Source organism: Aestuariibacter sp. GS-14, assembly GCF_006494365.1.
Taxonomy (GTDB): Bacteria; Pseudomonadota; Gammaproteobacteria; order Enterobacterales; family Alteromonadaceae; genus Alteromonas; species Alteromonas mangrovi.
Window position 1 is genome coordinate 519,045 of the sequence record NZ_VHIP01000002.1, and the last position, 106,812, is coordinate 625,856.

The following is a 106,812-nucleotide window of genomic DNA, read 5'->3' on the forward strand; positions in this document are numbered from 1 at the left end:
TGCGAATGTACGCACCATCAGCAATGTGCCACTCAAATTAAGGGGGACACAGTTTCCAGAGCGGCTTGAAGTGCGTGGTGAAGTGTTCATGCCTAAAGCCGGCTTTGAAAAATTAAACAACAGTCAACGCGAAGCGGGTTTAAAGGTGTTTGCCAATCCGCGTAATGCGGCAGCGGGGAGTTTACGTCAGCTCGATTCACGCATAACAGCTAAACGGCCACTGATGTTTTATACTTATTCACTTGGCGTGGTCGCGCCTGATTCTTTTGCGTTACCCGTTTCGCATTCTGCTCGTTTACGGCAATTGGCAGACTGGGGATTACCATTGTGTCCTGAAGTGGATACCACAACGGGTGCGAATGGCTGTTTGGCGTACTATGAACGAATATTAGCGCAGCGCGAGGCATTGCCCTATGACATTGATGGAGTGGTATTTAAAGTGGATACCATTGCGCTTCAGGAGCAATTGGGCTTTGTAGCCCGGGCGCCGCGCTGGGCAATTGCGCACAAGTTTCCTGCACAGGAAGAAATGACCCGTTTGCTGGATGTTGAATTCCAGGTAGGACGAACAGGAGCCATTACGCCTGTTGCACGGCTGGAGCCCGTATTTGTAGGCGGGGTAACCGTATCAAATGCCACATTGCACAATCAGGACGAAATAGATCGCCTGGGTGTGATGACCGGCGATACCGTTGTAATTCGCCGTGCTGGTGACGTGATCCCGCAGGTTGTCTCTGTTGTTACTGCTAAACGACCAGCCGATGCTAAGGCGATCGTATTTCCGCAGACCTGTCCGGTGTGTGATTCTCATGTTGAAAAACTGGATGATGAAGCGGTTGCTCGATGTACCGGTGGTTTGATCTGTGGCGCACAGCGCAAACAGGCGTTGAAACATTTTGCCTCACGCAAAGCCATGGACATCGACGGATTAGGTGACAAATTAATTGATCAACTTGTTGATGCGGATTTATTGCATACGCCGGTAGATATATTTCACCTGTCTTTGCCATCGTTAATACAACTGGAGCGCATGGGTGAGAAGTCAGCGGTGAATTTGATTAATGCTATTGAAGCATCAAAGCAAACCACACTGGCTAAATTTCTTTATTCCCTTGGGATCCGGGAAGTCGGCGAAGCCACAGCCCTTAACCTGGCCATACACTTTACGTCATTGGACGCGATAAAGCAGGCGGATGTCGAAACATTGCAAACCGTGCAGGATGTGGGCATTGTGGTTGCCCAGCACATTGCCAATTTCTTTGCCGAAGCGCATAACCTTGAAGTGATAACCGGCCTGATTGAGGCGGGTGTTCATTGGCCTGCCATCGAAGCGCCGAAGATAGAAGAACAGGTGCTTTTGGGTAAAACGGCAGTGGTAACAGGTACGTTGAGCGTGTTGTCCCGTGATGAGGTAAAAGCGCTGCTTCAACAAGCGGGTGCCAAAGTAGCAGGCAGTGTTTCAGCAAAAACTGATTTCCTGGTAGCAGGAGAAAAGGCCGGCTCCAAATTAACCAAAGCGCAGGAATTGGGCGTCGAGGTGTGGGACGAAGCGCGTTTGATGTCTTTCCTGAATGATCAGGGATTAGTCTAGATCATGTAAAAGTGCAGCGTTAATGCTGCACTTCCCGGGTACATGCGGTTAGCGCTTAGCTCTGGCTATACTCAAAGCCGTAGCCATTACAAGCATGTAAATTGCGGTTGGCGCATTCACGGGCGATGCAGGTATGCCGGACATGTCTGCGTAACTGTGACCAATGATGATGTCGCCGTTTATCAGGCCGTCTATACCCGCATCCAGCAGGCTGACACCTTCAAATATAAAACGCAGTGCGTTGACCTCCATGGAGCAATAGCCGGGCATTGCGCATTGGTTAACTTGTTGATTCAGGATCAAATTTAGCCCGGCAATACCGGCAAAATCGATAAGCTGGAAGTTAGGCGTTGAACCAGCCAGTACATCGACAGATATCCCCTCGGCAATCAAGTCAACCTGCTCCCCCAGGAAAAAGATGCTCAAATCTTCTATCATCGAACTGCCTGTGGCAGTAAACGTGTTCCAGTCTCCAGATACTTCAGCATAGCTATTCAGTGTGGTACTGCTTATTGCTAATAATGCGCTCAAATTGAGAGGAAACGTGGTATCGGTCACGCTTGCGGCAAGACTACTTACCTCGCTGTACGCTGACGTTGTTCTGTTGCCGGCATTGCCGTCGGTGTCTGATATTATTTGGCTTGAAAATACACCGGCTGATGCAAATACGCTTACGTCTTGTATTTCGCTGAGGGTAGTAGTGATATTTGTTGCCAGTGACAGAGCAGTATTGGACATGTCATAGGCGCTTGGCGCTGTCTGTTGAAGTAAGACTGGCAATGTTGCATTAGCTTGTGCCACAGCAACACTCTCAATGTCGATTTCGAGATTAACACCTAGTCCGTAAGCATTGCTTTGGCTTGAAATTACGGTAGCCATTGCAGTTGTTGATAATAGCGACAAACCCACTAACAACCCGCAATGGGTGGTTTTACCTAAACCGGTTTTAATACGATTTTTCATTATACCTCTCCACAACATCTCAATGTGTATTTCCTGTAACAATCCAATGTGAGGTAGGTCAGCAGGCCCGATATCGTTCCTCAAACTGGTGTTGGCATCATTGTTAATGATGTGTAAATGGTAGGTCGTATTTTGTACGATTATTATAGGTAATTACCCCTAAACTAGTTTAGGGGACAGCGCGCCTTTTAATAAAGGGGTGAAGAGACAATGAATTTCTTAGGAATTGGTATTAATCATTCAGGCTGCATTTTGACTGCGTTTTAGCTTACGGGCTTGCCAGGCTTTACGAACCGAAAAGCGCCACAGCCAGTTAAGACTGTAATACCCGGCAATACCAAATACAACGGAGCAAATGCCGCAGCCCAGCAAGAAAGCTGGTCCTATGGTAGACAGTGAATTCACCACCCATTCCCATGTTGGTTCAAAATGAAATGCCTGAGAATCGGTCCCTAGTACAGTAGAGCCAATCAGGTAGGCGCCATAGAATATAGGCGGCATGGTAAAGGGATTGGTAATCCACACGGTTGCGATTGATAGGGGGAGATTAACCCGGCAGGGGATCGCCGTGGCGGCAGACAACCACATTTGGAACGGTACTGGCCAAAACGCAAAAAACAGTCCGATTCCAAACGCACCGGCAGCCGATTTTCGATTCAGATGCCACAAGTTCGGCTCATGCAGAATAGTGCCGAATACTTTTAATGCTCGATTGTTTTTGATCGACTGATGATCAGGCAATAAACGCTTTATGAACTTTTTAGGCATACCTATCAAACTATTTTGACAACTGAGTCATTTGGGTGAACGGACACATAACAGGCAGTATTACAACAGGTTTTTGTTGCGCAATGGTGTCGTCACAATGGTGGACATCCATTCCATCAACCACTACACAGTATGTGCTGATAACCGTTGCTGGAATACTACTCTTTGTTGCACAACAAGGCAAAAAGCGACCTTTGTTTTTATTGACTAACGTCAATCAAATACTGGTGTGGCTCGCTATTGGCTCATGCGCAGGTATCCTTTGGGCAGCGAGTGTAGGCCAAAGATACCTTCACTGGCAACAGCTGGGTGGTGAAATTCAACAAGATGTCACAATTGAAGGACGAATTGCTGACATTTCACACAGTCGGCGCAGCGATAGACTAGTGCTGGATCACTTACGGATTGATGGCGAGCCCTGGCCATCATCATTAACCTGTCTGATTTATTACTATGAACCCACGAAACAATTCCGGGTAGCCCAGAAAGTGCGGCTGCAGGCCAGAGTGCGACCAGCCAGAGCGGTAGCCAACCCCGCTGGTTTTGATACGCAAAAATGGTATGTCAGCCAGAGTATTGTTCGTACAGGATATGTGCAGGGCGAACAGATTCAACTGATGGAACCCTCTTTATCACCGCGTTCGCGGCTACAACAAAAACTGCTTAGCCTGGAGGTACCCGGCAAGAAATGGCTGAATGCGCTGATGTTTGGCGATCGCAGCGGGTTCAACGAGGACGATTGGAGATTACTGAAGCAATCCGGCACGGCGCATTTATTTGCGATTTCCGGTTTGCACCTTGCGGTGGCGGGTGGGGTAATCGTAGTGGTTGTGCAGATCGTCACCTTGTTATTGTTCAGCATGACAAGCGTCAGGCGAGGTTCACTGCTACCTATTCAGTGGGTATGTATGCTGGCAGGCAGCACGGCATACGCGTATTGCGCAAACTGGCAAGTCTCGGTGATTCGGGCCTACGTGGTGTTGTGTTTGTTTATTTGCCTATGCTGGTGGTCTAAACGAATTGGACGGTGGTTAATGCTGATGCTAACAGCAACCTTGTGCATGGTTGTTGAGCCCACGGCTATATACGGCATTGCCTTGTATCTGAGTTTAGGCGCGGTCGCTGTGATCATGGCTGTACACTGGCGATGGCAAAGCCGATTTACGTCCGACAAACCTAAATGGCAACAGTTTTTAACAATGCAACTGATGTTAAATGCGGGACTTGTTCCTCTTACTCTGGTTGTTTTTCATTCGGTTAGCTGGGTGTCTGCCATCGTGAACCTGATTTATGTTCCGTTGATTAGTGTGTTGATCGTACCTGCTTGCGTGGTTGGCTTATTGTTACTTGCCTGTCTACCCGAAAATTCAGTATTTATTTATGAATATCTTAATGTATTGGGTGAGTTAATCAGTAGATCGATTGATGGTTTACAACACTTGATCACGTGGATAATGTTGCACGCGGATTCGGTATTGATTGATACCAGTCAGAAGGGGCTTATTTTTCTGTGCACACTGGCTTTGTTGGTATTTGTGTTGCCATTTCGCGCTAAAAAGAAGCTGATAACCTGTTACGTCATTGGTGGGGTACTTTTTTCATTAAGCTTTATTCTGCCCCAAAATAACTGGGAAATTCATTACTTTGACGTTGGTCAGGGCAATGCGTCATTAGTTACGCGTAACGGCAAGGCAGTAATATTTGACACTGGCGCCGCCTACGGCGACACAGGCGGCTATGCTCAGCAGGTGTTATTGCCATTTCTACTCTATCAAGGCCTGTCACCGGAGCTTGTGATCATCAGTCATTTTGACAATGACCATGCAGGTGGTCTCGATGCAATTATGCAGGCCTATCCAAATATTCGTGTAGTGTCACCAAAGGCTGGATGTGTCGGAGGTTCCCAGTGGCAATGGGAGGGATTAACGTTTGAGCTTTTATGGCCAAATGTGATGAACGATGAGGTGTATTCTGAGAATAATCTCTCGTGTGTAGTGAAAGTGTCGGGCAATCAATTTTCAGCACTCTTTCCCGGCGACATTGAAGCCCTGGCCGAAGAGCAGCTCACTGCTACAGGCGCTGTTGATGATACCGTGTCGCTGCGCGCGGACGTTTTGTTAGCTCCCCATCATGGCAGTGCGACATCTTCAACGCCGGGATTTATTGAAGCGGTGTCGCCTGATCTGGTGGTATTTTCACAGGGCTGGTTAAATCGATGGGGCTTTCCAAATAAACACGTCGTCAATCGTTATCAGCAGCGAAAAATACACACAATTAACACCAGTCGTTCAGGTTATCTGAAATTGACGTTTAACAAGACAATAACGACAGAGGAATACCGGTTGTCAGGTCCCTGGTACCACAAATCATTTTGAAATTAGTGAATTGACCATATAACAGGTACAATACGCGCGATTTATTCTGATATTAGTGTGCTATGCAACCAAACAGCTCTACAGATTTGCCAACAAAACGTTTTTTTTCCTATCTGCGTGATTACAAGCTCGCATTTGTTGCTGCGTTTTTTGGCATGGTTGGCTATTCTGCCATCGACACGTTTGTGATTTCTCAGGTTCAACCGGTGATTGATCAGGCTTTGAACAAACAAGACTTTGATTATCTTAGAATGGCCGCGTATCTGGTTGTGCCGGTGTTTATGTTGCGGGGCATTTTCAATTTTCTGGGCAGTTACGCATTAAGCTGGATAGGATCACAGGTTGTGATGAAAATGCGCCAGCAACTGTTCGCTAAATACATTAGTTTGCCAGTGAGTTATCACGATCAGCAGTCAAAGGGCAATCTGATATCCAAAGTGATTTACGACACCGACCAAATTGCCGGGGCGTCAAGTAAGGCACTAGCCGTACTGGTGCGAGAAGGGGCGTTGGTGGTGGGGATCTTGTTGTGGATGTTCTATCTCTCATGGCAGTTATCCCTGGTATTCCTGTTCGTTGGGCCAGTCGTTGCCGTGGTGGTGTCATTTGTGACCAAGCGGTTTCGCAAAGTGAGTCGCAGCATTCAACAGTCTATGGGCAGCCTTACCAGTTCAGTTGAACAGGTAGTAAAGGGCCACAAAGTGGTGCTGATGTTCGGCGGCCAGAATAAAGAACAGCAGCGTTTTGCTCAAAAGAGCAATAGTAACAGACAGCAAAATATGAAGCTGGCGGTCACTCAAACACTCAGTGTGTCGACTATTCAGGTTATTGCATCCCTGGCACTCGCAGTGGTTTTGTATATTGCCAGTACGCCTGGGTTATTGGCCGATCTTACTGCTGGTACGTTTGTGACTATCGTCTTCTACATGGTGATGCTGCTAAAACCCCTTAAGCAGCTCACTACCGTTAACAGCGAGTTTCAAAAAGGTATGGCGGCGTGTCAGAGTATCTTTGCGGTACTTGATGAGCAGCCGGAAACCGATAACGGTAAGCTGGAAGCAGGACGTGTGTCGGGTGATATTCGATTTAACGATGTTATCTTTACTTATCCGGGTAAATCCCAGCCAGCCATCAACCAAATCAGTATGCATGTACCTGCTGGAAGCAGTGTCGCGCTGGTGGGACGGTCGGGAAGCGGTAAGTCGACGTTGTCATCGTTAATCACACGTTTTTATTTGCCACAACAGGGCAGTATTCAGATTGATGAGACAGATATTAACGCTTTTACTCTTGCTTCCCTTCGCAAGAATATTGCGCTGGTGTCGCAGCAGGTAACGTTATTCAACGACACCATTGCCAATAATATTGCTTATGGCGTAAGTGAATCGGTTACTCGCCAGCAGATTGAGCACGCTGCCCGATTGGCGCATGTAATGGAATTTGCTGATCAAATGGAGCAGGGCCTGGATACTATGGTGGGGGAAGATGGTGCCAGTTTGTCTGGCGGTCAACGCCAGCGTGTGGCGATTGCTCGGGCGCTGTTGCTCGATGCACCCATTCTCATCCTGGACGAGGCTACGTCAGCGCTTGATACCGAATCCGAAAGAATGATCCAGGACGCGCTGGAGCGTCTGCAGCAAAACCGTACCAGTATTATTATTGCCCATCGTCTGTCTACTATCGAAAATGCAGATCAAATTCTGGTCGTTGATCAGGGAAAAGTGGTGGAATGCGGCCAACACCAGCAGTTGTTGGCGGCCGGCGGTGCCTACGCGCAATTACACGCCATGCAATTCGGGGAATAGCCAGTGAATTGGATTACCCGAATGTGGTATCAGGGAGCCTGGTACCAATGGTTGTTTTTGCCACTGAGTGCAGTATTTGCCGTGATAAGCGGTCTGCGACGCTGTTTTTTCCAACGCGGGTGGTTCAAACAAACGCGTGTTGGTGTGCCTGTTATTGTGGTCGGGAACATCAGCGTGGGAGGAAATGGAAAAACTCCGTTAGTCGTTGCCCTTTGCGATGCACTTAAACAAGCCGGGTTTCGCGTTGGTGTAGTCAGCCGCGGCTACGGGGCTAAAGCAACCCATTTTCCATTTGATGTTAACCCTGATCTTAGCAGCGATATGACCGGTGACGAGCCGTTACTTATCGCCAGGCGCTGCGGTGTGCCTGTTGTGATTGACCCGGTACGTCCACGTGGCGCAAATCACCTGATTTCGCAACACCAGTGTGATGTGATTATCAGTGATGATGGGTTGCAACATTATGCCCTTGCAAGAGATATTGAACTGGTTGTCGTGGATGGCCGCTTGTTCGGTAACGGAAAACTGATGCCTATGGGGCCGCTAAGAGAGGGAATGTGGCGTTTATCTGCGGTGGATGCCATTATTTTTAATAAGGGTAGCGCAGAGGTAAACATACCTGCCGAGCTTTCGCGATTTAATCCTATTCCCATGCGTTTTACGCCGGGCGATTTAATCAATGTGAAGCATTCTGAAATGCAAATACAAGTGAGTGAACTTGCCCTGCGTAATCAGCACATTAGTGCAATGGCAGGCATTGGCGATCCGCAACGCTTTTTTACCCAACTGGCGCAGATGGGACTGACTGTATCAAACACGATTGCGCTGCCTGATCACCACGCCATTACGATTGCAGATATCCCTGCAGGTACCGTAATTATGACCGAAAAAGATGCGGTAAAAGTGAGTAACATCGCCCATGATGATTGTTGGTACCAGCCGGTTTCGGCATCTATGCCAGACGATTTTTATACTAATATTATTGAACAACTGCGCCGCTTTATGCAGCGCCATTAAGGATGTAACATGGCATTCGATAGAAAACTACTGGATGTAATAGCCTGTCCCGTGTGTAAAGGGAAGTTGCTGTTTGCACAACATCAAAACGCAGACGCGTTGATTTGTCGCTTTGATCGGCTGGTTTACCCACTGCATGATGGGATCCCGGTTCTGCTGGAAGAGCAGGCGAGCAGTATTTCTCTGGAACAACTCGAGGCACTGAAAAAGGGGTAAAGCATGGCTTTTACTGTAGTGATACCGGCCCGCTACCAGTCTACGCGTTTTCCTGGCAAACCACTGGTAGATATTCTGGGTAAGCCGATGATTCAGCACGTTGTTGAACGAGCGCAAGAAGCGGGTGCGAGTGCGGTGATTGTTGCCACAGACGACCAGCGCATTGCCTCGGTTGCCAGTAAATTTGCCGATGTAGTGATGACAGATGCTGCACATACATCGGGTACCGAGCGCATCGCAGAAGTAGTGCGCAGCAGGCAAATACCCGATGACACTATAGTGGTGAATGTTCAGGGTGACGAGCCTTTTGTACCTGCCGGGAATATTCAGCAGGTAGCCGCTAATTTGGCATCCAGTAAAACCTGGCAAATGGCTACGCTTTGTACAGAAATTCATACTGCCGCGGAAGTACTCAACCCCAATGTAGTAAAAGTGGTTGCATCTGCCAGTGGTAGAGCCATGTATTTTTCCCGCTCGGTGATACCTTTTGCGCGGGACACCATGATGGCGCAGCCTGTCAGTGTGGATCCCACGCTGTATCGTCGTCATATTGGACTTTACGCTTATCGCGCCCAGTATATTAAACAATATGTAAGCTATGCACCTTCTGCCCTGGAACATATTGAATCGCTGGAGCAACTGAGGGCGTTGTGGAACGACGATGCGATTCATGTAGAACTGGCAAAGTTTCCACCACCAGTGGGTATTGATACGCCGGAAGATTTAGTCGCTTTGTTAGCGACATTAAGCGCGCGGTAAACGGGAGATAATCTTGAACGTAGTCATAACAGGCGCCAATCGCGGCATTGGGCTAGCCTTAGCAAAACAATTAATAGCTGCCGGTCACGCAGTATACGGTCTATGCCGCAATAGTTCAGATGCCTTAACGCAAAGCGGTGCAACCGTAATTGACGGTGTTGATGTAGGGAATCCCGATACCCTTCCAGCCAGTTTGCAGGGCCTGAAGAATGTGAGCATTGATCTGCTGATAAACAATGCCGGCGTGCTGGCCCGTGAGAGTGTTAGCGACTGGCAACCCAATACTATTGATTATCAGTTTCGGGTTAATGCAATGGGCCCATTATTGGTGACTCAGTGCTTGCTTGAAAACTTGCGCTCAGGCGCAAAAGTCGCGTTGATCACCAGCCGTATGGGATCCATGGCTGACAACAGTTCCGGCGGGTATTATGGTTATCGTATGAGCAAAGCCGCGCTGAATGCCGCCGGTGTCTCGCTGGCAAAAGATTTGGCGCCTCGTGGTGTTGCTGTGGGATTGTTTCATCCTGGCTTCGTGCAAACCGATATGGTGGGTGGTCAGGGGGATGTGGATGCGGATACCGCAGCGGCCAGATTAATCGACAGAATAAACGAATTGACCCTGGACAATGCTGGCAGTTTTATTCATGCCAATGGTGGTGAACTTCCCTGGTAATAAAAGAGCCGCTTAATATGACGCTAAGCGGCTGTTGTTTCATGTCGCATAATGCCCTAGCGGGTCAACCTAGCGGGTCAACCTAGCGGGTCAACCTAGCGGGCTTTACTCTGCGTCCTCTTCAAACGCGTCGTCCTGATCGTCTGACATAACGGCCCACATGTCGTGTTCATTGGTATGGATCACTTCTGCCCATACACGTTGGCCTGGCTGAACATCATAAACGCCATTTAAATGCACAACGCCATCTACTTCAGGCGCATCGGCATAGCAACGTCCTACCGCACCTTCAGCGTCAACGGAATCAATCACAATTTGGTACTCTTGCCCTACGCGAGCTTTTAACCGTGCCGCGCTAATTTCGCTTTGCACCGCCATAAAGCGCTCCAGACGAGCTTGTTTCACGTCTTCATCAACCGGGTTGGGTAAATCGTTGGCAACTGCGCCCTCAACCGGTGAATAAGCGAAACATCCAACGCGATCCAGCTCAGCCTCGCGGATAAACTCCAGTAACTCTTCAAATTCTTCTTCTGTTTCACCAGGGAAGCCTACGATGAAAGTAGAGCGAATGATCAACTGCGGGCATTGCTCGCGCCATTTTTTAATACGCTCAAGTGTGCGTTCTGCGCTGCCTGGGCGTTTCATGAGTTTAAGAATACGCTTGTTGGCATGCTGAAATGGAATATCCAAATACGGCAGAATTTTCCCTTCATTCATCAGTGGGATTAAATCGTCAACATGCGGGTAGGGGTATACATAGTGCAAACGCACCCACATGTCCATTTCGCCTAGCTTTTGGCAGAGTTGCAGCAAATGGGTTTTAACCGGCATGCCGTCCCAAAAACCCGTGCGATGTTTTACGTCAACACCATATGCACTGGTATCCTGAGAAATAACCAGTAACTCGCTCACCCCTGCATTTTTTAATCGCTTGGCTTCATCCAGAATTTCGCCTACCGGACGACTTACCAAATCGCCACGCATTGACGGGATAATGCAGAAGGTACAACGATGGTTACAGCCTTCAGATATCTTTAAATAAGCGTAGTGGCGGGGCGTGAGTTTTACACCGTGATCCGGAATCAAATGCTCAAACGGGTTATGGCTCGGTTTGGGCAGGTGTTCGTGCACCTGATTTACCACTTCCTCATAAGCATGCGGACCGGTGATTGCCAGTACATTGGGATGTACTTCGCGAATGTCATTTTCCTTGATGCCCAGACACCCGGTAACAATTACTTTGCCGTTTTCCTTTAATGCTTCACCAATGGTATCCAGAGATTCCTGCACCGCAGCGTCAATAAAACCACAGGTATTTACAATAACCAGATCCGCATCATTATAGGTTGGTACAACGTCATACCCTTCGGTGCGCAATTGGGTAAGAATACGTTCTGAATCTACCAGATTTTTGGGGCAACCCAATGAAACAAACCCTATGCGCGATTGATTTTCGCCAGTCTGAGCGGATGCCGCCGCTTCGGCCAGCACGGCTTTCGGTGCATCCAGTGTAGTGGTTTGTTTGGGGTCAAATTTTTCAACGGTCATAAAGATTGGCTTTCTGAATATCTTTGGTAAGCTACAAAGCGCGAAGTATAGCAAATTTCTTTATTAAAAACCTATGAAGGATCACGAATTGTCTGCTGTTGAATGTGTTATTCCCGCTACACTTCAGGATGTTCCGCTACCTGATGTCAGTCGTGTTATGCAGTACTTGCGGCCCCAGTTTTCTGTTGACGAATTAAGTAGTGCTATTGTTCGTCAATGGCAGTCTGGTTACCGCCTGGCAGTGGCCTATTGTGATGGGTTGGTCGTGGGAGTGGCCGGTTTTGTGCTGGGCGAAAAACTGGCCTGGGGCAAGCATATGTATATTGATGATCTGGTGGTCGACGAGTCCATGCGCAGTAAAGGCATTGGCGATGCGTTATTGCAATGTTGTCAGACACACGCAGAGTCCCATGGGTGTGTATCGCTGCATCTCGATTCTGGTACGCAGCGAACCCGGGCCCATGGTTTTTATTTTGCCCATGGCATGCCGATTTCTAGCTTTCATTTTAATAAATCGATTGGGTAGTGTTAGGTGAGTATTCCGCTACCACTGCATTGTTACGACGAGGCTGGCGTGGTCTTGCCGCCGGCCTGGTGGTATGGTTTTTTGGCCTTTGGTGCGAGGGACCTGTTGTTTGTGCTGCTGATCAGCGCATTGCCGGAAGAAGCCGATACCTTGTTTAAACTGGTTTTTGTTCATAGCAACTGGTTAGTTTGGCAATTGCTGGTTTCGGTTCCCTTTCTGTTGGTTTTTGTGCTTACCAGTTTTCGTGCCCGTTTATGGCAAAAGCAAAAGGTAAAATGGCGACGTTGGTTAAAGCCTCTGTGCTGGGTTGGTATAGTCAGCCAGTTGTTGGCAGTGTCGATGTTTATCCTGAAAACCGGTGGTCAGTTTAATGTGTACTACGGGAGCATTTTTATCGGGTTGTCGATAATGGCATACATGCTGGCAAAAAGCCGACATGTAAACATTATGATTGAAGACTGGCAGTTTTTACCGGGTGTAAGAACGGAGCAAACAAGCAGATGATTGCGGGTCTGCCAGACCCGCGTTATTGCGCATACATAATTGTGTATGGTAATGCAAAATCACTTATTGCGTGTTATTGGCGATCGCCTGATCAAAATACGCTTTTACTGAAATTGCACTGTTGTTAACTAACCGTTCGTAACAAATACCGGCGAAAGCATAGGAAAATTCGCCAATGGCCAGCGCCACAAAAGGGGCTTTTTCATCGGAAGTGTCGTATCGCCACTGACCCCCTGTAAGACTGCGCATCACTTCACCAATATAGGCGCCATAGATATTGCACAAAGTGAAAACGGCTTCATCTTCCAATGCCTGATCCTGATATCTGGCAACAAAAGCCAGTAGCAAGTCGTCTACCAATATAATGCTGTCGGCACTGTAATCCAGTGTGACATTGAAAATTTCTTTACTGGTATCTACAGCATCCTGCGCGCTGTCTTTCATTAATGTTTCTAATTCTTGTTGGTTCATTCGCGGGCTTCCTGTTTGAGTGTCGTTCCGCAACAGCAGTATTAACCGATTGTGCGCGACAAGCGCTAAAATGTCGAGTTCCTATGCGCCGGTAAGTTTGTTTATCATGCGCGCAGCGGCAATCATACCGAAGCTGGCTGTCACTGCAACTGAGGCACCAAATCCAGAAGCGCAATCTAATCGCGTACTGCCTTCTTCCAGCGATTTGTTAAAGCATACCGAACCATCTGGCTGTGGATACCGAAGCTGCTCTGTGGAATAAATGCAATCAATACCAAATTTACGCTTTGGATTTTTGCTAAATCCATACTGTCGTCGCAACAAATTGCGCAGTTTCGCTGCCAGCGGATCCTGAATGGTTTTTGCCAGGTCGCCACACGTAATTTGTGTAGGGTCTATCTGTCCGCCCGCACCACCCACAGTGACAACAGGGATTTTATTGCGTTTACAATAATAAATAATGCTGGCTTTAGCGGTAACGGAATCTGTTGCTTCAATGACACCGGTGAAATTACCGTTCAGATGCGTCATAACGGTATCCGGTGTGACAAAATCTTCAATTGCCTCAACGTTGCAATCGGGGTTGATTTGCCTGATACGTTCGGCCATCACGGTTACTTTGGGAGAGCCGACAGTATCGCGCAGCGCATGGATTTGACGATTGGTATTAGTTACGCAAACATCGTCCAAATCAAACAAAGTAATGGCGCCCACGCCGGTTCTTGCGAGCGCTTCTGCACTCCATGAACCCACACCACCAATACCAATAACGGCAATGTGTGCTTTGGCGATCTGTTGCTGACGTTCACTTCCATACAGGCGAGTAATGCCGCCAAACCGCTCCTGATAGGTCATATTTTTACCTTTGAAATTGTTGCAGAGAACTGGTGCTCAGGTACTATCGGGTTGAGTTTACCATTTTTCAATGATTTGCCCATGTCTGCATTTGATTTTGTAATAATTGGAGCGGGTATTATAGGTGCTGCCGTCGCTCATGAGTTAAGCCTGAGAAAACCCGGTTGCCGGGTGTTGTTGTTAGACAAAGCGGAGAGGGCAGCGAGTCATCAGACTGGCAGAAACTCAGGTGTGATACATGCGGGGGTCTACTATGCACCTGGAAGCCTGAAAGCAACATTTTGCAGACAAGGTTTGGAAGATACCCTGGCGTTTTGTAAGCAACATCAATTACCGTTTGAACAGTGTGGTAAGTTATTGGTGGCTACTGATAACCGCGAACTTGAGGCTATGCAGTCGCTGTTTGAACGGTGCGAGCATAATGATCTTCAGCCCGATATGCTTAGCGCTGCTCAAATCAGACAAAAAGAACCTAACATACGGGCAGTTGGTGGTTTTTTAGTAAAGCAAACCGGGATCACTGACTATCAGGCGATAACTTGCTGTTTGTTGTCTCTGGCTGCTAAACATGCCCGGCTGGATGTGCGTTACCAGCATCAGGTTACCAGTGTACAAGAACTCGGTGATTGTGTGCAGGTTTGCGCTGAAACACCTGCGGGAAAAGCGAGTTTTCAGGCTGATTTCTTAATAAATTGCGCCGGCATTTACAGTGATGAGATTATAAAAAGTCAGGGGTTGGCGTGCGATTTTCGCATGTTGCCATTTCGTGGAGAGTATTTTCGTCTGGTCGATAAATACAACGCCGTTTCCTCGCATTTGATCTATCCCATACCCGATCCAAACATGCCGTTTCTGGGTGTTCATTTAACTAAGATGGTTGGTGGTTACACTACAGTCGGCCCAAATGCAGTGCTAGCCACCGGCAAAGAAGTGTACAGCGGCATTTTTTCCCGGGACGCCCAATGGCGCGGCGTTTTTGGCAAGCCGGATGTTTGGAAATTGTTATGGTGTTATCGCAAGGCAGCGGTAAAAGAACTGTCCTCGTCAATGTCTAAAACTTATTACGCCAGGTTAGTCAGTCGTTATTGTCCCGGCATTACTGCTGCTGATTTTATGCCGTATCGGGCGGGGATACGAGCTCAGGCGGTAGATAGACAAGGCAATTTAATTCACGACTTTAAATTTGTTTCTTCACCGCTAACACTGCATGTGGGCAATGCTCCGTCACCCGCCGCAACCAGTGCCATGCCCATTGCGCGGGAAATTGTGTCGCGGTTATTCTAATCTTTCGAATAATCAGTCCCAGTATTACGTTAATAGTGTGAAGCGATATTGTGCTGAAATACGCGCAGAGACTGACAATACTCAACGTTTTTAAGCCGCAATTAGGATCTGAGCAGGAGGGGACATGGGATTACTTGTAGAGGGTACCTGGCACGACAAGTGGTACGACACCAAAAGCACTGACGGTAAATTTGAGCGTCAAGCATCACGGTTTCGCTCACCCATTTCTTCGGATGGTGACTTTGCGCCAGAAAGTGGCCGGTACCATCTCTATGTGTCGCTGGCTTGCCCGTGGGCGCATCGCACATTGATCATGAGGGCGCTGAAAGGTCTTTCAGCGCATCTTTCGGTATCGATTGTTAACCCCAAAATGCGCGAACATGGCTGGACGTTTTTGCCGTATCCCGACTCAACCGGCGATATGCTTTATGGTCATCAGTACCTCTATCAGCTTTATCAGCAAGTAAACCATTCTATTACCTCGCGGGTGACCGTGCCTGTGTTATGGGATACCCGTACGCGTCAAATCGTAAATAATGAATCGGCTGACATTATTCGTTTTTTCAACAGCGCATTTAACCAGATTACTGGTAACAGTGACGATTACTATCCAGAAGTACTGCGTGCAGAAATTGATGCGGTTAACGATTGGATTTACCACGATATTAATAATGGCGTTTATAAGGCCGGATTCGCTACCGAGCAGCGCGCTTATGAGCAAGCGGTAAAAACACTTTTCCTGGCATTAGAGAGAGTTGAAGCCATCTTACAAACTCAATCGTATTTGGTAGGTAATCGATTTACTGAAGCGGATATCAGGTTGTTTACCACGCTCATTCGTTTTGACCCTGTTTATCATGGCCACTTTAAATGCAATGTGAAACAGATAAAAGACTATCCGGCAACGTATGAATACATGAAGCGAATTTACCGCATGCCAGGGATTGCGCCAACGGTGAACATGGATCACATTAAAACGCATTATTATTTTAGTCATACCATGATCAATCCTACTGGCGTGGTGCCGGTTGGACCTGCGCTGGCCTTATGGGAGTAAGTAATGTCAATCAGAAGTGTTAAACAGGTAGTGCAAGGCGCACAAACCCAGGACGGAGCAGGGGTGAGTTTAACCCGCATTATTGGTCAGCCGGTATTGCGGCATCTCGACCCTTTTTTGATGCTGGATTTTTTTGGTTCAGATAAACCCAATGAATACATCGCGGGTTTTCCGCCACATCCGCATCGAGGATTTCAAACCGTTACTTACATGCTACAGGGCAAAATGCGCCATAAAGACTCGGTTGGCAATGAGGGGCTAATTGAAACCGGTGGGCTGCAATGGATGAATGCCGGACGCGGTATTATTCATGAAGAAATGCCCGAACAAACCGATGGGTTACTAAAAGGGTTTCAATTGTGGGTGAATTTACCTGCCAAAGACAAAATGTCGGTACCCGGATACCAGGATATTCCTGCATCTGAAGTGCAAACCGTTGCGCTTAACGAAGAGGTCTCCGCCAAGGTATTGGCAGGGCAGCTTGCAGGGATAAGTGGCCCGGTAAAAACGGCAAAAGTGTCGCCATTGTTTATTGATATTCACTGGCAGGCGCAATCCCAGGTAACCTTTCCTGTTACCCGGGGTCACAACGCGTTTATATATTGCTACGAAGGGTGTGTGTCTATTGCAGGCCAAGCCCTGCCTGCGGGTAGGCTTGCCGTGTTAAGTGACGGTGATGAAGCCTTACTGGACTGCGGTACAGACCAACACCTCAGTGGTAAAGCTATTCTGGTGGCAGCGCAGCCCATTGGCGAACCCATCGTACAATACGGCCCGTTTGTAATGAATACGCAGTTAGAGATTCAACAGGCATTGTTTGACTATCAGCGCGGTGTGCTTGCCTAAAAATTCAACTTTTAACAAAAAAACGCGAAGAAAGTCGCTTTTACCGGTTTCTTATGTTGATTGGCCTGCCAGCCTTGATTAACATGGTATGAGGAATTAAAACAGCAGGGGGTACGTTCAACGTTGCTACACCCTGCTTGTGTCATATCAACAGGAATACAAATGAAACCAGTCGTATTAGCCGGTGGATCTGGCAGCCGTTTATGGCCAAAATCGCGTGCAGCTCTGCCAAAGCAATTTCTTGCGCTTACCTCAGACCAAACCATGTTACAGGACACCCTGATTCGTTTATCGGGTACAGATGCATCGCAACCCATTGTGATTTGTAACGATGCGCATCGCTTTTTGGTTGCTGAGCAACTGCGTCAGATGCAAGGCGAACACGGTGGTATCATTCTGGAACCTGTGGGACGCAATACGGCTCCAGCAATAGCGCTAGCTGCACTGCACGCCACTCAAAATGGTGAAGATCCGGTATTGTTAATACTGGCAGCCGACCACCTGATTAAAAACAAAGTGGCCTTTCACAAAGCCGTTGCCGAAGCCAATGTGCTGGCAGTAGAGGGGCATTTGGTTACGTTTGGTATTGTGCCGGATCAACCACACACTGGCTATGGCTACATTAAAGGTGGTAATGCTATTGGCAATGGCCTCAAAGTAGAGCAGTTTGTTGAAAAGCCGAATTTAGCCACCGCTCAGGAATATGTCGCTTCAGGTAATTACTTCTGGAATAGCGGCATGTTCATGTTTAAAGCCAGTGCCTATTTAGCTGAACTGAAAAAATACGCGCCTGATATGCTGGCCATTTGCGAAAAGGCCATTGAATCCGAAAGTAAGGATTTGGACTTTATTCGCATCGACCCTGAGATTTTTGCTACCTGTCCGGATGATTCTATCGATTATGCGGTGATGGAAAAGACAGAACACGCAGCTATGATCCCGCTGGATGCTGGTTGGTCAGATGTGGGTAGCTGGTCTTCATTGTGGGAAACTGCCGATAACAAAGACGCTAATGGCAACGTAGTGGTTGGCGACGCCATACTGGAAGGTGTAAATAACAGTTACATCAATGCAGAAGAGCGACTGATTTCTGTTGTGGGTCTGAATGATGTTGTTGTGGTGGAAACCAAAGATGCGGTTATGGTTGCCCATAAAGACAAAGTGCAAGACATCAAGAATGTAGTGAACAAGTTAAAGGCGGAAAAACGCCCGGAATTCCAGTTTCACCGCGAAGTATTCCGTCCCTGGGGAAGTTATGACTCCATTGATAATGGCAAGCGCTTCCAGGTTAAACGCATTACGGTAAAACCGGGTGAGAAACTATCGGTACAAATGCATCATCACCGGGCTGAGCACTGGATTGTTGTATCAGGTACCGCCAGTGTGACTATTGGTGAAACCACACAGTTGGTTACTGAAAATGAGTCGGTTTATATTCCTATTGGCGAAATACATGCATTGGAAAATCCCGGCAAGATCCCACTGGAGCTGATTGAAGTGCAGTCTGGTGCTTATTTGGGTGAAGATGACATTGTGCGTTTCTCCGACCGCTATGGTCGCACCGAGTCTAAATAACAAGGGTTTTGCAGTATATGAGTAAACCAATTACCTGTTTTAAAGCTTACGATATTCGAGGAGAGCTCAATAGTCAGCTCAATGAAGAAGTGGCTTATCGTATCGGTTACGCTTTTGCCGAAGAGTTAAGTGCCAAAACCGTGGTCGTAGGCGGCGATGTGCGTTTGACATCACTGCCGTTAAAACTCGCTTTGAGTGCCGGTTTAATTGATGGTGGCGCCACCGTAACCGATATCGGCATGGCGGGTACGGAAGAAATTTACTTCGCAACCAAGCATCTGGGAGTGGATGGCGGTATTGAAGTAACGGCCAGCCACAACCCCATTAACTACAATGGCATGAAATTAGTTAAAGCCGGCTCAGTACCCATTAGTGGTGATACCGGGTTGAATGCAATTAAAGACCGCGCAGAGCTGTTGGATGATACCTATGTTGCGGAGCGTCTGGATTTCTATGCAAAAAGCGCAAAGATAGATGCAGACGCGTTTTACGCGGGTAAGGCACATATTGCTACGGATATTCTGTCTGAAACCGGCAAGTATCATCGTCATGCCAATATGGACGCTTACGCGTCTCATATTTTATCGTATGTGGATATCAACAAATTTACCCCGCTTAAAATTGTCACTAATGCTGGTAATGGCGCGGCCGGTGCGGCACTGGATGCGCTGGAGAAAAAGTTACGCGATAAAGGTGTACCTATTGAATTTGTGAAAGTGCATCACCATCCGGATGGCACATTCCCGAATGGAATTCCTAATCCGCTATTGCCTGAAAACCGAGCCGATACCGCTAATGCGGTAATTGAGCATGGTGCCGATTTCGGTATTGCATGGGATGGCGATTTTGATCGCTGCTTCCTGTTTGACGCAGATGGCAATTTCATTGAAGGTTACTACATTGTTGGTTTGCTGGCACAGGCTTTCCTGGATAAAGACAGTGACAACAAAATTATTTACGACCCCAGGGTATACTGGAATACCGAAGACATTATTCTTCATGCTGGTGGCACAGCGATCAAAAGCAAAACGGGTCACGCCTTTATAAAAGAGCGCATGCGCCTGGAAGATGCAATTTATGGGGGCGAAATGAGTGCTCACCATTACTTCCGTGATTTCGCATACTGTGACTCAGGTATGATCCCATGGTTGCTGGTAGCTGAGTTGTTGTGCACGAAGCAAAAGTCGCTTGCATCGCTGGTGGAAGAGCGTATTGCAGCATTCCCGTCGTCGGGTGAAATTAACAGTAAACTCAAAGATGCCGACGCAGCATTACAGCGGGTATTAGACAAGTATCAGCCCCTGGCAGACGTCATTGACGAAACTGACGGGATTGGGCTTGAGTTTGGCAACTGGCGATTTAACTTGCGCAAATCAAATACTGAACCGGTGATCCGTTTGAATGTTGAGTCTAAAGGCGATATTCCGCTAATGGAAGCGAAAACAGAAGAACTATTGGCCCTGATACGAGCTGAATAAGCTTTTATGTATTAAACAAAGAGCCCCGTACGCAAGCGCGTATGGGGCTTTTTATTTGGGGTGTTATACGAATTGGTATTATTACCGGGCAAAAATCATTACGGCATGTGACAGCACAACAACAGTGGTTAAGGTCATGCGTAATTTGGTGTATTCCACCACCATGTCTTTTGGCAAGGTAAGCACTTGTTTGTCATAAAACAATATTAACAAGTAACTTATACTTAACACACCGAGTGCCCAATGTGCCCCGGTCTGGCTGAGGCAAATCCAGCCTATTATGGTTGGCAGCATTGCCACATATAACTGATGACCGGTTCTTTTGCTGCTAACTGCATCATACCAGTGAATACCGCCAAAAAAAGACAGTAAAACAGCAGAGTATTGTGTGAATAAAATGTAAATTAATGTGCTGGGATATACTTGTGTAAACAAGGCAATGTTAAGTGCCAGGAAGGGCACAAGGCCCGCGTATCCGAGATATTTAGCCTGAGAGTTCATGATGATAATGATTCGTTTATAACTAATTAATTATATATATTACATTTGTTTCTAATATGTTGCACAAAGTGCATAAGAAACAGTCAATTTGTGGCGAAAAAACGCGCTATAAAATGAATATTTTGATAGCAGTAATCTAAATAAAACATACTTCCAGGTACTGATTTACGATCATTTTGATGGATTATTTATCACTGCCATAAAAAAAGGCCCAGTTAAGGGCCTTTTCAGAATAAACGCTGTTATCTCTTTAACGGCGTGTATGGGCGTTCCGTGTGACCAGTGTATAACTGACGAGGACGACCAATCTTCTGACCTGGATCAGACATCATTTCATGCCAGTGTGAAATCCAGCCTACAGTTCGAGACAGAGCGAAGATACACGTAAACATGTTGGTAGGAATACCAATGGCTTTCAGAACGATACCAGAGTAGAAATCTACGTTCGGGAACAATTTCTTCTCTGCGAAGTAAGGGTCTTCAAGTGCAATACGCTCAAGCTCCATTGCTACGTCGAGTAATGGATCCTGAACATTCAGTTCTTTCAGTACTTCGTGGCAGCTTTCACGCATCACGGTTGCACGTGGATCGTAGTTTTTGTAAACACGGTGACCAAAGCCCATCAGTCGGAATGGGTCATTCTTGTCTTTCGCACGAGCAATGAACTCAGGAATGCGATCAACCGTACCTATTTCTTCCAGCATTTGTAAACATGCTTCGTTAGCACCGCCGTGTGCAGGGCCCCACAGTGACGCAACACCTGCTGCAATACATGCATAAGGGTTTGCGCCAGAAGAACCTGCCAAACGAACAGTAGACGTAGACGCATTTTGTTCGTGGTCAGCGTGCAGTGTGAAGATACGGTCCATCGCGCGTTCTACAGCCGGGCTGATTTTGTAATCTTCAGCAGGTACTGAGAACATCATGTTCAGGAAGTTAGCTGCGTAACTTAAATCGTTACGCGGATAAACAAATGGCTGCCCGATATTGTATTTATAGCACATAGCTACCAGAGTAGGCATTTTGGCAATTAAACGGTGGGCGCAGCGGATACGCATATCGGCATTCGATACGTCTAAATCGCTGTGATAGAAAGAAGACATCGCGCCCACAGTACCGTTCAACATCGCCATAGGGTGGGCGTCGTTGCGGAAACCGTGGAAGAACATATTAATTTGTTCGTGCACCATGGTGTGGCGCTTAATAGTGTTCTCAAATTTTTCGTATTCTTCTAAATTAGGGGCGTCGCCATGCAGCAGCATGTGACAAACCTCAAGGTAGTTTGCGTCACGCGCCAATTCCTCGATGGGGAATCCGCGGTGTAGCAATACACCTTTATCGCCGTCAATATACGTGATGGAAGACTCGCAAGATCCAGTCGCCAAAAAACCCGGGTCGTATGTGAAATAGCCGTGTTTGCCAAGGGCGCGAATGTCAATAACATCCTGTCCGGCTGTTCCGGACAAAATAGGAAGTTCTATTTCCTTGTCGCCCGCTTTCAGAATGGCTTTTTGATCTGCCATAGTTGCTCTCCTCAGAAATTTTCTTTATCAGGATGACACTCAAAATTGAGCTATCCGGTGGGAAAAGTGGCGTATTTTTACTTTATTATGCGGTATCAAGTCAATTTTATTGCTTATATTGCACATAAATATTCTAGATTGTCTGAGATTATAATGCCGAAGTCTAGCGAAAGATCAGTTTCCTGGTGTTGTCTGCGCGACCTACGACTAATGTCCTAATACCACACAAAAAATTGTAATTATACTAGGTCGTGGATATACTCTGCGTACTTGAATTTACGCGGCTATCTGTTGTGTAAATTAGGTAATAAAACATTCACAAAATGTTAACAACTCAGCGGATGAGACAATTAACTTAGTAACAATCAAAATCACTCTGTCAGGACTAATTACGAGAGTGGTTATCCCTACGGATAAAACAGGCAAAAATTGTGAAAAAGCAAAGACCAGTAAATTTAGATCTCCAAACCATCAAATTTCCTCCCTCTGCTATTTCGTCGATTCTTCATCGTGTAACAGGCGTTGCAATGTTTTTCGCATTGCTGTTTGTGATCTGGGCATGGGCCGTTTCGGTATCATCTCCAGAAGGCTTTGCTAACGTGCAGGCCATGATGGACGGATTGATCGGAAAAATCATTGCAATCGGTACTGCTTCAGCACTGACTTACCACATTCTTGGCGGTATCCGTCATGGGATTATGGACATGGGTCACTGGGAAGAGTTGGAATCTGGCAATCTCAGCGCGCAAGTTGTGATTGGCCTGTGGATTGTTCTGACATTAGTATTAGGGGTTGCACTATGGTAACGAATCAGGCAAGCATCAAGCGCAACGGCGTACAAGATTACGTATCATTGCGTGCCACCGCATTAATTATTGCGTTATACACCTTTTTTATTGCTGGTTTCTTTATCACTACCGATGAAGTGACTTTCGACGTATGGCACGGTCTGTTTTCTGGCCTGGCTATGAAAGTATTCACACTTGCTGCTTTGGTTTCCATCATGATCCACGTTCGCATTGGCCTGTGGCAGGTGCTGACCGACTACGTGAAACCAGCCGGACTGCGCGCCATCATTCAGTACGTACTGAACATTATCGCGTTTGTGTACGTAGCAGTAGGTTTGTTTGTTTTGTGGGGAGTGTAAGATGAGTTTACCCGTTCATGAATTTGACGCCGTCGTTATTGGCGCCGGCGGTGCAGGTATGCGCGCAGCACTGCAAATTTCGCAGTCTGGCAAATCCTGTGCATTATTATCTAAAGTATTTCCAACCCGTTCTCACACAGTATCCGCTCAAGGTGGTATTACCGTTGCGTTAGGTAACTCTCACGAGGACAACTGGGAATGGCACATGTATGACACTGTAAAAGGGTCAGATTACATTGGCGACCAGGACGCCATTGAATACATGTGTAAAACAGGTCCGGAAGCCATTATCGAAATGGAAAACATGGGTCTGCCATTTTCACGTTTTGAAAACGGTAAAATTTATCAGCGTCCGTTTGGCGGTCAGTCTAAGAACTTCGGTGGCGAGCAGGGCGCTCGAACTGCAGCAGCTGCCGACCGTACTGGTCACGCGTTACTTCACTTGCTGTACCAGCAAAACGTAAAAAATAAAACGAAGGTATTCAGCGAATGGTATGCACTTGATCTGGTCAAAAACCAGGATGGTGATGTTGTAGGTTGTACGGCAATCGATATTGAAACCGGTGAAGTAGTTTACTTCAAGTCTAAAGCCGTTGTGCTGGCAACTGGTGGTGCAGGACGTATCTTCGCGTCAACAACCAACGCTCACATTAACACTGGCGACGGTGTTGGTATGGCACTGCGCGCTGGCGTGTGTGTCCAGGACATGGAAATGTGGCAATTCCACCCAACGGGTATCGCAGGTGCCGGTACACTGGTAACTGAAGGTTGCCGTGGCGAAGGTGGTTACCTGTTGAATAAAGATGGTGAGCGTTTCATGGAGCGTTATGCACCAAACGCAAAAGACCTGGCTGGTCGTGACGTTGTTGCCCGTTCAATGATGACCGAAATTCGTGAAGGTCGTGGTTGTGAAGGTCCGTGGGGCACACACATTAAACTTAAGCTGGATCACCTGGGTAAAGAAGTGCTTGAGTCACGTCTGCCCGGTATTCTGGAATTGTCTCGTACGTTTGCTCACGTTGACCCGGTTAAAGAACCTATTCCGGTTATTCCAACCTGTCACTATATGATGGGTGGTATTCCAACTAACGTTGATGGTCAGTGCTTAACACTGGACGAAAACGGCAAAGACAAAGTGGTTAACGGTTTGTTCGCCTGTGGTGAGATTGCCTGCGTGTCTGTACACGGTGCTAACCGTCTGGGTGGTAACTCATTACTCGACCTCGTTGTATTTGGTCGTGCGACAGGTCTGCATCTGGGTGCTAAACTTGACGAAATCGCGCCTAACCGCGAAGCATCTGCATCTGATCTTGATGCGGCGATGGCACGTTTCAATCGTTGGGAAAGCTCAGAAAAAGGTAAGGGTGAAGATCCGGTTCAAATTAAGAAAGACCTGCAAAAATGTATGCAGCTTAACTTCTCGGTATTCCGCGAAGGTGAAGCAATGGCTGAAGGTCTTGAGCAGCTTAAAGAGATTCGCGAGCGTCTTAAGTCTGCACGTCTTGATGACAAGAGTTCAGACTTCAATACACAACGTATCGAATGTTTAGAACTGGATAACCTGATGGAAACTGCGTACAGCACGGCTGTAGCTGCAAACTTCCGTACAGAGAGCCGTGGAGCGCACAGCCGCTTTGACTATCCGGATCGCGATGACGAGAACTGGTTATGTCACAGTGTATACAACCCGGCTACTGAAGGCATGGTTAAACGTGAAGTCAATATGGCGCCTAAGCTTCGTGAAGCCTTCCCGCCTAAAGTACGTTCATACTAAGAGGGGTTAGACGATGCAATTAAGTTTTTCGGTATACCGTTACAATCCTGAGGTAGATAACGCACCTCGCATGCAGGATTACACCCTGGAAGTGGAAGAAGGCCAGGATATGATGGTGCTGGATGCGCTGTTGTTGTTGAAAGAACAGGATCCAACGTTATCATTCCGTCGTTCTTGTCGTGAAGGTGTTTGTGGCTCAGACGGCATGAACATGAACGGTAAGAATGGTCTGGCATGTATTACACCGCTGTCTGCGCTTGGCAAGGGCAAGCTGGTAATTCGTCCATTACCGGGTCTGCCAGTGGTGCGTGACCTGGTAGTAGATATGACTCAGTTCTACACCCAGTACGAGAAAATCAAGCCGTTCCTGATTAACGACGACAAGCAGCCGCCAGCAAGAGAGCATCTGCAGTCTCCGGAAGAGCGTGCTAAACTTGACGGGTTGTACGAGTGTATTCTGTGTGCTTGCTGTTCAACCTCTTGTCCTTCTTTCTGGTGGAATCCGGATAAGTTTATTGGACCTGCTGGTTTGCTGCACGCATACCGCTTCCTTATCGACAGCCGTGATACGGCTACCGATGAGCGTTTGAACGACCTTGATGATGCCTTTAGCGTATTCCGCTGTCACGGTATCATGAACTGTGTAAGTGTTTGTCCGAAAGGACTAAACCCAACGAAAGCAATCGGCCAGATTAAGTCGATGCTTTTACAACGGGCTGTTTAGCAATTTTAACTCTGATTGCCTGCGGGTAAACAGTGTGTAATGCGTAAATGGCCATCCTATTGGGGTGGCTATTTTTTTGTACAGGAGCGAGGGACACGAGTCCGTTGTTCCTATTTCATGTAATGACAACCTAGCAAGGCACAATAATGCAAGAAAGCGTGATGAAAGCGTGGTGGGACTCATCGCACATGGCGGGTGCCAATGCTGCCTATGTGGAAGCATTGTACGAAGCCTATCTGGATGACCCGCAAAGTGTCTCCGAATCATGGCGGCAAACCTTCGACGCCTTACCCAAGGTGGAAGGGGTAGAACTTGAAAGCAACCATAGCCTGATCAAAGAGCAATTCAAAAAGCTGGCTTCACTGGGGCCCATGGCCCGCGTCAGAGGATCCGTTCCCACGACGACAAGCAATCAGTCTGATGAAAAGCAGGTCAGAGTTCTCCAGTTAATCAATGCCTATCGATTCCGTGGACACCAGCACGCTAACCTTGACCCATTAGGATTATGGCATCAGGAACGAGTCAGAGATCTTGAGTTGTCTCACCACAACTTATCTGATACTGATTTCGATACAGTGTTTAACGTAGGTTCGTATGCAATTGGCAAAGAAACCATGCCATTGGGCGAGCTGTTTAAATCGTTAAACCGCACTTACTGCAGCTCAGTGGGTGCAGAGTACATGCACATCACTGACACTGAACAAAAACGCTGGTTACAACAGCGCATTGAGTCAGTAGAAGCGCGTCCGCAAATTAACCGCGAAGAAAAAATCAGTATCCTTAAAGGTCTGGTTGCCGCTGATGGTATGGAAAAATACCTGGGTGCAAAATTCCCTGGCGCGAAACGATTCTCGCTGGAAGGTGGTGACGCGTTAATTCCAATGCTGAAAGGCCTGATAACGGCTGCCGGTACTCAAGGTACTAAAGAAGTCGTAGTGGGCATGGCTCACCGCGGTCGTTTGAACGTACTGGTAAACGTACTGGGTAAAAACCCATCGGTACTGTTTGATGAATTCTCTGGTAAACACGATGAATCACTGGGTGCCGGTGACGTAAAATACCACGCTGGTTATTCATCTGACTTTGCTACTCCGGGCGGAAACGTGCACCTGGCATTGGCGTTTAACCCGTCGCACCTTGAAATCGTTAACCCTGTAGTTATGGGTTCGGTACGCGCGCGTTTAGACCGTCGTGACAACGATAGCAGTAAAGTACTGCCGGTGACGATCCACGGTGACTCGGCAATTGCAGGTCAGGGCGTGGTTCAGGAAACCTTCAACATGTCACAAACCCGTGGCTTTGCTGTTGGTGGAACGGTTCGTATTGTTATTAACAACCAGGTTGGTTTTACTACATCACGTACCGACGACACGCGTTCAACGCAGTATTGTACCGATATCGCTAAGATGGTGCAGGCACCAATTTTCCACGTTAATTCAGACGACCCGGAAGCGGTGATGTTTGTAACCAAACTGGCGTTGGATTTCCGCAACAAGTTCAAACGCGATGTGGTAATTGATTTAGTGTGTTACCGTCGTCATGGTCACAACGAATCAGACGAACCTAATGCAACTCAACCGCTGATGTATCAGAAGATCAAAAAGCACCCTGTGCCGCGTGAATTGTACGCAGATCAACTGATCGCAGAAGGCGTGATTGGCGAAGTTGAATCGCAAAAACTGATCGATGACTACCGTGCTGCACTTGATCACGGTGCCTGTGTTGTTGAAGAATGGCGTCCGATGACTGAGCATTCAGTAGACTGGCGTCCGTTCCTTGGGCATGACTGGGATACGCCTTATGATGCCTCAATCAGTGTCGAGCACTTAAAAGAGCTTGGCGAAAAAGTGACTAATTATCCAGCCACTCACAAGCTGCATTCACGTGTAAACAAGGTTTATCAGGACCGTAAGGCGATGGTGGCCGGTGAGCGTATGCTTGACTGGGGTATGGCTGAAATTCTGGCCTATGCGTCAATCGTAGAGGCCGGTACCAGCATTCGTATGACGGGTCAGGATTCCGGCCGTGGAACCTTCTTCCATCGTCACGCGGTGCTGCACAACCAAAAAGATGCTGCAGCTTATATGCCTCTGCAACACATCAGCGAGGATCAGGGTCCAATCGAGATATACGACTCTGTATTGTCTGAAGAAGCGGTAATGGCCTTCGAGTACGGCTATGCAACTGCCGAGCCGACCTGCCTGACTATTTGGGAAGCGCAGTTTGGTGACTTTGCTAACGGTGCCCAGGTAGTATTCGACCAGTTCTTATGTTCTGGCGAAGCGAAGTGGGGCCGTTTATGTGGTCTGACTGTATTGCTTCCTCACGGCTATGAGGGCCAGGGACCTGAGCACAGTTCTGCGCGTCTTGAGCGTTTCCTGCAACTTTGTGCAGATCACAACTGGCAAGTGTGTGTACCTTCTACACCAGCGCAGGTCTTTAATATGCTGCGTCGTCAGGTTATCCGCCCAATGCGCAAGCCACTTATCGTTATGTCACCTAAATCGTTGCTGCGTCATCCGTTGGCGGTTTCTTCACTGGAAGAATTGTCTGACGGTATTTTCCACAACGTCATTGGTGAAGTAGACGAACTTGATCCGGCAGGCGTGAAACGTGTGGTGATGTGTTCTGGTAAGGTGTACTACGATCTGTTGGATCAACGCCGTAAAAATGAACAAACCGACGTTGCGATTATTCGTCTGGAACAGCTGTATCCTTTCCCACAAGAAGAATGTGCGAAGATTGTAGCTGAATACAGCCATGTTAAAGATTGGGTTTGGTGTCAGGAAGAGCCACAAAACCAGGGTGCCTGGTACTGTAGCCAACATCATTTCTGGCAGGTAATTCCTGATGGTGCCAAATTGACTTATGCCGGTCGCGCTGCTTCAGCGTCACCAGCAGTAGGTTACTTATCCGTTCACAACCAGCAACAAAAAGCACTGGTTGAAGACGCTCTCACGATTAAATAAGGAACAAAGATGACAATTGAGATTAAAGTTCCGGTTCTACCCGAGTCAGTTGCCGACGCCACGATTGCAACCTGGCACGTAAAAGCCGGTGATGCAGTAAAACGTGACCAGAATCTGGTAGACATTGAGACTGACAAGGTAGTGCTGGAAGTTGTTGCACCTGCAGACGGTGTAATCGGTGAGATTATCAATGAAGAAGGCGCCACGGTGCTGGGCGAGCAAGTGATTGCCAAGCTGGAAGAGGGCGGCGCTGCCAAAGCTGCACCTGCAGCAAAAGCGGCGCCAGCAAAAGCAGAAGCGCCTGCAGCAACCGGCGCAACAGTAGACATTAAAGTGCCTGTTCTGCCTGAATCCGTTGCCGATGCAACCATTGCTACCTGGCACGTTGCGCCAGGTGAAAAAGTATTACGCGACCAGAACCTGGTTGATATCGAAACCGATAAAGTAGTACTGGAAGTAGTTGCCCCTGCGGATGGTTCGCTGTCTGAAATTCTGGCAGACGAGGGTGCTACAGTAACCGCAGAGGCGGTTATTGCTAAGTTCGTGGAAGGTGCGGGCGCTGCAGCACCTGCGGCAGCTGTAGCTGAAGAAGCCGATGAAGAAAACGATGCGTTAAGCCCATCAGTGCGTCGTTTGTTGGCTGAAAAAGGCGTTGATCCTGCTAAAGTGAAAGGGTCTGGCAAAAATGGCCGCATCACTAAAGAAGACGTAGAGCAATACCTGAAAGGTGGAAGCACACCAGTAGCAGCAAAAGCACCAGTAGACGAAACACCTGTTGTTTCTGCGGGTGAGCGTTCTGAGAAGCGCGTTCCTATGACGCGTTTGCGCAAGACGATTGCAAACCGTCTGTTGGAAGCGAAAAATTCAACTGCTATGCTGACTACGTTCAACGAAGTGAACATGAAGCCGATCATGGACCTGCGTCAGCAGTACCAGGACAGCTTCGAGAAGCGTCACGGCATTCGTTTGGGCTTTATGTCTTTCTACGTGAAAGCCGTAACAGAAGCGCTGAAGCGTTATCCCGAAGTAAATGCGTCAATTGATGGCGATGATATCGTGTACCACAACTACTTCGATATCTCTATCGCAGTTTCTACGCCACGCGGTCTGGTTACGCCAGTACTGAAAGACTCAGATACACTGGGTATGGCAGGCATCGAGAAAGGCATTAAGGAACTGGCACTGAAAGGCCGTGATGGCAAATTGTCTATGGCAGAACTGCAAGGCGGTAACTTCACCATTACCAATGGTGGTGTGTTTGGTTCACTGATGTCTACGCCAATTATTAACCCGCCACAAAGCGCCATTCTGGGAATGCACAAAATCCAGGATCGTCCAATGGCCGTTAATGGCAAAGTTGAGATTTTACCAATGATGTATCTGGCACTGTCTTATGACCACCGGATCATTGATGGTAAGGAATCGGTTGGCTTCCTGGTCACCGTGAAGGAAATGCTTGAAGATCCAACACGTCTGCTTCTGGATGTGTAAGACTTTCGTAGCAAACCTATAAGTGAGGGTAATACTGTTGTATTATCCTCGCTATGCTGATGTTTGGGGACGGATATCAGTAAAGACAAATCAAGCCAGTCTGTTTACTGGCTTTCGTTTAAATAAAAATCGGAAAGAAACACCATGAATTTGCATGAATACCAAGGTAAGCAGCTGTTCAAAGAATACGGCTTGCCTGTTTCTGAAGGATACGCATCAGATACACCACAAGGTGCAGTAGAAGCTGCTGACCGCATCGGTGGTTCTGAGTGGGTAGTTAAGTGTCAGGTCCACGCAGGTGGACGCGGTAAAGCTGGCGGTGTAAAGCTGGTTAAAACCAAAGACGAAATTCGCGCTTTCGCTGAAAAGTGGTTAGGCAAAAACTTGGTGACCTTCCAGACTGACGAAAATGGTCAGCCTGTAAGCAAAATTTTGGTTGAATCGTGCACTGATATCGCAAACGAGCTGTATCTGGGCGCGGTTGTAGACCGTGGTTCACGTCGTGTAGTATTCATGGCGTCTACTGAAGGCGGTGTTGAAATTGAAACCGTTGCAGAAGAAACACCAGAAAAAATCCTGAAAGCCGAAATCGACCCAATTGTTGGTCCACAGCCTTACCAGGCTCGTGAAATGGCGTTTAAACTGGGTCTTGAAGGCGTTCAAATCAAACAATTTACACAGATCTTCATGGGTCTGGCAAAGATGTTTGAAGACCTGGACCTGGCGTTAATCGAGATCAACCCGCTGGTAATCAAAACTGACGGTAATCTGCACTGTCTGGATGCCAAACTTGGCGTAGACAGCAACGCTATGTACCGTCAGCCTAAGCTGAAAGAAATGAAAGATCCGTCTCAGGAAGACGCGCGTGAAGCTCATGCAGCTCAGTGGGAACTGAACTACGTAGCACTTGATGGTAACGTAGGTTGTATGGTTAACGGTGCGGGCCTGGCGATGGGTACCATGGACATCGTAAACCTACACGGTGGCAAGCCTGCTAACTTCCTGGACGTTGGTGGCGGCGCGACTAAAGAGCGTGTTGCTGAAGCGTTTAAGATCATTTTGTCTGATGCCAATGTGAAAGCCGTTCTGGTTAACATTTTCGGTGGTATCGTTCGTTGTGACATGATTGCCGAAGGTATCATTGGTGCAGTGAAAGAAGTTGGTGTAAATGTACCGGTTGTTGTACGTCTTGAAGGTACCAACGCAGAATTAGGCCGCGACGTGTTGGCTAACTCTGGTTTGGATATCATTGCGGCTCAGTCTCTGACTGACGCAGCGCAAAAAGTGGTTGCAGCAGCGGAGGGCAAATAATGTCAGTTTTAATTAATAAAGATACCAAAGTTATTTGTCAGGGTTTTACTGGTGGTCAGGGTACTTTCCACTCTCAGCAAGCGCTTGACTACGGTACGCAAATGGTTGGTGGTGTTACACCAGGCAAAGGTGGCACTACTCACCTGGGTCTGCCAGTATTCAACACAGTACGTGAAGCTGTAGAAGCGACTGGCGCAACAGCGTCTGTAATCTACGTGCCAGCACCGTTCTGTAAAGATTCAATCGTTGAAGCTGCTGATGCAGGTATTGAACTGATCGTTTGTATCACTGAAGGTATTCCAACGCTGGACATGCTGTACGTGAAAGAGTACGTGAATGCCAAAGGCGTTCGCATGATTGGTCCAAACTGTCCGGGCGTAATTACTCCTGGAGAGTGTAAGATTGGTATCATGCCAGGTCACATCCACAAGCCAGGTAAAGTAGGTATCGTTTCTCGCTCTGGTACGCTGACGTACGAAGCGGTTAAGCAAACTACTGATGAAGGTTTTGGTCAGTCTACCTGCGTAGGTATTGGTGGCGACCCAATCCCAGGCTCTAACTTCATCGACATTCTGAAATTGTTCCAGAATGATCCACAAACTGAAGCGATTGTTATGATCGGTGAAATCGGTGGAACTGCAGAAGAAGAGGCGGCTGCGTTTATCAAAGCAAACGTCACCAAGCCTGTTGTTTCTTACATTGCGGGTGTAACTGCACCTCCAGGTAAGCGTATGGGTCACGCTGGTGCGATTATCGCAGGCGGCAAAGGTACAGCAGATGATAAATTTGCTGCACTGGAAGCAGCTGGCGTTAAAACCGTACGTTCACTGGCTGACATCGGTAAAGCTCTGCGCGAAGCAACTGGTTGGTAATTCGCAGTTAACTGCAATCCAATAAAGTTTTTCGAAAAGCCCGCTCTGCGGGCTTTTTTTATTTTGATCAGACCGTTAAAAGCACACAAATGAACTTACAATTCCTCAGTTACCACTATAAACCATTAGTAAAAATTCTGTAAAAAATGTTAACTGAATACGTATGCATAGCATTTTCAGTTAATAACCCAGGCTTTAGTATGAAATTCGGTAAATTTACCGAAGAAGTGTTTCACTGCATTTCAATACATAATTAAAAAATGGGGCAAACATGAAAACTTTCAAACCCAGTGCCATTTCGCTGGCACTACTAACCAGTGGGTTGGTTTTCACTAGTAATTCGCTTTTGGCACAGGAAAACGATAAGCAGGAGCAGGAAGAAACCATCGAACGCATCGAAGTTCGCGGTTTTAGTAGCAGTCTTATCCAGTCACTCAACCAGAAGCGTTTTGGTGATACCGTTTCAGAACAACTCTCTGCCGACGACCTCGGGGGATTACCCGACGTGAGTATGGCCGACGCGTTAACCCGCTTGCCGGGTATCTCGGCGGTGCGTACCGGAGGTCAGGCAGCGGAAATTAACATTCGTGGTCTATCGGGAGACTTTGTATTTTCAACCTTGAATGGCAGGGAGCAGGTCTCTACCAGCGGCAGTCGTTCTATTGAGTTTGACCAGTATCCGTCGGAACTCATCAATTCAGCGGCGGTGTATAAATCACCAAAAGCCTCATTAATTGAAGGTGGTGTTGCCGGTACGGTGGAATTGCAAACTGCCAGCGCACTGGCTCAGGATCAACAGCACACTTTTAATGCCAATGTTCGCGGTATGTTTAACGACCGCGCTAGTGAAGTTGCTGACGCAGAAGAATATGGTCATCGCGTCAGTTTCTCCTATCAGGGCAAGTTTATGGATGACACCCTAGGTGTCTCGTTAGGCTATGCCAGACTTTATCAACCCAGCGTGTCCACGCAGTTTATCGGTTTTGCATACAATGCCGAAGTTGACGTTGATGGCATTGCGGGTGATGAGGAAAATTACGATCCTAATTCAGATGTACCAAAGGAAAATCAGTGTGTTGAATGCGAACTGATTTCTGAAGGTTTTGAAATGCAACACAAGGGCGGGGAAGAAACCCGTAACGGTTATGTTGCTGCCATTGAATGGGTACCAACTGATAACTTTAAGCTTAAAGCCGATGCCTTTGTCTCTGAATTTGACTCCAAAGCATTTGCCAGAGGCTTCCGGGTAAAACTGGGTGGCGTAAATACCGAGATTTACAATCCGGTAGTCGTTAATAACAACGTGATTGGCGGTACGTTTGTTCGCTCTGAAAACAGTGAGACCCGCGTAGAGCTGGTAAACGACGACAACCAGGATTTCGATAAAGTAGAAAGCTACGGTATTAATGCCGACTGGGACATCACAGAGAACTTTTCTGCGCAGTTTGATATTTCACTGTCTAAAGCCAACAGTAATTTCCGCAACGGTTTATTGTGGTCTTTGGTAGGCGATGATGCCACAGCAGACAGCCCGAGATTTGATCAGAATATTCAAATCAGCTATTTGCTCAATGGCCTGGATTTACCCGATCTGCAATTTAACCAGGCTGATGCATTTACCGACATCGACAGGGTGATGGTAAGCAAATACGGTATTTACCCGTATGTAAACAGCGATGAGCTCGATGCATATCGCGTAGACTTCCAGTATTTCGTGGATACTGATTACATTTCAGGTATTGAATTTGGCGCGCGTTACTCCGATCGCGAATACAGTAACGACCGTTCGGTATTTGAATACGGTAATGATCAGGCATTTTCTGCCAGTCAGCCGCCGCTAAGGTTAACCGATGATTTAGTTGAAGTAGTAAACTGGCAAGGTGATTTCTCGTATTTCCCCAGTTATTTCTCTATTAATCTGAACGATGCGTTAAATGCATGGTTTCCGTCAGGTGTTCCTCAACCAGCGCAAACCTGGGGTTCAGGTGATGCCGGTGTGATCAATCCATTGGAAGGGTCTACGCGCTCTACCGCGTGGTCAGTACTGGAAAGCGGCGATGTTTTTGAAACCGTATCCGCGGCTTATTTGATGGCCAATATCGATACGGAAATCGCGGGTTTACCGATTACCGGTAACGTAGGGGTGCGCTATGTAAAATCTAAACAGAGCTCAACGACGTTGCAGCGCGCCACTATGTTTGTAGAAAGCGAGGAAGGCCAGCAGGTAGAAGTGAGTGATCCGACCGCTGGCGCACAAAACATTGCCGATGAGCTGGGTTACATTAATAACTTCTATCGCCCGGCTATTCTAACCTACGAATACACCGACGTATTACCTTCAATTAACCTGAACTTTAAACTATCCGACAATTCGCAGTTGCGTATGGCAGCCGCAAAAGTGATGGGCCGTGCGCCTATCAACCGTTTTGCAGCAAATGCGTCAACCAATGTTGAGGTGATCAGCGCAACACAAGATCGCGATTCTGGTGAAATTACCCTGTCTAATCAACAGGCGCGTATTTCAGGTTCGTCAAACAACAGCCCGTACCTTGATCCGTTTTACGCAACCCAGTACGACATTTCCTACGAGTATTATTTTGATGACTCCGACGGTGCTATCGTGATCGCGGGTTTCTATAAAAACATTGAATCCTTCATCGAAAACATTGCACTGGAGCCTTATGACTTCGAAGCCAATGGCTTTGTGGTACCTGATTCGGTTACCGTACCGGTGTTTTACGAAGCAGATTATCCGGGACAAGCTCCGGAAGCTGTAGTGGATGCCAATGGTGATGCAGTAACCGTTGTGGTGCCAACCACCAACGGTAAGTACGAAACTGCGGTTAACAACGCGCGCGGTGGCTATATTCGCGGTATCGAGCTGGCTTATACGCAAATTTACAGCGATCTGCCGGGTATGTTGTCAGGCTTGGGTATGAATGCCAGTTATTCTTACACCGAGAGTGAAATCCAGCGTACGGTAGGAAATGGTGTTTATGCCAGTGCCTTACCGGGATTGTCTGAAAATGTGGCAACGGTAACCGTGTTCTGGGAATACGAAGGGTTTGAAACCCGTTTGTCCGGGCGCTACCGGGATGCGTTTGTGTCACAACAAGTGGCAGTAAATGACCAAACGGTTAACTTCGATTCTGAATTAGTAGTGGACTATCAGGCCTCTTACGAAATCAACGACAACCTGAGCGTGTTGTTCCAGATTAATAACGTCACTGATGAGCCAACCAAAAGCTATTTCACCTCGCCTGAACAAACAGGAACCATTCAGTTCTTCGGAACCCAATACTTCCTGGGGATGACTTACTCGCTATGATTACTGTAACGCAAACTGCGAACCAACCCACAGCATCAGGCAGTATGCTGTATAAATTGATCTCTGCCTTATTTGTTGTTATCACGCTTACACTGGCCGGGTGTGGCGGTTCCGGAACAGAATCCGGTTCCAACGATCTGCTGGTGTGTGATGCGCCGTTAGTGCCGGATTCTACCGGTATGATGTGTGTGGCCAAGCCGCCTATCGACTGTGATCCACCTACGGTACCCAATGAAGCGAACGACGCCTGTGTGGTCGGCGCCGATCCAACACTGGACGATCCGGTGTTCTTCCCTGGTGCAAATCAGGCGGTGTTGTACTACAACCGCGCCGGAGTAGGGGCGTCCAATAGTCCGGGCGACAGTGCTTATGACGGTTGGAAACTGCATACCTGGAACAATGATGCCTGTGATGCCTATGTTGATGGCGATACCGACTGGGCCAACGGCCGCGCTATTTCGGGCATCGATCCAAACTACGGTGCTTACTGGGTATTGGAACTGAAACCCGGTGTTGCAGGTACGCCAGGCGCTTGTCATAACTTTATTATTCATAAAGGTACCGACGATGCTGGCAAGGAAATGGGTGGCTCAGACTTTAAAGGTAAGCTGGATCAGGATGATGCGAAGTTCACGCGTATGAACTTTACCTTATCCGGTGTCGCTACCGTGTTTGAGTTCCCGCTTCTCTCGCTGGGGCCGCAACCGGTTAAAATTGAAGGCGCATCAGCTCACTGGCTCGACACTCAGGTCATCCTGTGGGACGCCCCCGATGGCGTAGACACCGTTAAGCTGCATTATTCAGCGGCAGCGGATCTGGAAACCTCGGTAGAAAATGGCCTGAATGGCACTGCCATCGAGCTTGCAGCAACCTCACTTACCGATGAACAAGCAGCTATCGCCCCCCATCTGTCTTCACTCCCTGCCTTTGAAGGTAACTGGAGTGCGGAAGAGGCCAAAGCGGTGCTGAAAACTCAGGTCGTTGTTGGTGGTTATGCAAGCGACGGTACCTTGTTAGCCGCAACGCGTTTACAACATGCGAACGTACTGGACCAGTTGTACACTAAAGGTGAAGCAGATGCCAACGAGGCCATGCTGGGTGGTGTTTACACCGATGATGGTATCACTGCCTCTGTTTGGGCGCCTACGGCTACCGCGGTTAATTTATTGGTGTATAACGACAATAAATCACTGGCTAATCGTTATGCCATGACATTGGATACCGATTCGGGTGTGTGGTCGTATGAAGGCGGCATGAGCCTGGATCGCAAACTGTATCGTTATGAAGTGACAGTGTATTATCCGTCGTTAGATGAAATTACTACGCTGGAAGTGACTGATCCTTATTCGGTTTCATTGTCTACCAATGGTCGTTTTTCACGCTTTGTGAATCTTGCTGACGCATCACTGAAGCCTGATGGCTGGGATACGCAAGTTGTTCCTGAAATTGAAAACCCGGAAGATGCGGTGATTTACGAAGGTCATGTTCGCGACTTCAGTATTCGCGATATGTCCACCAGCGAAGCCAACCGCGGTAAATACCTTGCCTTTACTGAGCAGGGCAGCGATCCGGTTTCACATTTGCAGGAACTGGCAGATGCAGGGTTAACCCATTTCCACATTCTGCCCAGTAATGACATTGCTACTATTGATGAAGATCCGGCTAACACAGTGGATATTTATGACACTGTGGCACGTTTGTGTGTGAAACGCCCGAATGCGCAGGTGTGTAGCGAAGCTGATCCAAGCAGCACATTGTTAGAGGTGTACAACAGCTATGATCCGCTCTCAGAAGCAGGCAGTGCCCAGGCGCTGACCCAGGAGCTTCGCAGCCTAGATAGCTTTAACTGGGGTTACGATCCACATCACTTCAATGCACCGGAAGGCAGCTATGCGTCAAGTGCAGAGGGTGTAGAACGCATTATTGAAATGCGTGCGATGATTCAATCCCTGCATGAAATTGGCCTGCGTGTGGCACTCGACGTAGTGTATAACCACACCAACGCGTCTGGCGTGTTTACCAAGTCAGTACTCGACAAAGTGGTCCCTGGTTATTATCACCGCTATGAAGTGGATTCTGGCGCGATTGTGCGTGAAACCTGTTGTGAAGATACAGAACCACGCAACGTCATGATGGAAAAGCTGATGCTGGATTCACTGTCAATGTGGGCGAGCGAATATAAATTCGACGCGTTCCGCTTTGATATCATGAGTCAGGCAACCAAAGACACTATGGTGCGTCTGCGCGATGCGATTCAGGCCATCGATCCAGACAACTACTTCTATGGTGAAGGCTGGACTAAGATTGACCGTGGCTATGAGCAGGCTAATCAGCTGAATATGGCCGGTACTGAAATTGGTACGTATAACGACCGTCTGCGTGATGCGATCCGTTATGGTCATATCTTTAATCCAGACAGCGATTCTGCCTTGTACGAGCAGGACCGGGTTAAAATGGGCATGGCCGGTACACTGGCTGACTTCGTGCTCAATACTTCTGGTGGTCGTGCTACTACTGCATCTGCGTTAGGTGGATACGCTAAAGATCCGGCCGACATTATCAACTATGTGTCTAAGCACGATAATGAAAGCTTATGGGATCAGCTTAACTATGTACTGCCGGAAAGCCTTACCCTTGAGCAGCGGGTACGCGCACAAAATACCAGTATGGGTATCACGCTGTTGTCGCAGGGTATTCCATTCCTGCAAATGGGTGGCGATATGCTGCGCTCGAAGTCCATGGATCGCGATAGCTACGATTCAGGTGACTGGTTCAACTATGTTGATTTCACCATGCAAACCAACAACTGGAACGTTGGTTTACCTTTGGCTGAGAAAAACGAGGCGCGCTGGGGTGAAATGGGGCAGTTTGTCTATTCACCAGAGCGTGCAGCAAGCATGACAGAGATCGAACTGGCAGCGGAAGTCTTTAAAGAGTTCTTAACCATTCGTCAAACCAGTCCATTGTTCCGTTTAACAACCGCACAGGACATCATGGATCGCGTAGGCTTCCACAATCTGGGTACCCGTCAGCAGGTTGGCCTGATTGCGATGAGCATCGACGACGGCTACAACGCAGATGCGGCTACGACACTGATGGATTTAGACGCCAATTATGACGCCGTTATGGTTGTGGTAAACACCGGTTACAATGAAAAATCCATTGAGGTGAATACGGCTACAGGCTTTATGCTTCACACAGTACAGCAAAACTCTTACGACAATGCGGTACGCGGCGCCTACTTTACTGAGAATGAGTCGGGCAACGGCAGCTTTACGGTGCCTGCACTTACCATTGCCGTATTTGTGAAACCGCAAAGTGGTGCACAGGGTTATGGTTTAGCCAGCTATGCAACTGCGGGCGCGCCAGATGTTGTACCTTACGGTGATACATCGGTTTACCTGCGCGGCAGCATGTCTGGCTGGGGCACATCTGTTGAGTTCGCCTATCAGGGCAACGGCATTTATACCGCAACGTCTGCATTAACCGCAGGTACGCAGTATGAGTTCAAGTTTGCATCTGAAGACTGGGCTTCAGTGAACTTTGGTGCCGCTGATGCAGCAGATGCCACAGTAACGGCGGGTGTAGAAGTGGTATTGGGTGTGTCTAACAACAACCTGTTCTTTACGCCTTCGGTGGATGCAACTTACCTGTTCACCGTGGATGCCAGCGACGCACAGGCGCCGGTACTTACCGTTGAAAACGAAGAACCTTATGCAGGCACCACCGTGTATCTGCGTGGCGGCTTTAACGGCTGGGGTACAGAAACGCCACTGGAGTACAAAGGTGCCCGTCAGTATCAGGTATCTATGTCACTGACTGCCGGTAGCTATGAGTTCAAAGTGGCCTCGGAAGACTGGGCAACAGTAAACCTGGGCGCTGTGTCTGGTGCTGATGAAGACAAAACGGTTGTACTGGGGCAGGAGACCTATCTGGCTGCCACTAATGACAACCTGGTTATCAACATCGATACCGACGGTGACTATGTCTTTATTGTGGATGTCAGCGATAAAGCTGAGCCTGTGCTGAAAGTGTTTAACGAACAGTTCTTTGGCAATACCCCTGTGTTTTTACGCGGTGGTATGAATGGCTGGGGAACAGCCGATGAACTGGCTTACCAGGGCGATGGTGTGTATTCAGTTGATATTACCGTAAGCGGTGGTGCGACTGAGTTCAAAGTGGCCTCGGAAGACTGGGCAACGGTAAACCTGGGCAATCCTGATGATGCCGCTACTAATACAGTAACGGTGGGGGCAGGTAAGGTACTTGGCAACAGTAACAACAATCTGATGATTGAACTGGATGCCGGTACTTACGAGTTCAGGGTAACGGGTCCGGATGCAACCCAACCCATCCTGACAGTTATTGCTAAATAACCCTGACTTGTTGTAACGTAAAAGCGCGCTTGGTTTCCAGCGCGCTTTTTTTATGTGAGGAATACAATGCGAGTACTGGCTAAACTGCTGTTGATTGTGTGTTGTGTATGTGGCGCTTTTTGTACGCAGGTGTATGCACAGACCAAGCCCCAACAAATGGATATCGAGCCTGCTTATGCCTGGTTGGAACTCATCGATCGTGGCCGGTATTTTCAGTCATGGCAATACGCCAGTGATCACTTCAAACAAAACATTGATGCCTCTCAGTGGAATGATGTGCTGGTTGGTGCCAAGGCATCATTAGGCGATTTGGTGTCCCGTGAATTAAGCGGTTATGGTGTGCGCGATACCGTAGCCGGATTGCCAAAAGGCAATTATATGGTGTTTCAATTCAAGAGTGAGTTTACCCACAAAACCCTCAATGAACTGCTTATCATGACGCGGGAAAACAACGAACTGAAAACCGTGGCTTATTTAATTCAGTAATCAGAACATCAACTTTTCACACCTCGGTTGTTATTTCAAAATCGGCAAACAGTGGCAAGTGATCTGAGTAATGTCGGGTTTGTCGTTCATTGATCACTCCTGACTTCACTACTTTACAATGTTCAGAAAGCCACACCCGATCCAGCCTGAAAACTGGCAACTGACTAGGAAAACTTAATCCGGTCTTTACGCTTTTCAGATACCGTTTCAGCGGCCTGAAAAGTGATGAAAAGTACCACCATTCATTTAAGTCGCCAGCCAGCAACGCGGGAACATCAGCATTAACGGCTTCAATTTCAAGTTCATTGCCGATGCGCGAGATCTGTTTGCGCCGTTCAGTTCGAGACAATCCTAAATGGGTATTGTGTAACAACAGGGTATGTTCTGGGGTTTGTACCCAGACTTTTTGCACATTTCTGGGCTCCCTGTGAACAACATTCAATGGTATTACGTTTTGTTTTATAACCGGGTGTCGGGTAAGAATGGCATTGCCAAACCAACCATGAGGGCGAATTTGCGTAGCGGCGGGTACAAAAGTATAGCCACCGGGCTCGCACAGTGCATTAATATCTGCTGCTGTGTTGCGCGTTGCCGAACGGGTATCCATTTCCTGTAGCAAAACAAAGTCAGCATGTTTTGTTGCCAGCATCCGGCCAATTCGCGCGTAATCCTGAACACTATCACGGCCAACACCACTGTGCAGATTATAGGAGATCATGCGATACATTGTTCAGATGCCTCCTTCTCATTAGTAGCGGTTGTGTTGGTCTGCTTCTTCTGTTGAAAACGTTTGGCGAGTTTTTGCGTGCCCACTATCATTGCAATCCATACCAACAAACCAATCACCAGATAGGCAATAGTTTCTACTGAGGGTTGCTTAAATATCTGCATGATGGAATCGCCTACCAAACCTTTTGCAATCATTTGCGGGAACATGCCCAGAAACGTCCCAATCAGAAATTGTACAAAGCCGATGGAGGAAATACCGGCCACCAGATTCACCAGACTGAAAGGCGCCACAGGTAACATCCGAACACTGGCGACACCCACAATACCGCTATTTGCCAGTTTTTCGTCTACTGCTTCCACCTTGGGTCCACCCAGCTTGCGCAAGCCAGCATTACCTAGTCCTTTGCCTAGCAGGAATGTTGTACCGGCACTTAATAAGGCGCCAATTATTCCGTAAATAGGACCCCACACCGGTCCAAAAATCGCCGCAACCGCCAGCGAAAGCACGGTGACAGGGAAGAACAATAATCCCCCCACCAGATATACCAGTAGGACCGTTGGCAATGCAAAATACGTCCCTCTGCTTTGTTCCAGAAACGCCCCGACCCGCTCGCTATCTAACCAGGGAAGGGTATTGCTTAACCATATCAATAATCCGGCAATGCAGGCGAATACCACCAGGCCAATACTGATCATAATGGTGCGCCTGCGTGGATTAGTGATGGCAGTTAATTTTCCACTGAGGCCTTTCATCGGCGGAATCAATGGCGCATCGGGATCCGACAGGGTTCGGTAGATGTTTGAGCGGGAAGGGTGAGTAAATTCGGTATCGTTGATTTCAGTGAGTACATAATCATGAGCAAATTGATTGGCCATCAGTGCATTCACAATGTGACCACCTTGCATAATGGATTTCGTTACCTCGACTGAGCGGCCGGTGTGCTCAGCGATCAAGTCATTTCGGGTAAACGCTATACATTTGCGGTTGCTGTGGGTGTCACCATACATCACAACATCCACTTCGGTATCCAGTGTCATGGAACGGTTACTGAGGTTTGACGAGCCGATCACCAGATAGCGATCGTCGATAGTCATCACTTTGGAATGGATGCGTTTGTAGGCCATACGGCCTTGCTGATCGCGAATGGAGGAGTAGGTCATTTTTACGCGATGGGTATCAACACCTTGTTCAACGATGTCTTTAAATGCCAAACGACTGGCCCAAAATGCTTCGGTTTCAAACAGGCCATTGGGATCGTAGGAGCTGACAATAAGCACTTCTAATGCAGGTTTTGCTTTAAGCTGCTTATTGAGCGCATGCGCAATTTCCTCGCGGGTAGTAAACTGATTCTCAATGTAGATAAATTCTTCTGCCTGACCAATCAGATCCAGCAGCATATTTCTGACTTCCTGAACGCCTTCAATATCGTCCATATCAGGCAGTGTGCGGGCTACGGCCAACGGTACCTGTTCAAAACAGGAGGTAACGCCTTCAGGCCAGGTGGGTGGTCGACAATCGCCGTTGTCAGGCTGGTTATCGGGAGTATCTATTGGTGAGTCAGATAAGCGGTTCCAGCGCCAGCGCGCCAAAGCTGCAAGGTGGGCCACAATGGCACCGCAAGATACCATCTGAACATCGTGAAAAGGTCCATATTCACCATCAGGGCCGATTCGCCCGGGCTCGTCAATTAAATGCTCACGGGTATCCCAGCGGTGAAGCGCCACATCCATACCGCCGGAATAGGCCAGTTCATTGTCGATAATGACCAGTTTCTGATGTTGAGACCCACCCATGGGGATAGAGTCGTCCAGTAACACATGTACGTTGTCGGGTGTTTTGTCTTCCCACACCTCCAGTGCCCACATTTCACGTTGGTCGAAAAAGGCAAAGGAGGAATCCCAGCGCAGAATATATACCTGCAAATCCGGATTCTGTTCTGCTTTCCATTTGATTAATTCACCAATAGCAGAAGGTGCATTGGCTTTTTCCTCAGCTTCTCCATGTAAGAGTTTTATTCGGCTATCGATGTCCCAGCCAACAATAATGATTTGCTTTTGCGCTTTACAGATACTTGAATGCAGTGCGCTGTAATAGTTGGCGCAATCTATTAGCGGCGTAGCATGCGCGGCAGTGGCAGTATGCCAGCAGTTGTGCCCGGTTTTAAATACATTGTTAGTCGTCATGATTACCCCTCCCTGTGGGACTGTAAACTGATATCTTTAAAGGGAGGTTGCAGAAATTGTTCCGATTTAAACGGATTGGTTAGTGTGTGTAACGTACTGAATTAAAACGGTTATGATTTTGTTTTTTGCTGTATGCGTGTCAGCTGACCACAGGGATGCGAAAATATTTCGCATCCCTGTGTAGGAAATACCTTCTACCGTTTATAACAGTGGCGCCGGGCTAATTAAATCATAGGGGGCGGCTAAAAGTGGGGCGTTGGGATCGACACTGCGAAGTCTGGCACTGCGGTTACTCACATGCTCCACTTCCAGTATGAGTGCAGGTTGTTTGTACCATTGGGGGTAGTGAAGCTGGGCTTCCATCGATGGCAGAGCAGAGCGGTACAACTCAAAAAGATCACCTTGTCGTACACCGTGTTTGGTACCCAGTGCAACCGATAACTGTGTTGGGGATACTGACACTACGGGCAGCATTGTAGGCAGGCAGGTCATTGTGTTTGATACATCTAACACAGCGCTGTTTATAGTGTTAAGTACGACGCGGCCAAAATCACTGCGCCAGAACAAACTGTTATTGAGATCCACCGTTTCGTTGTAATCAAATGTCCAGTCACCTTCGCCGTGATAACTGTTCTGCATCACAATATCTTGTTGCAAGGCGTCCAGCAAATATACCTCCAGGGTAAAGTTACGCCGCAAACTGATGTCGTCGTCAAGCAGCCCTTCTTTGACCTGCTCGAACAAGCTAATATCGCGAATAAAGCCAAATAGCACATATTGGCGGTGATACTCTTTTACCATTACGCTGGCCTTGGCAGCAATTTGGTCGTGCTCGATATTGTGAAACGCCGATGCTGGCATAAAAGCCTGATTTATAAGCAAGGTATCAGCAGCGGGTTGGTGATCACCTAACTGCTGCGCCATGCGACTGGTTACCTGACGACCAAATTCAAAGATATTACCCTGTCTGGCCTGAGCGGGTTTGAGTAACTGAAACTGAGTTACCACAACGCTTCGCATATAGGGATCGCTGGCACATTCAAATAGTGGCAGGATATCTACCTTTACCGTAACGGTTAGTATCTCGTCGGTGAGCGTTTCATCTATAATTTCAACCCGCTGGATACGGCCCTGGGTGCGAATTTGTGCTTTGCTGCTAACCAGAAGGCCATCCAGTACGATATCTTCGGCAGTGATAAAGCTGCCATTTTTATAGGCTGCATCCGCAATGGCATTTTTAATTGCCATTACACGGATTTCGTCTAGTTCTGCTCCCTCAACTGCTACAGATGCCTCACCTACTACCCACTGACCTGATGCGTAACAGCAGAACAGGCCGAGTAAAAAAATGCAAACGCGACGCATCATTAGTTAAAAATCGAAAACAGGGTGCCAATTAACGTAGACTGCTGGTTATCCTGCAGTTCACCTTTACCCGAGTACTCAATTCGCGCATTGCCAACTTTACTGGAATCTACGGTATTGCTGGCTGAGATATCGGCAATACGGATTTCACCTGAAAAGCGCACGTATTCCTGACCTTTATTCAGTGTGATCCATTTTTCACCGGCTATTGCCAGATTCCGGTTGGGCAGGATGTCGGTGACGTACACCGTAATGTCACCCTCAAGTTCATTGGATTGTGCGGTATTGGCCGAACTGTCGAATTCGCTCTCCTGTTCGTGGCTCGCGGCAATCTTGCCCTCAGCCAGTAAAATAGGACCTGCATTTACCGATACCGGCCCAAGATCCATGCTGGTGGATTTATCCATCCGGTAGTCCAGGGACTTTTTCGATTGGGTTCGCTCATTTAATTCAACCAGTATCATGTCGCCAATACGAAAGTTGTGATGTAACTTGTACAGTTCCACCGCATTATCAGCATTAAACAAAGAGCCGGTTGGGGCAGAAACGGCCTGAACAGGGGCCATATGGATGGGGCGAAAACGAGGGTCGTCTGGTATCGCTTCTTCGTCATTCACCTTTGCTGAGCGTTGCTCTACCATAGGATTGGTTGCAGAAGACGCAACGATCTGTTCTTCCACATTGGGGGTTTGGCTGCACGCCGACAGCAATAAATAGATTAACGCAATACCCGAATAGCGAGTAGAAAACATGATGTCATTCCTGCCAACTGGATAATCATTGCATCAGCCCCCACTAATTGCATTGATATCAAACTTAGTTATTTACAGGGTTATTAAGCCTTATTTAGCTGGCCTTAACTGGCTCTTTGCTAAACCTTTACATTCAATAAGTTATCTTTACCAATCAGACCTGTTAGCTTAATAAATGTGGAAAATCATGCGGAGAAAACTATGTGGACAGACTGGTTGAATACCTTCTCTTCAGGGGTATCTGTTGCCGATACATCCAGTGTTGCGAATGAGACTGTTGATGTTGCGCAATCACTGCAGGTTCCAGAAGTCCTGCAAAATTTTCAGGCTATGTTTGCTGACGCGCTGTCGGCCGGTTTTACCAGCGAACTTTCCGGCACCCTAAGTGAAGGTATCAATGCTTCATTCTCGTTCGATAATCTGAGCAGTGCGGAAGGGTTGTCTCAGTTACAGGCCTCGTTTTTATCCGCATTACAAAGTGATTTATTTGCTTCTGCGCAAAGAAACGTCGCTGAATCAATCGCCTCAGCTGCAACTACCAGTAGTGATAGCGCTGCTGAAGTGTCAGGTATGTTGAGTGATTCTACCGGTGGTATTATCCAACAGGCCTATCAATTTTTGATGGGTAATGATGGTGCTACCTTGGATGACTTATTTGACACTGTAAACGTGCTGAACCACATTCCGATAGTGAGTGATGTGTATGAGTCCGTTACCGATAATCACGTTGATTTTGCCGCCAGTCTGGCAGGTGGATTTTTATACGCTGGTCCAATTGGTTTAGCCTATGAGGGCGTAGATTATTTTGTGTCATCATCAACAGGCGCCTCAATGACCCAGCACATGAAAAACTACGTGATGGATAGCTGGTTTTCTGATGCTGATGCCGACACTGCCCAATTAGCTGAATCTATTACCGATTCTGTAAGCGAGAATGCACATTCGTTTGTTACGCGTAACCTGAATTAGCCTGTTGATACTAACGCATAACCCGTTGTCATTCTACAATCATCCGGTACAATCACCGGATTGTATACTCTGCGGAACCGTTATGCTGTCGGCAATTTCAATTGGCTTACAAAACCCCAAATCTGCTGTAAATGTGGCAACCATTTTGCGCGCCGCTGGCTGCTTTGGTGTGAGCAGCGTGTTTTATACCGGTGAGCGCTTTTCCTATGCCAGGCAATTCAGTGCCGATACCAAGGCGTTTCACAAAATCATTCCCACCGTCGCAGTCGCAACGCTTCAGGATGCAAAGCCCAGAGGGGCAACCGTGGTAGGCGTAGAGTTAGTGGAAGGCGCAACGCCATTACCGGCATTTGTGCATCCCGACAATGCCTTTTATATTTTTGGTCCGGAAGATGGCAGTTTGTCCGAAGCCCATTTGGCTATGTGCGATGAAGTAGTGTATATCCCCACGACAAGCAGTCTGAATCTGGCGGTAACGGCTAACATTGTGCTTTACGACCGGTTAGCCAAAAGCCAGTATGACACGTCGCTGGAAGGCATTCGAAATAGCCGTGATACCAACAACCGTCTTACATTGAAAGACGATTAACGAGCGCACAACAGGCGACTGACACAAGAGATTGCAACAAAAGATTGCCGCTCGCTAACCTGACCTTCGTTAACTAAAAGCGGTCTCATTCATGTCAATCAAATGCTGTTTTACCGCATCGGCTGACAGCGGCCGGTAAAAATGATAACCCTGGAATTCGCTGCAGCCGTGACTGTGCAAAAAGGCAAATTGCTCAGCTGTTTCCACACCTTCTGCTACGGTAGATAAACCCAGCGATCCTGCCAGTGTGATTATGGTGGAGCAAATTTTGGCATCTTCTTCTTTTACAGCACATTCATTTACAAATGAACGGTCGATTTTAAGGATATCCACCGGCAGCGTTTTCAAATAATTTAATGAAGAGTAGCCAGTGCCAAAATCATCAATGGAAATGGCTATATTCAGATCCTGAAGGGCTTGTAGTACATCGATACAAGTTTCGATATCTGCCAGAAATACGCCTTCGGTCACTTCAATTTCAAACCAGTCACCCTGTATGCTGTACTGCTTCATAAGACGTTTCAGGAAGGGTAATAAGCCGTCAGATAACAAGTGTTTTCCTGACAGGTTTATAGATACTCTGGGAACGCGCACAAACGCATTTTTCCACTGTGCGATTTGCGCGAACACCAGTTCAAAAATCAATTCCTCAAGTGGCACTATCAAATTCGATTCTTCTGCCAGTGGAATAAATTGCGCGGGTGGAACAAAGTGTCCGGCAGGATTGGTAAAACGCACCAGTGCTTCAAAACCGGCAATGTCTTTTTCTGCATTAACCCGCGGTTGATACAACATGGAAAACGCTTTTTTCTCAGCAATGGCCTGACTCAGGGTTTGTTCAGAGTCAAATAGCTCGGATTCCTGCTCGGCCATGTAGGGCTCAAATAGTTTGTAATTGTCCCGACCCGCTTTTTTGGCGTAGTACATGGCAATATCAGCCTGTTGTATCAGTGTGGTTGGACTCACTGAATCGCTGTGGGTCAGCGTGACGCCAATGCTGGTGGGAATAGTTAATTCCCTGCCACTTAGCACAACAGGTTGTCGCATGACCTGTAGAATTTTGGTTGAGCTGGTTAACACTGAGCTTTCGTCATGACGACTGTTCATCATGATGACAAATTCGTCGCCACCCCAACGACAAATGGTATCTTCCGAGCGAGTTACATTCATTAAACGGTTAGCTACTTCCATAAGCAGTTCGTCGCCGGCCTGATGCCCCAGGGTATCATTGATCTTTTTAAAGCGATCCAGATCGAGGAAAAACAAAGCAATACAGTGTTTAGTGTGATTGATGTTTTTTAGTGCCTTAGTGAGGGACTCCATGAAGTACGTCCGGTTGTATAAACCGGTAAGTGGGTCGCTGTAGGCCAGTTGTTTTAATTTTTCCTGAAGTCGTCGTTGTCGGGTCACATCGCGAATATGCAAGGTAAACTCGTTAGATATACTGCTGCCAAACGTGGTGCCAGTAATGGTAATTTCAGAGGGAAATTCATCGCCAGTTGAACGTTTCAGCAAAATAGTATTTCTTCGGTTGATCAACAATCCGTCAGAGGTTAAAAACTTGCCTTCCAAACTCCGCTGAACGGCGAGCTTATCTTTGGGCAATACGAACAGGTCTACAAAGTTTTTACCTGATACTTTGCTTCGCAGGCATCCAAAGGTGCGCTCTGAGGCTGGATTGAACTCAATGATTTGTCCATCCAAATTAATAGTGACAATGCTGTCCATGGAGGAGTTGAGGATCGCACTTTTGCGTTTTTCACTGCTTTTAAAATCATTCAGTGCCAGGTCGCGTTGGCTCATTTCTTCATGTACTTTTTCCAGCACACGATTGTACTTGCGAGCAATCTGACCTACTTCCGTAAAGGGTTCTTCTGGCACTCTGGTCTGGAAATTTCCCGATTTTTCCTGAGCGTCCATCGAGTTGAGCAGATCTACCAGTTCTGTGGTGGCATGATGCTCGGTAATATTCATGCCAATATATTCCTGCTCGGGCGTTACGCGCAGTTTTACTAAGCGATTAATGACATGCAGTAAACCCCAGCTTAAACCAAACGTGTAAATACCGACACTGACTATACCCAGTAGCTGTGCACCTAGCTGCTGCCAAAAAGCATCGCTTAAAAACGCAATATCCTTGTGGAAGAGGGCAACTGACAGGGTGCCCCAGATACCTGCAAACAGGTGGGCGGGAACCACGCACAGGGCGTCGTCCAGTTTTACGCGCTTTAACCAGCGATCGCCGGCAAACATTACAATTCCCCCACCAGTACCAATTAACGCCGCGTGATGTGGCGAAACAATATTGGCACAGGCGGTAATCGCAACAAGGCCAGCTATTACACCATTGAGCATTGCGCTTACATCCATGTAGCGGTTTTCAGCGGCAAATATGCAACTGGACGCTAACCCTCCAAAGGATGCCGCAATACAGGTGTTTACCAGGATAACGGGAACGTCATCGTTTAATGCCAGTGTGCTACCACCGTTAAATCCAAACCAGCCAAGCCAGATCAGGAGGGTGCCCAATACAGACAGGGGTAAGTTACTCCCCGCGGGGAAGGGGGAATCAGAGTCAAAGCGGCCACGCCGGGCACCAATTACCATTATGGCAGCCAACGACATCCAGCCACCGGTACTGTGCACTACGGTAGAGCCTGCAAAATCGATAAATCCAATCTCTTCCAGCCAGCCTGTATTGGCGGCATTGTATAACGATGACCACGCCCAGTGACCAACAAATGGATAAATTAATGAGCACAGGAGCAGCGTAACAATTATATAACCAAAATATGACATTCGTTCCGCCACGGCACCGGACACTAAAGTGGCTGTGGTACCGCAAAACATCATTTGAAACAGAAAGAAACTGAACTGCCAGGGTGTGTGCTCTGCACCAAAAAAGAACTCAGATGCGCCAAAATAGCCCGATGCGGAATAACCGAACATAATGCCAAATCCGATACTCCAGAATAAAATTGAAGAAAGAATAAAGTCTGATAAATTTTTGGCTGCGACGTTTATGCTGTTCTTAGTGCGGATTTTGCCTGATTCGAGACATAAAAAGCCTGCTTGCATAATGAATACAAGGATTGCAGAGAGAAGTATCCAACCTGTTTCCAAACGTCGTCCTTACTGATGAATGACCGCGAAATCAATAGGGTAGTAAAGCAATTTATGCACCGTTATTGTTAGCGTTTATTCGTTCTTGCCAAAATCGGCAGTTGAAGGGGACATATGAGGAATGACGAACAACAAATTCTGTTAACAATTGCCGCGGCGGCTCAATATGAATACGTATGCACGCTATTGGTAAATAATACTTCAGCGGCTAGTATGGTCGGCTACAATTAACGATATTTTAACAGTTCAGGCAGGTTAGCCATCGGTTAGCTAGCAGTTGCCAGACCCACAATAGTCGACTTCGCGGTGGGTTTCCTTCAATAGAATAAGAGTGTGCTATATGAGCAGTTCTACATCGACACATCAGCAGCCAAATTTATCGTTTTGGCAAATATGGAATGTGAGTTTTGGTTTCTTAGGTGTTCAGTTTGGTTTTGCATTACAAAACGCAAACGTAAGCCGGATCCTCTCGGATTTGGGGGCAGATTTACACTCCTTGTCATTATACTGGCTGGTGGCACCCATAATGGGTTTGATTGTTCAACCCTGGGTGGGCGCAGCGTCGGATCGCACCTGGGGGCGGCTTGGCCGACGCAGGCCGTTTATACTGGCTGGTGCCATTGCCGCGGCAATTGGCATGCTGCTTATGCCAAACGCACCCTTGTTCGTGGCAATTATGGCACCCATGTTGTTTGGTGCAATGATGCTGGCACTGATGGATGCCAGTTTTAACGTGTGTTTCCAGCCATTCAGATCCCTGGTGTCTGACATGGTACCCACTGGCCAGCGCAATGCCGGATATTCAATTCAATCGCTGCTGATTAACATAGGTGCGGTGATTGGTTCTATTTTGCCGTTTGTACTCACCAATGTAATTGGATTGGAAAATACGTCAAAAGCAGGAGAGGTAGCGCCTTCCGTTGTCTGGGCTTTTTACCTGGGGGCGACTGTACTGTTGGGTTCGGTATTATGGACGGTGCTTCGAACTAAAGAATATGCACCAGAGGATTATGCGCGATATAAAGGTTTGCAAGCGGAAGATACTCTGCCAAACAAAGCGCCACTGGGTGAACGCCTGGCGAATTTCTTCAAGTTGGTTACCAACATGCCAGGCACGATGAAGCAACTGGCAGTTGTACAATTTTTCTCATGGTTCTCCCTTTACATTATGTGGGTTTATACCACGCCAGCTATTACGCAACACATTTGGGCTGTTGATAAAATGTGGTTTGACCCAGCCTACCTTGCTTCGATGGAATCCATCCCACAGCATATTGCCGATGCCAAAGGTGCAGCAGGTGACTGGGTGGGGATCCTGTTTGCCGGATATTCGGTATTTGCCGCTCTCTTTTCCATCGTACTGGCCGGGCTGGCCGACCGTTTTGGTCGCAAGCTGGTGTATAGCTTATCGTTAGCTGCCGGTGGTTTAGGTTATCTGAGTTTTAGCCTGTTCCAGGACCTCAATCAGGTTACCGTTAATTTGCTTATCACAGAAGTCACAGTGCCTATGGGTGCCGTGAATCTGCTCATCCCTATGATTGGGGTAGGAATTGCCTGGGCAGCCATTCTGGCCATGCCTTACGCTATGTTGGCGGGCAGTTTGCCAGCCAGACAAACGGGTGTTTACATGGGCATATTTAACTATACCGTGGCCATGCCGCAAATTATTGCGGGTGTGAGTGCGGGTTGGATATTAAGTAACGTATTTGCCAATGAAGCTATTTACATCATTATGGTGGCTGGCGGCTCTATGCTGGCAGGCGCGGTGGCTGTGTACTTTGTAAAAGAATCTGTACCGGTAGCAGAACAAGGAACCTCTCATGCGTAAGTTATTTTCCCTTGGCGCGATCGCCGGTGCGGTTATGTTGTCAGGGTGCCAGTCAACGTCATCGGTAACGGCACCCGTGTCGATATACGGCACTCAAGAGCCCTTTACCAAAGAAGCGGTTTATTTTGTGATGACCGATCGGTTTGTGGATGGCGACCCGAATAATAATTACGAACAGCAGGGCGGAGCGCATCCCAGCTGGTCGCTACGACTTGAAGGACCAGACGGAAAATTTGCCAATGCCGGCTATATGGGCGGTGATTTTAAGGGGATTTTACAGAATCTGGATTACATAAAGGAGATGGGTTTCACTGCCATTTGGATCACACCGGTACTGGATAACCCGGATCAGGGTTTTACTGGTGATGAGCCGATTACGTATGGCGGTATGTTTAAAGATGGCGGGAAGTCTGGTTATCACGGCTACTGGGCAACGAATTTCTACAAAGCTGATGAGCACTTAGTGAGTGAAGACCTCTCGGTATCCGATTTTACTACTGCATTGCATGATGCCGGCATGAAAGTCGTATTTGACATTGTAGCTAATCACGGTACGCCCAGCTGGACAATGCCTGTAGATCAGCCTGGTTATGGTGAAATTTACGACATGGATGGCAAGTTGGTGGCAGACCACATGAATTTGCCGCCGGAATCACTCGACCCGCAGAATGAGCCATTGCACAGCTTCTTTCATCCCTACCCGGATTTAGTGAAACTGTCGAATCTTGACGAGCACAATCCCGCGGTTCAGGCGTACCTGATCAATAGTTATTTATACTGGATTGAGCAGGGGGCCGATGCATTCAGAATCGATACAATTCGCCATGTTTCCCACGACTTCTGGCGCACTATGTCAGACCGGATCCGCGCAGAACACCCGGGTTTTTATATGTTTGGCGAGAGTTTTCAGTACGATGCAAATTTTATAGCCCAGCATACTCAGCCTAAAAATGGCGGCATTTCGGTACTGGATTTTCCGATGCAAAAGGCCATGGTGTCGGTATTTGAGCAAGCGGATAGCGATTATGCCGCGCTGGCTGATACCTTGTATCTTACCCACGGGCCATACCATAACCCCTATGAACTCACCACGTTTTACGACAATCACGATATGGCCAGAATGAATGCCAGTGACGAGGGGTTTATTGATGCCCACAACTGGTTATTCACCGCGCGGGGCATACCTGTGGTGTATCAGGGATCTGAGTTTGGGTACATGCGTGGTACCTCTGAGCATGTGGGCAACCGTAACTACATCGGTCAGGAGCGGCTTGAAAACGCTCGCAACCATAACATTCGGGAAAATCTGTCGCGCATTGCGTTGGTTCGTCAACAATCACCTGCGTTGCAGCGTGGTTTGCAATACAACCTGACGTTGTCAGGTCATGAAGCCGTATTCTTCAGGGTAGTACAAGACAGTGCTGCGCAACAAACCGCGCTGGTTATGCTGAATAAGAGTGACATGCCTATGCAAATGCAAGCCGACACCTTTGTGGATAGCGGCGAATGGCAGGAACGCATAACAGGGTCATCAGTGCTGGTGAGTAATGGTGCGCTTTCTGCCACTGTTCCTGCGCACGGTGTGCGGGTATTTGTTAAAAACGGACCTGTTACAAGTAATGCGTTCACGCAGGTGCTGTTAGAACAAATGGCTCGTCAGTAAATTCTAGATTAAAGAAAGCCTGAAAGTACGGCGCGGTCATCTTTAAAAGGGAAGACCGCGATTTTTCTCAGGCGTTTTCCTGTCCACAGGACTGCCTCACAATCAGTGTGGCTGGCATGAGGTAATCAGTGGTCTGTTCGCCATCAATTGCTCGCAACAGGTTTTCTACCAATGCTTCACCTGCCTGTATTGTGTTTTGCTGAACAGTGGTGAGACTGGGTGTGGTAAAGGCAGATAACTGGATGTTATCGAATCCTACCACAGCAACATCAGCTGGCACCTGGATACCTGCCGCTTTTAAGGTTTTGAGCACACCTACGGCAATGATATCGGCTGCGCATACTATGGCATCAGGTAATGGCGCGCCACTATTAAGAAGCTGTGTTGCTGCTTCTATACCCGCTGATTCAGCAGAGATAGCATCAAGCTGAATACAAGCCTGAGATTGCCCATTGTGTTGCTCAATTGCGGCCAGATAGCCGTCATAACGGCCCTGAAACTCTGGCGCTTTCTCACCAACATCACCAATAAATGCATAACGGCCCTGGCGCAAAGACAACAAATGTTCAGTAACGTCTTTGCCACCCTGAAAATTATCGCAGCCAATAGAAATCCCCGGATACTCAGCAACAGGGGCTCCCCAGCGCATAATGTGGGTGCCTTGTTCCTGTAATTGAGCGAGTTTGCTTTCGTAAGAACGGTAATCTCCATATCCAAGCAAAATAATGCCATCGGCTTTGTGTGAATCTTCAAATTCGGCGTGCCAGTCACTCTCCAGATTCTGGAATGACACCAGTAAATCATAGCCTCTGCTGGCACAGGCTTTGGTAATACTGCCCAGCATAGAAAGAAAAAACGGGTTGATCATGGAGTCGTCAGAGGTAGGATCTTCAAACAGCAGCAAAGCAATAGTGCTACTGCGCTGACGACGCAGGTTACTGGCATTTTTATCCACTTTGTAGTTGAGCTGCTGCGCAATTTCCTGCACTTTTTTGCGGGTCTCAATATTCACCAGCGGGCTGTCATTTAACGCCCGGGACACCGTAGACTGCGACACGCCAGCCATGTGAGCAATATCAAAAGAAGTGGCTTTGTTTTTCATGCTTTAGAGTAATTTATTGTTGACGAAAACCGTGAGAATTCATAGCCCGATACCAAATCTCAGGTCAGGGCTGAACACATTCACTGGCAGTATAGATGAAATCATTACAATGGGAAATTGGCTTTACACGTGAACAATAATAAACGTGGTTTGACACCATAAAGCAATGATATACTCGCCAGCATACGGCGTGAATATTCGTCGATAAATACAAAACAAGTCGACATCACGTAACCGACAGTCATTAAATAATAAAATAAGGGGCATCGCGAATGGCCGAGACTGAACACCGTCCGACCAATTTTATCCGCCAAATCATCGATAAAGACCTTGCGAGTGGGCTGCACTCAACCGTTAAAACGCGCTTTCCACCAGAGCCTAACGGTTTTCTTCATATAGGTCATGCAAAGTCTATCTGCCTGAACTTTGGTATTGCCCAAGATTATCAGGGTACCTGTAATCTGCGCTTTGATGATACCAACCCGGCAAAAGAAGACATCGAATTTGTAAACTCTATTCAGGAAGACGTGCGCTGGCTTGGCTTTCAGTGGGATGGCGATGCACGTTATTCTTCAGATTACTTTGACCGCTTGCACGGCTACGCAATAGAGTTAATCGGCAAAGGGCTGGCGTATGTGGATTTCAGTACTCAGGATGCGATGCGTGAAATGCGCGGTACGTTAACTGAGCCAGGTAAAAACAGCCCGTACCGGGATACCAGTGTTGAAACCAATCTGGCCGAATTTGCGAAGATGACCGCAGGTGAATACCAGGAAGGTCATTGCTGTCTGCGCGCGAAAATTGATATGGCTTCGCCTTTTATGTGTATGCGCGATCCGGTCATATACCGCATTAAGTTTGCCCATCATCATCAAACCGGTGAGCAGTGGTGCGTGTACCCAATGTATGATTTTACCCACTGTATTTCAGACGCCATTGAAGGGATCACCCATTCACTGTGTACTCTGGAGTTCCAGGACAATCGCCGCTTATACGACTGGGTAATCGAAAACATCACCATCGACTGTGTACCCCGTCAGTATGAGTTTTCGCGTTTAAATCTGGAATACACAGTGCTGAGTAAACGCCGTTTAATACAACTGGTGGATGAAAAGCATGTAACAGGTTGGGACGACCCTCGGATGCCGACGATTGCCGGTTTACGTCGCCGAGGATACACGCCTGCATCGGTGCGCGAATTCTGTAAGCGTATTGGTGTGACCAAAATGGACAACATGGTTGAAATGGGCATGCTGGAAGCCTGTATTCGCGATGATTTGAACGTGAACGCGCCGCGCGCTATGGCCGTGTTAGACCCCATTAAACTGGTGATTGAAAATTATCCGCAAGGTGAGCAGGAAACCCTGATTGCCCCTAATCATCCGAGCGATGAATCAATGGGTAGCCGTGAATTGACCTTTGGTCGTGAAGTGTGGATTGAGGCAGAAGACTTCCGTGAATCTGCCAATAAGAAATTCAAGCGTCTGGTACTGGATAAAGAAGTACGCCTGCGCAATGCCTACGTGGTGAAAGCCAATCGGGTGGAAAAAGACGAGCAGGGCAATGTGACTACAGTTTACTGTACTTATGATGCTGATACGTTAGGAAAGGATCCGGCTGACGGCCGCAAGGTAAAAGGCGTGATTCATTGGGTTGATGTAGCAACTGGCGAAGCGGCGCAATTCCGTTTGTACGACCGCCTGTTTACCGTACCCAACCCAGCTGCCGAAGAGTCATTTGTTGAAGCTATCAACACAGACAGTTTACAGGTAAAACAGGGCTGGGCCGAGCCTGGCCTGGCATCTCGCGTGCCTGAGATTGGCGCGTGGCAGTTTGAGCGTACTGGTTATTTCTGTTTAGACAAAGACAGCACAGAATCACAACGGGTTTTCAATCAAACTGTTGGGTTACGTGATACGTTTGCCAATAACGACGACTAGTAACAACGGATTTGCCCTTAAATTGAAAAGCCACCGATAGGTGGCTTTTTCTTTTTCTGTGTAACGAAACAATACGTCTTATTTCGGTTGGCAATCTAATGATTGGCCGTTTATCGACAGGCTGTCGTTGCCCATTAAGTACAGGTACAGGGGCATGATTTCTTCCGGCGTTTTCAATGTTTCTGGTTGTTCTGCCGGAAACGCCGAGGCGCGCATCGCGGTGCGGGTTGCGCCCGGATTAATGCAATTAAATCGAATGCTGCTGTTTTTATACTCGTCTGCTAACACCTGCATGAGTCCCTCGGTTGCAAACTTAGATACGGCATAGGTACCCCAAAACGCACGGCCTTTTTTACCCACAGAAGAACTGGTAAGAATAACCGAGGCTTGTTCAGCATGAGCCAGTACCGGTAGTAACGCCTGCATCATGTAAACGCTGCTATTGAGGTTAATCTGCATCACTTTTTGCCACTCTTCAGGCGAAATATCCGCAAAGCGACTCAGATGCCCAAGTGCACCGGCGTTCAGCAGTACGCCATCGAGTTTGCCAAACTGATCGCCAATGGTACGCGCCATTCCAGCGTAATGCTCGGGCGTAGCGCCTTGCAGGTCGAGTGGCACTATAGCGGGCTCGGCACCGCCGTTGGCAACAATTTCATCGTAAACCGATTCCAGTTTGCTTACGGTTTTACCCAGTAAAATACAGGTTGCGCCGTATTGTGAATAGGTGAGGGCAGCTTGCTTGCCAATACCGTCACCTGCACCCGTGATCAGGATGACTTTTTTATTAAGAAGATCTTTAGGTGCGTGATAATCATTCATAAATTTAGATACCTGCTAAACTTGCTTGAAAGGTTAAGCCGTTGCTTACCCGGATTCGGACCAGTAAATTGCAGGAGATGATACAAATATCCTGAATCAAGTAAACCAATACTTGTTGTGTTGTATAGAAGAACCCTTAAAATATGCGAAAAATCAGTCAGGTAGAATATTACCTTACAAAAAGTTAACAAAATTTTGCAATATTTCGATAAAGAAAATAATATGGTCAATAACAACTGGTCGTACATGTTTGATTTTTAGACTATGATCAAGGTATTAGGCCTTAGTAGTACTAATTAAACGCGCGATTGCCAGGATAACAATAATCCGTTTTGTAGGGAGAAATAATGAAAAAACTAATTCTTAGCACCAGTGTGGCCTTGGCACTGGGGTTAACGGGCTGCGGCGGTGGAACGACAATTGATAACATCAATGGTAGTACAGATGAAGTCACCCCCTACTCACGCGTAGTCTTTGACCCGGCTAATGGCAATCTGAATGTGCCAAACGACCTTCTCATGCTTCCTGGTGCTGATGGTTTCTTTGATTACACTCTTAACATTCCTGTAGACGATCCTACTGACTTCGGTGATCCGCAAAATGCACTAAACGTGTTAGACGGCTGGTCTATTCAACATCCATTTACTATCAGCGTACAAACTGCACCAGGCGAGTCGCTGGATGCCAGCACACTGTCGGCTGGTGTACATCTGTACGAAGCAACACTGGGTTTGAACCAAAGCGATCCGGATTGTGCGTCTTCGGCTATTCCGTCCTCTGGTTGTAAACTGGGCGACCAGCTAACCTACGGTGTGGATTATGTTTTATCCTTGGTGAACGGCAGCACCATCAGCGTAGTTCCATTGAAGCCACTAAAACCGGCGACAGGGCACATGCTGGTAATGACAACCGGTTTAAAAGATACGTCGGGTAAATCAGTACAGGGTTCTACTACCTGGGATCTGGTGCGCCAGGACATCAACACTATGCCGCTGTCTTCTTCGTCTCAGTTGCAGTTACAAACTATCGTAAACTCTTACATCACTCCGCTATTAGGTGCCGGGTATGATCGCGAAGAAATTACTTATGTGTCTGCTTTTACCACGCAATCTACTACCGATGTGCTTAGCACAATCAAAAAGTTACTCATTGCTGATGTGGTAACAGCGCTACAAACCGACCCATCAACCGTGGGTTCCGCGCTACCTGCTATTATTGTGCAGGATGCAACTGGTGCCGACAACGCGATGGAAGCGTTGAATCTGGTGAGTGATACTACGCTGGCTGGCGCCGTTGAGTTAGCCAAGTCTGGTCAGTCTGCACAAATTCAGGCCGCCATTGATGCCACTGATTTTTCATTGTTACAAACCTGTGATGGCCTTTTGGGCACTGCCTCTGGTCAGTTAAGTGCTTACTGGGGTCCAATGAACACGGTAGCCGCTGGTCTGGCGTCCAATATTCTGCCTCGGGTTGGCGCTTTCTGTGCTGCCGAGCGTTATAGCGGTACTATTAGCCTGCCGTATTATCTGGGCGTACCGTCTCTCACTAACCCAATGGCGCCGGTAAATGATTTCTGGCACGCGGCTTGTGATAGCGGCATTATCCTGGCAGGTCTGTCAGATGCAGTTAAAGCCGTTGCTACGCCAGGACCAAACTACGCTTTGTGTAGCAGTGTAGGATTGGCGGATTTGCGTGTGAATGGCGAGAAGATCGACACCAAGCGCAATCTAACCCGCTTCAGTCCAATTCCTCAGGCTACCATTGCGGAAAACAGCCTGGAAGTGCAGGTAACTGTTCCTGATCCAGTGGTTGCTACTGCACTGGGTTACCCAATTACCAAACCAGCAGCAGGCTGGCCGGTTGCGATTCTGGTGCACGGTATTACTGGTACTAAAGAGCAAATGATGGCAATCAGTGGCACCTTGTCTTTACACGGTGTAGCGACTATTGCGATTGACCACCCATTGCATGGTAGTCGTGGATTTGACGTGAACATGGATGGCACCGATGACATCAATGCCAGCACGGTATCGCCTACGCATTACATGAACCTGGCTTCATTGCCTACTGCGCGTGACAACCTGCGTCAAAGCGTTGCCGATTTACTCGGTCTGCGCTTGGGTATCAATGCCATTGTAGATATGTCTACGTCGGGCAATGTTGACATCGATACCTCAAAAGTATCAATGATGGGGGTATCACTGGGTGCCATTACCGGTGCAAACTTCTCAGCCATGGCTAACAGTACGCTGGGTAATGCGTTACTGGATAACATGTTTGCAATTAAAGCGGCGTCTCTGGAGTCGCCAGCCAGTGGTATTGGTAACTTCCTGTTAGAGTCGCCTGATTTTGGCCCGCTTATCAAAGCGTTACTGATGCTCCAGACATCAGAAGACTTTGCTGGCTTTGTAGCTGAGTATTACGGTGACAGCCCAACTGAAGCGCAATTGCGTGATGCAGCGAAGAATTTCTTTGCAGCGTTAACGTCAGCACAACTGGCAGAAGTGAACAGCATTTTTGCTGAGTTTGGATTTGCCGCTCAGTCAATTCTGGATGCCGCAGATCCAACTGCTTACGCTGAAATTCTGGGCAGTAATACGCCTGTTCATTTCATGACAGTAGTTGGCGACGGTGGCGACAACCTGCCAGATCAGGTTAACCCGGTTGTAACATCACTGCCGTTGTCAGGTCAGAACCCAATGGCGGCGATGATTGGCCTGGATCAGGTAACCTCAACGGTTTCCTCTGATTCTGGTACGGTGAGTGGTCAGGTGCGCTTTAACAGCGGTGCTCATGCGTCAAGCCTGAGCCCTGCAGCAAGTGCAGCGGTTACCCGTGAAATGCAACTGCAGGTATCTGGTTTTATTAAGTCAGAAGCCATGGCAATTCCGGTAACTGATACAAGTGTTATTGCGAATTAATCGATAATCCATTGATGTGAAATAAGGCCAGCACTTGCTGGCCTTATTTTTTGATACACAGATTGTCGTCAGGGTTCATAATCACTGGTATTATTTGCCTGATAAGCTCACGCAACAGAATGAAAATAGAGGCATTTGTGGAATTTTTATACGAATACGGATTATTTCTGGCCAAAGCCGTTACGTTGGTAGCCGCTTTTGTGCTGGTACTGGCTGCTATTGCCGGAATCGCATCTAAACAAAAGCAAGGTAAAGGGCATTTAGAAATTACGTCGATTTCTGATCAGCTCAAAGACATTACCGACTATGCGCGTCAGGTAATACTGGATAAAGCCAGCCTGAAAAAACTGGCAAAGTCGCAAAAGCAACAACAGAAACAGACTAAAGCAGAAAAAGACAATCAGTCTGGTCGCCTTTATGTGATCGATTTCAAAGGTTCAATGGATGCTCACGAAGTAGAGCGCTTACGCGAAGAAGTGACGGCCGTACTGTGCATTGCTGAAAAGCAGGATGAAGTACTGGTAAAAATTGAAAGCGGTGGTGGTGTGGTTCACGGCTACGGTCTAGCAGCTGCGCAATTGAAGCGGATCAAAGACAAAGGCCTGCCACTTACCGTAGCGGTAGATAAGGTGGCAGCAAGTGGCGGATACATGATGGCCTGTGTGGCAGACAAACTGTTGGCCAGTCAGTTTGCCATTATTGGTTCAATTGGGGTATTGGCTCAATTGCCAAACTTCCACAAGTTATTAAAAAAGAATGATATCGAGTTTGAACAACATACTGCAGGTGAGTATAAGCGCACCTTAACCGTGTTTGGTGAAAACACCGATGAAGGCCGTGAAAAATTTCAGCAGGAATTGGAGGCCGTTCACGATATGTTTAAAAACTGGGTAAGCGAAAACCGTAGCGAACTGGACATAGAAAAAGTGGCAACCGGTGAATACTGGTACGGATCGCAAGCACTGGCACTGGGATTAATTGATAAAATCAGTACGTCGGACGATTACATAATGAGTCTATTCCCGGATCGTGACATTTTTTCAGTGAAGTACGCGGTGAAGAAAAACGTAGCGGAAAAGCTGGGAATGTCTTTTGCGCAGGGTGCAGAGCGAGCACTAATGCGCGTTGTAAATACTCTGCCAGCGTGGTTTAAGCGGTAATACATGAGCAAGCAGACCAAAGCGCGAATTATTAATGCAGCGGAAGCCTTGTTTGCCGAACAAGGCTACGGGCAGACATCAATGCGCGAAATCACCGCCAGGGCTAATGTTAATCTGGCGTCGGTGAACTATCACTTTGGTAGTAAAAAGAACTTAATTCAGGCGGTATTGAAGCGGTATTTTGATGTGCTCATGCCAGAAGTCGACGAAATGCTGTCGAAAGTAATTCCGTCGCAAGGGCGAAAAGGCGTCGATCAGGTGTTACAAGGATTGGCGTTACCGCTCCTGCACCTTAACGCCGTGCAGCCAAATGGCACCGAAATATTCGTGCAATTGTTGGGCAAAGGCTACACCGAATCACAGGGGCATTTGCGCAAGTTCATTTTGGGTAATTACGGAAAGACGATTGAAAACTTGTTGAGCATGTTGCGTTTTGCCTTGCCGGCTATACCGGCGGATGAATTGTTCTGGCGTTTGCATTTTGCTATTGGAAGTTTTGTGTTCTCCATGGCGTCCAGTCAGGCATTAAAAGACATTGCAAAAGCTGACTACCAGCAAGACATCGAAATCCAGGATGTGATTGCCCATTTAGTCCCTTTTGTGGCGCAAGGGATTAGTGCTGAAGCGTATCCCCGGGAGAGATAACACTATGCAACGCCAACAGCTAATCAGCTACCTCGATGATGAATTAAAAACCCGACTCATAAAAGACTATTGCCCGAATGGTTTACAGGTTGAAGGGAGCGATACCGTTCAGCATATCGTAACGGGTGTTACGGCCTCGCAGCGCCTCATCGATGTCGCCATCGAAAAAGGTGCTGATACCGTTTTGGTTCACCATGGCTATTTCTGGAAGGGTGAAGAGCCAACCTTAACCGGTATGAAACGCCGTCGTATAGGTAGTCTGATTCAGCACAATATCAACTTAATTGCCTATCACCTGCCTGTTGATGTGCATCCTGTGTGGGGCAATAACGCGCAATTGGGTGCCCTGATGGGCTGCAACGACATCTCGGCACTACCCGGTGTAGATCCAAACGGCGTGGTAATGCAGGGCAAAGTGAATACCACATTCGAAGGCTTAATTGGCACGTTGGAACAAGCACTGGGCAGAACCTGCGTAGCAACGGAAGCTGCTGCTCAGCACGAGATAACGCGTATTGCCTGGTGTACTGGTGGCGGACAAAGTTTTATCGAGCAGGCAGCAATGGCTGGTGCCCAGGTATTTATTACCGGTGAAGTGTCAGAACAAACCATCCATATAGCCCGGGAAATGAACATTGGCTTTATTGCCGCAGGTCATCATGCAACCGAGCGCTACGGTATTAAAGCGTTGGGCGAGCATCTTGCCTCAGAGTTTGGTTTACACGTCGACTTTGTCGATATTGACAATCCAGCCTAGGACCCATCGTGCAGGATCACTCTTTTGACGGTATTGCTGGCAAGTTTGCCAAAAATATTTACGGCACCACCAAAGGCGCGCTGCGTCATCAGCTGTTATGTGATGCGCTCGACGAGCTGCTGCCTGACAAACCGCTAAATATCATTGAACTGGGCGGCGGCACAGGCGTAATGTCTGCTTATCTGGCCAACAAAGGGCATGCGGTAACGTTAACCGACGTATCGTCAGATATTCTGGCGCTGGCAGACGTGCCTGATTCGGTAACCCGTTATCAAGCTGATTTGCAAAGTATTACGAACCTCGCTGAGTACGATGTGGTGTTGTGTCATGCCGTATTGGAGTGGTTGGCTGATCCCAGGGCTGCATTAGCGCATATGGCAACGCATATGCGCCCGGGCAGCCTGTTGAGCCTGACCTTTTTTAACAAGGATGCGGCGCTGTTTGGCAATGCGGTTTACGGTAATTTTGATTACATTGCCCGCGGCATGAAAGTGAAAAACCAGGTCCGCCTGAATCCACAACAGCCACTGTCGGTGCCAACGGTTACCGAATGGGTTGAATCCCTCGGGTTTGAGGTGTTGGCATCGCGCGGTATACGTTGTTTTCACGACTACCTGCGCGATAAACAAGTCGCCTCCAGCGACTACGAGGCTCTGTTAGCGCTGGAGCGAAAGTACAATCAACATACCCCATTCAAATGGTTAGGAAAGTACTATCATTTGTGGCTGCACTTAAACAAACCCTGATCAGGGCAGCACCAGAAACCGGCTCTTTGGCTCTGCACCATTGGCAAAGGGCGTGGCAAATTGATTGTTGTAGCCAATCATGTTCTCCAGCGTGACCTCGGCAATCTGATTAAGTGCCTCAATGGTAAAAAAGCCCTGATGACCGGTTATTAATACGTTGTGAAACGATGCCAGGCGTTCAAATACGTCATCCTGAATGATCTCACTGGAATGGTCGCGAAAGAACAGTTCTGATTCCATTTCGTACACATCCAGTCCCAAATATCCCAACTTGTGTGATTTAAGGGCGTTAATGACGGCGCGGGTATCAATCAATCCGCCTCTGGATGTGTTGATCAACATCACGCCATCCCGCATGGAAGCGAGTGAATTTTCATTTATCAGGTGATGACTTTGTTCATTTAACGGGCAATGCAAACTAATAATATGACTGGTGCTGAACAGGGTGGTTAAGTTGGTATACTGTGCGCCAAGTGCGGTTAACGCCTCATTGGGGTAGGGGTCATAGCATAGAATGTTGCAGCCAAAACCGGTTAACAGACGCACCAATGCTGCGCCTATGTGTCCGGTACCTACCACGCCAATGGTTTTGTCGTGCAATGTAAAACCCAACAAACCATTTAAATCAAAATTCCCATCGCGAACGCGGTTATAGGCTTTATGGGTTTTGCGATTAAGCGTCATGATCAGTGCCAGCGCATGTTCTGCCACGGCTTCTGGTGAATAGGCGGGTACCCGTGATACAGCCAGTCCCAGTTCACTTGCGCAGTCGATATCTACGTTATTGTAACCCGCGCAGCGCATCGCAATGTGTTTAACACCGGCATCGTGAAGTGTACGTAATATTTCAGCGTCCAGTTTGTCGTTTACAAACGCGCACACCGTATCGAAACCCTGACAAAGTGACGCCGTTTTGGCAGAAAGCGGTGTATCAAAACTGCTTAGTGAGATTTGCGAATACAATGGATGCGAAGAGAACGACTGCTTGTCGTAAGCCTGGGTGCTAAACATGGCTATTCTGGGGGTAGATTGCATGCCAATCCTCCTTGGGCGTCTGCATATGCGATGAGAAAAGCCAGTGTAATCGGCAGAAAATGCTATTGCCAGCAGATTAACCAATCCAGCAATGATCCAGCGCAATACCGTGATAGACTATCGGCAGTTTATGCAAACAGGACTTCTATTCATGCAGGTGAGTTTTATTGGACTGGGTGTTATGGGATATCCCATGGCTGGTCATCTTCAACGTGCGGGTCATTCGGTATGTGTTTACAATCGCACTGCTGCCAAGGCCAAGGCATGGCAGCAAACGTATGGTGGCGACATTGCACTTACCCCAGCAGACGCGGCGAAAAACGCCGAGATAATTTTTGTATGTGTGGGTAACGATGACGACGTGCGCGAAGTCATTACCGGTGAACACGGCGCGTTACAGCATTGTAAAGCAGGGGCGTTGTTAGTTGATCACACAACAGCGTCGGCGCAATTAGCACGAGAATTAGCCGCAGCCTGCGCAAAGAAAGGCGTGAGCTTTCTGGATGCACCGGTATCTGGCGGGCAAGCCGGAGCCGAAAATGGCCAGTTAACTATAATGGTTGGTGGCGAGCAAAGTGCATTTGCCAAAGCGCAACCTGTTATGGATGCCTATGCCCGACACAGCCAGTTACTGGGTGAACACGGTAGCGGTCAGTTAGCTAAAATGATGAATCAGATTTGTATTGCCGGCATTGTGCAGGGCTTGGCTGAAGCTATTCATTTTGGCAAACAAGCGAACATGGACTGCCAAGCAGTGATTGACGTGATCAGCAAGGGCGCCGCACAATCCTGGCAAATGGAAAATCGCGCCAGCACCATGATCAAAGGTGAATATTCGTTTGGTTTCGCGGTCGACTGGATGCGCAAGGACTTAGCCATTGCGCTGGAAGAGGCTCGCCGCAATGGGTCAACATTGGCCCTTACCGCACTGGTTGATCAGTACTATGCCGATGTACAGAAATCAGGTGGTAGCCGCTGGGATACGTCCAGCCTGTTAACCCGGCTCACCGGCGTTAAATAGAGGCGGCTCTGTTAGCGCATCCGTGATTTGCGGATATTGCTGTAGCAACTGCGCATAACGGCGTTGATTATTGGCAGACAGCGACTGTGCCAGCACACTTTTTACTAACTCGGTAAGGGTGAGTGCGCGGTAGCTGTTTGCACCATGAATTAACATGGTTTGCAGCATGTTCAATAGAAATGCCGGTTCGTCAGGGGTTAATTGTAATGCGCGGTAAAACGCTGCCATAGCCTCTACATGCTGCTTTTTCACAAACAGTTGCTGTCCCAATTCGTTGTAATGTTCTGCCCGTTTAGCTGCTAACCCAGTGTCCTGCTCGGCAGTGAGCATTCGGGTTTGTAGTGTTTGTTGTTCTGCGGGCATTTCACCAAGTTCGGTTTTACCTCTGGCCAATTCCAGCATCTGGATCGCGCGTTTTTCGTCACCTAAAGAGCTGGCAACACGAGCGGCAATGATTAACGTATTGGCGGAGCTGCGTTGATAGGCATTCATGTGCTCGCGACCAACAATTTCTTGCGCTTTACCTAATTGATTTTCCATTACGTAACTGTAAGCCAACAAGTAATCATGGCGTTGTTGCACTTGTAAATCAGATTGACTGCGCGCGGCAACGCCCATAAGTTTTCGCGCCTGACTCAGGCTTTCTTCGCGATGATTATAGGGACTCTGCTGGGCAATACTCAGGTAAAACTCAGCCAGTTCAAACGTAAATTCATCAAAGCGTTCTTTCGTTGAGCGGTTGTATTCCCGTTTCTTTTGCAGTAAATCAATACTTTCTATAATGCGATTTTGCTTCTGGTACGTCATGGTTTTTAACCGCGTAGCAGGCAAACTTAACTCGCTGTCCTGAATGTGATCTAAAAAGTACTCTGCTTTTTCATATGCCGCTTGCTCGAACGACAAGCAGGCAAGCCATTCAAATGCCTTATCACGGGTAAGTAGGGTCTCCAGCATATCGTCCAGACTGGCATGACACGCCGACCAGTCACCCGTCTGATAATGGCATTTTAGTTTGCCCCATTGCGCCCACAATACCTTGTTTGACTGAGCGAGGGTCGCCTCATAAATGGTGAGTGCTGCGGCATAATCTCCTTTTTGTAAAAGCAACCGCGCACGGAGTTTATCCAAATCCGTCGCCACCCGAGGCGGCAGGGGAGTGCCGTTATGCTTTTCCAGCGTAGTAATGGCTGCTGCAATATTGCCTTCATCCATATAGCGCAAGGCCGTTGCAGCAAATTTACGGTACTCCAGGTAGTGATTAATTCCACGGTGCAGGGCGTTAATGGTATAAGGTTTAAGCAGTAACAGATCCGGATGCGTATCGATAATTTGGCCGATGGTTTGTGGCAGGCGATCTGCTGTGATAAAGACTATGCCAGTACTAGGTTGGATAAATTCGGATTGCCGAAGTATCTGAACCCACTCCACGCCATTGCGTCTTTGACCCAGATGAAAATCAAAAATAAGTAATTCGAAATTTTGTTTCTTCAGCGCATTTTTCAGTTCTGTACCGGTACTGAAACTACTTACCTCCAGATTACCCAATACAATTAAATGACTGCGGATCGTTGCCCGGGCTGTGGCATTGTCTTCAATAATGGCAACGCGGAGTCGTTGGCTCATCGGTTAGCCCTGCAAGTGCAACGTCACAATGACATGAAAAATACTGACTACCACAGAACCCACAAGAATTTCCTTTGCTACATCAATACGCTAAGCATAACAGGCACAACTTCACTTAGCACGTACCGAATGGCCACAGTGGTGTAATCATAGCTAAATACCAACGAAAAATAACCTTTATGTCACAATAAATTTACAAGGGGGAGGGCAAATTTTAAGAGCTTACGTTTACGTTAACGTATGGTTGGTATAGCGTTAACGTACTCTACACAGTTACCGAGAAAGTGATGAAACAGGTTCCTCTTTTAATTAATGGCAACATGGTTGCCTCTCAAACCACTCAATTTATAGATGTAACGAATCCCGCCAATGGCGACGTCATTGCCCGCACACCGGTGACTACCAACGCTGAAATGCAGCAAGCGCTAAGTGCAGCAAAAAAAGCATTTGAAACATGGCGCCACGTGCCGGTAACTGAACGCGCCCGTATCATGATGCGTTATCAGGCTATTTTAAAGCGCGACCAAAAGCGCATTGCCACCGTGTTGGCTGAGGAGACAGGTAAAGTATTCGACGACGCTATGGGTGATGTATGGCGTGGCATTGAAGTGGTTGAGCAAGCCATGAATGCGCCAAGTCTGATGATGGGTGAAACCGTTGAGAACGTGGCCCGTGGCATCGACACCTGCAGCTTTATTCAGCCCATTGGTGTGTGTGCTGGTATTACTCCCTTTAACTTCCCGGCCATGATCCCGTTGTGGATGTTTCCGCTGGCTATTGTATGCGGCAATACTTTTATTCTTAAACCGTCCGAGCAGGACCCGCTCACGCCCATGCTACTGGCAGAACTGTTTATTGAAGCGGGCGCGCCTGCTGGTGTGCTTAATGTAGTGCATGGCGGCAAAGAACAAGTGGATACCCTGTTACATCACCCTGATATCGCAGCTGTATCCTTTGTCGGGTCGGTACCTGTTGGCCAGTATATTTACCGCACCGCAACGGAAAACCTCAAACGTGCACAGTGTTTTGCTGGCGCTAAAAACCACACAGTGGTGATGCCCGACGCGAACAAACAGCACGTTATCAATAATCTGGTTGGTGCTTCTGTAGGCGCAGCTGGCCAGCGCTGTATGGCAATTTCGGTTGCTGTGTTTGTAGGCAGTGCGCAGGAGTGGATTGAAGAACTGGCACAGCAGATCAGCAAGGTTACACCGGGTGTATGGAACGACGACAAGGCAGGCTTTGGACCAATTATCAGTGCGGCTGCCAAACACCGCGTGCTGGATTTAATTGCCTCGGGTAAAGCACAAGGCGCGACGTGTCTGGTTGATGGAAGTGAATTCACAGTAAAAGGGTTGGAGAACGGCCATTGGATTGGACCTACGGTATTCAAAGACGTGACAACGGATATGCGTATTTATCAGGAAGAAATCTTTGGTCCGGTATTGTGCTGCATGTGTGTTGATACGTTAGAAGAAGCGCTCGCGCTGGTTAACAGCAATCCCTATGGCAATGGTACCTCTATATTTACCGCCAGCGGCGCAGCAGCGCGTAAGTATCAGTCGGAAGTGACAGTAGGACAGGTGGGGATTAATGTGCCTATTCCGGTTCCACTGCCATTCTTTTCGTTTACCGGCTGGAAAAACTCATTCTTTGGCGATTTGCATGCCTATGGTAAGCAAGCTGTGCGGTTCTACACAGAAACCAAAACGGTAACGTCGCGCTGGCCTGAGCAGGACATCCCAAGTGGTCCGAACATGACCATTAACTTGCGCTAAAGGGGACGCCAATGAACTTTAATATGACCGAAGACCAACAGGCCTTTGCCGATGTTGCAAAGCAGTTTGCCATGCAGGAACTTGCGCCTTTTGCCGCGCAGTGGGACAGGGAACACACGTTTCCCATCGACACTATTCGCAAGGCGGGCGAACTGGGTTTTTGTGGACTTTACACCCCTGAATCAGACGGTGGCCTGGGATTAAGCAGACTGGATTCCTCCATTATTTTTGAGCAGTTGTCGATGGGATGTACCACAACGACGGCCATGCTCACAATACACAATATGGCCACCTGGATGATCGCTAGCTGGGGCACTGAAAGTATTAAATCGCATTGGTTGCCCGGTTTAGTGACTGGCGAACAGCTAGCCTCGTATTGCCTTACTGAACCCGGTGCAGGTTCGGACGCGGCCAGTTTATCAACCAAGGCCGAAAAAACCGATGCAGGTTATCGCCTGAATGGCAGTAAAGTGTTTATTTCCGGCGCGGGTGAAACCGACGTATTGGTAGTGATGGCGAGAACGTCCAACGACGGAGCCAAGGGCATTTCTGCGTTTGTGGTACCCGCGAATTCACCGGGTATTATATATGGTAAGCCAGAAGAAAAAATGGGCTGGAATGCACAGCCAACCCGGATGATCACGTTCGACAACGTGGAAATTAGTCATGCCAGCCTGTTGGGTGAACATGGCCAGGGGTTTACTTTTGCCATGAAAGGTCTGGACGGTGGTCGCATTAATATTGCCACTTGTTCGGTTGGCACGGCGCAGCAGGCACTGGACACTGCGCGTGACTACATGCTTGAGCGCAAACAGTTCGGTAAACCGCTGGCGGCGTTCCAGGCACTGCAATTTAAACTGGCCGATATGAACACCGAATTAGTGGCTGCCCGTCAGTTAGTGCGGATGGCAGCGGCTAAACTGGATGAAAATGATCCGCAAAAAACGGCCTATTGCGCCATGGCAAAACGATTTGCCACTGATGTGGGATTTAAGGTGTGTAACGAAGCGCTGCAAATTCACGGTGGCTATGGCTATATCAAGGAATATCCACTGGAGCGTCATATGCGTGATGTGCGTGTCCATCAGATCCTGGAAGGCACTAATGAAATTATGCGCCTGATCATCAGCCGGCAAATCCTGCAGGAAGGCAGTCAGATTCTTTAGGAGCCAGTATGACCGACAAGCTCAATGTAAAACGTCTGCCCGCCGCGTCTGGTGGCGATGTGGGCATACTTACGCTGAACAAACCCAAGGCATTAAATGCCTTGGATTTGGATATGGCTAAAGCCCTGTATGCACAGTTAACCGACTGGCAACACGACGACAGCATTGTGATGGTATTGTTGGCCAGTGAAGGCGAAAAAGCCTTCTGTGCTGGCGGTGACATCGTTTCGATGTATCAGGCCATGCAGGAGCAGCAACATCAGGTACCGGATTTTCTGGCAGACTTTTTTGCCCGCGAATACGAGCTGGATTATTTGATCCACCGTTACGGTAAACCCATTGCTGTGTGGGGCGCTGGGATCGTGATGGGCGGCGGAATAGGGTTGTTGGCGGGTGCCAGTCATCGCATTCTGACGCCATCTTCCCGGTTAGCCATGCCTGAAATTACCATTGGTTTATATCCTGATGTGGGAGCGAGCTTTTTTCTGCCACGTGCACCGGGCAAAACAGGGCTATTCCTGGGGTTAACCGGGGCGTCAGTGAATGCCACGGATGGCCTGTATGTAGGTTTAGGTGATTACCTGTTGGCAGACGACGCCTTTGATGATTTTTGTGATGCACTGGAAGCGCAGCATTGGGTTGCAGGCGATGCGCACAATCAACTCACAGCGTTATGCGCCCGGTTTGAGTTAAGTAAACACACCTGGCCAACCGGTAAATTAGCGGCCTGGCAGCCTGTAATTGATGAACTGCTATCCGAGTGCACCAGTGCCAGTGACGCCGTTGAGGCTATCCTTCAGTGCAATAATAAAGACGACAATTGGTTTGTTCGCGCCCAACAAGGGTTGGCTGCGGGTTCACCTATCACTATGCATTTGGTGTGGGAACAGTGTAAACGCGGTGCCGACATGTCACTGGAAGCCTGTTTTCAAATGGAATTAGTGATGTCGTGCCGTTGTGGTGAATCTGGCGAATTTGCGGAAGGTGTCAGGGCACTACTTATCGACAAGGACAAACAGCCAAAATGGTTGTTTAACTCGGTAGATGACGTACCTGAAGCCGTCATTACACAGCATTTTACCAGTCCATGGTTACAACACCCCCTGGCAGGTTTAGGAGAATAACAATGACAAATATTGCGTTTATCGGTTTGGGCAACATGGGTGGCCCAATGGCAGCCAATTTAGTGAGAAAAGGTGAATCCGTTACCGTATACGATCTGGTTCCCGATGCCGTTAAATTACTCGAGGAAAAGGGCGCTATGGCTGCCGGTAGTCCTCAGGAGGCGGTGAAAAATGCCGATGTGGTGGTAACCATGCTGCCCGCGGCCCAACATGTTAAATCGCTGTACCTGGGTGACGACGGCCTGATTGCGCATGCCAAAACCGGTGCACTGTTTATTGATTGCAGCACCATAGATGCACAAAGTGCCAAACAGGTGGGCACCGCCGCAGTAAATGCTGGTTTTGCGTTTATTGACGCTCCCGTTTCAGGCGGTGTGGCTGGCGCTGCAGCGGGTACGCTGACCTTTATCATGGGCGGCGATGACGCGTCTGTTGTGCGCGCTAAACCCATTCTGAAACACATGGGCGCAAATCTGTTCCACGCAGGTAGTCTAGGCGCAGGGCAAATTGCCAAGTTGTGTAATAACATGTTGTTGTCGGTACTAATGACCGGTACCTCTGAAGCACTACAGCTTGCAATAGCCAACGGGCTGGATCCCAAAGTGATGTCAGATATTATGTTACAAAGTTCAGGGTGTAACTGGACCCTGCAAAAATACAATCCTTGCCCGAATGTGATGGAAAATGTGCCTTCGAGTAATCAGTACCAGGGCGGCTTTATGGTGAAGCTGATGAATAAAGATTTGAGTCTGGCGATGGAAGCTGCGCAGCAGGTGGGGGCGTCTACACCCATGGCGGCCGCAGCACAGGCGTTGTACCGCATGCATCAGTTAAAGGGCAATGCCGATCGCGATTTCTCCAGCATTTTTGAATTGCTCGGCAAAGCATAGGTTTTACCTCTCTAAACAACACACCCGGGCGGCGTCTTGCCCGGGTGTACCTTCATCATGCTCCTGTTTTTCTTATCACGCACTCACAGATATAGGCTATTGGTCTGACGAGTGTTGACAATTTGTTCACATGTTATACTTTAGTCGTGTAGTAACGAAATATTTAACGCAATGAATGTGTTGTTCACTTAGGAGTAGTGGAATGAAAGTTACCCCATCCCGCCTGGCTGTTGGCCTGGCACTTATCACTGCCGGTTGTTTCTCTCAGGCTTACGGTGCATCGGTTACCGACAGTTACAAACAATACCAGATTGCCTCTGCACAGGGTGATGTTCAGCAAGCGTTGGTTTATGCAAAAGCGGCCTTTGAACAGGGCCAGGCAGCCTATGCTCAGGAACCAGAAAATCGGCTCAACCTTAACTACAACTTAGCACTGGCGTATGCCAATGCGGGAAAAACTGAGCAAGCTATTGAACAGTTTAACAACGTGGTTGAACAAAGCGAAAGCGTGTTTGGCAAACACCACTTACGCACGGTTGCCGCCAAATTAGAGCTGGCCAAACTGTATACGTCACCGGATAACGGTTTAAGACAATCCACTGCGATACACAAGTACAATCAGATATCACGTGAACTGTTAGAAGGCCTCGATGAGTCAGCAGCTGCGCATCCGGATGATGCTGCTCAGTTGTATTACCTCGTTGTTACCCGGTTATTGAGCACCAATACACCGCTGATTTCAAAGTCCGGTGCAATAGAAATCGCTGAGCGTGGCTTTGCATTAGCAATAACCCATTGGGGCGAGCAGGACACCCGCACGCTGGATCAGGCATTTATACTCGGTAAACGGTTGTTTTCTAGTCGCGACTTTAGCAAAGCGGCATTGTATTTAAACACAGTGGCAACAACGTTGGATAACCACCTGGCTTACAGTCACCCATGGAGTTTGCAGGCTCATGCAATGCTTTCGGTGTGTTACGAGCAAAACGGTAATGCCCAACTGGCGTCTTATCACAGCGATAAAATTCAGCAGATGACGCCCTGGAGTGAACATCAGGATCCATTGCCATTAATGCGCCAAAGCCCCGGTTACCCCCATGGAGCTGACCGCACACGGGATGACGCCACAGTAACGGTGAGTTTTGATTTGAATGAAAAAGGCGAAGTCGTTAATGCAAGCATCGTGAATATAGACGGTAGTCGCTATTTCGGAGACAGTGCGTTAGAAGCCGTTAAACAATGGCGATATGCGCCGCAAATTAAAGATGGACAGGCTGTTGCTGCGAAGGGACTCACAGTCGATGTCGACTTTGCAGGCCAGTCTTTTTATGCGTTAAATAACATCGACTGGGAACTGGGTTATCATCGCCGCGATGATTTATTTGACAGCGCAGCGTATCGCGTTGTGAAAAAAGACTCAGCCAAATAAACCATTTTTAAGCGAATACAAACCAAAACGGGACGCATAGCGTCCCGTTTTTTCTAATGTTGATCAGTACGTTAAATCGTTACTGCATAAAGCGCGTTAAATGTTTAATGGCGCGGCTAAGTAAATCCACATTTAACGCTTGGTCGCTGCGCATATTGTTACTGATTTGGGTAATGTCGTAACTGCCGTTGCTCAGCACCTCTATGCGTTGATCCCCGTATATAACAACGACTTTCTCTCCGGATGTACTCACCAGCCAATCGCGCTTGGGCGCAAGCAAATTTTGCCCGGTAGAGTAAAAGCTCACGTCAGCAGCACATCCCAGTGCGTTTAACAGCGTGGGGGTTAAGTCTTCGTTACTGGCAAGGTTTGCTGTTACCGGCAAATTGGTGAACAGGCTGCCGGTTGGCGCACCATAACCCGTGGCAACCATCACCAGCGAGCGGGATAAATCCTGTTGTGCTAATAACGATGTAATGGTTTCTCCTGACACAAAAGCAATGGTCAGCGCTGCGCTATTCTCCAGGGAAGTGGCAAATTCTACAGCAGGGAATTGCTTTTTCCGGAAACGAATATCTTCAACGTAAACCTGCGCCGAAACACCATAGGCTTTTGCTAACGCCAGAATAATTGGCGATTCCTGCAGTAGACTTTGCTGGTACAATTCCGGCACACCAAACAAGGTGCTGCTAATTAACCCTTCTGGCGAACTGGCCAGGGTAAAGAATTGTTCAATTTCGCGCAGGTCGGCATTTTTAACCGCAGTCTGAATATTTGCCTGGTCGGTTTGAACCAGCAGCAGAGCACTCTGACTTTCATCAATGGCGCAATATACAGGTGCAGACGGGTATGCAATCGTGTGAATGTCAGGCTCAAACTGCAGTTGTTTGCGCTGCTGATAGCGTTCGATATCCAGCAAACCATAACGCGACATGGTGGTTTTTGCTGTTGCCGGATAAGACAACGGAAACATATTGTCCTGTTTAATAATCGGCTGATACAGCTGTGCATCGGCCCACACGTGGATGGCATGACCCGATACAAAACACACCACAAAAAAGCTCACAACCGGGCGAGCAATACGGTGGGTCATTAATCTGTCGATGCGCTTCCAAACCGCATTGGCCAGCATAAGCTGGAAGCCCAGCCAAATCACAAACAACAACAATAAATACAGCCATTGTTGCCAGTTGATAGTTAAAAATTCACTGGCCGCTTCAGACTTAATCAGGTTTGCAGAACTGTGTGTTAAATGAAATCCCGTACGGTTAAACAGCAACGCATCGAATGCCAGTACCGCCAGGCCAAGCGCAGAAACCGCTGAAGCAATGGTTTTAATGGTGCGCTGTGACACGTCCAGATAGCACAAGGGCAGGATAAAAATCACAAACCCAAAAAAGGTTAAAAACCCAATGTGACCAAACCAGTTGGCAAATAAATAAAACGTACCCAAGCCGGTACCCGGCGCAGGCGAGGACACTACATAAACAGAGGCAATGATAATGGCGATAACAATGTTGGCTAACGCGAACCAGTGCCCCCAGTTAACCAGCTTGGTAACGCGTTGACGTCGTGGAGATTCCGCTAAAATCATGGTAGCTTATGCTGTTCCCTGTACGCTTTTAGTCAGTACTTTGGTAAATTGTTCAACCATGGCTTGCCGTTGATGTGGCGCAACCTGTTGTTCAAAAATGTGGGTGATCACATTACCCAGTACCATTAAAGAAAGATCGCGACCAGCGCCTTCTTTTTCGAGTACCATTATAATTTCGTTCATCAGACGCTCGAAGTCGGCATCGCTGTATCGGCTTTGTTGGGGCACTTTACGCCTCTTGTGATTAATTCGCTTGAAAAAGCATAGTTTTGGCAATAAAGCGATTATAATCGTTGTGCATCTGATAACAATCATTCATTCAAAAAACTGCATCATTAGTCAACGAATTGGACATCAGTAATACATGAGCATATTGATACATCATTTTGTCGTACATCAGCTTATCGTGAATAACGACGGCAAAATGCAACTGATCCCACGAGAAGGTTGCCTGCCGGTTACTTCTGCATTAGAACAACTCGGACACCAGTTACATCATACCTTTGTGAGTAAACCGGGTAAGGGTGTAGGGCATTTTGCGGAATCAACCGAGCAAAATACGTTTGTTACTGCATTGCAGGGTTATCAGGCTGCGCATGCAGACAGTCCGGCCGACAGTGGCAGCGCTTACCTTGCTTTCACTAAAGACACCAGTAATTTACTGGTGCAATCGCTGGTTGATACCGGCCAGGTGGAAACCGGGTTTGTGCTGTTTGTACACTACGAATATCTGGCCACGCAGTTTTTATTAGTTACCCTGTTAAATACCAAAGCGCACGTGGAAGTGAGTCAAAATCTGGATTTGTCCAGCCGGGAGCACCTGGACCTGGCTAAAATGCAGTTGGCTGTGCGTATTGATTTAACCCAGTATCGCATTGAGCCACAGCAGCAGCGCTACATCAGTTTTATTAAAGGTCGCATGGGCAGAAAGGTTGCTGACTTCTTTATGCAATTTGTTGGCTGTGAAGAAAAAGTGGATGTGAAGCAGCAGAACAAACAGCTGATTCAGTCGGTGGAAACCTATCTTGCCTCTGAAAATCTTGATCCAGAAGAAAAAACCACCCACCGTGAGCAGGTGACCAGTTATTTTAAAGAACAACTCGACAGTGGCGAAAGCATCCGGGTAAGTGAGTTGTCAGCGAGATTGCCGTCCGATGAGGGCAGCGATCACAATTTCGCGGCATTTACCGCTGGACTTGAATCACCGCTGGAACCTGAAATTCAACCCGATCCAGCTGCGCTAAGACAACTTACCAAGTTTACCGGACAGGGCGGTGGTGTGTCGGTGAGCTTTGAACGTAAATTGCTGGGCGAGCGGGTAATATATAATCCCGACACCGATACGTTAACCATCAAAGGCATACCGCCTAACCTGAAAGACCAGTTGAAGCGAAATCTGTAGGAATAGCAGGCCATACCAGCGAAAACTGGGTATAATGCCTGCATTAAATACCCGGCGATGAATAGTCGGGTACCTGATAAGTAAGAATTAACCTGACGAGACGTAATGCAATTATTTGTTAATGACTTAACCGTAATGGACTTCTCCTACCTGTGCCCGCAGCGCGGCATGGTGGGTGAAAGCTGGATTGTGGATGTGTTGCTTGATGGCACGCTGAACGAAGAGAGCATGGTTCAGGATTTCGGTATCGTAAAGAAAAACTTAAAGCGACTCATCGACAGCTATGTTGATCACAAGTTGCTGGTACCTGCAGAGTGCAGTGCTACTACTATTCGTCATGACGACGACACAGACTATGTAGAAGTGAATTTTGCGCTGGCAGATCAAAAAGCCATCCAAATGTATTGTCCTGCAGATGCTTATGCGTTTATTTATGCGCCTATTATTACTATGGAGTCGGTAAGTGAATACCTGCGGGAAGTGATTGCAACACATTTACCCGACAACGTAGACAATCTTACTATTCTGCTGCGCACTGAAGTCATTAATACGCCGTTTTATCACTATACCCATGGGCTAAAAAAGCATGATGGTAACTGTCAGCGTATTGCTCACGGTCACCGTTCTAAAGTTGATATTTATACCGATGGCGAAAATGACCTTGAGAGTCAAACCTACTGGGCAAATCGCTGGTGCGATATTTACATTGCCTCAGAAGAAGACAGGATCACGGCTGAGCAGTTAAAACTGCAACAAAAATTACCCAGCTATCAGGATCACGTGTGTTTTGCCTACGAGGCGACACAAGGCTACTTCGAAATAGTGTTGCCTGAATCTCAATGTGAAGTGATCACCACGGATTCAACAGTGGAATGTCTGGCGCAATACATCTATCAGCAACAAAAGTTGCGCAAGCCGGGTAGCCATTGCTGCGTATTGGCTTACGAAGGCGTTGGAAAAGGTGCCAGAGTTAGTGACTAAACGCCTGTTTTGCCTGTTAGTTGGGGTGTGTTTAGCATTGTCTGCACAGGCCGGGTCGTTGGTGCTTAAAGGCGAGGCTACACAAGGCAGTCTGATGCGCGGCAAACTGCCTTCAGGCACTAAGGTGTGGCTGAATGACAATCCGGTAGATACCTTGGATGATGGTGCCTTTGCGATTGGGTTTGGTCGCGATGCAAAGGTTAGCCATACATTGCGTTGGTTACTACCATCGGGTGAACAACAAAGCCAAACCATCGTGTTGGCTGAACGTGAATATCCTACTCAACGTATTGAAGGTGTGCCTCAGGCCATGGTTACGCCACCTGAAAGCGTATTGGCACGAATAAAGAACGATAACTGGCTGGTAGCAAACGCCCGAAAAGCCCGTTCCGAATTGCGGGACTTTACTTCTGAGTTTATCTGGCCAGCCGAAGGACCAATTACTGGCGTGTACGGTAGTCAGCGCATTTTTAATGGTGAACCAAAGCGTCCGCATTACGGTGTGGATGTGGGCGCGCCAACCGGTACTGATGTGGTAGCACCCGCAGGCGGTACAATTACTCTGGCACAGGCTGATTTATACTATTCCGGTGGTACCCTGATCATCGATCACGGACTTGGCGTAAATTCGACCTTTTTGCATTTAAGTAAATTGACGGTAGCGGTGGGTGATCGGGTAGAGCAGGGTCAGAAAATTGGTGAAATCGGTGCAACCGGCCGTGCAACCGGGCCACACCTGGACTGGCGGTTGAACTGGTATGACGAACGATTGGATCCGGCACTGTTGGTACCGCCCCGTTGAACCTGCACGTCGAAAAGTAAACTTCTATGCAAATTGGTATTAATAAAACAGGCTGCAAATCGCAGCCTGTTTGTTTAGGGCTAGTGTAAACCAAGCCAGGCGGCAAAAGCCTGTTTGTCGGTAATAGTGAGCGCGGTATGTTGTTTGGGTGCTTCCAGTAAAGGCATCGTCAGGTTAAGTACGCGGCCATCGCGCACAAGGGTTAAGCTGAAATCACCATTGCGTTCGCTAGCGAGCATGCGGTCGAGCAATTTTACATTTACTACAAATCCGTCAATGGCTATTAATCGATCATTCACTTGCAAACCGGCCACACAGGCCGCAGAGCCTTGCTGAACGGTCAGAATCGTCAAGCCAAAATCTGCGGTTTTAACCGTCGCACCAAAGCTGTATCGCGCAGTGGCTTTGGTGGGCATTTCACCCCCTTTGTCGTCCACCGACAACGCTGCATTTTCAGATACGCTTACGCCAATGTCTTTGAGTAATTCAGCCAGTTCAACGTCTTCAGTGCCATAGGCCACACGCGCCAAATAATCACTCACATCCAGATTGAATTCCGATAAACACAGGCGCGCTATCACATCCGCTGGTGTGCCTTTATTGTGACCAAATTGCTGCCATAACGCCTGCATGAGTTTATCCAGTGTTGCCTGGCCTGCGCTGCGCTTGCGTAATAGTAAATCCAAACCCATCGCAACCAGGCCGCCTTTATTGTAATAACTCACAATGTTGTTAATTGCGCTGGCATCCTGCTTATAAAATTTGGTCCAGGCGTAGAAACTGGACTCGGCAATACTTTGTTTGAACCGGCCCACGTTGCGCATCAGGCGGGTCTGGTTTTGCCCTACGATTTTGAGGTAATGCTGAGGCGGGATCACGCCGGTTCTGGCCAGTGTCACGTCATCATAAAAACTGGTAAATCCTTCATAAATCCACAACTGGTCGGTATACACTTCCTGAGTCAGGTCTGCGTTCACTAATACATCGGGTTGAATGCTTTTCACATGCCAGGTATGGAACAATTCGTGGCTGCACAAACTAATAAAGTTTACGTAGCTGTCGTTCAATTGCGCAGGTTCGCCCGCCAGTGGCAGATCAAATCGCGGGTATAACAGTGCTGTGGAGCTACGGTGCTCCAGTCCGCCGAAGCCTTGTTCTGCAATTAGCGTCATAAATATATAACGTTTAATGGGGGCTGGCTGTCCGAATAAATTGAGGTGATGCTCACAAACTTTGGTGAGATCAGTGCACATCCGCGCCATGTCGTAGCGGGTATTGCCGCTGAACAACAGCACAAACTCTACCCCCTGAACCACAAAGCTTTCGTACGTGCATTCTCCTATAAATATCGGGTGATCGATCAGTTCATCATAATCACTGCACAGGTAAATCCCCTCAGACTGTTTTTCCATTGCTGTTTCAATGTGCCATTGAGGCTTGGATGCAGGGGCGCGCATCAATACCCTGCAAGGTAATGCCTCAGCGCCTTCAACTTTCAGAAACACACTGGTGCCGTTACAGAAGGCATACTCGTCATTAATAAAGGCGCTTCTTACGGATAAATCGAAGGCGTATATCTTGTAGGTGAGGGTGAACGCCTTGCCATCAGCCTGTACCTCCCAGGTTTGTTTGTCTGTTGGTATTACGCTGATTAGGTCTTGATTAAGGTTATGGCCTTCAATGGTAATAACATTGCGTGCAAAGTCTCTCACCATATAGCTACCCGGGATCCAGGTGGGCAACGACACCGCGACAACCGGCTGGCTAAGGGCGGGTACTGACATGGTAACCAGAAACACGTGTTGGCTGATAGAGTCGACACTGAGTGTATAGTCGATACCGGTGAAATGCGAAGCCATGGATCAGTTTCTCCTGTCTGGTGCAAATTCATAATGATTAGCACCAGATGTTGGGTAAGGGTTTGTTAAACGCATAAAATATGATTATATAGCGATATCAAAAGTGATTTCAGTGTTTAATAATGGCAAAACAACCAAATAGACAATTAAGCAGTGCCGATCTGGACAGTTTACTGTCATTACGTCCCGGAACTACGGTTGATTTGCAAATTTCTACGCCTACCGCCCCCAAGCGGGTGAAAACTCAGTATGTGGGTATTGATCTGCCTACCAGTATGATTTTTCAGGTACCCAGTGAGTCTAAATGGGGCTATCTGCGCGATATTCTTGTGCCTGAAAACGAAGTGGTAGTGCGATATGTGTTGGAAGGTGAACAAGGTAAGGTCATTGCATTCAGAGCCGAGGTGTTAAAGGTAATTACCCATCCTTCATCTCTGTTGTTTGTAGATTTCCCGGTAAGCTTACAAAGTTTAGCGCTGCGCAAACACAAACGCTGGACGCCGGGGATTCAGGCGCAACTCAGTGTGTCTGAAGGGGAACAGGATATCGCCATTCGAAGTATGATCATCGACGTGTCTCAACAGGGGTGCCGATGTGTCTGTGACGCATCGCCGGATTTTCCTCAGTTGGAAAGTGGCAAAGCGGTTAAATTGATGATCGCCGATGAAAAAGACCTGGTATGCAAAGGCGTGGTTAAGAACATTAGCGTTACCCAATCAAAGTGTTTTTATGGCATCCAATTTTCATCTGATGCAGAAATTGTTAAAAAATTGTTGAATCGATTCATCGTAGAGATTTAGGATAGGGTGGTAAGGGGTAGTCGTTGAAGGTAAACGCAATACCCTGCAGACATCACTTCTGTTATACGGGGACAACATGCGAGATATCGAACGATTATTTAACGAATACGCTGAGAGCCATCAGAACCATACCAACAAACTGATTCATCAATTGGCCGTTCCGCTGATTTATTTTTCTGTGATTGGATTGGTGTGGTCAATTCCAGTGCCGGAATGGGTTGCGCAGTACAACATTAATTTTGCCCACTTACTGGTATTGCCAGTGTTGTATTATTACTTTTTATTGTCTGGGCCGATTGGCGCAGCCATGACACTCCTTACCATTGCCTGTTTTCTGGTGATCGAGCAAATTGCCTTCTCTGACATACCGGTATGGCAAATGAGTGTGGCGGTGTTTGTAGTGATGTGGATCCTGCAATTTGTAGGTCACGCTATTGAAGGCAAGCGCCCGTCATTTTTTACCGACCTCAAGTTTTTACTCGTTGGCCCAGCCTGGGTATGGGGCGGCTGGTTAAAGCGCATGAATATTGGTTACTAATACATTTTGAGCGGCAGGCCATATCTGCCGCAACCACCTACTACTTCAGAACAATAGCTATTGTTGTTACGATGTGCGATAAAGCAATGCCCATTCGCGATTAACCCCGTCTTTGATTTATTGATTCCACGTATAATGCATGCTGATGAATTTAAATAATGGTACCTTAGTGCTGAAGTGGCAGCGTTTATTTGAAAACAACGAACGACTTTTCTGGGTGTTACACACCGTTGGATGGGCCGGTTTCGCTGTGGTGTATTACATTGGTTCGTTTTTACATGAAGTACGACCCATCTTCCTGTTTATCATCATTCTTAATTCATACGCTGGCTGGATCCTTACCATTCCGCTGCGTTACATTTATCGTTGGGCCCGCAAACAAAACGTCCCCAGGTTGTTGTTTACTGTACTGCTGTCTACGTATGCTGTTGCATTGATTTGGGCGGTAGTTAAAAACGTAAATTACTGGGAGATATACAAGCATGGTTTCCGTCCTGAAGCCTGGTATATGTATTTCAGTAATACTATCGACAGTATGATCATGATTGGCTGTTGGAGTGGTCTGTATTTCGGGATTAAAAACTTTGAGATGCTGCAACGCGAAAAGCAAAATGCATTGAAAGCTAGTACTATGGCGCACCAGGCACACCTTAAAATGTTGCGCTATCAGTTAAATCCACATTTTTTGTTTAATACGCTCAACGCCATATCTACCCTTATTTTAATGAAAGAGAACGACACTGCTGAAGCCATGGTGTCGAGGCTGAGTGATTTTTTGCGATATTCGCTAGACAACGACCCGATTAAAAAAGTACCTTTAGGTCAGGAAATCAAAGCGTTACGATTGTATTTAGAAATTGAGAAGGTGCGATTCGGCGAGCGGTTGGAAGTTACCTGGGACATTGAGGAAGACTGTGAAAATGCCATGGTACCCAGCATGATCCTGCAACCCATTGTTGAAAACGCCATCAAGCACGCCATTTCCAAACTACAGGAAAACGGTCGGTTATCGATTGTGGCCAGCCGGTTTGGCAACGATTTATTACTGGATGTTGCCGATAACGGACCAGGTGCCGATATCAGTGATGGGCAGTTAAGTCGTGTAGGTGGCGTGGGGTTACCTAATATTAAAGAGCGTTTACACGCGCTGTATAATCGTAATTTTGCATTTACCGTAGAACATAATCAGCCCCAAGGTGTGCGAGTGAGCTTGCGTATGCCCTATGATGTGAAGGACGTTTAAGAATGAGCCAACAAAAAATTACCACGCTTATCGTAGACGATGAGCCGCTTGCGCGAAGCGGTCTGCGATTAAGACTGGAAAAGTATGATGATGTGCAAATATTGGCTGAGTGTCAAAATGGTTTAGACGCGGTAAGCATGATTTCTCAGCATCGCCCGGATCTGGTTTTCCTCGATATTCAAATGCCGGGTCTGAATGGTTTTCAGGTGATCAACAAGCTCAAAGAGCTTAAGCAGCCTATTCCGATGATCGTATTTGTTACCGCTTACGACAGCTACGCGATTAAGGCGTTCGATGTGCATGCTTTGGATTACCTGCTCAAACCCGCCGATGACAGACGGTTAAAGGATGCATTGGATAAAGTGCGCGAGTATTTCTCTACCCAGCATCAGGACGAACAATCCAGAAAGCTGGTTAATCTGGTAGCCGAACTCACAGGCGATGATTGCGAGGAAATCCTGCGCAAACTGGCCAGTGGCGAGCCAGTAGAAACCAATCCTTATCCTGATGTACTGGCAATTAAAGACGGCTCAGAAGTAACCAGAGTAAACGTGTCTGATATTCAGTGGATTGATGCTGCTGGCGATTACATGTGTGTACATGCCCTTGATGGTATGCACATTATGCGTAAAACCATGAAAGAACTGGAGCAGGAGTTAAATCCTCAACTGTTTGTTCGGGTGCACCGTTCGGCCATTGCAAACATTCGCTTTGTTAAAAAGCTGGTGAGCCACATCAGCGGCGAATATCACCTGATTCTACATAACGATACGGAACTGAAAGTGAGCCGTAGTCACCGGGATAAAGTAAAAGCCGCGATGAAAATGTAACGAGCATCTTTTACCTGAAAACAGCGCATTAAATGCGCTGTTTTTGTTTCTGAACAATTGATAAGAAGAAAACGATAAACATAACTCTATTGTTAAATATGTGTAAAAAATGAAAATAAAAAGTAATTTTGCGGCCGGTAATCATAATCGAGAGTACAACCTTCAATCGGTAGAGTAGCCATACTTACTATCAGAAGGATACACAATGTCTCGCGCAACACTTGCAATGCTAAGTGGCTTGCTTGCCACTATGCCACCTATTTTGAATGCTCAGGAGCAAACACCTATCGCAGAAGGCGAAGTGAAGTTTCTTGGCAATATTCACGCCCCAACACAACTTGCCGACTTTTTGCAGTACTGGGATCAGGTTACGCCAGAGAATGCGGGTAAGTGGGGGAGTGTAGAGCGCGAGCGGGACGTAATGAACTGGGCCGAACTGGATGCCGCTTATCAATTTGCCAAATCCAATAACTTGCCGTTTAAATTGCATGTGCTGGTGTGGGGTAATCAGCAACCAGCCTGGATTGAGAGTTTATCTGTTGCCGAACAGGAAGCTGAGATCATTGAATGGTTTGAAGCGGTATCGAACCGCTATCCCGAATTAGACATGATTGAAGTGGTTAACGAACCCATTAACGATGCGCCTTTTGGTGCCGGCAATGGCAACTATGCCGAAGCCTTGGGTGGCAGCGGTGACACGGGATGGGACTGGATCATTCGTTCGTTTGAATTAGCCAGAAGCTATTTTCCAAATAGTCAGTTATTGCTCAACGAATATGGTTTACTCAATAGCCCGGAGCGGGCCACCGAATATGCCGGGATCATAGCGCTACTAAAAGCGCGCAATTTAATTGATGGGGTAGGTATTCAGGCGCATGCGTTTTCAACGACCGGTTCTGCACAGTCGATTGCCTCAAACCTCCAAATCATCGCCGATACGGGTGTACCGGTTTATATTACCGAGCTTGATATTGATGGCCCAACAGACGAACAACAGCTAACTGACTACAAAAAGATATTTCCGGTATTGTGGGAACACGATGCAGTAAAAGGCATTACGCTTTGGGGCTGGCGGCCCGGATTATGGCGGGACGAGCAGGATGCTGAGCTGGTTGACGAAAACGGTAATACCCGTCCGGCATTAAACTGGCTGCGCGGATACGTGGGCAATACTGCGCCTTTTATCAGTTCTGGTCAGGGCTTTTCCGTACTGGAAACAGCAGCATCCGGTACAGTAATTGGCACCTTGCAGGCGAATGATGCCGACGGTAATGATATGTCGTTCTCGCTTTCACCAGCCAATACACCATTTACAGTATCGGCACTCGGTGACATTACTGTTTCTGCCAATAATGCCATTGATTATGAGTCTGCAAACACTTATACCATCACAGTGACCGGTTACGATGGTTATGCCTACAGTAACGCCGTAACGGTAGAAATCACCGTACAGGATGCGGATGAAGCACCCGTATTTTCCAGTACGGCATTTTCGGTTGCTGAGAACATTGCCGCAGGTTCGGTAGTGGCACAGCTTGAGGCAATCGATCCAGAAGGCGCTACGGTAAGTTACTCACTCAGTGGTAGTTCAGATCTGTTTAGTGTGAACAGCGAAACCGGCGCACTTAGCCTGGCAAATGGGAAAACCCTGGATTACGAAACGGCAACCTCGCACAGTGTTAATGTCTCTGCCAGCGACGGTACACTGAGTACAACAGAAGTGATCGTAATTAACGTAACCGATATCAATGATACAACACCAACGCCCGCACCCACACCGAATCAGCCTGCTAAGTCATCGGGTGGCGGTAGTGTCGGCTGGAGTCTGTTAGGCCTGATGTTATTGCTGTGTTCCCGACTATTCAATCATCGGGCACGCAACAACGTTAACCATTAAGGGTTACGGCCAGTGATGGCGCTCGTTGAGCATGGTTAGCATACAGTGGGTGAGGCTATCTCCCAGTTCTTTTTTGTGTTGCCAGGTATCTTCAAGCGCCACTTCTACCACGTTGCCTCGATCAGTGGCCACCATGATCGCCGTTTTGCCTTGCTCTATGCTTCTAACCGCCTGCACACCCAACGTAGTCGCGAGAATGCGATCCTGGCTAACTGGCGAGCCTCCGCGCTGAACATGGCCTAAAATAACCGGACGAACTTCGCCCTTAGTCAGGGTTTCCAGAGATTCGGCTAATGCATTGATGCCTGAGGGCCATAGGTTTTCGGTAAGCACGATGATATAACTTTCGTGACCATAGCGCTGACGGTGAATGGTAAGCTGATGCTGAATGTCGTTCAGCGTTGTTTGTGGGTCGGTAAACAACTCCGGCAGGATCACGTAGTTCGCGGCTCCGGCAACAGCTGCACTCGCGCCAAGAAAGCCAGCATGACGGCCCATTACTTCCACTAAAAAGATCCGTTCAAACGCATCTGCCGTGTCGCGTACTTTATCAATTGAAGACACCGCTGTATCTATCGCCGTGTAATAGCCAATGGTGGCATCGCACCCATAAATGTCATTGTCGATAGTGCCAGGCAGGCCAATCACCTGACCTTTCCAAAACTTACCTAAATGCACTGCACCGCGAAACGAACCGTCACCGCCAATCACAATCAGTGCATCTATGGCCAGTTCATCCAGGTTGTTGGCAGCCAACTGACCCGACGCGTCTTCCTTGAAGGTTTTACAGCGTGCACTACGCAAAATGGTGCCACCGCGCTGAATAATATTGTGCACTTTTTTACTGTCCAGCTGACGCCAGTTTTGTTCCAACAAACCGTTATAACCATGCTCGTAGCCAATAATAGTGTGACCGGCACCTTCACAGGCTACTACGATAGCCCGGATACAGGCATTCATACCCGGCGCATCGCCACCTGAGGTTAATACTGCTATGCGTTTACTGGTCATTGCGTGTCCTTAACAATTTGATACAAAGCCACCGACTGTTGCCAGGGAATCATTGTTCCGTTTACTGGTCGTATGCGTATAGTATATGACACATTATCGTGTCAGGAATATTGCGCTAAGCCAAGTGTTTAACACTTCGTTGGTAATAACAGGACGTCATTGTGAAGAAATTGATTTTGATTTTGGGCATGGTACTGCTAGCGGGTTGCTCCACTAAATTTACCTATAATAATCTCGACTGGCTTGTACATTGGTATGTAGATGACTACGTTGAATTAAGTGACCAGCAGGAAAAGTTGTTCGATCAGCATTTTGCCAACTGGATGGACTGGCATCGCAACCAGGAGTTGGCGAAATACGTTGAGCATCTTAAAAGGCTGAGATCCGATATCGAAAAAGGTACGTTAACTGCACAGAGTATTGCTGATCATCTGTGGGCCAGTCGTCAGCACTGGGAACGATTACGCGACCATGTGAGTCCGGAATTGGCAGAATTAGCTAAAAATTTAACCGATGATCAGGTTGAATCGCTGTTTGACGAACTGAACGAAGAAAATGATGACATAGCTGAGCAACTTGCCGAAGCCGAAAGCAAGTCAGACGCCGAAAATGAAAAAGCGCGGATTGCCGATATCGAAGACGGGATAAGTGATTACATTGGCAAACTGTCAGACAAACAACAGGCAATTATTAAACAGCATGCTCCGGATTTTCACGGTACGCGGGCACTGTGGCTTAGTTATCGGCGTGATTTTCAGAAAGCGGCCAGAGCGTTAATCGACAAGCGCAATGATATGCCTGATTTTGAGGCTCAGTTTATTGTGTTATTAACCCACCCGGATGAGTTTCGCAGTACAGATTATCGACAACTCCAGCTGCAAAATACGGCGTTGTATGGTCGCATGCTCGAACAAGTGTTTTATACCTTATCAGACAAGCAAAAAAACAAGCTAATCAATAAGATTGACGATATGATTAGCGACTTTGAGTATTTGATGAGAAATGACTAGGTGGAAACAACCTACCGGCCGGTTTTAGGTTTTTCGCTGGCCCTTACCACGGCGGTACTCTGGGGTATCCTGCCACTGTTTTTAATGGTGTGTTTGCAGGTAATGGACAGTCCAACGATTACCCTTTACCGCTTTTTTGCTGCAGCGATTGTAGTGGGATTATGGCTTGCATCCCGGGGCGGTCTGCCCAAAGTTTCCCGCTATCCCAAAGCTGTATTGCAACTGGCAATTGGATCAACGGTTATGCTGGTGATCAACTACGTATTCAACGTAATGGGTTTACAATATCTGAGTCCGGGTAGTGTGCAGGTGCTAATGCAAATTGCGCCTTTTGCCCTAATGATGGGCGGGATCTGGCTTTACCGTGAACAATTCAGCCGATTGCAAGGGTGGGGGGCCGTGTGTTTACTGGTAGGCTTAACCTTATTCTTTAACCAGCGTTTGCCACAAATTCTCGCTTCTGAAAACGAAGACGTACTGGGCATAGTGTTTATAGTTATTGCTGCTATTACCTGGGCAGGCTACGCACTGTGTCAGAAATCCATTATGAAAACCATGACAGCAATGCAACTTACCCTGTTTATTTATGTATTGGGTGGGGTAATGTTGTTGCCATTCAGCGAGTTGGGCAGCATTGCCAACATGAATGCAGTACAGGGATGGGCGCTGGCATTTTGTTGTGCCAATACACTGGTTGCGTATGGCGCATTTACCGAAGCTATGCGGGTGTGGTCTGCATCGCGGGTAAGTGCGGTTATTGCTACGGCACCGGTATTTACGTTTATTTCCATGGCCGTTGCCGATGCCATGTTTCCTCACACATTCGAACAACCACCACTGAGTCTGATTGCTATTGCTGGCGCCGCCATGGTGATTTGTGGTTCGGTTATGGCGGCACTGGGTCGTTCACGCAAGGCCGCTTAATTGTCTGAAGCGGCTCCTTTTACCGCGGGTTTATCAATAGCTTCACCAATCGGTTTGCCAATCGGTTGTTCGCCTTTCTTACAAATGGTGTCGTAGTCGTCGCGGTAATATCTGAAATTCTGGCATTCGCTTTCGAAGCGCTGGCGGGCCGTTAATGCCATTTGTGGATTTTTTGGATTGCGCATGGCTTTTTCCAGTACCAGGCATTGTTGTTCCTGGTCTTTTACTTCCATGATGTCTTCACATAAATTGCTCTGGGAAGCGCATGCGCTTATCAACAACGGGCTAATTGCGGCCAGCGAAAATTGCAATATTTTACGGTGCATGAGGTGTCCTTCTATACGGCAACAAAATGAAGGAACTGAACTATCGGGTGGTTACACCTAATCGAATCAATTCATCCTGTAAATTCTCAAACTTGGTTTGATGCTGTTCACGCATGGGCGCGTTGTTTACTATTTTATAGACCTGTCGGGCTTCTTTTACCAGTATAGGGTCCAGCTTGCCAGACTGTGCAAATAATTTTACCTGGCATTGCAACAGGTTCAGCGCAATACCCGTGTTTACCGGCGATAACCCAAGTGCAGCCGTAAACGCTTCTTTAGCTTCCGCATACTTTTCTTCCTGATACAGCTGAATACCTCTGCGGTTAATATGGGTGTATTTATCTTCGCCGTCTTTGGCTTCTTCACTGAAGCGGGCTATGAGTTTCTGAGATCCGCTATCCAGTTCGGTTTTTTCCTTTTTAAGGGTATCCAATACTCGTCTGACTTCTTCAAATTCCCCTAAATTCAACAGCGTTTGAATACTACCGGGTGCCAGCGAGGCAGGGTATTCAGTAAAACGTGATTCGATGCTGATTTGACTGGCCATAATGGTTTTTTTTGCATCAATAAGCTTGCCATCGATCACATCCACGCGGGCGCTCACAATATCAGTAAAAATATCAATATCGAATGGTTCATCCAAGCGCAGAATCGCATCGTCCTGCCTGCCGCGCTGTACCAATAACAGGGCTTCTTGCTGAAACCGGTGGCGCTGTGTTTTGTTTTCTGCTGCCTCTGCCGCGTCTAACAAATAGCCAATGTGATTACACCAATAACTAATGCGCTTGAATATGGTGTTTTTCGACAACTGCCAGGTTGCCAGCGACGACTCAACCAATAACGGGTAATCACCATTTTTTAACGCAATCTGACTAGCCAACTGCTGTCTTGCCAGCGAATACGGCGAATACTTGAGCGCAAGCCGCATGTTCTCCATGGCTTCTTCCGGGAAATTGAGGGCGCTTTTGGCCTGGGCGATTATGTCATGTGCATCGGGATCGTAGCGATTGAGCTCCAGCACTTTCGACGCACATTTTATTGCCAGTTGGAACTCACGCTTTGCCAGATAAGATTTACCCAGTGCAAGTTGCGCCCACTGCGAGGGGAGCAGTTCAGTTTCGTTTAGCAGCAGTTTAATAGCACCACTGTAGTTGCGTTGTGCCCAATAGGTCTCAATCCTAAGGTGCACATATTCGCGGTAGTATATCGCTGGTATGCCTGTGTTTTCAGGTAACGTTTCGGGTAGGGTTTCAAGCAGTGTTTGGGCTACTGAATACTGATTGTCTGCCAGGGCATTGTACACGTCGTGAAAAAACTGCTTTTTTTGCCAGGCTTTGTTAAGGCGGTTTGTTAACTGCGCCTGTGAAAAGGGTTTAAGCAAATAATCATCAGGACTGTGCTCAAGTGAGCCTAATACCACTGGCCGTGCAGCATCTGCACTGATCAACAAGAACACCGCTGTGGTAGGCAGTAATTTGCGGTGCATCAGTTCCTGATACAGCTCGTAGCCATTTTTTTTGTTGGAACCTAAATGCAGATCGCATACCACTATATCTACTTTGTGGTTACGACAAAACTTGATGGCCTGGTCGGCTTGCGTAGCCATCATTACGTCTTTGGCGCCCAGATTAGTGAGCAAACCTTTCAGTAATACCAGAAAAGGGCGCTGATCTTCTACAACAAGGATGGATACGTCCTTATATGGTACCCCCACCAGTCGCTCCTGTTATTTTAAACAACACAATAGACTAAAGAATAATGTTAATTTGCCGATTACGCTAGTAAGTCTTTAATACTTAAGAATCATTTTGCAAACACAAGCTGCCAGTCAGAATACAGGACAGGTTTCTGGAAAAGTTCCTGGACAGGGTTCCGAATTAGCTCAGCGCGCACAGCGTGAGTCTACCTTGAACGTTGCACTGCACCGCAATGCCGACACGTTTAAGTTATACCTGTCGTTATTTGATGGTAGCCGCCCGGCAGTGGTGAGTTGGCAGCAAGATCCTGCCATTATCGATGAGGGGTTCCCCCAGCGTCTGAATCACTATCGACGCCCACCAATAGAAAGCTCAACTGCCTCGCTAAATACCTATTTGCGCTGGCAGCAATCGGTAAGCAAATCGCCTGGCACACCGGCAATTCGCTTTTGGCAATCCATGCATCCCGACCCGTTAAGCTTTACCAATAACGCCAAAAAGCTGCCTTTTGACGTAACCAGTAACTGTGCGTATACCACTCAGTTGCAACTACAGAAAAGCGAACAGTCTTCGCTTGTGTTAGGAGCTGAAGAGAGTCCTGCTATGTTGGCAGATACTATTCCGGCATCACAACACCTGTTGATGTAAACCCTTGTTAGCTGGTCTGTACATTGTGCAGGCATATTGGCATGATGCGGACTATACGTCGTTTCAACTTACGGTATCTCGTGTCAGCTAACACTTCTGTTATACCAGCTGCTTACCCCGAACTTACTTGTTCAGACTGGTTTTTATCGTTAACAACAACGCAGCAACGGGCATTGCTGAATGTCTGTAAGCCGGTAACTCTTAATCAACGCCAATATTTGTTTCATCGGGGAGACGCCTTCAACGGATTATATGTGTTGCTGACGGGATCGTTGTGGATAAGTGGTCTGGATAGTACCGGCAGAGAAATTGGGTTAACTGTAATCAAACCCGGTGAGTGGTTTGGTGAAATAGCCTTGTTTGACGGCCAGCCGCGAACACACGATGTGTTGGCCAGCGAACCGTGTCGCTTATTGCGGATCCAAGCCGACAACCTGTATAACCTGATTGATAACGATCCCCATTGGTGGCAATGCTTTGGTCAGTTACTCACTGCCAAGGTAAGGGTATTGTTCCAAAGTATTGAAGACAGAAGTCAGCCACGCTCTGATGTGAGGCTTGCCAGAAAACTCTATGAATTAGTCCTCCGGGCGCCTGACAATGACGGGGTAACAACATTAACCATGGGGCAGGAACAGCTTGGTCTGCTGCTATCGCTGTCTCGTCAGAAAACCAACCAACAGCTAAAACACCTGGCATCATTGGGGATCCTTGATTTGGCATACGGAAAAATAACGGTGTTATCCACGGCTAAGTTAAAAGACTTTGCACAAGTTGGTAATTAATACCAAATAGATTTTGGCTTGGATTGTCAACTTGGTGACAGTTTGCCAAAAATGCCCATGCTAACGTGTTATTTCATGTATAAACAGGACAGGGCACAACATGTTCAACACCTTAGACCAGCAACTCATTCAATACGCGAGGTATCATCGCGATCACAGAAATATCCTTACCCATTTCGCCGGTATTCCGCTCATTGTATTTGCGGTACTGACACTCACCAGTTTGCCACAGTGGCAAATAGTTTTACCGGGTATAGGTGGTACTGTTTTTACCCCGGCATTTGTTATTTGGGTAGCGGCTAACCTTTATTACCTGAAACTCAATGTGTTTTTGGGCTTTGCCATGGTGTTGTTTACGGCGATATTGTTGCTTGGTGGCCAGTATGTAGCCGGATTAAGCACAGTTATATGGCTAAGCACTGGTATTGGGACGTTTATTTTTGGTTGGGTGCTGCAGTTTATCGGTCACTACTATGAAGGGAAAAAGCCCGCATTTATAGACGACCTGACCGGTTTGGTGATTGGCCCGTTGTTTATCATGGCTGAGTGGTGTTTCGCATTGGGATTCGCTAAGGATTTGCAAAGCAGAATTGATGCCCAGGCAGGTACGGTTAAATACCAATCCAAATCAACGCGCACATAACCTTTAAACTTGTAGGGATTTTTGCTATCCTCCGCGCCGCATTTTTGCTCTGGTTTTACGTTCCAATTCGCAAAGGTTAACTCATGAATCATTTTGTTGTATGCGCGCTATACAAATTTGTGGCGCTTGAAGATTATAAAGCTATTCGCCAACCGCTGCTGGATGCCATGGAAAGCAATGGCATTAAAGGTACCTTGCTGCTTGCCAGTGAGGGAATTAATGGCACGGTGTCGGGTACTCAGGAAGGTATCGACGCGCTGTTAGCGTGGCTCAATAGCGACGACCGTTTAAATCCCATTTCTTACAAGTTGTCTTACCACGAGAATCAACCGTTCTACCGCACCAAGGTAAAGCTGAAAAAAGAAATCGTTACCATGGGTGTGGAAGGCATCGATCCGCGTAAAACGGTAGGCACCTATGTTAAGCCTAAAGACTGGAACGCACTGATTAGCGATCCGGACGTATTGCTGATCGATACCCGTAACGATTACGAAATCGAAATTGGTACTTTTGAATACGCGGTAAACCCGAATACCAAAACGTTTCGCGAGTTTCCAGACTATGTAAAAAATAATCTGGATCCGAAAAAGAACAAGAAAGTGGCTATGTTCTGCACAGGCGGAATTCGCTGCGAAAAATCGACCGCTTATCTGAAAGAGCAGGGCTTCGAAGAAGTGTATCACCTTGAAGGTGGTATTCTGCAATATCTGGAAGATGTACCCAAAGAAGAGACATTGTGGAAAGGCGACTGCTTTGTGTTTGACAACCGCGTAGCGGTAAATCACGATCTGGAAAAGAGCGAATACGATCAGTGTTATGCCTGTCGTTTACCTATTACAGACGATGACAAAACCAGTGATAAATACGAGCAAGGTGTAAGCTGCCCACAGTGTTTTGGTACGCATACTGAGGAACAACTTGCCCGGTTCCGCGAGCGCGAGAAGCAAATTAATCTGGCTCGTGCCCGTAACGAAGAGCACGTGGGCACTGAAGCGCGTGATGTAATGGCAGCGCGTCGTAAAGCGAAGGCCGAAGAGCAGCGTCTGCGGGCATTGCAAGCACAAGATAAGTAGTTAGCGTAGACAATTTGCATGGGGGCGGTTACACTGCCCGGAATGGGAAAAACAGAAGGGAAAGGCAGTGTCTACTGATTTAACACCCGAAAAAATCGCTGAAATTCAAAACGATTTCAGCTTTTTCGATCGTGATGGCAATGGTCAGATTGATCTGAAAGAGTTTATTGAACTACTTACCGTGATTTCGCCTAAAACCAAGGCCAGTCATGTTGAAGAAGGCTTTAAACTGATTGATACCAACGACGACGGCTATATAGACTTTGAAGAGTTTTTGTCGTGGTGGCAGGAATGCTGGTGGGAATATTAGTTTTCACGCTTAGCTTTTGAGTAAACAAAAAACCGCACTTAGTTGCGGTTTTTTTGTATCTGCTCAATAAAGGCATCGAGTTGCGCGGTGTATTCGGGTAGCTTACCAACCTCAAAGTTAATGTCCCGGTGTGATAAAGCAACAGGTAAAACGGTCACTTCTGAATGCAGTGAATCTGCTCGTTGTTTAAACTGCATCGCTTGTTCACAGGGCTTATCGGCTCGAAGTGTTGAACACACGGCCAGCAAGGGTGGTATGGTATTCGTCAGCACATGAATGGGGGAGCTGGTCTGCCAATAAGCGGGGTCGGTTCCAAATGCCCGGCGATAAAGTGCTGGTGGGTCTTGTCGCTGCATAATAGCTACAACATCAAATGCAGCAGAATCCAATGCAATGGTGCCTAACCAGGCAGAGGGTATTTTATTGTTCAGCAATCCAGCCGATGCCTGGGCGTTCACCAGGGCTACAAGATGCGCCCCGGCAGAGTGACCAATCAGAATGACTTTTTCTGGATCAGCGCCCCATTCAGCTGCATGTGTTTGTGCGTAGGCTATTGCGTTTGAAACATCGTCAGCCTGTGCTAACGGGCCGGTGTCGGGCAACATCCGGTAATTTATGGACACAACAACATAACCTTTTGGCAGCCAGTGTTTTACCTTATTTGTGATGACTGCGCGGTTGTCTTTATCGCCAAATCGCCATGCTCCACCATGCACCAATAAAATTAGCGGCGCGTTGATCAAACCGTTTGAAGTGTATACATCCAGCGTATTTGCCGGATCAGTACCATAGGGTACGTCACGCAAGGTAGCTGGTATTCGTGCCGCAGCGGTACAGGCCGTTATGCATAAAATGAAAGCTATTAACGCGAACATTTTATGCATAATGGTGAGCCCGTTTCCGTTATTCTTCGCTGTCGTCTATATCTGAAACGTCTTGACGCGGTATGGCTTTTCGGCGCATTGGCATGTCGCCCACATCTTCACCAGCCATAGTGCGCACGCGCTTGGCGGGTTTGTTTGCTTTGGCTTTTGCATCACCGCCTTTGGCTTTTCCGGCGTGATCGCTATTTTGGGGCTTTGCTACTTTGGGCTTTTTACCACTGAATTTCGCAGGTAATTCGGGGTGTGGTTGCGGGGCGATGTCGTAGGATAATTGTTCAGTGAGCAATGTATAAGTTTGCCAGTCGCGCTTACCTACAAATGAAATGGCGACCCCCTGATTGCCTGCACGACCAGTGCGGCCAATACGGTGAATATATTCCTCTGGCTGTTTGGGCAAATCATAATTAATTACCAGTCCGACCTTGGATAAGTCGAGACCGCGTGACGCCACATCGGTGGTTACCAGCACATCAAACTGCCCACGGCTGAAATCGTTCATGGTTATTGAACGCTTGGATTGCGCGTAATCGCCACGCAAGGCTCGAAACGACCTGTTTGGAACCTGGGTTGTCATGGCAGTGGCAAGGCGCTCAGCATCGTCACGGGTGGCGGTAAATACGATAGCCTGATTGTAACTAAGTTGCTGTAGCTGATGCGCCAGCATGGCATCCTTGTGATCCGGGCCATCAGCAAAATACAGGCTTTGCGAAATATCGGTATGCTGGGCATTGGCAGTACCAATGGCCACGCGCACTGGTGCTTTTAACAGCTTATCCAGTAAATGATTTAATTCAATGTGGTCCAGCGTAGCGGAAAACAGCATCGTTTGACGTTTACGGTGGTCGGCCTGCTGATTTATTAAGGTTAATGCTTTGGCAAAGCCTAAATCCAGCATGCGATCGGCTTCGTCGAATACCAGCATTTCCAAACCCTGGATAAAAAAGCTCTTATCTTCCAGATGGTCGGCAATTCGGCCCGGCGTACCCACAATGATATGAGGATTACGGCGTAGTGCTTTAGTCTGGTCGTTAAAATTATCGCCACCGACTATCAAGGTAGTGGTGATATTTTTTTTCTGACACAGCCATTTAACTTCTGAAAACACCTGTTTTGCCAGTTCGCGGGTGGGGGCAAGAATAAGCACTCTCGGATCTTTTTTGCTCAATGCTTTTTGCGTAAGCAGGCGATGCACGATCGGCACCAGAAACGCCAGTGTTTTACCTGAGCCCGTTTTTGACGATGCCATAATGTCTTTACCCAGCAAAGCTGGCAGGATGGTTTGTTCCTGAACGTCGGTCAGTTCAGTAAACTGCTTGTCCTGAAGACGGGAAACAATGGTATGGTGAACGGGTAAATCGGTAATTAACAAAACAGCACTCCACAATAATATCGCCCTTATTATCCCTGATTAACCCATAGAGTAAAGCGAAAGCGGGGCAGACTTATCATTCGTAGATAAGAAAGGCAGCGGGACACGACGCCCGCCGCCAAAAGACCGTGAGGTCTCAAAGGGAATTAAGCAAATTGCATTTCCGGAATATCGCCATCGGCAACTAATTTACCCGCTGTTTTCTGGCGAATTTCCTCAACCGATACGCCTGGCGCGCGCTCGCGCAAATGGAACGCACCGTCTTTTACTTCCAGTACTGCTAAGTCGGTAATAATGCGTGTAATGCAGTTCACACCGGTTAGTGGTAATGTGCATTCCTGCAATAATTTAGAGTTACCGTGTTTATCGGCGTGGGTCATGGTAACGATAATGTTTTTAGCACCTGCAACCAGATCCATTGCACCACCCATGCCTTTAATCAGTTTGCCGGGGATCATCCACGACGCAATATTGCCGTTTACGTCTACTTCAAATGCTCCCAGAACAGTAAAGTCCACATGCCCGCCGCGGATCATGGCAAAGCTTTCAGCCGAACTGAAAATAGACGCACCGCTGATGGCCGTTACGGTTTCTTTGCCAGCGTTAATCATGTCGGCGTCGATTTGTTCTTCGGTGGGGTATGGTCCCATGCCCAGCAGGCCGTTTTCAGACTGTAACATTACGCTGATCCCTTTGGGCACAAAGTTAGCCGCCAGGGTAGGAATACCAATGCCCAGGTTTACGTAGTTGCCGTCCTGAAATTCCTGGGCTACACGCATTGCGATTTGATCTCTGGTTAATGCCATGACTGCCTCCTATTTAGCCGTAACGCGACGTTCGATACGTTTTTCAAACGTACCCTTAATAACGCGATCTACGTAGATACCGGGTGTATGAATATGTGCTGGATCCAGTGTGCCGGGCTCTACGATTTCTTCTACTTCAACCACGGTAATTTTACCGGCAGTGGCTGCCATTGGGTTAAAGTTTTGCGCGGTATGGCGGTATACACAGTTACCATAACGGTCGGCTTTCCAGGCTTTTACAATAGCAAAGTCACCTGTAATCGACTCTTCAAGAATATACGGGCGACCGTTAAACTCTTTTACTTCTTTGCCTTCACCTACCGGTGTGCCGTAACCCGTAGCAGTATAAAACGCTGGAATTCCCGCGCCGCCAGCACGCATTTTTTCAGCCAGCGTGCCTTGTGGTGTTAATTCTACTTCCAGCTCACCATTTAATAGTTGCTGTTCAAACAAGGCGTTTTCACCCACATAAGACGAGATCATTTTTTTGACTTGCTTGTCTTCCAGCAAAATGCCCAAACCAAAGCCATCAACACCACAATTGTTTGATACTATGGTAAGACCTTTGGTGCCCATTTTTTTGATTTGCGCAATGAGTCCTTCCGGAATACCGCACAGGCCAAAGCCTCCTGCAATGACAGTCATGTCGTCAGACAAACCCTGCATTGCTTCTTCGTAACTGGATACGACTTTATCGAAACCAGACATAGCATGCTCTCCTATATGTTGTGAACGCAAGTAGTATCAAATAGCGTTAAAGTTTTGTAAAATCGAATTAATATCAGTATTGATAAATAAAAGTTATTAATATGAGTGTGTCTTACCGAAATATGCAAGCGTTTGTGTGTGTAGCTGAATCGGCCACCTTTGCCGAAGCAGCTGAAAAGCTGTTTCTAACCCAACCGGCCTTGTCGAGTGCCATTAAGAAGATGGAAGAACAGTTGGGTGGTCAATTGTTTAGTCGCACTACGCGGCGGGTACAGCTTACCCCGGAGGGCGAAACCTTGTTGCCTCAGGCAAAGCGGTTACTGCACGATTGGGATGATGCCATTGACGGTGTACAGCATCTATTTGCGATGTCGCAGGGTAGGTTAGTGGTGGCTGCCATGCCGTCGTTTGCCGAGTCCAAACTGCCGCCTATCCTGATGCGGTTTCATCAGGCGTACCCCAATATTCGATTACGGATACTGGATGTCATTATGGAAGAAACCATCGAGGCAGTGCGGTCAGGGCGCGCCGATCTGGGATTTTGTTTTGAACCCGAAGTGATGGATAACCTGGAATTTGTTCCGTTGTTTACCGACAGCTTTATGGCCGTGATGCAAGCAGATCATCCTTTGGGCATTCACAAGCGGGTACGCTGGCAAGATCTGGTAAGTAAACCTTTTATTGCCCTGAATAAAGGGTCGAGTGTCAGGCAGTGGACAGAAGAAACTGCCAGTCAGTTTGGCAACTTACAGATTGTAGCTGAAACCGGGCAGTATGGTTCGGTTGGACAACTCATTGCCCAGGGGCTGGGAATTTCAGTAGTGCCGTCCTTGTGTTTAGAGCAAATGCTACGCAAAGGGTTGGTTTGTAGGGAGATTGATAATAATCCGCTGGTAAAACGGGTTGGGATCATTCGCGCAGCCAGAGGTGTTACGTCAAAAGCGTCGCAAACCCTTTGGCAGCAGGTTTGCGACAAGGGGCGGAATTAGGGCTGCCCGATACGCAGGGATTCTTGCCCCATGCACTGCGCCAGAATATCGCGCTCTGGTTTATATGTGGACGACGTTACAGCTGTTGCACCTAACAAGGTATCGTAGAGATTATCATGTGAATACTGATCTTTATTGTGCATAGCGCATTGATTGCTGGCGATCATAGGGGTATTTCGCCAGAACAAGAGTGGCACCGTTGTTTGCGATTCTGGTGCCAGCGCATAAGGGAATCCGTGCAGATATAGTCCTGCTTCCCCTAATGACTCACCATGATCGGAAACATACAACAATTGAGTATGTTCTATGGAGCTGTATTCCAGTTCATGAATCAGACTCGCTAACACGTGATCAGTGTAGGCTATGGTGTTGTCGTAAGTATTGATGAGCGCTTCGTTTGAACAGTGTTGAATGTCGCTTTGTGGGCAATCGGGTGTAAATCGGCGAAATGAATCCGGATAACGCTGATAGTAAGTTGGACCATGTGATCCCATCATATGTAAAACTAACACTGCATGCTTAGCTGTACTTAAGGCAATATATTCTTTCAGTGCTGTAATGAGAACTTCGTCGTAACAGGTTCCTTGTTCACAAATTTTAGGGTCAAGTTGTTCAATTGTAAGCTCATTAACCCTTTTGCATACACCTTTACAGCTGGAATTATTATCTACCCAGAACACTTCGTATCCGGCTTTTTGTATTATGTCCAAAACGTTTTCTTGTTGTTCGGCACTGTAGTGACTGTATTCGCTGCGATCGAGCCTGGAAAACATACAGGGCACTGACACAGCCGTAGCAGTGCCACATGAAGAGATATCCGTAACCATATTTAACCCAATTTCAGCGAGTTCTGGCGTAGTATTACGTGAATAACCCAATATTTGAAAATGGTCTGCCCGAGCAGTTTCTCCCACAACAACAACAGTTAATGACTTAGTATCTAGGTGTTCCCGTTGAATAACAGGTGTGGCGTCGAGTGTAATTAACGGCGTATCACGCTGATAAATTTTTTGTTTTGCAATTTTAATTGACGCATCTGCAAACGCTATTGGTGTGATATAACGAGTGAGTTCGTGATGATTGCGAAAAAACGCTGCGAAATCTTTGTAATAGAATGCCCCCAGTAATACAACGCTAAACAAAGACACCGCGCTCACTTTTAGCGCTGAAAGCATTTGAACACGATAGGTGTTGGGGATTGTTAGGCGTAACAATAACCATGCGGGTAACACACCACTGAGTAATACGATAACCATTGCTGAGCTGTTAAAGTAGCTGAGTGCTTCGTGGGTGTCGGTTTCCAGAAAATTGATGATCATCGATTTGTCGAAGACAATGCCATAAGTTGCAGTGGCATAAGCCAGTGGAGCACTAAGCAGAATAAGTATCGCGCCCGCTGTTCTAATCCCTGTAAAAATGGATAATGCAGAAACGAGCAAAATCATCATGCTACCCAACACCCAGAAAATACTCAAAACAAACAGGATATTCTCGATGCTGCTATCCGGCATCAGATTAATGACCTGATTAATAAAGCTACGGTTGGCAATAACCAATAAAAACAGGGCAGTGAGCACTAATTGGATAACAGGCGATTTAGTTGTTTTTTTAGTTAGCATATCGGCAGCTCTGAGTATTATTTATCCAAATGTGGCAGGTTTTTATTAAGACAACCTTAACGACTAAAACGATTGTTTAACCTGGAGCTGCCACTGCCAGCTATCGGTATTGGGACCGCCTGTCAACGGTGTCGCAATATCCAGGTGAATTACATGTTTGTGACTGGACCGATTTGAATATATCCGCGCACCAATACCAGTACTGGCAAGTGTACCTGTGTATTCATTTGGGTTGCTTGTGTTGTTTTGCCATGCTTTACCCACATCGGCAAACGCAGCCAATCCAATGTCGAACATGCGATACAGATTCCATTTAGGGTAATAACGTAATTCAAACGCATTAATTGCTCTGTGATCGCCATGCTGATATTGCAGAGGATAACCACGCACACCACTTTCGCCTCCAAGTGCGATTGGTAAGTCGGCGTAATTGTTACTGCTTATAGTAACCTGAGTAAGATTGTAAATGCCGAACTTGGACGCAAAGCGATAGAAAGCCTCTGCAGTCAGGTTTGCGTAGAGTAAATCGTGATCTTGCACATGATAGGTTTTGTTTACCTGACCACTAAACATCAACAACGTCGTTGGCCACATGTAGCCTTTCTGCCAGCGCCATTGGGCGTGTAAACCATAGTTGGCGTTGGCAAACGGGTTTGTTTCAACACCAAGTTTGAAGGTATGGTGCCATCCCAGATTTATATCTTCCTGCTGATTGGTCAGGTAGATATCCTGTAGTACCTGAAAATCAGCTTGCAGATACTCATATTCAACCCAGGGGTAACTAAATTTTCGGTCCTGTGGTAATGTGTCCAGTGCAGTAAATTCGTTGTGTTCAACGTTATAAAATTGATCTTCCTGCTGAGTATAACCCAAGGTAAGTCGGTGATACTGATTGTCGGTATTTGCGAGTAACATGCCGTACGCAAGGATTAGCTGATTTCCTGTATGACCAAATATACGTTGAGAAGCACCATTTTGAAAAATCTCGTCCTCTTTGTCGAAATCCAGATAATTAATAAACCACGCGTTTTCTGATGAAAGCTGATAAAACGGCTTGGCGGCATCGAACTGAATGATACTGCCGTCGTCGTTGTCTTCGACGTCAATTAGCATGCTGCTATAGGGAATAAAGGGAATTTGAGACCCAACTTTAAACCGGTATCCACTGCGTTGTTCGTCGGTTTTGTACTCAGCACTTAGCTGTATGCCTTTTCCGAGTAAGTTGTCTTCTTTAACACCAAGTTCAAATTTGTTTTTGCCCCCTTTTCTGCCAAAACTCACTGTGGGTAACATCGACCAGTTATCCCATGTGGTTACTTCTACGGTAACGGCTTCATCAATGTTGCAGGTATCTGAAAATGCGACACTGGCATCGCGAATATACACTTCTTTGCGAATAATGCGCTCAGCTTCGGCAAGCTGTTCAGCAGTTACAATATCGCCTTCTTTAAAAGGCAATCTTTCCTCAATTACGGTAGGTTTTGTGCTGATGTGGAACTGATTGGCTAAGCGGTGCAGCAAATATTGCTCAGTGTCGCTATCGTCAAAAATATTCTGCGTGCTAATAACGACTTTATCGACTTTTATTGAATCACTTTGTTGCGGCGTTGTATTAGGGCAGGGCGTGTTGGCCCCGCATTCAAACGCAACGATTATCGACGCAAGTAGAAAGGTAATTCGACTAACAGGAACTGAATAAGACATTTTTTTGTGCCATAACCACATTTGCCTTTAGTTATGACGCACAAGTCTTAAGATAATCTTAAATGTGTAAATAAAGTTAAAATTGTTCTACCATTTTTTCTTAGGAGCAAACAATTCGTCCAGCTCGTCGCGCTCTTGCTCGCGCTTTTTAGCACGGTCCTGAGCGTTAACATTTTTCAGATTTTCCTGGATTTCCTGAAGTTGCTGTTTTAACCACTGTAAACGGGCCTGACAAAACTCGTCGGGTTGCACCTGATTTTCCAGCGCGGTAACTGCTTTTTCAAAGTACTGGCGGGCCGAACCCAGCATATTCGTTTGTTGTGCGCCGCGGCCACGGCGTATTAATGTTTCAACATTTACCTTTAATTGTAAGCGTTCTAACTGCTTATCCTGTTCCATAAAGGTATTGCCATCAATTTTCCCTTTGCTGCGCTCAGTACGAATCATCACGCGAAGTTTTTTAACTGCCTGAATGTACTGAATGATCATTTTGTCGGTTTCGGGCAGGGTAAACTGATTCTGATTATCGGGATCTACGTCAATAGACTTCAATCGGGCTTCAATGTCCAGGATGTTTTGTTTCAGGTCGGGGGAGCCTGGGGTTAATTCAAGTGTAACCTGCAACGCCCGCTGTATACGCTTTAACAGTATCCGAATCAGCCCCTGTGTGATGGGCATCTGTGAGGTGGCCATTAATACGTTTTCTGTTTCGTCTATGATGGTGCGCTGTTTAGCAATTTCAGCCCGACGCTCAGCATCTATCTTGGCTTTGTACTGCTGATAGGCGTTTACCACAATGGCGATGATCACCAATACTACGATTAGAATAATAATTATTATGGCGGTCATTCAGTAATTCCTGTCATGCTCGGTAGTGTTTCGTCCTGACTATTTAATTATTATCGGCCAATGTTAAGGTATTTTAACCTCAAACACACTGCCGCCCAGCTGGCCACCATTCGACAGCGAAATTTTGCCATGTCTGCCGTTGCGGACATGCGCGCTGGCAATTAAATGCGCGAAGTATAATCCCAGTCCTGTGCGCCCTTGTGAAACATTAAAATCAGAGGGCTTTGCATCATCTTTTACCAGCATAAAATCGGGGTAACCTCTGCCGTCATCCTCAATTTTAATTAGCAATTCGCCAGCCTGCTGTTGTGCTGATACCTTTATTCTAGACGTACCATACCGTAATGCATTGATTAATACATCATTTACTAACAAGTAGATGAGATCCGCGTCGAGGTACCATGCCAAATCCTGATTACAATCTACTTCTATTTCTATGTGTTTTTGCGTGGCATATAAATGGTTGGCACTTATGATATCGTCAATTATTTCGTTCACAAAGCTTTGATCAATTAAAACCGGAAGCGAGTTTCGGTTGGCCCGGTATAACGACAGGATTTGCACAAGCCCCGTGTTCATGCGGCTAGCTTCGTAATGTAAATCAACTACCTGCTGCTTTGTTTCCTGCATGTCATCGGGGAGCGAATTGGCAATTTGTTCAACAGATTGCACCAACAAATTCAGCGAGTTTTTCATATCGTGTACCGCTGCGGCCAGTACCGTTGAAAAATCAATTTGATTATCTTGCTCGTTGGCGCTTGTCATTTTGGCTACTTCCAATTATTGTCAGACTTGCTTATGCTAGTATCTATCATAATTGTATATAATTCCTCTATTTTTGCATAAGCCGTTGACCAGACACCCTTTGCGATGTGTTTGGCAAAGCGCAGTTGGCTAAATATACCTGGCAATTTGTCAGCACATGGCGAAGACACACAATGAAATTACAACAACTAAGATACATTGTTGAAGTACAAAACAATAACCTTAACGTATCAGCCACTGCTGAAAGCCTGTACACCTCTCAGCCTGGTATTAGTAAACAGGTGCGTATGCTGGAAGATGAACTCGGCGTTCAGATATTTGGCAGAAGTGGCAAACATCTTACGCATGTAACTGACGCCGGCAATGAAGTAATTAACATAGCCCGGGAAATTTTAGCTAAGGTTGAAAGCATCAAAGCCGTGGCCAGAGAACACAATTTACCTGACCAAGGTAAACTGAATATTGCCACTACTCACACGCAGGCCCGCTACGCGTTACCTGATGTAATTAAAGGTTTCATGAACAAATACCCCAGGGTGTCGCTGCACATGCATCAGGGCACACCTTCACAAATTAGTGATTTAGCTGCTAAAGGGGAAGCGGATTTTGCCATTGCAACCGAGTCTTTGCATTTGTACAACGATTTAGTGATGCTGCCGTGTTATCACTGGAATCGCAGTGTTATTGTTAATAAAGACCACCCACTTGCCAAGAAAGGCTCCATTACAATTGAAGATGTAGCACAGTATCCGCTGGTAACATACGTGTTCGGTTTTACAGGGCGTTCTGAACTGGATCAGGCATTTGAGCGGGCCGGGCTAACCCCTAAAATTGTGTTCACTGCAACTGATGCAGACGTTATAAAAACCTATGTAAGGCTGGGTGTAGGCATTGGTGTAATTGCTTCAATGGCGGTAAGCGAAGAACTGGATTCCGATTTGGTTAAGATTGATGCCAGCCATATGTTTGATTACAGCACTACAAAAATTGGTTTCAGAAAAGGTTCTTTCTTACGTAGTTATATGTTTGACTTTATAGAACGATTCGCTCCACATTTAACTAAAGACAAAGTGGAAAAAGCCATGATGCTGAAGAACAATGATGAAGTAGAAAAGATGTTCAAAGGCCACACACTGCCTGTAAAGTGAAGTGTAACAATATTGGCAAAAGAATGGCCTGGATATTTCCAGGCTTTTTTATTTTGAGCACGGGAAATACAAGCCAAGTGATAAGTAAATAAATAATTACCCGTTCTAGTGTATTTGACTCAAAACAGAAAGCAACGCACCAAAACAAAGCATATTATAAGGTTGTATTAAAAGGAGTTTGGGTATTATTATGGTCGAATTATATACACCATTTTGGCGTAAGTTTTTACACCATTTGGATACATATTAAATTGTTAGTTGCCAAGGACGGTTATGCGGTTTTTAAATCTCATTCTTTTATCTATATCGATTTCAGTATTCGCTAACGAAGATGGTTGGGTGCAATACTTAAATCGCCCCTCTGCAGAAAACGCCAAAGCAATCAGACAAGCTCCGAAAAGTTTTAATTTTAACGATGTATATGACGTTCTTAGCGTACAAGTTCTTTCGGGTGATTTAGAAGCATTGAATTTGGCTTTGAGGCTTAAACAATGGGTTTCATTATCCGCATCAGATTCTGAGAGTTTAAGTGTTTTAATTGGTAAAACGGCTCGTTCATTCCCTGAGCAATATTTAAAGGTTGTCAGTTCAATTGAAACGCCAATGCAATGTGTCGGCTTGGTTAATTATGGATTAGAGTACATAGATAATGTATCAGCTATGTTGTACGAAAATGAACAGCGACAATTAGCCTTACAGTCAGTAGATTCGTCAAAATTATCTGGTATTCGGGATAACTGTTTAAAAATCCTAAAAGCAGATGCGATTTTTTTAACTAAACAGTTGGGCAACTAACAAACCGCTGTAGACGCAAGCGGAGCTTGCTGGGACAAAAACACGTGGGCTGTCCTCGCTTCGCTCGTTATTATAGCCCACGTATTTTTGCCCCTAAGCGGGGTGTTATGTTGCAATAAGGAAATCAAATGGATCGTGAATTCGCAGAAAATTTACTTGAACAACTCGCTATCCTGGAAGTAACTATTGAGGAAATTTCAAGAAAAATTCCAGTTGAACTTAGGAAGTTAATCTCAAAAGATTTAGGAACATTACTTAAGTGTTGTGCTGAAATGGAGATGGATATCGGAAGTAAGGAGCCAGATTTACATCCAATGTTCTTAGGAATAGAAAATTTTTCTAATCTTCGCAAAAAACATGAAAATCCAAAACACCCTGTTGAACTCCCATCTGACGAAGAGATCAAGAAGGCTAATGAGTTGTGGGTCAAAATCCAAAAAAGCGGCCCGAAATAAACATGCAACATAACAAACCGCTGTAGACGCACGCGGGGCGTGCTGGGACAAAAACACGTGGGCTGTCCTCGCTTCGCTCGATATTATAGCCCACATGTTTTTGCCCCTAAGCGGGGTGTTATACGGTACGAGCTTTAGGACCTGTAGAAATAAACTCGTAGTGTGCTCAGTAAA

Annotated in this window: 90 protein-coding genes (1 of these 90 cut by a window edge); 60 read left to right on the forward strand and 30 right to left on the reverse strand. The window is 47.3% G+C overall.

The genetic code is table 11. The features are described 5' to 3' along the window. A protein-coding gene (gene ligA / locus FJ444_RS05380) for an NAD-dependent DNA ligase LigA (RefSeq protein ID WP_140956887.1) crosses the window boundary here: on the forward strand, positions 1–1,591 show its 3' portion. 443 nt of this gene lie to the left of the window's left edge; only the last 1,591 of its 2,034 coding nucleotides appear in the window; the start codon falls outside the window, past its left edge; the stop codon is at positions 1,589–1,591. 48 nt (positions 1,592–1,639) lie between these two features. On the opposite strand, the gene FJ444_RS05385 is transcribed toward ligA, so the two are convergent. Beyond that, complete coding sequence (locus FJ444_RS05385) at positions 1,640–2,554, reverse strand: hypothetical protein (RefSeq protein WP_140956888.1); 915 nt, start codon at positions 2,552–2,554, stop codon at positions 1,640–1,642. Between the two features lie 240 nt (positions 2,555–2,794). Next, positions 2,795–3,322 carry a DUF2062 domain-containing protein gene (locus FJ444_RS05390; protein ID WP_140956889.1) on the reverse strand — a complete coding sequence of 176 codons (528 nt, stop codon included), beginning with the start codon at positions 3,320–3,322 and terminating at the stop codon, positions 2,795–2,797. An 83-nt stretch (positions 3,323–3,405) separates the two neighbouring features. On the opposite strand from FJ444_RS05390, the gene FJ444_RS05395 reads away from it, so the two are divergent. The 6 genes from FJ444_RS05395 (at position 3,406) to FJ444_RS05420 (ending at position 10,167) form a co-directional block, all read left to right on the forward strand. Then, positions 3,406–5,697 carry a DNA internalization-related competence protein ComEC/Rec2 gene (locus tag FJ444_RS05395; protein ID WP_140956890.1) on the forward strand — a complete coding sequence of 764 codons (2,292 nt, stop codon included), beginning with the start codon at positions 3,406–3,408 and terminating at the stop codon, positions 5,695–5,697. 62 nt (positions 5,698–5,759) lie between these two features. After that, the gene (msbA, locus tag FJ444_RS05400) at positions 5,760–7,502 is read left to right on the forward strand and encodes a lipid A export permease/ATP-binding protein MsbA (RefSeq protein WP_140956891.1); all 1,743 of its coding nucleotides are present in this window, start codon (positions 5,760–5,762) and stop codon (positions 7,500–7,502) included. Positions 7,503–7,505: 3 nt separating this feature from the next. Continuing rightward, on the forward strand, positions 7,506–8,519 hold the full coding sequence (lpxK, locus tag FJ444_RS05405; protein ID WP_255439032.1) for a tetraacyldisaccharide 4'-kinase: 1,014 nt from the start codon (positions 7,506–7,508) through the stop codon (positions 8,517–8,519). 9 nt (positions 8,520–8,528) lie between these two features. After that, a complete protein-coding gene (locus FJ444_RS05410) occupies positions 8,529–8,735 on the forward strand; it encodes a Trm112 family protein (protein ID WP_140956892.1) in 207 nt (68 codons plus the stop codon). A 3-nt stretch (positions 8,736–8,738) separates the two neighbouring features. Next, entirely contained in the window at positions 8,739–9,494 is a 756-nt protein-coding gene (gene kdsB / locus FJ444_RS05415; protein WP_140956893.1) for a 3-deoxy-manno-octulosonate cytidylyltransferase, read from the forward strand. Between the two features lie 13 nt (positions 9,495–9,507). Further along, positions 9,508–10,167, forward strand: a complete 660-nt coding sequence (locus FJ444_RS05420) for an SDR family oxidoreductase (RefSeq protein ID WP_140956894.1) — start codon at positions 9,508–9,510, stop codon at positions 10,165–10,167. Positions 10,168–10,272: 105 nt separating this feature from the next. Here FJ444_RS05420 and rimO read toward each other — a convergent pair whose 3' ends face one another. Further along, positions 10,273–11,715, reverse strand: coding sequence for a 30S ribosomal protein S12 methylthiotransferase RimO (rimO, locus tag FJ444_RS05425; protein ID WP_140956895.1), 1,443 nt, complete (start codon positions 11,713–11,715; stop codon positions 10,273–10,275). 73 nt (positions 11,716–11,788) lie between these two features. On the opposite strand from rimO, the gene FJ444_RS05430 reads away from it, so the two are divergent. Both FJ444_RS05430 and FJ444_RS05435 read left to right on the forward strand, forming a co-directional pair. Beyond that, positions 11,789–12,241 carry a GNAT family N-acetyltransferase gene (locus FJ444_RS05430; RefSeq protein WP_140956896.1) on the forward strand — a complete coding sequence of 151 codons (453 nt, stop codon included), beginning with the start codon at positions 11,789–11,791 and terminating at the stop codon, positions 12,239–12,241. 6 nt (positions 12,242–12,247) lie between these two features. Beyond that, positions 12,248–12,745, forward strand: coding sequence for a DUF2919 family protein (locus FJ444_RS05435; protein ID WP_140956897.1), 498 nt, complete (start codon positions 12,248–12,250; stop codon positions 12,743–12,745). 63 nt (positions 12,746–12,808) lie between these two features. Here the strand turns inward: FJ444_RS05435 and FJ444_RS05440 are convergent, their stop codons facing one another. Together FJ444_RS05440 and tcdA are read right to left on the reverse strand one after the other, a co-directional pair. Further along, complete coding sequence (locus tag FJ444_RS05440) at positions 12,809–13,216, reverse strand: hypothetical protein (RefSeq protein ID WP_140956898.1); 408 nt, start codon at positions 13,214–13,216, stop codon at positions 12,809–12,811. Between the two features lie 81 nt (positions 13,217–13,297). Continuing rightward, entirely contained in the window at positions 13,298–14,071 is a 774-nt protein-coding gene (tcdA, locus tag FJ444_RS05445; protein WP_140956899.1) for a tRNA cyclic N6-threonylcarbamoyladenosine(37) synthase TcdA, read from the reverse strand. Positions 14,072–14,152: 81 nt separating this feature from the next. Between tcdA and lhgO the strand changes: the two genes are divergently transcribed. From lhgO to FJ444_RS05470, 5 genes are all read left to right on the forward strand, one after another. After that, positions 14,153–15,355 carry an L-2-hydroxyglutarate oxidase gene (gene lhgO, locus FJ444_RS05450; protein ID WP_140956900.1) on the forward strand — a complete coding sequence of 401 codons (1,203 nt, stop codon included), beginning with the start codon at positions 14,153–14,155 and terminating at the stop codon, positions 15,353–15,355. A gap of 124 nt (positions 15,356–15,479) precedes the next feature. Continuing rightward, the gene (locus FJ444_RS05455; protein ID WP_140956901.1) at positions 15,480–16,412 is read left to right on the forward strand and encodes a glutathione S-transferase family protein; all 933 of its coding nucleotides are present in this window, start codon (positions 15,480–15,482) and stop codon (positions 16,410–16,412) included. Between the two features lie 3 nt (positions 16,413–16,415). Further along, positions 16,416–17,258, forward strand: a complete 843-nt coding sequence (locus tag FJ444_RS05460) for a pirin family protein (protein ID WP_140956902.1) — start codon at positions 16,416–16,418, stop codon at positions 17,256–17,258. 162 nt (positions 17,259–17,420) lie between these two features. Continuing rightward, positions 17,421–18,833 (forward strand): mannose-1-phosphate guanylyltransferase/mannose-6-phosphate isomerase, encoded by a 1,413-nt coding sequence (locus FJ444_RS05465; protein ID WP_140956903.1) that lies wholly within the window; start codon positions 17,421–17,423, stop codon positions 18,831–18,833. A 17-nt stretch (positions 18,834–18,850) separates the two neighbouring features. Beyond that, a complete protein-coding gene (locus FJ444_RS05470) occupies positions 18,851–20,311 on the forward strand; it encodes a phosphomannomutase CpsG (protein WP_140956904.1) in 1,461 nt (486 codons plus the stop codon). 81 nt (positions 20,312–20,392) lie between these two features. Here FJ444_RS05470 and FJ444_RS05475 read toward each other — a convergent pair whose 3' ends face one another. Together FJ444_RS05475 and FJ444_RS05480 are read right to left on the reverse strand one after the other, a co-directional pair. After that, complete coding sequence (locus tag FJ444_RS05475) at positions 20,393–20,812, reverse strand: DUF3429 domain-containing protein (RefSeq protein WP_140956905.1); 420 nt, start codon at positions 20,810–20,812, stop codon at positions 20,393–20,395. 242 nt (positions 20,813–21,054) lie between these two features. Further along, entirely contained in the window at positions 21,055–22,335 is a 1,281-nt protein-coding gene (locus tag FJ444_RS05480; protein WP_140956906.1) for a citrate synthase, read from the reverse strand. 431 nt (positions 22,336–22,766) lie between these two features. On the opposite strand from FJ444_RS05480, the gene sdhC reads away from it, so the two are divergent. From sdhC to FJ444_RS05535, 11 genes are all read left to right on the forward strand, one after another. Next, positions 22,767–23,141 carry a succinate dehydrogenase, cytochrome b556 subunit gene (gene sdhC, locus FJ444_RS05485; protein WP_140956907.1) on the forward strand — a complete coding sequence of 125 codons (375 nt, stop codon included), beginning with the start codon at positions 22,767–22,769 and terminating at the stop codon, positions 23,139–23,141. Beyond that, positions 23,135–23,482: a succinate dehydrogenase, hydrophobic membrane anchor protein gene (gene sdhD / locus FJ444_RS05490; RefSeq protein ID WP_140956908.1), complete on the forward strand. Its 348-nt coding sequence runs from the start codon at positions 23,135–23,137 to the stop codon at positions 23,480–23,482. The genes sdhC and sdhD overlap by 7 nt, the downstream gene beginning before the upstream one ends. 1 nt (position 23,483) lies before the next feature. Further along, positions 23,484–25,256, forward strand: coding sequence for a succinate dehydrogenase flavoprotein subunit (gene sdhA, locus FJ444_RS05495; RefSeq protein ID WP_140956909.1), 1,773 nt, complete (start codon positions 23,484–23,486; stop codon positions 25,254–25,256). A gap of 13 nt (positions 25,257–25,269) precedes the next feature. Beyond that, positions 25,270–25,980 (forward strand): succinate dehydrogenase iron-sulfur subunit, encoded by a 711-nt coding sequence (locus tag FJ444_RS05500; protein ID WP_140956910.1) that lies wholly within the window; start codon positions 25,270–25,272, stop codon positions 25,978–25,980. Positions 25,981–26,126: 146 nt separating this feature from the next. Beyond that, positions 26,127–28,949: a 2-oxoglutarate dehydrogenase E1 component gene (locus FJ444_RS05505; protein ID WP_140956911.1), complete on the forward strand. Its 2,823-nt coding sequence runs from the start codon at positions 26,127–26,129 to the stop codon at positions 28,947–28,949. Positions 28,950–28,958: 9 nt separating this feature from the next. After that, a complete protein-coding gene (gene odhB, locus FJ444_RS05510) occupies positions 28,959–30,440 on the forward strand; it encodes a 2-oxoglutarate dehydrogenase complex dihydrolipoyllysine-residue succinyltransferase (protein ID WP_140956912.1) in 1,482 nt (493 codons plus the stop codon). A 144-nt stretch (positions 30,441–30,584) separates the two neighbouring features. Then, the gene (gene sucC, locus FJ444_RS05515; protein ID WP_140956913.1) at positions 30,585–31,751 is read left to right on the forward strand and encodes an ADP-forming succinate--CoA ligase subunit beta; all 1,167 of its coding nucleotides are present in this window, start codon (positions 30,585–30,587) and stop codon (positions 31,749–31,751) included. Then, positions 31,751–32,623, forward strand: coding sequence for a succinate--CoA ligase subunit alpha (sucD, locus tag FJ444_RS05520; protein ID WP_140956914.1), 873 nt, complete (start codon positions 31,751–31,753; stop codon positions 32,621–32,623). Before sucC ends, sucD begins: the two co-directional genes overlap by 1 nt. 271 nt (positions 32,624–32,894) lie before the next feature. Beyond that, positions 32,895–35,951, forward strand: coding sequence for a TonB-dependent receptor (locus FJ444_RS05525; RefSeq protein WP_140956915.1), 3,057 nt, complete (start codon positions 32,895–32,897; stop codon positions 35,949–35,951). Between the two features lie 44 nt (positions 35,952–35,995). Next, a complete protein-coding gene (locus tag FJ444_RS05530; protein WP_140956999.1) occupies positions 35,996–40,327 on the forward strand; it encodes an alpha-1,6-glucosidase domain-containing protein in 4,332 nt (1,443 codons plus the stop codon). A 66-nt stretch (positions 40,328–40,393) separates the two neighbouring features. After that, positions 40,394–40,813: a DUF4019 domain-containing protein gene (locus tag FJ444_RS05535; protein ID WP_140956916.1), complete on the forward strand. Its 420-nt coding sequence runs from the start codon at positions 40,394–40,396 to the stop codon at positions 40,811–40,813. A 16-nt stretch (positions 40,814–40,829) separates the two neighbouring features. On the opposite strand, the gene FJ444_RS05540 is transcribed toward FJ444_RS05535, so the two are convergent. The 4 genes from FJ444_RS05540 to FJ444_RS05555 all read right to left on the reverse strand — a co-directional run bounded on the left by FJ444_RS05540 (position 40,830) and on the right by FJ444_RS05555 (position 45,843). Next, positions 40,830–41,540, reverse strand: a complete 711-nt coding sequence (locus FJ444_RS05540; protein ID WP_140956917.1) for an endonuclease/exonuclease/phosphatase family protein — start codon at positions 41,538–41,540, stop codon at positions 40,830–40,832. Further along, positions 41,528–43,729: a VTT domain-containing protein gene (locus FJ444_RS05545; protein ID WP_140956918.1), complete on the reverse strand. Its 2,202-nt coding sequence runs from the start codon at positions 43,727–43,729 to the stop codon at positions 41,528–41,530. Before FJ444_RS05545 ends, FJ444_RS05540 begins: the two co-directional genes overlap by 13 nt. Before the next feature lie 198 nt (positions 43,730–43,927). Then, positions 43,928–45,094, reverse strand: a complete 1,167-nt coding sequence (locus FJ444_RS05550; RefSeq protein WP_140956919.1) for a flagellar assembly protein T N-terminal domain-containing protein — start codon at positions 45,092–45,094, stop codon at positions 43,928–43,930. Next, positions 45,094–45,843, reverse strand: a complete 750-nt coding sequence (locus FJ444_RS05555) for a flagellar basal body L-ring protein FlgH (protein WP_140956920.1) — start codon at positions 45,841–45,843, stop codon at positions 45,094–45,096. The genes FJ444_RS05550 and FJ444_RS05555 overlap by 1 nt, the downstream gene beginning before the upstream one ends. A gap of 201 nt (positions 45,844–46,044) precedes the next feature. On the opposite strand from FJ444_RS05555, the gene FJ444_RS05560 reads away from it, so the two are divergent. Then, a complete protein-coding gene (locus tag FJ444_RS05560; RefSeq protein ID WP_140956921.1) occupies positions 46,045–46,812 on the forward strand; it encodes a hypothetical protein in 768 nt (255 codons plus the stop codon). An 82-nt stretch (positions 46,813–46,894) separates the two neighbouring features. Beyond that, a complete protein-coding gene (locus FJ444_RS05565; RefSeq protein WP_140956922.1) occupies positions 46,895–47,401 on the forward strand; it encodes an RNA methyltransferase in 507 nt (168 codons plus the stop codon). A gap of 69 nt (positions 47,402–47,470) precedes the next feature. Here the strand turns inward: FJ444_RS05565 and amt are convergent, their stop codons facing one another. After that, positions 47,471–50,524, reverse strand: a complete 3,054-nt coding sequence (gene amt, locus FJ444_RS05570) for an ammonium transporter (RefSeq protein ID WP_140956923.1) — start codon at positions 50,522–50,524, stop codon at positions 47,471–47,473. Positions 50,525–50,864: 340 nt separating this feature from the next. On the opposite strand from amt, the gene FJ444_RS05575 reads away from it, so the two are divergent. Further along, positions 50,865–52,352, forward strand: a complete 1,488-nt coding sequence (locus FJ444_RS05575) for an MFS transporter (RefSeq protein ID WP_140956924.1) — start codon at positions 50,865–50,867, stop codon at positions 52,350–52,352. Next, positions 52,345–54,015, forward strand: coding sequence for an alpha-amylase family glycosyl hydrolase (locus FJ444_RS05580; protein WP_140956925.1), 1,671 nt, complete (start codon positions 52,345–52,347; stop codon positions 54,013–54,015). Before FJ444_RS05575 ends, FJ444_RS05580 begins: the two co-directional genes overlap by 8 nt. 67 nt (positions 54,016–54,082) lie before the next feature. Here FJ444_RS05580 and FJ444_RS05585 read toward each other — a convergent pair whose 3' ends face one another. Beyond that, positions 54,083–55,117 carry a LacI family DNA-binding transcriptional regulator gene (locus FJ444_RS05585; protein WP_140956926.1) on the reverse strand — a complete coding sequence of 345 codons (1,035 nt, stop codon included), beginning with the start codon at positions 55,115–55,117 and terminating at the stop codon, positions 54,083–54,085. Between the two features lie 272 nt (positions 55,118–55,389). Between FJ444_RS05585 and glnS the strand changes: the two genes are divergently transcribed. Beyond that, the gene (glnS, locus tag FJ444_RS05590) at positions 55,390–57,057 is read left to right on the forward strand and encodes a glutamine--tRNA ligase (protein ID WP_140956927.1); all 1,668 of its coding nucleotides are present in this window, start codon (positions 55,390–55,392) and stop codon (positions 57,055–57,057) included. Between the two features lie 78 nt (positions 57,058–57,135). Here the strand turns inward: glnS and FJ444_RS05595 are convergent, their stop codons facing one another. Then, on the reverse strand, positions 57,136–57,879 hold the full coding sequence (locus FJ444_RS05595; RefSeq protein WP_140956928.1) for a YciK family oxidoreductase: 744 nt from the start codon (positions 57,877–57,879) through the stop codon (positions 57,136–57,138). Positions 57,880–58,226: 347 nt separating this feature from the next. Between FJ444_RS05595 and FJ444_RS05600 the strand changes: the two genes are divergently transcribed. The 5 genes from FJ444_RS05600 to FJ444_RS05620 all read left to right on the forward strand — a co-directional run bounded on the left by FJ444_RS05600 (position 58,227) and on the right by FJ444_RS05620 (position 64,108). After that, positions 58,227–60,800, forward strand: coding sequence for a VolA/Pla-1 family phospholipase (locus FJ444_RS05600; protein ID WP_140956929.1), 2,574 nt, complete (start codon positions 58,227–58,229; stop codon positions 60,798–60,800). 137 nt (positions 60,801–60,937) lie between these two features. Continuing rightward, positions 60,938–61,960 (forward strand): protease SohB, encoded by a 1,023-nt coding sequence (gene sohB, locus FJ444_RS05605; protein ID WP_140957000.1) that lies wholly within the window; start codon positions 60,938–60,940, stop codon positions 61,958–61,960. Positions 61,961–61,963: 3 nt separating this feature from the next. Then, a complete protein-coding gene (locus FJ444_RS05610; RefSeq protein ID WP_140956930.1) occupies positions 61,964–62,605 on the forward strand; it encodes a TetR/AcrR family transcriptional regulator in 642 nt (213 codons plus the stop codon). Between the two features lie 4 nt (positions 62,606–62,609). Next, complete coding sequence (locus tag FJ444_RS05615; RefSeq protein WP_140956931.1) at positions 62,610–63,362, forward strand: Nif3-like dinuclear metal center hexameric protein; 753 nt, start codon at positions 62,610–62,612, stop codon at positions 63,360–63,362. Between the two features lie 8 nt (positions 63,363–63,370). After that, entirely contained in the window at positions 63,371–64,108 is a 738-nt protein-coding gene (locus FJ444_RS05620; RefSeq protein ID WP_255439041.1) for a methyltransferase domain-containing protein, read from the forward strand. Here FJ444_RS05620 and FJ444_RS05625 read toward each other — a convergent pair whose 3' ends face one another. Further along, complete coding sequence (locus FJ444_RS05625) at positions 64,109–65,143, reverse strand: 2-hydroxyacid dehydrogenase (RefSeq protein WP_140956933.1); 1,035 nt, start codon at positions 65,141–65,143, stop codon at positions 64,109–64,111. A 91-nt stretch (positions 65,144–65,234) separates the two neighbouring features. Here FJ444_RS05625 and FJ444_RS05630 point away from each other — a divergent pair, with 91 nt between their 5' ends. Further along, positions 65,235–66,164: an NAD(P)-dependent oxidoreductase gene (locus FJ444_RS05630; RefSeq protein ID WP_140956934.1), complete on the forward strand. Its 930-nt coding sequence runs from the start codon at positions 65,235–65,237 to the stop codon at positions 66,162–66,164. On the opposite strand, the gene FJ444_RS05635 is transcribed toward FJ444_RS05630, so the two are convergent. Next, on the reverse strand, positions 66,138–67,787 hold the full coding sequence (locus FJ444_RS05635) for a response regulator (RefSeq protein WP_140956935.1): 1,650 nt from the start codon (positions 67,785–67,787) through the stop codon (positions 66,138–66,140). The genes FJ444_RS05630 and FJ444_RS05635 overlap by 27 nt on opposite strands. 287 nt (positions 67,788–68,074) lie before the next feature. On the opposite strand from FJ444_RS05635, the gene FJ444_RS05640 reads away from it, so the two are divergent. From FJ444_RS05640 to FJ444_RS05660, 5 genes are all read left to right on the forward strand, one after another. Next, positions 68,075–69,565, forward strand: a complete 1,491-nt coding sequence (locus tag FJ444_RS05640; RefSeq protein WP_140956936.1) for a CoA-acylating methylmalonate-semialdehyde dehydrogenase — start codon at positions 68,075–68,077, stop codon at positions 69,563–69,565. Positions 69,566–69,576: 11 nt separating this feature from the next. Continuing rightward, positions 69,577–70,731 carry an acyl-CoA dehydrogenase family protein gene (locus tag FJ444_RS05645; RefSeq protein WP_140956937.1) on the forward strand — a complete coding sequence of 385 codons (1,155 nt, stop codon included), beginning with the start codon at positions 69,577–69,579 and terminating at the stop codon, positions 70,729–70,731. Between the two features lie 8 nt (positions 70,732–70,739). Beyond that, positions 70,740–71,855 carry an enoyl-CoA hydratase/isomerase family protein gene (locus FJ444_RS05650; RefSeq protein WP_140956938.1) on the forward strand — a complete coding sequence of 372 codons (1,116 nt, stop codon included), beginning with the start codon at positions 70,740–70,742 and terminating at the stop codon, positions 71,853–71,855. Between the two features lie 2 nt (positions 71,856–71,857). Then, a complete protein-coding gene (gene mmsB / locus FJ444_RS05655) occupies positions 71,858–72,745 on the forward strand; it encodes a 3-hydroxyisobutyrate dehydrogenase (RefSeq protein WP_140956939.1) in 888 nt (295 codons plus the stop codon). A 202-nt stretch (positions 72,746–72,947) separates the two neighbouring features. Continuing rightward, positions 72,948–74,174, forward strand: a complete 1,227-nt coding sequence (locus tag FJ444_RS05660; RefSeq protein WP_181405072.1) for a TonB family protein — start codon at positions 72,948–72,950, stop codon at positions 74,172–74,174. Positions 74,175–74,253: 79 nt separating this feature from the next. Here the strand turns inward: FJ444_RS05660 and FJ444_RS05665 are convergent, their stop codons facing one another. Together FJ444_RS05665 and FJ444_RS05670 are read right to left on the reverse strand one after the other, a co-directional pair. Then, positions 74,254–75,768 (reverse strand): DUF3413 domain-containing protein, encoded by a 1,515-nt coding sequence (locus FJ444_RS05665; RefSeq protein WP_140956941.1) that lies wholly within the window; start codon positions 75,766–75,768, stop codon positions 74,254–74,256. 6 nt (positions 75,769–75,774) lie between these two features. Continuing rightward, complete coding sequence (locus FJ444_RS05670; protein ID WP_140956942.1) at positions 75,775–75,996, reverse strand: DUF1414 domain-containing protein; 222 nt, start codon at positions 75,994–75,996, stop codon at positions 75,775–75,777. Positions 75,997–76,132: 136 nt separating this feature from the next. Between FJ444_RS05670 and yejK the strand changes: the two genes are divergently transcribed. The 3 genes from yejK to FJ444_RS05685 all read left to right on the forward strand — a co-directional run bounded on the left by yejK (position 76,133) and on the right by FJ444_RS05685 (position 78,953). Beyond that, the gene (gene yejK / locus FJ444_RS05675; protein WP_140956943.1) at positions 76,133–77,170 is read left to right on the forward strand and encodes a nucleoid-associated protein YejK; all 1,038 of its coding nucleotides are present in this window, start codon (positions 76,133–76,135) and stop codon (positions 77,168–77,170) included. Between the two features lie 105 nt (positions 77,171–77,275). After that, positions 77,276–78,151 carry a 6-carboxytetrahydropterin synthase gene (locus FJ444_RS05680; RefSeq protein ID WP_140956944.1) on the forward strand — a complete coding sequence of 292 codons (876 nt, stop codon included), beginning with the start codon at positions 77,276–77,278 and terminating at the stop codon, positions 78,149–78,151. Next, entirely contained in the window at positions 78,144–78,953 is an 810-nt protein-coding gene (locus tag FJ444_RS05685; protein WP_255439043.1) for a M23 family metallopeptidase, read from the forward strand. Before FJ444_RS05680 ends, FJ444_RS05685 begins: the two co-directional genes overlap by 8 nt. Positions 78,954–79,033: 80 nt before the next feature. Here the strand turns inward: FJ444_RS05685 and FJ444_RS05690 are convergent, their stop codons facing one another. Beyond that, entirely contained in the window at positions 79,034–80,812 is a 1,779-nt protein-coding gene (locus FJ444_RS05690) for a M61 family metallopeptidase (RefSeq protein WP_140956945.1), read from the reverse strand. A gap of 122 nt (positions 80,813–80,934) precedes the next feature. Here FJ444_RS05690 and FJ444_RS05695 point away from each other — a divergent pair, with 122 nt between their 5' ends. The 5 genes from FJ444_RS05695 to FJ444_RS05715 all read left to right on the forward strand — a co-directional run bounded on the left by FJ444_RS05695 (position 80,935) and on the right by FJ444_RS05715 (position 86,120). Further along, complete coding sequence (locus FJ444_RS05695) at positions 80,935–81,612, forward strand: flagellar brake protein (RefSeq protein WP_140956946.1); 678 nt, start codon at positions 80,935–80,937, stop codon at positions 81,610–81,612. Between the two features lie 76 nt (positions 81,613–81,688). Further along, positions 81,689–82,150: a DUF962 domain-containing protein gene (locus FJ444_RS05700; protein WP_140956947.1), complete on the forward strand. Its 462-nt coding sequence runs from the start codon at positions 81,689–81,691 to the stop codon at positions 82,148–82,150. A gap of 139 nt (positions 82,151–82,289) precedes the next feature. Continuing rightward, positions 82,290–83,393, forward strand: a complete 1,104-nt coding sequence (locus tag FJ444_RS05705) for a sensor histidine kinase (protein ID WP_370298011.1) — start codon at positions 82,290–82,292, stop codon at positions 83,391–83,393. Between the two features lie 2 nt (positions 83,394–83,395). Further along, the gene (locus FJ444_RS05710; RefSeq protein ID WP_140956948.1) at positions 83,396–84,223 is read left to right on the forward strand and encodes a LytTR family DNA-binding domain-containing protein; all 828 of its coding nucleotides are present in this window, start codon (positions 83,396–83,398) and stop codon (positions 84,221–84,223) included. 205 nt (positions 84,224–84,428) lie between these two features. Continuing rightward, entirely contained in the window at positions 84,429–86,120 is a 1,692-nt protein-coding gene (locus FJ444_RS05715) for an endo-1,4-beta-xylanase (protein WP_140956949.1), read from the forward strand. Between the two features lie 3 nt (positions 86,121–86,123). On the opposite strand, the gene FJ444_RS05720 is transcribed toward FJ444_RS05715, so the two are convergent. Continuing rightward, a complete protein-coding gene (locus tag FJ444_RS05720) occupies positions 86,124–87,131 on the reverse strand; it encodes an ATP-dependent 6-phosphofructokinase (protein ID WP_140956950.1) in 1,008 nt (335 codons plus the stop codon). Between the two features lie 161 nt (positions 87,132–87,292). Here FJ444_RS05720 and FJ444_RS05725 point away from each other — a divergent pair, with 161 nt between their 5' ends. After that, entirely contained in the window at positions 87,293–88,141 is an 849-nt protein-coding gene (locus tag FJ444_RS05725; RefSeq protein WP_140956951.1) for a DUF6279 family lipoprotein, read from the forward strand. Further along, positions 88,142–89,065, forward strand: a complete 924-nt coding sequence (locus FJ444_RS05730; protein ID WP_255439044.1) for a DMT family transporter — start codon at positions 88,142–88,144, stop codon at positions 89,063–89,065. On the opposite strand, the gene FJ444_RS05735 is transcribed toward FJ444_RS05730, so the two are convergent. Beyond that, positions 89,062–89,391 (reverse strand): hypothetical protein, encoded by a 330-nt coding sequence (locus tag FJ444_RS05735; protein WP_140956952.1) that lies wholly within the window; start codon positions 89,389–89,391, stop codon positions 89,062–89,064. The two genes, FJ444_RS05730 and FJ444_RS05735, sit on opposite strands and share 4 nt — an antisense overlap. A gap of 40 nt (positions 89,392–89,431) precedes the next feature. Then, the gene (locus FJ444_RS05740) at positions 89,432–91,105 is read right to left on the reverse strand and encodes a response regulator (RefSeq protein WP_181405073.1); all 1,674 of its coding nucleotides are present in this window, start codon (positions 91,103–91,105) and stop codon (positions 89,432–89,434) included. A gap of 94 nt (positions 91,106–91,199) precedes the next feature. Here FJ444_RS05740 and FJ444_RS05745 point away from each other — a divergent pair, with 94 nt between their 5' ends. The 5 genes from FJ444_RS05745 (at position 91,200) to FJ444_RS05765 (ending at position 94,547) form a co-directional block, all read left to right on the forward strand. Continuing rightward, positions 91,200–91,736, forward strand: a complete 537-nt coding sequence (locus FJ444_RS05745; RefSeq protein ID WP_181405074.1) for a VC2046/SO_2500 family protein — start codon at positions 91,200–91,202, stop codon at positions 91,734–91,736. A gap of 80 nt (positions 91,737–91,816) precedes the next feature. After that, positions 91,817–92,521, forward strand: a complete 705-nt coding sequence (locus FJ444_RS05750; RefSeq protein WP_181405075.1) for a Crp/Fnr family transcriptional regulator — start codon at positions 91,817–91,819, stop codon at positions 92,519–92,521. Positions 92,522–92,621: 100 nt separating this feature from the next. Then, positions 92,622–93,164 carry a DUF962 domain-containing protein gene (locus tag FJ444_RS05755; protein WP_140956956.1) on the forward strand — a complete coding sequence of 181 codons (543 nt, stop codon included), beginning with the start codon at positions 92,622–92,624 and terminating at the stop codon, positions 93,162–93,164. Between the two features lie 83 nt (positions 93,165–93,247). Beyond that, on the forward strand, positions 93,248–94,237 hold the full coding sequence (locus FJ444_RS05760) for a rhodanese-related sulfurtransferase (protein ID WP_140956957.1): 990 nt from the start codon (positions 93,248–93,250) through the stop codon (positions 94,235–94,237). A 67-nt stretch (positions 94,238–94,304) separates the two neighbouring features. Next, on the forward strand, positions 94,305–94,547 hold the full coding sequence (locus FJ444_RS05765; protein WP_140956958.1) for an EF-hand domain-containing protein: 243 nt from the start codon (positions 94,305–94,307) through the stop codon (positions 94,545–94,547). Between the two features lie 38 nt (positions 94,548–94,585). Here FJ444_RS05765 and FJ444_RS05770 read toward each other — a convergent pair whose 3' ends face one another. The 4 genes from FJ444_RS05770 to FJ444_RS05785 form a co-directional block, all read right to left on the reverse strand. Beyond that, the gene (locus FJ444_RS05770; RefSeq protein ID WP_140956959.1) at positions 94,586–95,431 is read right to left on the reverse strand and encodes an alpha/beta hydrolase; all 846 of its coding nucleotides are present in this window, start codon (positions 95,429–95,431) and stop codon (positions 94,586–94,588) included. A gap of 19 nt (positions 95,432–95,450) precedes the next feature. Then, complete coding sequence (locus FJ444_RS05775) at positions 95,451–96,800, reverse strand: DEAD/DEAH box helicase (protein ID WP_140956960.1); 1,350 nt, start codon at positions 96,798–96,800, stop codon at positions 95,451–95,453. 146 nt (positions 96,801–96,946) lie between these two features. Then, entirely contained in the window at positions 96,947–97,606 is a 660-nt protein-coding gene (locus FJ444_RS05780) for a CoA transferase subunit B (protein ID WP_140956961.1), read from the reverse strand. 9 nt (positions 97,607–97,615) lie between these two features. Then, positions 97,616–98,314 carry a CoA transferase subunit A gene (locus FJ444_RS05785; protein ID WP_140956962.1) on the reverse strand — a complete coding sequence of 233 codons (699 nt, stop codon included), beginning with the start codon at positions 98,312–98,314 and terminating at the stop codon, positions 97,616–97,618. A gap of 101 nt (positions 98,315–98,415) precedes the next feature. Between FJ444_RS05785 and FJ444_RS05790 the strand changes: the two genes are divergently transcribed. Next, complete coding sequence (locus tag FJ444_RS05790; protein WP_140956963.1) at positions 98,416–99,303, forward strand: LysR family transcriptional regulator; 888 nt, start codon at positions 98,416–98,418, stop codon at positions 99,301–99,303. Here FJ444_RS05790 and FJ444_RS05795 read toward each other — a convergent pair. The 4 genes from FJ444_RS05795 to FJ444_RS05810 all read right to left on the reverse strand — a co-directional run bounded on the left by FJ444_RS05795 (position 99,300) and on the right by FJ444_RS05810 (position 104,240). Beyond that, positions 99,300–100,922, reverse strand: a complete 1,623-nt coding sequence (locus tag FJ444_RS05795; RefSeq protein ID WP_140956964.1) for a phosphoethanolamine transferase — start codon at positions 100,920–100,922, stop codon at positions 99,300–99,302. The two genes, FJ444_RS05790 and FJ444_RS05795, sit on opposite strands and share 4 nt — an antisense overlap. Before the next feature lie 63 nt (positions 100,923–100,985). Then, complete coding sequence (locus tag FJ444_RS05800; protein ID WP_181405076.1) at positions 100,986–102,626, reverse strand: BamA/TamA family outer membrane protein; 1,641 nt, start codon at positions 102,624–102,626, stop codon at positions 100,986–100,988. An 87-nt stretch (positions 102,627–102,713) separates the two neighbouring features. After that, positions 102,714–103,475 carry a hypothetical protein gene (locus FJ444_RS05805; protein ID WP_140956966.1) on the reverse strand — a complete coding sequence of 254 codons (762 nt, stop codon included), beginning with the start codon at positions 103,473–103,475 and terminating at the stop codon, positions 102,714–102,716. A gap of 63 nt (positions 103,476–103,538) precedes the next feature. After that, on the reverse strand, positions 103,539–104,240 hold the full coding sequence (locus FJ444_RS05810) for a sensor histidine kinase KdpD (protein ID WP_140956967.1): 702 nt from the start codon (positions 104,238–104,240) through the stop codon (positions 103,539–103,541). A gap of 173 nt (positions 104,241–104,413) precedes the next feature. Between FJ444_RS05810 and cysB the strand changes: the two genes are divergently transcribed. The 3 genes from cysB (at position 104,414) to FJ444_RS05825 (ending at position 106,638) form a co-directional block, all read left to right on the forward strand. Further along, on the forward strand, positions 104,414–105,388 hold the full coding sequence (cysB, locus tag FJ444_RS05815; protein ID WP_140956968.1) for an HTH-type transcriptional regulator CysB: 975 nt from the start codon (positions 104,414–104,416) through the stop codon (positions 105,386–105,388). A 273-nt stretch (positions 105,389–105,661) separates the two neighbouring features. Then, entirely contained in the window at positions 105,662–106,183 is a 522-nt protein-coding gene (locus FJ444_RS05820; protein ID WP_140956969.1) for a hypothetical protein, read from the forward strand. A gap of 128 nt (positions 106,184–106,311) precedes the next feature. After that, on the forward strand, positions 106,312–106,638 hold the full coding sequence (locus FJ444_RS05825) for a hypothetical protein (RefSeq protein ID WP_140956970.1): 327 nt from the start codon (positions 106,312–106,314) through the stop codon (positions 106,636–106,638). The last annotated feature ends 174 nt before the right edge of the window (positions 106,639–106,812 follow it).

Coding starts and splice junctions, on each gene's coding strand:
- FJ444_RS05470 (WP_140956904.1), top strand. CDS start 18,851: ATGAGTAAACCAATTACCTGTTTTAAAGCTTACGATATTCGAGGAGAG.
- FJ444_RS05650 (WP_140956938.1), top strand. CDS start 70,740: ATGACCGACAAGCTCAATGTAAAACGTCTGCCCGCCGCGTCTGGTGGC.
- sdhD (WP_140956908.1), top strand. CDS start 23,135: ATGGTAACGAATCAGGCAAGCATCAAGCGCAACGGCGTACAAGATTAC.
- FJ444_RS05715 (WP_140956949.1), top strand. CDS start 84,429: ATGTCTCGCGCAACACTTGCAATGCTAAGTGGCTTGCTTGCCACTATG.
- FJ444_RS05735 (WP_140956952.1), bottom strand. CDS start 89,391: ATGCACCGTAAAATATTGCAATTTTCGCTGGCCGCAATTAGCCCGTTG.
- FJ444_RS05560 (WP_140956921.1), top strand. CDS start 46,045: ATGTGGACAGACTGGTTGAATACCTTCTCTTCAGGGGTATCTGTTGCC.
- FJ444_RS05800 (WP_181405076.1), bottom strand. CDS start 102,626: ATGTCTTATTCAGTTCCTGTTAGTCGAATTACCTTTCTACTTGCGTCG.
- kdsB (WP_140956893.1), top strand. CDS start 8,739: ATGGCTTTTACTGTAGTGATACCGGCCCGCTACCAGTCTACGCGTTTT.
- tcdA (WP_140956899.1), bottom strand. CDS start 14,071: ATGACCTATCAGGAGCGGTTTGGCGGCATTACTCGCCTGTATGGAAGT.
- sucD (WP_140956914.1), top strand. CDS start 31,751: ATGTCAGTTTTAATTAATAAAGATACCAAAGTTATTTGTCAGGGTTTT.
- FJ444_RS05575 (WP_140956924.1), top strand. CDS start 50,865: ATGAGCAGTTCTACATCGACACATCAGCAGCCAAATTTATCGTTTTGG.
- FJ444_RS05550 (WP_140956919.1), bottom strand. CDS start 45,094: ATGATGCGTCGCGTTTGCATTTTTTTACTCGGCCTGTTCTGCTGTTAC.
- FJ444_RS05805 (WP_140956966.1), bottom strand. CDS start 103,475: ATGACCGCCATAATAATTATTATTCTAATCGTAGTATTGGTGATCATC.
- FJ444_RS05680 (WP_140956944.1), top strand. CDS start 77,276: ATGCAATTATTTGTTAATGACTTAACCGTAATGGACTTCTCCTACCTG.
- FJ444_RS05390 (WP_140956889.1), bottom strand. CDS start 3,322: ATGCCTAAAAAGTTCATAAAGCGTTTATTGCCTGATCATCAGTCGATC.
- FJ444_RS05505 (WP_140956911.1), top strand. CDS start 26,127: ATGCAAGAAAGCGTGATGAAAGCGTGGTGGGACTCATCGCACATGGCG.
- FJ444_RS05600 (WP_140956929.1), top strand. CDS start 58,227: ATGAAAAAACTAATTCTTAGCACCAGTGTGGCCTTGGCACTGGGGTTA.
- FJ444_RS05610 (WP_140956930.1), top strand. CDS start 61,964: ATGAGCAAGCAGACCAAAGCGCGAATTATTAATGCAGCGGAAGCCTTG.
- mmsB (WP_140956939.1), top strand. CDS start 71,858: ATGACAAATATTGCGTTTATCGGTTTGGGCAACATGGGTGGCCCAATG.
- FJ444_RS05475 (WP_140956905.1), bottom strand. CDS start 20,812: ATGAACTCTCAGGCTAAATATCTCGGATACGCGGGCCTTGTGCCCTTC.
- FJ444_RS05440 (WP_140956898.1), bottom strand. CDS start 13,216: ATGAACCAACAAGAATTAGAAACATTAATGAAAGACAGCGCGCAGGAT.
- FJ444_RS05595 (WP_140956928.1), bottom strand. CDS start 57,879: ATGAATGATTATCACGCACCTAAAGATCTTCTTAATAAAAAAGTCATC.
- FJ444_RS05720 (WP_140956950.1), bottom strand. CDS start 87,131: ATGACCAGTAAACGCATAGCAGTATTAACCTCAGGTGGCGATGCGCCG.
- FJ444_RS05640 (WP_140956936.1), top strand. CDS start 68,075: ATGAAACAGGTTCCTCTTTTAATTAATGGCAACATGGTTGCCTCTCAA.
- FJ444_RS05770 (WP_140956959.1), bottom strand. CDS start 95,431: ATGCATAAAATGTTCGCGTTAATAGCTTTCATTTTATGCATAACGGCC.
- FJ444_RS05645 (WP_140956937.1), top strand. CDS start 69,577: ATGAACTTTAATATGACCGAAGACCAACAGGCCTTTGCCGATGTTGCA.
- FJ444_RS05615 (WP_140956931.1), top strand. CDS start 62,610: ATGCAACGCCAACAGCTAATCAGCTACCTCGATGATGAATTAAAAACC.
- FJ444_RS05535 (WP_140956916.1), top strand. CDS start 40,394: ATGCGAGTACTGGCTAAACTGCTGTTGATTGTGTGTTGTGTATGTGGC.
- FJ444_RS05635 (WP_140956935.1), bottom strand. CDS start 67,787: ATGAGCCAACGACTCCGCGTTGCCATTATTGAAGACAATGCCACAGCC.
- FJ444_RS05625 (WP_140956933.1), bottom strand. CDS start 65,143: ATGCAATCTACCCCCAGAATAGCCATGTTTAGCACCCAGGCTTACGAC.
- FJ444_RS05820 (WP_140956969.1), top strand. CDS start 105,662: ATGCGGTTTTTAAATCTCATTCTTTTATCTATATCGATTTCAGTATTC.
- FJ444_RS05665 (WP_140956941.1), bottom strand. CDS start 75,768: ATGATTTTAGCGGAATCTCCACGACGTCAACGCGTTACCAAGCTGGTT.
- msbA (WP_140956891.1), top strand. CDS start 5,760: ATGCAACCAAACAGCTCTACAGATTTGCCAACAAAACGTTTTTTTTCC.
- FJ444_RS05410 (WP_140956892.1), top strand. CDS start 8,529: ATGGCATTCGATAGAAAACTACTGGATGTAATAGCCTGTCCCGTGTGT.
- yejK (WP_140956943.1), top strand. CDS start 76,133: ATGAGCATATTGATACATCATTTTGTCGTACATCAGCTTATCGTGAAT.
- FJ444_RS05795 (WP_140956964.1), bottom strand. CDS start 100,922: ATGCTAACTAAAAAAACAACTAAATCGCCTGTTATCCAATTAGTGCTC.
- FJ444_RS05585 (WP_140956926.1), bottom strand. CDS start 55,117: ATGAAAAACAAAGCCACTTCTTTTGATATTGCTCACATGGCTGGCGTG.
- FJ444_RS05710 (WP_140956948.1), top strand. CDS start 83,396: ATGAGCCAACAAAAAATTACCACGCTTATCGTAGACGATGAGCCGCTT.
- FJ444_RS05810 (WP_140956967.1), bottom strand. CDS start 104,240: ATGACAAGCGCCAACGAGCAAGATAATCAAATTGATTTTTCAACGGTA.
- sucC (WP_140956913.1), top strand. CDS start 30,585: ATGAATTTGCATGAATACCAAGGTAAGCAGCTGTTCAAAGAATACGGC.
- FJ444_RS05565 (WP_140956922.1), top strand. CDS start 46,895: ATGCTGTCGGCAATTTCAATTGGCTTACAAAACCCCAAATCTGCTGTA.
- odhB (WP_140956912.1), top strand. CDS start 28,959: ATGACAATTGAGATTAAAGTTCCGGTTCTACCCGAGTCAGTTGCCGAC.
- FJ444_RS05530 (WP_140956999.1), top strand. CDS start 35,996: ATGCTGTATAAATTGATCTCTGCCTTATTTGTTGTTATCACGCTTACA.
- FJ444_RS05480 (WP_140956906.1), bottom strand. CDS start 22,335: ATGGCAGATCAAAAAGCCATTCTGAAAGCGGGCGACAAGGAAATAGAA.
- FJ444_RS05690 (WP_140956945.1), bottom strand. CDS start 80,812: ATGGCTTCGCATTTCACCGGTATCGACTATACACTCAGTGTCGACTCT.
- FJ444_RS05660 (WP_181405072.1), top strand. CDS start 72,948: ATGAAAGTTACCCCATCCCGCCTGGCTGTTGGCCTGGCACTTATCACT.
- FJ444_RS05780 (WP_140956961.1), bottom strand. CDS start 97,606: ATGGCATTAACCAGAGATCAAATCGCAATGCGTGTAGCCCAGGAATTT.
- FJ444_RS05465 (WP_140956903.1), top strand. CDS start 17,421: ATGAAACCAGTCGTATTAGCCGGTGGATCTGGCAGCCGTTTATGGCCA.
- FJ444_RS05760 (WP_140956957.1), top strand. CDS start 93,248: ATGAATCATTTTGTTGTATGCGCGCTATACAAATTTGTGGCGCTTGAA.
- FJ444_RS05630 (WP_140956934.1), top strand. CDS start 65,235: ATGATCCAGCGCAATACCGTGATAGACTATCGGCAGTTTATGCAAACA.
- rimO (WP_140956895.1), bottom strand. CDS start 11,715: ATGACCGTTGAAAAATTTGACCCCAAACAAACCACTACACTGGATGCA.
- FJ444_RS05705 (WP_370298011.1), top strand. CDS start 82,290: ATGCTGATGAATTTAAATAATGGTACCTTAGTGCTGAAGTGGCAGCGT.
- FJ444_RS05785 (WP_140956962.1), bottom strand. CDS start 98,314: ATGTCTGGTTTCGATAAAGTCGTATCCAGTTACGAAGAAGCAATGCAG.
- FJ444_RS05580 (WP_140956925.1), top strand. CDS start 52,345: ATGCGTAAGTTATTTTCCCTTGGCGCGATCGCCGGTGCGGTTATGTTG.
- FJ444_RS05395 (WP_140956890.1), top strand. CDS start 3,406: ATGGTGTCGTCACAATGGTGGACATCCATTCCATCAACCACTACACAG.
- glnS (WP_140956927.1), top strand. CDS start 55,390: ATGGCCGAGACTGAACACCGTCCGACCAATTTTATCCGCCAAATCATC.
- FJ444_RS05755 (WP_140956956.1), top strand. CDS start 92,622: ATGTTCAACACCTTAGACCAGCAACTCATTCAATACGCGAGGTATCAT.
- FJ444_RS05695 (WP_140956946.1), top strand. CDS start 80,935: ATGGCAAAACAACCAAATAGACAATTAAGCAGTGCCGATCTGGACAGT.
- FJ444_RS05525 (WP_140956915.1), top strand. CDS start 32,895: ATGAAAACTTTCAAACCCAGTGCCATTTCGCTGGCACTACTAACCAGT.
- FJ444_RS05540 (WP_140956917.1), bottom strand. CDS start 41,540: ATGTATCGCATGATCTCCTATAATCTGCACAGTGGTGTTGGCCGTGAT.
- FJ444_RS05455 (WP_140956901.1), top strand. CDS start 15,480: ATGGGATTACTTGTAGAGGGTACCTGGCACGACAAGTGGTACGACACC.
- FJ444_RS05430 (WP_140956896.1), top strand. CDS start 11,789: ATGAAGGATCACGAATTGTCTGCTGTTGAATGTGTTATTCCCGCTACA.
- lhgO (WP_140956900.1), top strand. CDS start 14,153: ATGTCTGCATTTGATTTTGTAATAATTGGAGCGGGTATTATAGGTGCT.
- FJ444_RS05700 (WP_140956947.1), top strand. CDS start 81,689: ATGCGAGATATCGAACGATTATTTAACGAATACGCTGAGAGCCATCAG.
- sdhA (WP_140956909.1), top strand. CDS start 23,484: ATGAGTTTACCCGTTCATGAATTTGACGCCGTCGTTATTGGCGCCGGC.
- cysB (WP_140956968.1), top strand. CDS start 104,414: ATGAAATTACAACAACTAAGATACATTGTTGAAGTACAAAACAATAAC.
- FJ444_RS05555 (WP_140956920.1), bottom strand. CDS start 45,843: ATGTTTTCTACTCGCTATTCGGGTATTGCGTTAATCTATTTATTGCTG.
- FJ444_RS05790 (WP_140956963.1), top strand. CDS start 98,416: ATGAGTGTGTCTTACCGAAATATGCAAGCGTTTGTGTGTGTAGCTGAA.
- FJ444_RS05500 (WP_140956910.1), top strand. CDS start 25,270: ATGCAATTAAGTTTTTCGGTATACCGTTACAATCCTGAGGTAGATAAC.
- FJ444_RS05385 (WP_140956888.1), bottom strand. CDS start 2,554: ATGAAAAATCGTATTAAAACCGGTTTAGGTAAAACCACCCATTGCGGG.
- FJ444_RS05825 (WP_140956970.1), top strand. CDS start 106,312: ATGGATCGTGAATTCGCAGAAAATTTACTTGAACAACTCGCTATCCTG.
- FJ444_RS05460 (WP_140956902.1), top strand. CDS start 16,416: ATGTCAATCAGAAGTGTTAAACAGGTAGTGCAAGGCGCACAAACCCAG.